The 115343-nt window shown below is 51.0% G+C and carries 104 protein-coding genes and 1 other RNA gene (2 of these 105 cut by a window edge); 51 read left to right on the top strand and 54 right to left on the bottom strand.

What is annotated here, in order from left to right; all coding sequences use genetic code 11:
* Positions 1-146, top strand: partial view of a DUF3570 domain-containing protein gene (locus ACJJID_RS16015; protein ID WP_444920340.1) — the final stretch only. 1015 nt of this gene lie to the left of the window's left edge; 146 of the gene's 1161 nt are visible here — the last part of the coding sequence; its start codon lies beyond the left edge, outside the window; the stop codon is at positions 144-146.
* A gap of 109 nt (positions 147-255) precedes the next feature.
* Here the strand turns inward: ACJJID_RS16015 and ACJJID_RS16010 are convergent, their stop codons facing one another.
* Entirely contained in the window at positions 256-573 is a 318-nt protein-coding gene (locus ACJJID_RS16010) for an antibiotic biosynthesis monooxygenase family protein (protein WP_444920339.1), read from the bottom strand.
* A 15-nt stretch (positions 574-588) separates the two neighbouring features.
* A complete protein-coding gene (locus tag ACJJID_RS16005) occupies positions 589-909 on the bottom strand; it encodes an NIPSNAP family protein (RefSeq protein WP_444920338.1) in 321 nt (106 codons plus the stop codon).
* A gap of 86 nt (positions 910-995) precedes the next feature.
* Here ACJJID_RS16005 and ACJJID_RS16000 point away from each other — a divergent pair, with 86 nt between their 5' ends.
* From ACJJID_RS16000 to ACJJID_RS15980, 5 genes are all read left to right on the top strand, one after another.
* Positions 996-1685, top strand: a complete 690-nt coding sequence (locus ACJJID_RS16000) for an ArsR/SmtB family transcription factor (RefSeq protein ID WP_444920337.1) — start codon at positions 996-998, stop codon at positions 1683-1685.
* 162 nt (positions 1686-1847) lie between these two features.
* Positions 1848-2471, top strand: a complete 624-nt coding sequence (locus ACJJID_RS15995) for a GDSL-type esterase/lipase family protein (protein ID WP_444920336.1) — start codon at positions 1848-1850, stop codon at positions 2469-2471.
* A 272-nt stretch (positions 2472-2743) separates the two neighbouring features.
* On the top strand, positions 2744-4003 hold the full coding sequence (locus ACJJID_RS15990; protein ID WP_444920335.1) for a pyridoxal phosphate-dependent decarboxylase family protein: 1260 nt from the start codon (positions 2744-2746) through the stop codon (positions 4001-4003).
* A gap of 197 nt (positions 4004-4200) precedes the next feature.
* Complete coding sequence (locus tag ACJJID_RS15985) at positions 4201-4542, top strand: hypothetical protein (RefSeq protein WP_444920334.1); 342 nt, start codon at positions 4201-4203, stop codon at positions 4540-4542.
* Positions 4543-4607: 65 nt separating this feature from the next.
* Positions 4608-5552 (top strand): alpha/beta fold hydrolase, encoded by a 945-nt coding sequence (locus ACJJID_RS15980; protein WP_444922645.1) that lies wholly within the window; start codon positions 4608-4610, stop codon positions 5550-5552.
* 63 nt (positions 5553-5615) lie between these two features.
* Here ACJJID_RS15980 and ACJJID_RS15975 read toward each other — a convergent pair whose 3' ends face one another.
* Positions 5616-6329, bottom strand: coding sequence for a DUF2884 family protein (locus ACJJID_RS15975; protein ID WP_444920333.1), 714 nt, complete (start codon positions 6327-6329; stop codon positions 5616-5618).
* Positions 6330-6584: 255 nt separating this feature from the next.
* Here ACJJID_RS15975 and ACJJID_RS15970 point away from each other — a divergent pair, with 255 nt between their 5' ends.
* Positions 6585-8978, top strand: coding sequence for a zinc-dependent metalloprotease (locus tag ACJJID_RS15970; RefSeq protein WP_444920332.1), 2394 nt, complete (start codon positions 6585-6587; stop codon positions 8976-8978).
* 85 nt (positions 8979-9063) lie between these two features.
* Here ACJJID_RS15970 and ACJJID_RS15965 read toward each other — a convergent pair whose 3' ends face one another.
* Both ACJJID_RS15965 and ACJJID_RS15960 read right to left on the bottom strand, forming a co-directional pair.
* Entirely contained in the window at positions 9064-9888 is an 825-nt protein-coding gene (locus tag ACJJID_RS15965; RefSeq protein WP_444920331.1) for a transglutaminase domain-containing protein, read from the bottom strand.
* Between the two features lie 4 nt (positions 9889-9892).
* Positions 9893-10123, bottom strand: coding sequence for a DUF350 domain-containing protein (locus ACJJID_RS15960; protein WP_152455492.1), 231 nt, complete (start codon positions 10121-10123; stop codon positions 9893-9895).
* 149 nt (positions 10124-10272) lie between these two features.
* Between ACJJID_RS15960 and ACJJID_RS15955 the strand changes: the two genes are divergently transcribed.
* Positions 10273-11160, top strand: coding sequence for an SPFH domain-containing protein (locus ACJJID_RS15955; RefSeq protein WP_444920330.1), 888 nt, complete (start codon positions 10273-10275; stop codon positions 11158-11160).
* A gap of 370 nt (positions 11161-11530) precedes the next feature.
* Here the strand turns inward: ACJJID_RS15955 and ACJJID_RS15950 are convergent, their stop codons facing one another.
* From ACJJID_RS15950 to ACJJID_RS15940, 3 genes are all read right to left on the bottom strand, one after another.
* Positions 11531-13033 carry a S8 family serine peptidase gene (locus ACJJID_RS15950; protein WP_444920329.1) on the bottom strand — a complete coding sequence of 501 codons (1503 nt, stop codon included), beginning with the start codon at positions 13031-13033 and terminating at the stop codon, positions 11531-11533.
* A gap of 319 nt (positions 13034-13352) precedes the next feature.
* A complete protein-coding gene (locus ACJJID_RS15945; RefSeq protein ID WP_444920328.1) occupies positions 13353-16172 on the bottom strand; it encodes a M16 family metallopeptidase in 2820 nt (939 codons plus the stop codon).
* Positions 16173-16505: 333 nt separating this feature from the next.
* Entirely contained in the window at positions 16506-16904 is a 399-nt protein-coding gene (locus tag ACJJID_RS15940; protein ID WP_152455484.1) for a globin, read from the bottom strand.
* Positions 16905-17374: 470 nt separating this feature from the next.
* Here ACJJID_RS15940 and ACJJID_RS15935 point away from each other — a divergent pair, with 470 nt between their 5' ends.
* The 3 genes from ACJJID_RS15935 to ACJJID_RS15925 all read left to right on the top strand — a co-directional run bounded on the left by ACJJID_RS15935 (position 17375) and on the right by ACJJID_RS15925 (position 20790).
* The gene (locus ACJJID_RS15935; protein ID WP_444920327.1) at positions 17375-18538 is read left to right on the top strand and encodes a phosphoglycerate kinase; all 1164 of its coding nucleotides are present in this window, start codon (positions 17375-17377) and stop codon (positions 18536-18538) included.
* A gap of 87 nt (positions 18539-18625) precedes the next feature.
* Positions 18626-19690: a class II fructose-bisphosphate aldolase gene (gene fba / locus ACJJID_RS15930; RefSeq protein WP_444920326.1), complete on the top strand. Its 1065-nt coding sequence runs from the start codon at positions 18626-18628 to the stop codon at positions 19688-19690.
* A 119-nt stretch (positions 19691-19809) separates the two neighbouring features.
* A complete protein-coding gene (locus ACJJID_RS15925; RefSeq protein WP_444920325.1) occupies positions 19810-20790 on the top strand; it encodes an alpha/beta hydrolase in 981 nt (326 codons plus the stop codon).
* A 514-nt stretch (positions 20791-21304) separates the two neighbouring features.
* Here the strand turns inward: ACJJID_RS15925 and ACJJID_RS15920 are convergent.
* Positions 21305-21754 carry a DUF6326 family protein gene (locus ACJJID_RS15920; RefSeq protein WP_444920324.1) on the bottom strand — a complete coding sequence of 150 codons (450 nt, stop codon included), beginning with the start codon at positions 21752-21754 and terminating at the stop codon, positions 21305-21307.
* A 14-nt stretch (positions 21755-21768) separates the two neighbouring features.
* Positions 21769-22482, bottom strand: coding sequence for a DUF4386 domain-containing protein (locus ACJJID_RS15915; protein ID WP_444920323.1), 714 nt, complete (start codon positions 22480-22482; stop codon positions 21769-21771).
* 408 nt (positions 22483-22890) lie between these two features.
* Here ACJJID_RS15915 and ACJJID_RS15910 point away from each other — a divergent pair, with 408 nt between their 5' ends.
* Positions 22891-23271, top strand: a complete 381-nt coding sequence (locus ACJJID_RS15910) for a VOC family protein (protein ID WP_444920322.1) — start codon at positions 22891-22893, stop codon at positions 23269-23271.
* A gap of 103 nt (positions 23272-23374) precedes the next feature.
* Here ACJJID_RS15910 and ACJJID_RS15905 read toward each other — a convergent pair whose 3' ends face one another.
* The 6 genes from ACJJID_RS15905 to serA all read right to left on the bottom strand — a co-directional run bounded on the left by ACJJID_RS15905 (position 23375) and on the right by serA (position 29554).
* Positions 23375-23824 carry a cupin domain-containing protein gene (locus tag ACJJID_RS15905; RefSeq protein ID WP_444920321.1) on the bottom strand — a complete coding sequence of 150 codons (450 nt, stop codon included), beginning with the start codon at positions 23822-23824 and terminating at the stop codon, positions 23375-23377.
* Between the two features lie 25 nt (positions 23825-23849).
* Positions 23850-25034, bottom strand: coding sequence for an MBL fold metallo-hydrolase (locus ACJJID_RS15900; protein ID WP_444920320.1), 1185 nt, complete (start codon positions 25032-25034; stop codon positions 23850-23852).
* Positions 25035-25258: 224 nt separating this feature from the next.
* Positions 25259-26041 (bottom strand): LytR/AlgR family response regulator transcription factor, encoded by a 783-nt coding sequence (locus ACJJID_RS15895; RefSeq protein WP_444920319.1) that lies wholly within the window; start codon positions 26039-26041, stop codon positions 25259-25261.
* Complete coding sequence (locus ACJJID_RS15890; RefSeq protein ID WP_444920318.1) at positions 26038-27114, bottom strand: sensor histidine kinase; 1077 nt, start codon at positions 27112-27114, stop codon at positions 26038-26040. Before ACJJID_RS15890 ends, ACJJID_RS15895 begins: the two co-directional genes overlap by 4 nt.
* 74 nt (positions 27115-27188) lie before the next feature.
* Positions 27189-28097, bottom strand: coding sequence for an EamA family transporter RarD (gene rarD / locus ACJJID_RS15885; protein ID WP_444920317.1), 909 nt, complete (start codon positions 28095-28097; stop codon positions 27189-27191).
* 209 nt (positions 28098-28306) lie between these two features.
* Positions 28307-29554: a phosphoglycerate dehydrogenase gene (gene serA, locus ACJJID_RS15880; protein ID WP_444920316.1), complete on the bottom strand. Its 1248-nt coding sequence runs from the start codon at positions 29552-29554 to the stop codon at positions 28307-28309.
* 152 nt (positions 29555-29706) lie between these two features.
* On the opposite strand from serA, the gene ACJJID_RS15875 reads away from it, so the two are divergent.
* The 6 genes from ACJJID_RS15875 to ACJJID_RS15850 all read left to right on the top strand — a co-directional run bounded on the left by ACJJID_RS15875 (position 29707) and on the right by ACJJID_RS15850 (position 34528).
* Complete coding sequence (locus tag ACJJID_RS15875) at positions 29707-30369, top strand: fumarylacetoacetate hydrolase family protein (RefSeq protein WP_444920315.1); 663 nt, start codon at positions 29707-29709, stop codon at positions 30367-30369.
* Between the two features lie 137 nt (positions 30370-30506).
* Positions 30507-32015 (top strand): aldehyde dehydrogenase, encoded by a 1509-nt coding sequence (locus ACJJID_RS15870; RefSeq protein ID WP_444920314.1) that lies wholly within the window; start codon positions 30507-30509, stop codon positions 32013-32015.
* A 233-nt stretch (positions 32016-32248) separates the two neighbouring features.
* Positions 32249-32647, top strand: a complete 399-nt coding sequence (locus ACJJID_RS15865; protein WP_444920313.1) for a hypothetical protein — start codon at positions 32249-32251, stop codon at positions 32645-32647.
* Between the two features lie 78 nt (positions 32648-32725).
* On the top strand, positions 32726-33040 hold the full coding sequence (locus ACJJID_RS15860) for a putative signal transducing protein (protein ID WP_444920312.1): 315 nt from the start codon (positions 32726-32728) through the stop codon (positions 33038-33040).
* A gap of 185 nt (positions 33041-33225) precedes the next feature.
* Positions 33226-33612 (top strand): STAS/SEC14 domain-containing protein, encoded by a 387-nt coding sequence (locus ACJJID_RS15855; RefSeq protein ID WP_444920311.1) that lies wholly within the window; start codon positions 33226-33228, stop codon positions 33610-33612.
* Positions 33613-33766: 154 nt separating this feature from the next.
* On the top strand, positions 33767-34528 hold the full coding sequence (locus ACJJID_RS15850) for a TerC family protein (RefSeq protein ID WP_444920310.1): 762 nt from the start codon (positions 33767-33769) through the stop codon (positions 34526-34528).
* Positions 34529-34605: 77 nt separating this feature from the next.
* On the opposite strand, the gene ACJJID_RS15845 is transcribed toward ACJJID_RS15850, so the two are convergent.
* The gene (locus tag ACJJID_RS15845; protein WP_152455445.1) at positions 34606-35061 is read right to left on the bottom strand and encodes a phosphate-starvation-inducible PsiE family protein; all 456 of its coding nucleotides are present in this window, start codon (positions 35059-35061) and stop codon (positions 34606-34608) included.
* A gap of 82 nt (positions 35062-35143) precedes the next feature.
* Positions 35144-35740 (bottom strand): lipase family alpha/beta hydrolase, encoded by a 597-nt coding sequence (locus ACJJID_RS15840; protein WP_152455443.1) that lies wholly within the window; start codon positions 35738-35740, stop codon positions 35144-35146.
* Positions 35741-36197: 457 nt separating this feature from the next.
* Between ACJJID_RS15840 and ACJJID_RS15835 the strand changes: the two genes are divergently transcribed.
* Entirely contained in the window at positions 36198-37139 is a 942-nt protein-coding gene (locus ACJJID_RS15835) for a DUF5996 family protein (protein ID WP_444920309.1), read from the top strand.
* Between the two features lie 162 nt (positions 37140-37301).
* Here the strand turns inward: ACJJID_RS15835 and ACJJID_RS15830 are convergent, their stop codons facing one another.
* The 6 genes from ACJJID_RS15830 to ACJJID_RS15805 all read right to left on the bottom strand — a co-directional run bounded on the left by ACJJID_RS15830 (position 37302) and on the right by ACJJID_RS15805 (position 41868).
* Positions 37302-38135: a DUF5694 domain-containing protein gene (locus ACJJID_RS15830; RefSeq protein ID WP_444920308.1), complete on the bottom strand. Its 834-nt coding sequence runs from the start codon at positions 38133-38135 to the stop codon at positions 37302-37304.
* Positions 38136-38444: 309 nt separating this feature from the next.
* Positions 38445-38906, bottom strand: a complete 462-nt coding sequence (locus ACJJID_RS15825; protein WP_152455429.1) for a YccF domain-containing protein — start codon at positions 38904-38906, stop codon at positions 38445-38447.
* 291 nt (positions 38907-39197) lie between these two features.
* Positions 39198-39716: a nuclear transport factor 2 family protein gene (locus ACJJID_RS15820; protein ID WP_152455427.1), complete on the bottom strand. Its 519-nt coding sequence runs from the start codon at positions 39714-39716 to the stop codon at positions 39198-39200.
* Positions 39717-40051: 335 nt separating this feature from the next.
* On the bottom strand, positions 40052-40282 hold the full coding sequence (locus ACJJID_RS15815) for a hexameric tyrosine-coordinated heme protein (protein ID WP_152455425.1): 231 nt from the start codon (positions 40280-40282) through the stop codon (positions 40052-40054).
* Positions 40283-40378: 96 nt separating this feature from the next.
* Positions 40379-40756 (bottom strand): PH domain-containing protein, encoded by a 378-nt coding sequence (locus ACJJID_RS15810; RefSeq protein WP_444920307.1) that lies wholly within the window; start codon positions 40754-40756, stop codon positions 40379-40381.
* Positions 40757-40947: 191 nt separating this feature from the next.
* Positions 40948-41868, bottom strand: a complete 921-nt coding sequence (locus ACJJID_RS15805) for a LysR family transcriptional regulator (protein ID WP_444920306.1) — start codon at positions 41866-41868, stop codon at positions 40948-40950.
* Between the two features lie 206 nt (positions 41869-42074).
* Between ACJJID_RS15805 and ACJJID_RS15800 the strand changes: the two genes are divergently transcribed.
* The 3 genes from ACJJID_RS15800 (at position 42075) to ACJJID_RS15790 (ending at position 45944) form a co-directional block, all read left to right on the top strand.
* Complete coding sequence (locus ACJJID_RS15800; protein ID WP_152455419.1) at positions 42075-43520, top strand: NAD-dependent succinate-semialdehyde dehydrogenase; 1446 nt, start codon at positions 42075-42077, stop codon at positions 43518-43520.
* Positions 43521-43648: 128 nt separating this feature from the next.
* Complete coding sequence (locus tag ACJJID_RS15795; protein WP_444920305.1) at positions 43649-44962, top strand: aspartate aminotransferase family protein; 1314 nt, start codon at positions 43649-43651, stop codon at positions 44960-44962.
* A 400-nt stretch (positions 44963-45362) separates the two neighbouring features.
* Positions 45363-45944: an HdeD family acid-resistance protein gene (locus ACJJID_RS15790; RefSeq protein WP_444920304.1), complete on the top strand. Its 582-nt coding sequence runs from the start codon at positions 45363-45365 to the stop codon at positions 45942-45944.
* Between the two features lie 129 nt (positions 45945-46073).
* Here ACJJID_RS15790 and ACJJID_RS15785 read toward each other — a convergent pair whose 3' ends face one another.
* On the bottom strand, positions 46074-48809 hold the full coding sequence (locus ACJJID_RS15785) for a M1 family aminopeptidase (protein ID WP_444920303.1): 2736 nt from the start codon (positions 48807-48809) through the stop codon (positions 46074-46076).
* 149 nt (positions 48810-48958) lie between these two features.
* Positions 48959-50509: a CocE/NonD family hydrolase gene (locus tag ACJJID_RS15780; RefSeq protein WP_444920302.1), complete on the bottom strand. Its 1551-nt coding sequence runs from the start codon at positions 50507-50509 to the stop codon at positions 48959-48961.
* A gap of 331 nt (positions 50510-50840) precedes the next feature.
* Here ACJJID_RS15780 and ACJJID_RS15775 point away from each other — a divergent pair, with 331 nt between their 5' ends.
* The gene (locus ACJJID_RS15775) at positions 50841-52343 is read left to right on the top strand and encodes a hypothetical protein (RefSeq protein ID WP_444920301.1); all 1503 of its coding nucleotides are present in this window, start codon (positions 50841-50843) and stop codon (positions 52341-52343) included.
* A 478-nt stretch (positions 52344-52821) separates the two neighbouring features.
* Positions 52822-54879: a transporter substrate-binding domain-containing protein gene (locus tag ACJJID_RS15770; RefSeq protein ID WP_444920300.1), complete on the top strand. Its 2058-nt coding sequence runs from the start codon at positions 52822-52824 to the stop codon at positions 54877-54879.
* A 213-nt stretch (positions 54880-55092) separates the two neighbouring features.
* Here the strand turns inward: ACJJID_RS15770 and ACJJID_RS15765 are convergent, their stop codons facing one another.
* From ACJJID_RS15765 to ACJJID_RS15735, 7 genes are all read right to left on the bottom strand, one after another.
* Positions 55093-56163 carry a Kelch repeat-containing protein gene (locus ACJJID_RS15765; RefSeq protein WP_444920299.1) on the bottom strand — a complete coding sequence of 357 codons (1071 nt, stop codon included), beginning with the start codon at positions 56161-56163 and terminating at the stop codon, positions 55093-55095.
* Between the two features lie 31 nt (positions 56164-56194).
* The gene (locus tag ACJJID_RS15760) at positions 56195-56656 is read right to left on the bottom strand and encodes a GNAT family N-acetyltransferase (RefSeq protein ID WP_444920298.1); all 462 of its coding nucleotides are present in this window, start codon (positions 56654-56656) and stop codon (positions 56195-56197) included.
* 204 nt (positions 56657-56860) lie between these two features.
* Entirely contained in the window at positions 56861-59551 is a 2691-nt protein-coding gene (pepN, locus tag ACJJID_RS15755; RefSeq protein ID WP_444920297.1) for an aminopeptidase N, read from the bottom strand.
* A 218-nt stretch (positions 59552-59769) separates the two neighbouring features.
* Positions 59770-61110 carry an aspartate aminotransferase family protein gene (locus tag ACJJID_RS15750; RefSeq protein ID WP_444920296.1) on the bottom strand — a complete coding sequence of 447 codons (1341 nt, stop codon included), beginning with the start codon at positions 61108-61110 and terminating at the stop codon, positions 59770-59772.
* Positions 61111-61499: 389 nt separating this feature from the next.
* The gene (locus ACJJID_RS15745; protein ID WP_444920295.1) at positions 61500-62063 is read right to left on the bottom strand and encodes a phosphoribosyltransferase; all 564 of its coding nucleotides are present in this window, start codon (positions 62061-62063) and stop codon (positions 61500-61502) included.
* An 11-nt stretch (positions 62064-62074) separates the two neighbouring features.
* Entirely contained in the window at positions 62075-63436 is a 1362-nt protein-coding gene (locus ACJJID_RS15740; protein WP_444920294.1) for an NCS2 family permease, read from the bottom strand.
* Position 63437: 1 nt separating this feature from the next.
* On the bottom strand, positions 63438-64223 hold the full coding sequence (locus tag ACJJID_RS15735; protein ID WP_444920293.1) for an outer membrane protein OmpK: 786 nt from the start codon (positions 64221-64223) through the stop codon (positions 63438-63440).
* A 1006-nt stretch (positions 64224-65229) separates the two neighbouring features.
* Between ACJJID_RS15735 and ACJJID_RS15730 the strand changes: the two genes are divergently transcribed.
* Complete coding sequence (locus ACJJID_RS15730; protein ID WP_226642070.1) at positions 65230-65646, top strand: VOC family protein; 417 nt, start codon at positions 65230-65232, stop codon at positions 65644-65646.
* A gap of 142 nt (positions 65647-65788) precedes the next feature.
* On the opposite strand, the gene ACJJID_RS15725 is transcribed toward ACJJID_RS15730, so the two are convergent.
* On the bottom strand, positions 65789-67324 hold the full coding sequence (locus ACJJID_RS15725) for a cryptochrome/photolyase family protein (protein WP_444920292.1): 1536 nt from the start codon (positions 67322-67324) through the stop codon (positions 65789-65791).
* A gap of 430 nt (positions 67325-67754) precedes the next feature.
* Between ACJJID_RS15725 and ACJJID_RS15720 the strand changes: the two genes are divergently transcribed.
* The gene (locus tag ACJJID_RS15720; protein WP_444920291.1) at positions 67755-68462 is read left to right on the top strand and encodes a glycine-rich domain-containing protein; all 708 of its coding nucleotides are present in this window, start codon (positions 67755-67757) and stop codon (positions 68460-68462) included.
* 40 nt (positions 68463-68502) lie between these two features.
* On the opposite strand, the gene ACJJID_RS15715 is transcribed toward ACJJID_RS15720, so the two are convergent.
* The 4 genes from ACJJID_RS15715 to ACJJID_RS15700 all read right to left on the bottom strand — a co-directional run bounded on the left by ACJJID_RS15715 (position 68503) and on the right by ACJJID_RS15700 (position 74536).
* Complete coding sequence (locus ACJJID_RS15715) at positions 68503-69696, bottom strand: CaiB/BaiF CoA transferase family protein (RefSeq protein ID WP_444920290.1); 1194 nt, start codon at positions 69694-69696, stop codon at positions 68503-68505.
* Positions 69697-69872: 176 nt separating this feature from the next.
* Positions 69873-71021 carry an acyl-CoA dehydrogenase family protein gene (locus tag ACJJID_RS15710; protein WP_444920289.1) on the bottom strand — a complete coding sequence of 383 codons (1149 nt, stop codon included), beginning with the start codon at positions 71019-71021 and terminating at the stop codon, positions 69873-69875.
* Between the two features lie 141 nt (positions 71022-71162).
* Complete coding sequence (locus ACJJID_RS15705; RefSeq protein WP_444920288.1) at positions 71163-73319, bottom strand: 3-hydroxyacyl-CoA dehydrogenase NAD-binding domain-containing protein; 2157 nt, start codon at positions 73317-73319, stop codon at positions 71163-71165.
* Positions 73320-73327: 8 nt separating this feature from the next.
* Positions 73328-74536, bottom strand: coding sequence for an acetyl-CoA C-acetyltransferase (locus ACJJID_RS15700; RefSeq protein ID WP_444920287.1), 1209 nt, complete (start codon positions 74534-74536; stop codon positions 73328-73330).
* 377 nt (positions 74537-74913) lie between these two features.
* On the opposite strand from ACJJID_RS15700, the gene ACJJID_RS15695 reads away from it, so the two are divergent.
* Positions 74914-76155 (top strand): OmpA family protein, encoded by a 1242-nt coding sequence (locus ACJJID_RS15695; RefSeq protein ID WP_444920286.1) that lies wholly within the window; start codon positions 74914-74916, stop codon positions 76153-76155.
* A 125-nt stretch (positions 76156-76280) separates the two neighbouring features.
* Here ACJJID_RS15695 and ACJJID_RS15690 read toward each other — a convergent pair whose 3' ends face one another.
* Positions 76281-77318 (bottom strand): AraC family transcriptional regulator, encoded by a 1038-nt coding sequence (locus tag ACJJID_RS15690; RefSeq protein WP_444920285.1) that lies wholly within the window; start codon positions 77316-77318, stop codon positions 76281-76283.
* 437 nt (positions 77319-77755) lie between these two features.
* On the opposite strand from ACJJID_RS15690, the gene ACJJID_RS15685 reads away from it, so the two are divergent.
* Entirely contained in the window at positions 77756-78070 is a 315-nt protein-coding gene (locus ACJJID_RS15685; RefSeq protein ID WP_152455374.1) for a helix-turn-helix domain-containing protein, read from the top strand.
* 216 nt (positions 78071-78286) lie between these two features.
* Here ACJJID_RS15685 and ACJJID_RS15680 read toward each other — a convergent pair whose 3' ends face one another.
* From ACJJID_RS15680 to rpiA, 3 genes are all read right to left on the bottom strand, one after another.
* Positions 78287-78667 (bottom strand): DUF4168 domain-containing protein, encoded by a 381-nt coding sequence (locus tag ACJJID_RS15680; RefSeq protein ID WP_444920284.1) that lies wholly within the window; start codon positions 78665-78667, stop codon positions 78287-78289.
* A gap of 214 nt (positions 78668-78881) precedes the next feature.
* Positions 78882-79505: a transglycosylase SLT domain-containing protein gene (locus ACJJID_RS15675; RefSeq protein ID WP_444920283.1), complete on the bottom strand. Its 624-nt coding sequence runs from the start codon at positions 79503-79505 to the stop codon at positions 78882-78884.
* Between the two features lie 12 nt (positions 79506-79517).
* Complete coding sequence (gene rpiA / locus ACJJID_RS15670; RefSeq protein ID WP_444920282.1) at positions 79518-80192, bottom strand: ribose-5-phosphate isomerase RpiA; 675 nt, start codon at positions 80190-80192, stop codon at positions 79518-79520.
* A 170-nt stretch (positions 80193-80362) separates the two neighbouring features.
* Between rpiA and ilvA the strand changes: the two genes are divergently transcribed.
* Positions 80363-81922, top strand: coding sequence for a threonine ammonia-lyase, biosynthetic (ilvA, locus tag ACJJID_RS15665; RefSeq protein ID WP_444922644.1), 1560 nt, complete (start codon positions 80363-80365; stop codon positions 81920-81922).
* A 245-nt stretch (positions 81923-82167) separates the two neighbouring features.
* Positions 82168-82305 (top strand): hypothetical protein, encoded by a 138-nt coding sequence (locus ACJJID_RS15660; RefSeq protein ID WP_444920281.1) that lies wholly within the window; start codon positions 82168-82170, stop codon positions 82303-82305.
* Positions 82306-82450: 145 nt separating this feature from the next.
* On the opposite strand, the gene ACJJID_RS15655 is transcribed toward ACJJID_RS15660, so the two are convergent.
* The 4 genes from ACJJID_RS15655 to ACJJID_RS15640 form a co-directional block, all read right to left on the bottom strand.
* Complete coding sequence (locus ACJJID_RS15655) at positions 82451-83029, bottom strand: 5-formyltetrahydrofolate cyclo-ligase (protein ID WP_444920280.1); 579 nt, start codon at positions 83027-83029, stop codon at positions 82451-82453.
* A 27-nt stretch (positions 83030-83056) separates the two neighbouring features.
* Positions 83057-83237, bottom strand: a non-coding RNA gene (ssrS, locus tag ACJJID_RS15650) — 6S RNA.
* 74 nt (positions 83238-83311) lie between these two features.
* Positions 83312-83641: a cell division protein ZapA gene (locus tag ACJJID_RS15645; protein WP_152455365.1), complete on the bottom strand. Its 330-nt coding sequence runs from the start codon at positions 83639-83641 to the stop codon at positions 83312-83314.
* Entirely contained in the window at positions 83641-83844 is a 204-nt protein-coding gene (locus ACJJID_RS15640) for a TIGR02449 family protein (RefSeq protein ID WP_152455364.1), read from the bottom strand. Before ACJJID_RS15640 ends, ACJJID_RS15645 begins: the two co-directional genes overlap by 1 nt.
* A 122-nt stretch (positions 83845-83966) precedes the next feature.
* On the opposite strand from ACJJID_RS15640, the gene ACJJID_RS15635 reads away from it, so the two are divergent.
* From ACJJID_RS15635 to gcvH, 9 genes are all read left to right on the top strand, one after another.
* The gene (locus ACJJID_RS15635; RefSeq protein ID WP_444920279.1) at positions 83967-84605 is read left to right on the top strand and encodes a UPF0149 family protein; all 639 of its coding nucleotides are present in this window, start codon (positions 83967-83969) and stop codon (positions 84603-84605) included.
* Entirely contained in the window at positions 84605-85960 is a 1356-nt protein-coding gene (locus tag ACJJID_RS15630; RefSeq protein WP_444920278.1) for an aminopeptidase P N-terminal domain-containing protein, read from the top strand. Before ACJJID_RS15635 ends, ACJJID_RS15630 begins: the two co-directional genes overlap by 1 nt.
* Before the next feature lie 67 nt (positions 85961-86027).
* The gene (gene ubiH / locus ACJJID_RS15625; RefSeq protein WP_444920277.1) at positions 86028-87269 is read left to right on the top strand and encodes a 2-octaprenyl-6-methoxyphenyl hydroxylase; all 1242 of its coding nucleotides are present in this window, start codon (positions 86028-86030) and stop codon (positions 87267-87269) included.
* A 92-nt stretch (positions 87270-87361) separates the two neighbouring features.
* The gene (locus ACJJID_RS15620; RefSeq protein ID WP_444920276.1) at positions 87362-88597 is read left to right on the top strand and encodes a UbiH/UbiF/VisC/COQ6 family ubiquinone biosynthesis hydroxylase; all 1236 of its coding nucleotides are present in this window, start codon (positions 87362-87364) and stop codon (positions 88595-88597) included.
* Positions 88598-88716: 119 nt separating this feature from the next.
* Positions 88717-89682 (top strand): rhomboid family intramembrane serine protease, encoded by a 966-nt coding sequence (locus tag ACJJID_RS15615; protein WP_444920275.1) that lies wholly within the window; start codon positions 88717-88719, stop codon positions 89680-89682.
* Between the two features lie 63 nt (positions 89683-89745).
* Entirely contained in the window at positions 89746-90474 is a 729-nt protein-coding gene (locus tag ACJJID_RS15610; protein WP_444920274.1) for an MBL fold metallo-hydrolase, read from the top strand.
* Between the two features lie 169 nt (positions 90475-90643).
* The gene (locus tag ACJJID_RS15605; RefSeq protein ID WP_444920273.1) at positions 90644-91777 is read left to right on the top strand and encodes a CNNM domain-containing protein; all 1134 of its coding nucleotides are present in this window, start codon (positions 90644-90646) and stop codon (positions 91775-91777) included.
* 204 nt (positions 91778-91981) lie between these two features.
* Complete coding sequence (gene gcvT / locus ACJJID_RS15600; RefSeq protein WP_444920272.1) at positions 91982-93070, top strand: glycine cleavage system aminomethyltransferase GcvT; 1089 nt, start codon at positions 91982-91984, stop codon at positions 93068-93070.
* 67 nt (positions 93071-93137) lie between these two features.
* Positions 93138-93524 (top strand): glycine cleavage system protein GcvH, encoded by a 387-nt coding sequence (gene gcvH, locus ACJJID_RS15595; RefSeq protein ID WP_152455352.1) that lies wholly within the window; start codon positions 93138-93140, stop codon positions 93522-93524.
* Between the two features lie 66 nt (positions 93525-93590).
* Here the strand turns inward: gcvH and ptsP are convergent, their stop codons facing one another.
* Positions 93591-95855, bottom strand: a complete 2265-nt coding sequence (gene ptsP / locus ACJJID_RS15590) for a phosphoenolpyruvate--protein phosphotransferase (RefSeq protein ID WP_444920271.1) — start codon at positions 95853-95855, stop codon at positions 93591-93593.
* Positions 95856-95944: 89 nt separating this feature from the next.
* The gene (locus ACJJID_RS15585; protein ID WP_172975506.1) at positions 95945-96451 is read right to left on the bottom strand and encodes an RNA pyrophosphohydrolase; all 507 of its coding nucleotides are present in this window, start codon (positions 96449-96451) and stop codon (positions 95945-95947) included.
* A gap of 339 nt (positions 96452-96790) precedes the next feature.
* On the opposite strand from ACJJID_RS15585, the gene ACJJID_RS15580 reads away from it, so the two are divergent.
* Both ACJJID_RS15580 and ACJJID_RS15575 read left to right on the top strand, forming a co-directional pair.
* Complete coding sequence (locus tag ACJJID_RS15580) at positions 96791-97456, top strand: HAD family hydrolase (RefSeq protein WP_444920270.1); 666 nt, start codon at positions 96791-96793, stop codon at positions 97454-97456.
* Positions 97457-97538: 82 nt separating this feature from the next.
* Positions 97539-98696: an imelysin family protein gene (locus ACJJID_RS15575; protein ID WP_444920269.1), complete on the top strand. Its 1158-nt coding sequence runs from the start codon at positions 97539-97541 to the stop codon at positions 98694-98696.
* Between the two features lie 54 nt (positions 98697-98750).
* Here ACJJID_RS15575 and ACJJID_RS15570 read toward each other — a convergent pair whose 3' ends face one another.
* The 5 genes from ACJJID_RS15570 to ACJJID_RS15550 form a co-directional block, all read right to left on the bottom strand.
* Positions 98751-99251, bottom strand: coding sequence for a DUF882 domain-containing protein (locus ACJJID_RS15570; RefSeq protein WP_444922643.1), 501 nt, complete (start codon positions 99249-99251; stop codon positions 98751-98753).
* 348 nt (positions 99252-99599) lie between these two features.
* The gene (locus tag ACJJID_RS15565; RefSeq protein ID WP_444920268.1) at positions 99600-100760 is read right to left on the bottom strand and encodes a L,D-transpeptidase family protein; all 1161 of its coding nucleotides are present in this window, start codon (positions 100758-100760) and stop codon (positions 99600-99602) included.
* A 27-nt stretch (positions 100761-100787) separates the two neighbouring features.
* Positions 100788-102026, bottom strand: a complete 1239-nt coding sequence (locus ACJJID_RS15560; RefSeq protein ID WP_444920267.1) for a L,D-transpeptidase family protein — start codon at positions 102024-102026, stop codon at positions 100788-100790.
* A gap of 182 nt (positions 102027-102208) precedes the next feature.
* Complete coding sequence (locus tag ACJJID_RS15555) at positions 102209-104203, bottom strand: L,D-transpeptidase family protein (protein WP_444920266.1); 1995 nt, start codon at positions 104201-104203, stop codon at positions 102209-102211.
* A 445-nt stretch (positions 104204-104648) separates the two neighbouring features.
* Entirely contained in the window at positions 104649-105494 is an 846-nt protein-coding gene (locus ACJJID_RS15550; RefSeq protein ID WP_444920265.1) for an NRDE family protein, read from the bottom strand.
* Between the two features lie 95 nt (positions 105495-105589).
* On the opposite strand from ACJJID_RS15550, the gene lgt reads away from it, so the two are divergent.
* From lgt to ACJJID_RS15500, 10 genes are all read left to right on the top strand, one after another.
* Positions 105590-106438 carry a prolipoprotein diacylglyceryl transferase gene (gene lgt, locus ACJJID_RS15545; protein WP_444922642.1) on the top strand — a complete coding sequence of 283 codons (849 nt, stop codon included), beginning with the start codon at positions 105590-105592 and terminating at the stop codon, positions 106436-106438.
* A gap of 6 nt (positions 106439-106444) precedes the next feature.
* Positions 106445-107278 (top strand): thymidylate synthase, encoded by an 834-nt coding sequence (locus ACJJID_RS15540; protein WP_444920264.1) that lies wholly within the window; start codon positions 106445-106447, stop codon positions 107276-107278.
* Between the two features lie 14 nt (positions 107279-107292).
* Positions 107293-107802, top strand: a complete 510-nt coding sequence (locus ACJJID_RS15535; RefSeq protein WP_444920263.1) for a dihydrofolate reductase — start codon at positions 107293-107295, stop codon at positions 107800-107802.
* A 287-nt stretch (positions 107803-108089) separates the two neighbouring features.
* Positions 108090-108872, top strand: coding sequence for a DUF3450 domain-containing protein (locus ACJJID_RS15530; RefSeq protein WP_444920262.1), 783 nt, complete (start codon positions 108090-108092; stop codon positions 108870-108872).
* Positions 108869-110239, top strand: coding sequence for a MotA/TolQ/ExbB proton channel family protein (locus ACJJID_RS15525; RefSeq protein WP_444920261.1), 1371 nt, complete (start codon positions 108869-108871; stop codon positions 110237-110239). Before ACJJID_RS15530 ends, ACJJID_RS15525 begins: the two co-directional genes overlap by 4 nt.
* 14 nt (positions 110240-110253) lie before the next feature.
* Positions 110254-110781 carry a MotA/TolQ/ExbB proton channel family protein gene (locus tag ACJJID_RS15520; protein ID WP_152455321.1) on the top strand — a complete coding sequence of 176 codons (528 nt, stop codon included), beginning with the start codon at positions 110254-110256 and terminating at the stop codon, positions 110779-110781.
* A 114-nt stretch (positions 110782-110895) separates the two neighbouring features.
* On the top strand, positions 110896-111297 hold the full coding sequence (locus ACJJID_RS15515) for an ExbD/TolR family protein (RefSeq protein ID WP_152455319.1): 402 nt from the start codon (positions 110896-110898) through the stop codon (positions 111295-111297).
* Positions 111298-111302: 5 nt separating this feature from the next.
* On the top strand, positions 111303-111920 hold the full coding sequence (locus ACJJID_RS15510) for an energy transducer TonB (protein ID WP_444920260.1): 618 nt from the start codon (positions 111303-111305) through the stop codon (positions 111918-111920).
* Between the two features lie 12 nt (positions 111921-111932).
* Positions 111933-113285: a tetratricopeptide repeat protein gene (locus ACJJID_RS15505; RefSeq protein WP_444920259.1), complete on the top strand. Its 1353-nt coding sequence runs from the start codon at positions 111933-111935 to the stop codon at positions 113283-113285.
* A gap of 224 nt (positions 113286-113509) precedes the next feature.
* The gene (locus tag ACJJID_RS15500; protein WP_444920258.1) at positions 113510-114160 is read left to right on the top strand and encodes a TonB family protein; all 651 of its coding nucleotides are present in this window, start codon (positions 113510-113512) and stop codon (positions 114158-114160) included.
* Between the two features lie 48 nt (positions 114161-114208).
* On the opposite strand, the gene ilvD is transcribed toward ACJJID_RS15500, so the two are convergent.
* Positions 114209-115343: the 3' portion of a dihydroxy-acid dehydratase gene (gene ilvD, locus ACJJID_RS15495; protein WP_444920257.1), read on the bottom strand. It continues 701 nt past the right edge of the window; the window shows 1135 of its 1836 coding nt (coding positions 702-1836); the start codon falls outside the window, past its right edge — the gene reads right to left on this strand; the stop codon is at positions 114209-114211.

The following is a 115343-nucleotide window of genomic DNA, read 5'->3' as shown; positions in this document are numbered from 1 at the left end:
TCTACTGGGATCATATTCTTTTTGACTATGAAGACTTCCTAGACGTAACGGTGCATGATGATGGCAGTGCCATAACACCTGGAAGCGAGCCAGCCTATAGTTTCTCTGCAAATGTTATCCGCCTTTTCTGGACGGTGCGAATTTGATAATCCCTTTCTTTCAATTGGATATCGATTGTTGAAACTCAGAACTCCTCTCAATAGGGAAGCATACTTCCCATTGAGAGTAGTGGTTGAAATTGAAAGCTAGAGAGGATTAATTCTCATCATTTCGATCAATATCATAATCCTTTATTACTTTGGCAACTCGTATCCGGTAGTGATCAAACAGCTTGTCTCTGCCCAGTTGTTGAGCATTCCGATGCTGGAACTGGCACTTCCAGGATCGTACGGCTTGCTCGTCCCGCCAAAAAGATAGCGAAAGAAGGTTATCTGGGTTGGTGAGGCTCTCGAACCTCTCCACAGAGATAAACCCATCAATCTGTTCGAGATACTCTCTCAGTTCCCGTGCTTTGGAAAAGTAGACCTCTTTGCTGTCCTTTTTAGGTTTAACTTCAAAGATTACTGCAATCAAGGCTCTAGCCTCCCTTCAAGTGTATATAAGTAGATGGGACAGCGGTGAGGAATGAGCGCTTTTCCCCAGAATAAATTGATGCCTTTGGGCAAATAAAAAATTGTTATGGCCATCTTCCGATGATTTTAGTCGTGCTCTATATTGCTCGTAACTTGCCAGACTATCGAAACTGATCAGTCCAACGGCACGATTATTTGTGCCTTCATGGGGTAGAAAATAGCCTAAGAGTTCGCCTCCGCACTCAGGGATAATTTTTCCCCAATTCACTGCATACTCTCTGAATTCATCCAGTTGATGGGGATTTATACGATACTCGATAAAACAGGTAATCGTCATAGGTTTTGCCTCTGTTTGGAATAAGTTGCATTCTATGGCTCGGCATTTTTTATGCTTCGATCTACAACGAACTATCTGGTGTGTGTATGGAGCCTGATATCTCCCTGGTGGCGGGTCTGATTGGTGATAAGACTCGCTCGAGAATGCTAATGGCACTGATGAGTGGCAAAGCCCTGACGGCAACCGAGTTGGCCTGTGAGGCTGATATTAGTGCTCAGACAGCGAGTACGCATTTATCCAAGCTCACCGAGGGTGGTTTACTGTTGGTGCGCAAACAGGGGCGCCATAAGTATTTTCAGTTGCGCGATCATCAGGTGGCGGAAATACTAGAGAAGCTACTCAACATAAGTAGTACGCTGGCGCAAAGAAGTGTTGATACTGGCCCTGCAAATCCGGACCTGAGAAAAGCTCGAATTTGTTACGATCACCTGGCCGGGAGCCTCGGTGTTGCCCTATATGATTCTTTAATGGCAGAAGGTGTCATCATCGAAGAGTCTCAGAGTGCGGAATTGACCGAAACAGGGAGGGGATTTTTCTCAAATCTAGGTGTTGATATTGAGGGGTTGAAAAATGCTCGGCTTCCATTGTGCAAGTCTTGTCTAGACTGGAGTGAGAGACGCAACCACCTGGCAGGCAGTCTGGGTCAATGGATATTAGAGGATGCGCTTAGCAAAAACTGGGCGCGGAGAAGATTGGATTCTCGCGTGATTGACTTCTCAAACGTCGGCCTTAAGAAATTCCTGCATAACTATCGAATATCATTTGAAATTTGTTGACGGGCGGTAAATGGGTGTATTACCCGCCTATTCATATAGGAATTTTATATTGCTTGAAAAATTGCTCTTTAAGTTCGCGTTTCATTTATTTTTTAAACTATTTTTCTGTTGGTGGTGACTTGTAGCGTGTAGGCAATCCAAATTAACGTGTAGGTTATTCCTATGACTAGAAGAGTTCCCAAAAAGTTAGCCTTTATTGGTTCCAGCTCCATCTATGGCCGAGGTGATACGGAGCTGGGAGGATTCGTTCAAAGGTTTCGTTTCCGTTTCGAATCTTTGAATCCCAAAAACTTAGTCTACGCATTGGGAATATTTGGTGAAAGTGTTGTATCGCTTACTCAGCGGGTTTCTGCGGAACTCTCTGTGAGAAGACCTCATTTAATAGGACTCTACCCCGGCTATAATGATATTTGCCGTATTGGTGGGGAAGAGTCAAAGAATACGGTAGCCTTGGATTTTTTTCGTCAAGCGATGTTGGAGCTACTGCAAGCATCCAGTAAAATCGCCCCCAGCTTTGTCATGACCGGCATCCCCTTTGATGAGCGGCGAACAACGCCCTATCGCGATAGTGATAGCTATTTCTTTCAAAAAGACGCACAGCTGTATAGCCAAGTGGTGAGAGAGGTGGCCTTGAGTGAGGGCACCCCCGTTCTGGATTTTGAAAGTTTATGGGGCTCACTGGAGATTATTCCGCTGCTTTCTGAAGATGGGCTCCATGCAAACCCCGTTGGGCATCAATTACTTTGTGAGCAGACCTGGGATTTTATTTCGAAAAATTATTTTTAGGCTATCTGCTTTGAATGGATGTGATTTATGACCTTATCAATCGTTCATATTTGATCGATATTTTATTTTTTGTTGCGAAATTTTCGCTACCGCCTAAGAATGTTGAGGAATTTTGATAAAGGGAAGTGTGAGGCGGAAAGATGGGAAATAATAACATCACCAGTAATTTGGAATCTTTGAAGGCTCTGTCTGAGGCAAGTCGATGTGCTGAGGAGTATATATCCAAAATACGCGAACGAAGAGTTAGTCCATCATCCTTGGAGTTGGCTGAGTTGGCAAGATTAAACTCTTCCCTGCCCCGCAAAGGGCAGGATGCGCAACAGGTGATTGCAGACCTCCATCATTACGCATCTCCCGCCACTGTGGCGAGTACCGGTGGTCGCTTTTTTGGTTTGGTGGTCGGAGGCTCTACTCCAGCGGCAATGGGGGCCTCTATTTTAAATGCGGCCTGGGATCAGGTAGCAGTACTCGAATCATCGGCACCATCGGCAATTTACTTGGAGCGCATTGCCGCTCAGTGGTTGTTGCAATTATTAGAGTTGCCGGAAGAAAGTAGTGTTGGATTTACCACTGGTTCCTCTATGGCGAACATGGTTTGTCTGGCTGCGGCGCGCAACCATCAATATGAGAAACTGGATATTGATCTGGCTAAAAAGGGAGTCGCCGGAGCACCGCCGCTGAGGATTATTGTATCTGAAGAATCCCATGTCACAGTGCATAAAGCCTTGTCGATTCTCGGAATTGGTACAGACCAATTGGTGAAAGCTCCCTGTGACCATCAGGGCCGGGTGCTTGTGGATTCTTTCCCCGCATTAGATGAAACCACCATCGTGTGTTTGCAGGCAGGCAATGTAAATTCCGGTCATTTTGATCCTTTTGAAGAAATCATTCCAAGGGCGAAGGCGGCTGGAGCCTGGGTACATGTGGATGGCGCTTTTGGCTTGTGGGCGGCGGCTTCACCTAGGCTGCGACACCTGACCGCGGCTGTGGCGTTGGCGGACTCCTGGGCGGTTGATGGGCACAAATGGCTGAATACCCCCTACGATTGTGGTGTTGCTATCTGTCGCGAGGCCGAGGCAGTGCACCGTGTTATGACTACACAGGCGCCTTATTTACAGGCTAATGTCCAGGTACCACCGAAAGATATGGTGCCTGAGTTTTCCCGCCGTGCCCGGGGCGTTGAGGTTTGGGCGGCGATTCAGGAGATGGGCTGTGAAGGTGTGGCTAATTTGGTGGAGCGTTGCTGCGACTTTGCCCGTCAGTTTGCTGATGGCCTGGCCAATTTGGGCTTTGAGATTCTTAATGAAGTGGTGCTGAATCAGGTGGTCGCCAGTATCAATGACGAATCCGCGTTGCAGCAGATTGTTGGTATTGTGCAGGAGGAGGGCGTGTGCTGGTTCGGTACGACTGTGTGGCAGGGGAGAATGGCGTTACGTCTCAGCATCTCTTCTTGGGCTACCACGGCGGAGGATATTACTTTGTCATTGGATTCTATCCGCCGGGCGATGGAACAGGTGCTTGAGGCTAAGTAATAAATTCGGCTTATAACCTGGCAGTTCCTGTGTACAAGGCCTGGCACTGTCGCAATACGCGATGGCAATAGCTACTAAGCCTCAGTAAAGCTGCTTATCTAATGGATTCAGAACTCCATTGCTGAATGCGGTCTATTCTTCTGGTTGGCCCACAGATTTTAATTGGGCAGAACGGGGTAAATGGACACAGGGAGCAAATGAGCGATTATCCTCGGGCCTTGGAAATTACCTTCGACTCAGTGCGTAATGTCGGCCTGGCTGCAGCCTTGCTGGGGGCTGCTGCGGTGATTATTCAGGCTCCCTCCCTTGCTTTTAATCTCACCTGGCTGGCCTATACCGAAGCGGCGCTACTGGCGGGATTATCTGCTGTATTACAGGTGTTAAATCTTGGTGCCTGGTTCCTAACCATGCGTCACCTGGGGTACAACCGGTTTTGGCTTATTCTGGCTGGTGGTCTCTTTATGATTTTATTGATGCACTTTTATGTGGCTGTCGCCTCGACCAGCCTCAAAGGGCTGACATTGACTTCGATAAAATAATGGTTTTTCTGATTACGCTGTCTTGTTAAACAATCAGTAAGGGCCAGGGAGGCCCTGTCGTGATTATGACATTCTGGATTGTCCTTATACTTCTGCTGATTTTTATCTGGTTGCTGGGAATCGCGTTTTTCAGTCCTAATCTGAGCCGCAACGAATTATCTCGTTTTTCCTACAACCAGTTGGCTTTTACCGATGGTTTCTCGGTGAACTACCGGGAAGTAGGCAGGGAGGGGCGCCCACTGCTTTTATGCTTTCACGGTGGTGGAGACTCCTTGGGCGGCTGGGGGGAGTGGGCAAAAGTTTTGGCTAGGGATTACCATCTAATACTGGTGGACCTTCCTGGCCACGGTCTCACAGATCCCTTGCCGGGGGGAACTTATACCCCGAAGCACCTGGCAGATTTCATCGCGCGATTTATTGAGACAATGGGATTGCAGAGGTTTGTTCTAGTTGGTCACTCCTTTGGAGGCAATGCGGTACTGCGCTACTTGATTGAACATCCCGATGCTGCTGAGGCCGCAATCCTGATTGCACCGGGCGGTTATCAATGTGACAAGGGGTTGAAAATGCCTCCCGTAATGGCGCGTTTCGTACTCAGTTACTGGGGGCGACGCTTTGTTTCTCACCTGGGTAGCCGTGGGCTGCTGAGAAAAATGTTAAGGGCCCGTTTTTTCTACAATCCAAATGCGCTGCCGGAAAAAATGGTAGAGCGTATTTACCTGCTCTCTCGCTATAAGAAAAATCGTGGCACGGCTATTAATCTTGTCGCTAATGCCACAGTTAATTTTCAGCCGCTTTTAGGACTTGAAAATATCCAGACTCCAGTTTTATTTCTCTGGGGAGCAGAAGATCGAATTATTCCTCTGGAGGTAGGCGAATATTTTTCTCATCAAATACCGAATAGTAAGTTGATCGCCTACGAAAAAGTCGGACATATGACGCATGTGGAACACGCGAAGGGCAGTGTTCGCGATGCAAAGAAATTTCTTAAAAATCTGCAACTGCAATAAATAAAAAAAGGCCGCAGAGCGGCCAGGTTTGGGGGATAAAATTAAGGCCGGTTGGCACTAATACTATTTGACCAGGTCATAGTCGCCCAGCTCGGGCACGGCTTGATGTACTTGTGTTTCCAGTTGGTCGATGGACTGCATAGAGGCGCAAAGTTGCTCGGCAGTTTGCTCAATCTGTTCTGAACGCTGTTCCAATAACTGCTCTGCCTGTTCGGTAGCGCGCTCCTCTATACTCTGTCCGCCGGTGAAGGCAGCCTTGAGAGCGTGCCAGGCGATAGTACCCGCGGCATCCTTGGCCAGGCGTTCGATACGGGGTTCAAACTCTTTGGAGATTGTCTCATCTATAAAGTTGCCAATCTCAGTATCGCCGAGATAGTAAATTTCCCCCTCACGATTGAGGCGATCCTCGGTACGCTGGATTAAATCCGCAGAGAATTGTTTAAGCTCCTGGTTCTCTGGGTGATCCGGGCCCGCGAGAGCACTGATAGCGATAGACAATCCGTCCATGGCGATATCAACGGCTTCCAGTGTAACTAAAAGGGTGTCGCGGCCGGCGATGTGTAGTTTTTGGCGATACTCCTGCAACAATTGTTGTTGTTGGGCATCCAGAGTTATCTGGCTTCCATTTACCAGTAGCTGTGCCGGTGAATGGAAGTACACCAATTGTTGCTTATCCCCATCCTCGTGCACTTCGAAGAAGTCGGGCCCCACTTTTACTGTGTAGTCGAGAGTTGACTCACAGTTGTCGGTATCGATATGAATGGACCCGTGTGCCATTGCCTGTCCTGCTCCACCAAAACCAATTAGTGTTGAAATCGCAAGTGGTTTCCACATAGTTGAATCTCTGTTTTTGTGCCTTTCCCCTTCAGACGAGATGGGAAGTGCAAATGGATGCAGAAGGTAAGAAAATTTTTTAGCCTGTTTTTTGTACAGATTGGGGTTGCTCTAAATGCTACCCTTGGCCGCAATCCAGATGTGGTCAGGGTACCGCTGGGTATTGGCTTTTAATAATTAAAAATTGGGGGACGGCAAATGTCATTCAGCAGGCATTTGATGGCTCTGTGCCTGGTGCTATTAAGCACAGTAGCTCAAGCCGAGGGTATCGCCGAGTATACGGCGGATATGCGTAAATACAGTGGGTATCACAATTTCTACTGGGATGAGGATAGCGGCCGAGTGCTGTTGCAGATCGATACGTTTGAGCGTGAGCTGCTGCTCCTCACCGGTTTGGCTCAGGGGCTGGGGTCTAATCCTGTGGGCTTGGACCGCAATCAGGTGGGTGAGAGCCGTTTGGTGAAGTTCCAGCGTGTAGGCAACAAGGTACTCTTACACCAGGTAAACGCTCACTACCGCGCTGAGTCTGAAAATCTGGCAGAGCGCCTTGCGGTAGAAGAGGCTTTTGCCTCTTCAGTGCTCTGGGGATTTGAAGTTTTAGCACAAAATGATGGTGCTACATTGGTGGACTTCACCCCCTTCTTGCTTAGTGATCAGCACGGCATTGGGGCTCGCCTGAAACAGGCGGAGCAGGGCAGTTATTCTGTGGATAAATCCAAGTCCGCGATCTTTTTACCACGCACTAAGAATTTCCCCAAGAACAGCGAGTTTGAGGCTCAGTTGACCTTTTCTGGTAGCAAACCCGGTAAATATTTGCGCGAGGTGGTGCCAACCCCGACTCTGGTTTCCCTGCGCCAGCATATCTCCTTGATCGAACTTCCCGATCGAGAGTACCAGCCGCGAGTGTTCCACAGTCGCAGTGGTTATTTTCCTTTCACTTTCCGCGATTACGCCTCGGCAATCGACCAACCTCTAGACCAGCGTTTTATCTACCGGCACCGTCTAGAGAAAAAACCGGGTAGTGATGAAGTGGTTGAGCCAATTGTCTACTATGTGGATTCAGGCGTACCAGAACCGGTACGCAGTGCGTTGGTAGAGGGGGCCAGCTGGTGGAACCAGGCTTTTACCGCAGCCGGTTATAAGGATGCCTTCCGTGTGGAAATCCTGCCGGAAAACGCGGACCCCCTAGATGTGCGCTACAACGTAATCAACTGGGTGCACCGTTCCACGCGCGGCTGGTCTTATGGTTACTCTGTGTTTGACCCCCGTACCGGCGAAATCCTAAAGGGTAATGTGACTCTTGGTTCCCTGCGTGTGCGTCAGGACTTCCTGATCGCCCAGGGTTTGCTCCAACCATATACCGACGAATCTGCTGATACTGCGGCCTTACAGGCTATGGCGCTGGCTCGTATTCGCCAGCTATCAGCCCATGAAGTGGGACACACACTGGGCCTTGCCCATAACTTTGCCGCGAGTGCAGCGGAGCGCGCTTCGGTAATGGATTATCCGGCGCCACTGGTTTCTTTACTGGGCACGGAGTTGGATTTCTCCAAGGCTTATGCCACAGGTATCGGCGCCTGGGATAAGCTGGCAATTCGCTATGGCTACGGTAATGGCGAGGAGGAGCAATCCTATCTGGATAGGATCATTGCCGAGGCAGGGGAACAAAAACTGCGTTTTATCTCCGATCCGGATTCCCGCGTGATCAACAATGCTCATGCTTCCTCTCACTTATGGGATAACGGCAAGGACCCCCTGGAGGAATTCAGCCGTCTGACAGAGTTGCGCCGCCACGCCTTGGAGAATTTTTCCCGTGCGGCAAATCCTAAATCTGCACCTCGTTCCGATCTGGAGGAGACGCTGGTACCGGTTTATTACGGGCATCGCTATCAGGCGGAAGCGGTGGGTAAGTTGATCGGTGGGTTGGATTACGATTACTTATATAACGGTGCTGAGCAGAATAGCTACACACTCGTGCCCGCCGAGCGTCAGCAGCAAGCCATAGATATGCTAGTGGGAACCTTATCACCAGAATTTCTGGTCTTGCCGGAACAGGTTCTACAGCTGATTCCCCCTAAGTCTTATGGTTATGAACGGACCAGGGAGAGTTTTCCCTCCCATACCGGCGTAGCGTTTGATGCAGTGGCCTTGGCCGAGGCCGCAGCGGGTCATACCCTGTCGATTCTATTGGACCCGCAGCGGGCAGCGCGTATGGATCAGCAAAACGCGCGCAGTAGTGAGATTCCTGCTTTCGACAGCTTATTGGGGCGACTCACTACGTTAGCTTTGCATGATGCACCGTATTCGGGTTTGCAGGCGGCGATTCACCAGCGCGCCAATCATGTATATATCCAGCATCTGATGCTGCTCGCCAGTGACCGCACCGCTGCAGAATCGGTAAGGGCTAAGGCGCAGTTGCAGCTGGCCAAATTCCAAGTGGCACTTGGGCAGAAGAAGTTATTTGGTGAAGATACCCAGGGATACAACGCACATTATTATTTCCAGGCTAAGCGTATTGAGTCATTCATGCGCGGCGAGCTGGAAGTCAAGGCCGAGGATATCAAGGCGATGCCACCGGGATCACCAATTTGAGTCCTGTCTAGGTAATGTTAAACATTGAGCTTGGGGCTTTAATTAATTCACCCGGAAAAATTACCGGGTGAATTCTTAGGCAGGATTAACTGCGAATAAACTGGGATTTTTTTATCCAGTGAATACCGCGATACTTTCTTGTGGATGCGGAATTACGCTTTGCCCAAAAGAAGTTGCGATTGAATTGGAATTCCACTTCATAACCCTCAGCCAGGGCCGCCAGTGGCATCGCCTGCCAGCTGGCCTGACGTCGCTTGCTGGTAGCTTCTAGCAGATATTCTTGGTTGTCCACTATAGCCACCACCCAGGCGTGCCCCTGGCCTTTATGTGTACCCAATGCCACTCGTGCATCCACACCAAGTTCAATCAACCAGTCGGCCAGTAAGATTGCATGGTCTTCACAGTCACCGCGTTTTTGAAAATAAGCTTGGCGGGATGTCTGCCATATATCGGAAAGGCCAGCGTACTGCAGGTGGTCGTACTGATACTCCTTCTGCATTGCCAGAGTATATAGTGGTACCCAAAGTTCCCGGGTTTGGAAGGGCTTAAAGCCTACCAGATAGCTATTGGCAAAATGATGCTGTTTATCCAAACCGCGCGCTGAAGCCGTGACGGCCTCTAACCCTTGCCAGTTCCAAATAGAAACATGGGCGCTCTCCTCCAGGGAGCGTTTGGCTACCACTTTCTGGATGGTTTTCTCGGATAGTGGATAACTGGTACCCGTGACTCTCACGACCCCGTTCTGCCGATCCATTATGGAAGTATTGGCAGAACTATAGGCTCTACTTGCGGATGTAAGGGGCTGGCCTGCTGGAGTACGCGCGCTTGGATTGTGTACGGTATTGCGGAAAATCTCCGGTAGCATTAACAACGTAGAGAAAATGAACAACGGGGCTATCCATCGGCTCACAGCTCTATCCTTTTAAGCCAAAAGAAATGATGATGGCAACAAAAATCAAAATTGTGGAGGCAAAGATGGAGACCGCAATATTGCCGTTTTTCAGCTCGCCCTCAATATCCACTGTGCGCAGTAATTTTTTATCAATGGTTATTAAGGCAACGATTCCAACAAAAAGGGCTAATATGGTGTAAAGCAGGTTGATGCCGAGATTAAATAGCGTTGCGGTGATGAATTCCAGTTGCATGTCTTTATTTCAGTAAGTTGAATTTAAGTTTAATTTTTCAGGAAGATAAAAAATTTTATACAGATTGTAGCATCTTTCACCTTATTACTCCGCCTTGTTGTACATGTATAATTGCAATATCTTATTTTTTTCATTGCATGGTGTTAACAATGCGTTTTGTTTCAGTCTTGGGTCTGATGGCCTCTCTTCTTTTAGTGTCTGCATGTGGTGAGCGAGTTGAAGTACCGCCTGCGCATGTGGGAAAAGTATTAACTGAGAGTGGCTATAAGCCCGAAGTGGTACCGCCTTCTAAATTTCGCCTGGATATGTGTATGTTTTACTGTGACAGGTTGGTCACAATGACAATTGCAGATTTTGGTCATCTGGAAAAATTCAAGGTCTTTATGCCCAAAGACCAGCTTAATATGAGCTTTGATATTCGCATGACTGGTGCCATCAGCAATGATGCCATTGATAGTGTCTTCGACCGTATTCCTCCAGAGAATAATAATATTTCGGTAAATCGTGTCTATGGAACTTATGCTCAGCCGGTAATTCGGGATGTAGTGCGCCGTGTGGTAGCTAAATATTCTATCAATGAGATTGCTTCCAGTAGAGAGTCCCTCAGTCACGAGTTGTTTAGTGAGGTTTCTAAAGCCCTCAAAGGCACACCCATTGAGGTTAAGCGCCTGGGTCTGGCCGATATACAGTTCCCCAAGGTCATCACGCAGGCTAAGGAGCGCGCAGCTGAGCGGCGTGAGCTGATAGAGCAGGAAAAAGCACAATTTCAAATTCAGAAAATCCAAATGGAGCGCGATCTGGAGCGGGAAAAGATGAATCGTGCTATTGCCCGTGAAAAGGCGATTGGACAAAAAGAAGTCAATGATCTGCTGGCCAAGTCAGTAACTGATAAATACTTAGCCTATAGGACTCTGGAAGTCCTCGATAAAATGGCTGAGTCGAATAACAAGGTTTTCCTCCCCGTAGAAGCTCTGGGGACTATAGGTATGCAGCATGCAGTGCTAAATGACCAGGTAAAACGGGTGGCAGGTAAATAAGGAATAATAACAAGAGGCTGAAAGTAATTTTCAGCTTCTTTAATTTTTCAGTCATTTAATAATATCTGCTACCTAATATTTCCTATATTTTTGTGCTCTTTTTTATTGTTGAGCACGGTTTAATCATAATTAAATTTTCAGTCTTTATTGGTGGGTCTTTTTACGCGAATTTATTTACTGAAGATACCGCCCAGGAAAAGCACACAAGCTTGAGGATCTAAGGCGTCGTCAAGCGTATAAGGGGCAGAAAGTAATTGATGGCGTTTGGAGGAAAATAGATACCCTAACTCGGAAAGAGTTATTCATTGAGAATAACTGATGCCTGAGGGGGAGCAAGCCGCTCCCCCAAACAGGAAAGGCCTGCTAAGAATTACATGGAGCCAGTACAACCATTGGCTGCCAAGTAATCAAAGGCGGCTTTGGCCTGGACCAAACCATAGCCATAAGCATTATCTCGGCCCGAATCACCCAAATCCTCTGCAGTAGCCTGCAGGGCAGTGCGGATTTCTGAATTACTGCAGTTCGGGTAATGGCTCCAAACTAAAGCAGCAACGCCAGCAACATGTGGGGTCGCCATGGATGTGCCGTTAAAGTAGGCATAATCGTTAGCTTCGGTTTCGATAGTCGCACTGGCACCCAGTTGAGTTAACAAGGCGCTGCCATCGGTATCGGAGATACCCACGGATGGAATATGGGTCTCCACGCCACCATGGGTGCCATAAAGCATTCCGGGCACATTGTTGTAAATGATCGCTCCAACACCGCCACCGGCTTCACAATTCAGGACTTTTTCCGCAAAGCTGATATTGCCGCGTTGAATCAGGCAGATTTTTCCTGCTGCGCTGACGCAAGCAGATTCAGCCGTTCCGCAATCTTCCAGGGCTCCAGTGATAACGCCAGTGGGGGTACCTGCCATTGCTGCGGCTTCGACTGCAGTGCCGGCTACTTCCAAAGTGGCTGCCTGGCCACTGCCAGTGGGAATAGAGGAAAGTACCTGAACTCCAGGGCCTGCGAGTTCAACCTGATTGGTTTGCTGGGAAAAACCAGCGATGTTTTTATCGCTATCGATCGCTGCTACGGAGACAACGGAGTTGTAAGAAGCCGGGTAGCTATGACGGGTGTTGCCATCATTACCTGCGGCGGCAACAGAGAGAATGCCACGCTTGTTGAGGTTATCGAAGCCGCGTCTCTCAAAGAAGTTTGCCCTGTCGCCACCGAGGCTCATATTAATCACGTTTGCACCATTGGCTGCACACTCTTCAGCAGCGGCAATCAACGATGAAGAGTAGGCCCATCCGTCTGCACCAAAGACTTTGACGATGTGCAAATTGATATTGCTGTTTGGCATTACCCCTACAACACCGGTGTCGTTGTTCATAGCGGCGATAGTGCCAGCTACATGGGTGCCGTGGCTATTTTGGTCTTCATACCAGTTGCCGGCACCATCTGGGTCGCTGCTACCGGTAACCGCGTTACCTGACAGGTCTTCGTGTCCCAGGTCGTAACCGGAGTCAATGATACATACGGTGCGGTTGCCGGCCTGCAGGTCGCTGAGTTGGTCTGCCTGTACCATAGGTATACCATAAGGCATCTCCTGGGACAGGGGATAACGCTTGAGGTCCTCTTCTATAAAGGCAACGTTTGGATTCCTGCGCAGTGCCATCAGCGCCTTTGCTGGAAGGTGTGCGGCCATGGCGTTGTGGTTGCGAATTTCAAGGGCTCTTTGCCCTCCATTTTGTTGTACCAGAGACCTGACGGCCTCCCCCTTGCCTTCCTTGAACGTGACGATATAGCGCTTGTCTTCGGCGCTGGCCGATATTGCGAAGCTAAAAGCCAGGGCACCGCTGGCAAATATCGAAAGGGCCTTTTTCATGAGTTACTCCTTAACAGATATTATTTTATTTTTGGAGAGGAAAAATCCTTGCGAGAAGTAAATCCCGCCCTCCCCGACATAAAAAATAACAACCTTTTGGTTTTTGAGAAATAAAAAACGACCTTTTTATATAAAAAAATACACTTTTTTTAAGTTGGCTAAACTTGGCGCTTTTTTTGTTGAAAGGTTTTCTTTTGGAAACGTTTATTTACGGCGGGTTTAAAAATAAAAAATACTACTTAAGTATTTAAATTTCAGATTGCTTGTACATAAATTAGTAGTTAGACGCATTGCTGCGTCTAACTACTTTAAGCGCGGGTTAATTGAGGGTTATCTTTTCGATTGGTTTGCCATTGATGTCGAGTTCTATAATTTTGCCAATATTAAGCTCTCGAAGACCGCTCTCAATTTTCCTTTTATCACCAACAATCACCCAGGTAAATTGATCCGGCTTAATGGTGTCTTGGGACAACTTATGTATGGTTGATAGATTGACTTCCCGGATTTTGTCTGTATAGCTATCCATATAATCCAGTGGGCGGTCGTAAGTGATCATATTCGAAACTGCGCTGGCGACAGCTTTAATAGTTTCGAAGCTGCCAGGCAATTCATTGACCTTTTTGTCTTTGACCTTTTGCAACTCTTCTTCCCGTGCGGGTTTGCTACTTATGTAACTGCGTAGCTCAGTCTGTAATTCCATCAGGGATTCTTTGGTTTTATCCGTTTGCACTGGGGCATAAACCATTAGTGGTTGTTGGCCTTTTGCTCCGGTCAAAAAAGAGTAGGCACCGTAGGCCCAGTGCTTATCTTCGCGCAGGTTCATATTCAAGCGTGCGGTGAATGTCCCTCCAAAAATATCATTCATCATATGCATCGCATCGCGCTCGGTAATCTTTTCAGATGGTGCCAGTAAGCCACCGATGATAATGCTTTGCTCTGCGTCAGGCTTATCGATCAGGTACAGACTGGCTTTTTGGGGATGCGCCACCTGAGCGAGGTTTTTCTGGGGCAGCGGGCTTTCTGGTGCGCTCCAGTCGCCAAAGTGTTGCTCCAGTTTTTGTGTAAGTGCTTCCAGATTGATATCCCCAACGGCAATAAGGGTGGCATTGTCTGGGCGAAGCCAGGTTTTGTGGTAGTTCACCAAGTCATCGCGATTGAGTGACTTAATAGATGCCTCTGTACCGGAGCCAGTAAACGGTACGCTGTAGGCATGGCCCTCTCCATAGAGTAATGGCGGCAAGCTGCGCAGTGCCATTTGTACAGGGCGGGTCTTTTCTTGTTGAATAGCTGCGATCCAGCGCGCTCGTTTACGCTCAATTTCCTCTTTTGAAAAAGCCGGGTGCATAACAATATCGGCGAATAATGCTACCGAATCATCTAGATTGGTCTTCAATGCGTTAAGGCGCACAGTAGAAGTGTCGATGTCAGCCCCTGAGCTGATATGCGCACCCAGCATTTCTTCTCTCGCGCTTATTTGCAAGGCATCCAGCTTTCCGGTGCCTTCTTTCAGCATGGACATGGCATAACTGGAAGTGCCCAATTTGTTGCCTTGATCTGCGGCATAGCCGGCATCAAACTGCAGGCGCATATCCACAACAGGCACTGAATTTCGTTCAGCCAGGATTACTTTAAGACCGTTGGAAAGTTCGGCAGTTTGTAACTTGGGGAAGGGCACACTGGGGAAATTACCTGTTTCGGGGAGCTTGCTTCGATCTGCCCCACTTTTAGCTACGTCATACTCGGGAAAGGGCAGAACCTCAAGATTGTAATCGCCGCTGGATAGCCATTTCTGTGCGGCTTTGCGAACCTGTTGAGTGGTGATTTTTTGTTTTTTAGTCAGTGCATCCAGGTAGGCATTGGGGTTGCTCTGATAGAGCTCTCCGCGCGCAAGGAGCACTCCTTTACCGCCCCAGCCACCGACTTGCTCGAGGTTACGCACCATTGAGGCATAATCGCTCATATTAACCCTGGCCAGTTCCTCCTGGGTTGGTCCCTCGCTGAGGAACTTTTCTAACTCCTCCTCAATGGCGGCCTCGACCTCAGCAAGTGCCACTCCGGGCTTAGCGTCTGCGGTAATAGGGAAGATGGAAGAAAGTTCGAATTCATACAGGCCAACACTGATGTTGGTGGCGATTTGATCTTTATAAACCAGGCGTTTATACAGGCGTGAATTCTTGCCATCTCCGAGCACCGCTGCGGCCAGGGCAATAGCATTGGCGTCTTCATGGGTGAGATTGGGTGTATTCCAGACTTTATAAAGACGGGGTTGGGCTACGCGATCAAACATTTGCTCGCGGCTGGATTGCTCCCGCTTGGCAATCCAAGCTTTTTTCTTGATTAACGGCGGTCCAGCGGGGATATCGCCAAAGTAATGGTTCGCCTTAGCCTTAGCCGTTTCCACATCGATATCGCCAGCCAAAACTAACACGGTATTGGCCGCACCATAGTATTGTTTGAACCATTCATGCACGTCCTCAAGAGTTGCCGCATTGAGGTCTTCCATCGAGCCAATGGTGGTCCAGGAGTAGGGGTGGTTTGCTGGGTAGATCGCCTTTTGCATGCGTTCCCAGACCTTTCCATAGGGCTGGTTTTGCCCTTGGCGTTTTTCGTTCTGAACCACCCCGCGTTGCTCATCGAGTTTTTCCTGGGTGATAACCCCCAGCAGGTGGCCCATACGGTCCGATTCCATCCAAAGGGCCATATCCAAGGCGTTAGTCGGTACAGTTTCGAAATAATTGGTACGGTCCAGCCAAGTGGTGCCATTCATTCCCGTGGCACCGGCCTGCTCAAAAGGTTTGAAGTACTCGTCGTTGTAATTTTCCGAGCCATTGAACATCAAGTGCTCAAATAAGTGGGCAAAACCTGTGCGTCCAGGCTTTTCATCCTTGGAGCCAACGTGATACCAGACGCCCACAGAAACAATGGGGGCTTTGCGGTCTTCATGCACGATAACGCGCAGACCATTCGGCAGAGTAAATTTTTCGTAATTGATGGAAAGTGGGGCTGTGGTACTTATTGTGGAGGCTAGGGTGGGGTCAGGAGAGTTCGCTTCGCGATTCTCACCTAATGGCGCTTTCCCACAAGCGGATATGGCCAATGCTAGTGTCAGGGGGATGCTGTACCTTCGTACAATTTTCATAAGATTTCCTTGTCGAATTATTTAATACTCGTGTTTAAGGAGCTTTCGAGTAACTGGTAATAAAGGCTCTATCGCTAGCTAGGGCTGCTGATGATTAAATTATTTTGAAAAAATAAATCAACGGTCGCTTTCTTAGGGTGGCTAGTTTATGGCAAGGCTACCTGTGCGACACAATTAAAGGCTCAGGCGATAGGTCTATTGTAAGCCGTTAAAGATTCTCAAATACTCTAGCGGAAATGCTGGGTTTTATAGCGGGCGAGGGAGCGTCTGGCAAACACGTTGGTTTACGCGCAGATGGCTCCCTCTTCAGATAGCTCTCTATAGCCTGGCGGCTTAGTAGGCTTGGCGAATAATATCGATTCCCGGCGTGATGGCACGGTTCCAGGCGGCTTCAATTTCTGGAGAAAACTCACTGTCATGCTGGCGCAGGGTGGCTATAAGCGCATCCAGCCACAGGCGGTACCATTCGGGACGAATATTGTATCCAGTTCGGTCGTGGCTTTTACCCAGGGCGCGCAGCTTGGTATCGGACATGCCGCGGGCGTATAGCACCAGCTGCATGATGCCGTTGCGCAGTAGGTGGCGCTGAGCCTTCATATCCGTATTGGCAAACAGGTTACGAATATCTGCAGAGCTGCCCATAAAGCGATCATAAAAATCCTTAAAGAATTCCTCATTGTTACAGCAGCGCCCGTAACTTTGAAAAACCATATCGCTGTCGGATTGTTCCATCGGTAATTAATCTCCTTATGTGCACCCGCCGCTACTGAGGCATACGCCGGGTCCTGTTTCATTGTGCTTTTGAAGGGGGCGGGAATTCTAGCGGCGTGGCTTTTGAGCGAAAAGAACTTTCGTATCAACAGGTTACAGTGCGAAATTGGAGCATTTGAGGACCGCATACTGGCAGCAGGGACAGAGCCTGTACCTGAAGCTATATCTGTTTATTGAGTACTTGGTACAAGTTTCCCACCAAAAACGTCGAGGCGCATGTGTAGCTGGCTTATATGGATGGGGTTTCAGGTTTGGCGTTTGGTGTCTGGCAGTGCTTTGGACAAACAGTCTCTAGGGGAATCCCTGCCTTTTCCGGTCTTATGAGTGAATCTGCCATGTTTTTCCTTGTTTTCCTGTCGGCAGCGGTGCGGCGCAGTTGATATACTCCGCGCCCACATTTTCAGTTAATCGAAGTAGAAGAGGATTGGTGAATGGCGGTCAAATTGATGGCAGATCTGGAGCTTGCGGGTAAGCGCCTACTAATTCGCGAGGACCTGAATGTACCGGTAAAAGATGGCCGGGTCACTTCTGATGCCCGTATTCGCGCGGCGCTCCCCACTATCCAGGCCGCCATTGATGCTGGAGCCAAAGTGCTGCTGATGTCTCACCTGGGTCGCCCTACAGAGGGTGAGTATGCAGAGGAATTCTCCCTGGCTCCGGTAGCGGCGCATCTGGGCGAACTGCTTGGTCGCGAAGTGGCCCTAATCAAGGAGTGGCGCAATGGCGTCGAGCTAGCCGATGGCGAGGTGGCGTTACTGGAGAACGTGCGCTTCAATGCTGGCGAGAAAAAAGACAGCGAAGACCTGGCTAAGGCCTATGCGGCACTGTGCGACATATTCGTAATGGATGCTTTTGGCACCGCACACCGAGCCCAGGCTTCCACGCACGGTGTGGCCAAGTTTGCCCCTCTTGCCTGTGCCGGTCCTCTGCTGGCAGCAGAACTGGATGCCCTGGAGAAAGCCCTGGCAGAACCTGCCCGCCCACTGGTAGCGATTGTGGGTGGCTCTAAAGTCTCTACCAAACTCACCGTGCTGGAGAGCTTGGCGGATAAAGTGGATCAGCTGATTGTGGGTGGTGGTATCGCCAATACTTTCCTCGCCGCGAGCGGTAAACCGGTGGGCAAGTCTCTGTGTGAGCATGACCTGGTGGATACCGCCAAGAGTCTGATGCAGCAATGCGATATTCCTGTACCCGTCGACGTCGTCACCGGTAAGGAATTCAGCGAGACAGCCGCAGCGGAAACTAAAGCCGCCGATGCTGTGTCTGAGGACGATATGATTTTTGATATTGGTCCAGAGTCTTCTGCAAAACTGGCAGAGATTCTCAAAGGCGCCAAGACCATTATTTGGAATGGCCCTGTAGGGGTATTCGAATTCGATCAGTTTGGTGCTGGCACCGAGCATCTTTCCAAGGCTATTGCCAATAGCGATGCTTTCTCTATCGCCGGTGGTGGTGACACCCTCGCGGCTGTGGATAAATACGGTATTGCCGACAAAGTGTCCTATATTTCCACTGGCGGCGGCGCCTTCCTGGAATATGTGGAAGGCAAGAAACTGCCTGCAGTGGCGATCCTTGAATCCCGCGCCGAAGACTGAGCACACAATAATGCACTCCGCTTAGCGCGGAGTGCGATAAAAGCAAAAAATTACAAATACGACGAGTAGACGAGAAAGGAATTTATTATGGCTCTTATCAGCCTGCGCCAATTGCTGGACCATGCCGCGGAGCATGGTTACGGCGTACCGGCCTTTAACGTAAACAATCTGGAGCAGATGCGCGCGATTATGGAGGCGGCTAAGGAAACCGACTCCCCAGTAATCGTGCAGGCTTCCGCCGGAGCGCGCAAATACGCAGGTGCGCCCTTCCTGCGCCATCTGATCCTGGCCGCTATCGAGGAATTCCCGGAAATTCCAGTGGTTATGCACCAGGATCACGGCACTAGCCCGGCAGTGTGCCAGCGCTCCATTCAGCTGGGTTTCAGCTCCGTGATGATGGACGGCTCCCTGCGTGAGGACGGTAAAACTCCGGCTTCCTACGAATACAATGTGGATGTTACCCAGCGTTCGGTGGATATGGCCCACGCCTGTGGTGTTTCTGTTGAGGGTGAGCTGGGCTGCCTGGGCTCCCTGGAGACCGGCATGGCCGGCGAAGAGGACGGTGTTGGTGCAGAGGGCAAGCTGTCTCACGATCAGCTGTTGACCGATCCGGAAGAAGCCGCTGACTTCGTACAGAAAACCAAGGTAGATGCCCTGGCAATTGCCTGTGGAACCAGCCACGGTGCCTATAAGTTTACCCGTCCGCCCACTGGCGACATCCTCGCTATTGACCGTATCAAGGAAATCCATGCGCGTATCCCAGGTACCCACCTGGTAATGCATGGCTCTTCTTCTGTGCCTCAGGAGTGGCTGGCGGTAATCAATGAATTCGGTGGTGAAATCCCTGAAACCTACGGTGTGCCGGTTGAGCAGATTTGCGAAGGTATCAAACACGGCGTGCGCAAGGTCAATATCGATACTGACCTGCGTCTCGCCTCCACCGGCGCCACTCGTCGCTTCCTGGCAGAGAACCCTTCTGAGTTCGATCCGCGCAAATTCTACAAAGCTGCTTTGCAGGCGATGAAGGAAATCTGTGTTGCGCGTTACGAGGCCTTTGGCACCGCCGGTCAAGCCAGCAAGATTCGCCCACTTAGCCTCGATGCTATGAGCCAGCGTTATGCAGCTGGAGAGCTGGAACCGCAAATTAAGTAAGCGCTTACTTCTTTTGTAGGTAGGAAAGGCGGGCATTGTGCCCGCCTTTTTAATAGATAAGTCACTGTTCACTCATCCAGCCTCTTCCTCCCTGGCAAAAATGCAGTACCATTGGTTCAATGGAAACCTTGCAAGACATCAGCGTTTACGAAAGCAGCCCGGTAACCCAACGCCCGGACTATTCGGCTTTACGGCAAAAGTTGCCGCAGCTCGACTTTGCCAATGATACGGCACCGCTGTTGACTGAAATGCAGGATTATCGGAATTTTTACGATTTACATTTTCCTCTCTCTTATAAAACGGGCGTTGGCACTTTTACAGCGGCGGGTTTTGAGTTGGTTTCCCAGTATTGGTTGGTAGAAAAACCTCGCGGTACGCTGTTTATCTGTCATGGTTATTTCGATCATACTGGTATTTATGGCCCCGCAATTCGCTTCGGTCTCGAGCGTAATCTCAATGTGGTAATTTTCGATTTTCCCGGCCATGGCCTCTCCAGTGGCGAGCGAGTTGCTATCCAGACTTTCCTGCAATATCGCCAAGTGTTTGACCGTCTTTTATCCATCGCTGAAGACAAGCTGCCCAAACCCTGGCATGCCCTGGGGCAAAGCACTGGTGGGGCGGCATTACTGGCGCATTTGCAGTACAGTCGCCGGCAACCGTTGGATAAGGTTTTTTTATTGGCTCCTCTGGTGCGACCGGCCAACTGGCACATAGTGAAATGGAAGTACTATCTGGGGCGGTTGTTTATTAACGAACCCAGCCGCAAGTTCACTATTAATACCCACGATGCCGAGTTTTCCCGGCGCCAGGCCTTGCGTGATCCCCTGCAATCCAGAGTAATTTCCATGTGCTGGCTCGGCGCCATGGTAGATTGGATCAAGACCTTCCCTAAAACTGCGCGTAATCCCCGAAAAATTTTGGTTGTTCAGGGTACCGGTGATGCCACTGTCGATTGGCGCTATGATATGCGCGCAATCCGCGATCGTTTTCCACACTGTCATCGAGTATTGATTCGCGGTGCCCGTCACCAGATGATCAATGAAACCCAGCCCTATAGGCATCAGATACTGGCCGCTATGGATGACTGGTTGAATAGATAAGCTATGTGAGCCTCTTATTCTCCATTTTATTTATGCAGATTTTCCACTGGTCTTCTCACACTATGAATAAAGAGGCTTTATAGTGGTTTGGATAGTTCTTTTGATTTAGCTAGTAGTCACAATGACCAGCATTAATTTATAAAAATCGAGTTTCTCTGGGCCATATTACCAAATTTGATAAGTTCCAAAATATTCGCAGTGGAATATGATGTTGGTGAGCTTTACAACTTCCGAGTAAAAGTAACTATGTTTGCGATAGGTAAAGTACTTAATCATGGTGGAAATATGGAGAATATTTCAAATTAGTTTTGGCTAAAATTTCTTAGCAGGCTTTAGGGAAGTATGAAGAAAATATAAATGTTCGGGTTGGAGTTTTGCATCTTTATCATAGGAATGTTTATGTGTTAGGTTTGGGTGGGTTTATATTTATTGTGTTGCACTCACACTAGAATTATATGGTAAATGATCGTATGTGAGTGCGGGGTTTTATTGTTGCTGCGCTCTTTAATGTTTTCTATGTGTCTTTATGGTCTTCTAGAGGCCACTGCCATGCCAGCCAAATAATCATTAGCTTTAGGAGTATTTCAATAAAGCCCAGATAAAAATAGAAATACCATGATGATATGAGCATTGTGGCACCTAAGAATATAATGAATATTGTGGCAGCAATTATATTAAGCCATCGGGAAATATTCGGTTTTAACATTAAAGATAGTGCAACCATGACACATGGAATTGATGTTATTATCGCCACTGACAGTAGTGAGCCTTGCGTAACCGTACCGAATGGACCGTAGCCATCTATAATTCTCTCAATTTTTCCTGTCCTGAATAACCCAAAGAAGTCACCGTATATGTAACAAAACACTACTGAAGCCCACAATGCAGATATTTTAATTTTCACATTGACATAAGGTTCAGCTAACCTGTCTGTTATTTTTCTTGTTTCTTTTTTGTTGCTCATGATATCTCCTAGACTTAATGTTCGACTATTTCTTTGTTTGAGTTGGTTTCTATTTCTTGCGCTCTAACTCCCATGAGTAAAAGCCATAGGCAGGTTCCAATTTCACCTAGAGATGCAGGAATTCTTACAAATCCTGGAATTTCAGTTTCTGGGAAGAGTAGGATTCCAAAGAATTTTATTAAATAACCAAAACAACCAGCCATTAATAGCAGGCCAAATACTTTCGGTAGTAAATTTGATTTATAAACCAGGTATCCAAAAGGAAATAGCCAGAGGCCCCAAAGTATTTGGATGACTTGAATTCCATTGCTGTATGATTTTAAGAGTAGCAATACTTGTGCATATATTTGTTCTTGTACGAAGGCGTTGAGATATTGTGCTCCGCTCAATAGGGTGAGCGCGTCAATTTTGTTGATAACATTGAAGAGGGAAAATGGAACACTGCTTATGGCCAGTACAGCCATTATTAAGGCAATGTTTCTATTTACTGTTTTCAGTAGACGATATAAAATTATTGGCAATATTAAAAAGAATATATAGCAAAGTATCTCGCTCAAAATCCCTAGTCTATAAAAGAATTCCTGCTTCAGGATATTGCTGACAGTTGCTGGTGCGCTCTCCCATACTATCGGAATTTGAGAAGGAGCATACATTAGAGCAAACATGCCAGTTAGAACAGCTAATAAGTATACAAGTCCAGAAAGTCTGGCATACTCTCTTTGGGTCATTTTATGCTCCTAAGAAATTATTTGAGTTCCATGCATAGACTATTACGGTGTGATCTTTGCATAATTTCAGTTGGCTTATAGCAGCTGATATTAGTTTTGGTCATTTAATTTACAATGTGAAAATCATATTCTGATGGTTGACTATTATTTATCCTCTGTGGCTTCTTATGTATAAGAGTTTATGTTCGCCTTATAACTGTTTCTATCTAGAAATTGATGAGACGCTTAATGGGAGGGATGAATGGCGGTATGCTGGGATAAAGTGTTGGCCAAAATGTAGTCAAATTAGGTGCTGGCCATACCGTAGAAGATAGGGGACAAGAGATTCTGTTATTGCTACTTAGGCGATCCGGTGTGAAGATGTATTGACTGGTTGCTTTGTCATTTACTATTGAGCAGGAGGAAGTAATGTTTAGCCATATTATGGTTGGTGCTAATGATATTCATCGGTCTAAAGCATTTTATGATGCTACTTTAGGTGCCTTAGGCTATGAGCCTGGTGTTATTGATGAGAAGGGTCGTTGCTTTTACTTCACCAAAACAGGTGTCTTTGCAATTTCTAAGCCTATAGATGGGGAAGAGGCTACTCATGCCAATGGCGGCACCATTGGTTTTAGTGCGAAGAGTATTGAGGAAACTGATGCTTGGCATCAGGCAGGCCTTGCCAGCGGCGGAGTTGCTTGTGAAGACCCTCCGGGAATACGTGAGGGTGTTGCTGGTAAATTGTATATTGCCTATTTGCGTGATCCTGATGGCAATAAGATTTGTGCCTTACATCGAGTAGGGTAAAGTTGCTGTTTTGATAGAATAGCCAGCCTTAAGTGTGCTGGCTGTTCTTGGTATGTTTACAAAGCAGGCTTATGTAAAAATCAATTAAATTTTTTTGTATGCCTTAATTTATTTTCTCCTCTGGGTTTTTGAAAATAGTTGTTGGCTCCCCTTCTGGTCCAGAGTAGAAAAGAATGATAGTTACCGGTTCTTTACCATCATTACGTCCATAATGCCATTTATTGGTGACTTCAATAAATGCTTTTCCCTCTCCGAGAGTTAGTGTTTCTTTTTGTCCTGGAAGAACAATGGTCAATGTGCCATTTTCAATATACACACCGTTTAAAACAGGATGTTTGTGTACTGGCATTTGTTTACCGGGGGGGATTGTTACGCGAACAATAGTTAGCTCTTGTTGACCAGGTTTCATTTCTGGAAGTTTATGCCCCTCCCAGTCTTTAGTCGAAGCTACTAATTTTTCGAACGTTACATCACCAATGTCTACCTCGCCCATGGTGCTTACGGGAAGTGTTAGACAGGCGGATACAAGTATCATAGTTTGAAGACACTTCATAGGGAACTCCCATATAATTTGCTGACTAGAGTTTAGAGTTTCTATCTTCTGGTGATTGCTTTTTTTGTATCTCTTTCTTATTTGTGGAATTCTGGCTAATTTTTCTATTCTTACTGTCTGATGGATATTCCACACTACATTGCCCGCGCCCACTATCGGAGAGTATTATTTCATCAAGGTCGTCCATCACTCGAATGGGACCTGAATAGTATTGACTCATGCCGGCAACAAATCCCTTTTTATCGGCTTCCGTTACCGGGGGCGGAATAAGGTGAGTCAGGGCAACAGATTTTACTCCCGCTTTAGTTGCCATTTTGGCAATATCCAACGTGTTGGAGTGATAGTGAATGATTTGGTTTGCTTTCTCATAGCGAAGTCGTGCTCTACGATTATTTCCGGTTTGTTTGAGCTTACTAATGTATTGGACATAGCTGAGAGCTTCAGAAATTAATAGATCGGCGTCGCGTTCAATATTTTCCAAACCATCGAATACATGAGTATCTCCGGTGATAATAACTTTACAGGGGCCAAAGCGTATTTCATAACCAAATGCTGGAAATACGGGTTCATGATTCACAGCGAAGACAGATACTGTTGTGTCTCCATGATTCCAGACTTTCTGGATGACTTCCGACTGTTCACCAGCAATATTGATAAGATGTGGAGTGGCAACAGCTAAAACGGGATCGAGAATTCCCTGTCTATTGGCAGATCTATAGAGAATATCAGGCCCAAAACTCTTTTTTATTCCTTCCATAATATTAAAAATGCCATAGGGCCCATAGACGTTAATCGGCTTATTAGCGCCTACAAACCAGGACTCATTGATCACCATTGCCAAGCCACCAAAGTGATCGGAGTGCCAGTGAGTAATAAATATGGGATCTACTTGTGCCAAGTTAAGATCCAGCTGTCCGATGCGCGCTGTCGCACCTTCGCCCGCATCTACAAGGAAAAGCTTTCCACTACTGCGTATTGCTACACAGGCGGGGTGTTGCAACCATTGATAGGCCGGATCGGGAGTTCCGGTGCCACAAAAATAGATATGCATCTTGCCATCATCTTCCACATAGGGGGGGTAATGTCGAAGAGATTCAGGTTGCTCTGCCCCCAGATGATTCGAGAGGATTAACAGGGCGAGAGTAGTAAAGAAAGCTGCTATGCGTAATTTTGGCATTTTTAGCCAGCCTGTGTGTTTTGATTCATCCAAGAGTAAGCCCGGATTTGTAAAACTTCCATCAGGTTTTTTCGTATCAATATTTAAGACGCTTTATAACTCTTAAACGGATAAAGATGCATAGGAAATTACTAGGGGCGATGATGTGGCCTGGACTTATTTAATAGGCGCTGCTTTCTGGAGTTAACTCTAAGAATGCTGTATTTACAGTTGAGAAGTGTTTATTAGAGAGTAGTGGGGCTCTTATGCTTTCTCAATTACATCTGTTTAAACAGGTGTATATATCGCCGGCTGACAGGAAGGACTTCTTTGCAGGACTTCAGGTGAATTTGCGCAGTGTCTCCGTCGCGAATTACATGCTGTATAGCATTTAAATTTACTACCACTGAGCGATGTACTTGTGTGAAGAGTTGTGGATCCAGCTGGTCAATCAGATCTTTCAAGGGAGTTCTAATTAGTACTTCAGAAATCTTCTCTCCCCTTTCACTCCATGCTATCAGCGTATATTTTTCATCGGATCGTAAATAGTGGATATCATCCACTGAGATCAAACGCAGTGTGTTACCAACCGAGGCTTTAATCCAGCGTAAGTGAGATTTTACATGCGGTTTGCTAAGTTGCTCAGCTAGTTGTTCCAGAGAGATCTGTGTATTGCTTATGGGTTTTTCCATTTGCAAACGTTCTTGCAGGCGAGACACGGTATCGGCTAGCCGTTCATTTTCTACTGGTTTAACCAGATAATCCAGGGCCCCTTGCTGGAAGGCTTTCACGGCATATTGATCGTAGGCGGTAATAAAGATCAAATGAGCGCGGCGACCTATCTCTTGTGCGGCTTCAATACCGGTAATACCGGGCATCTGGATATCGAGAAAGCAAATATCCGGCTGGTGGAGTTCAAACAGCTCTATGGCTTCTCGGCCATTGCGTGCCTCTGCTACAACTTTTAATTCAGGCCAATGAGCGGCAAGTTTACGAATAAGGGCCTGACGGAGTAGAGGCTCATCATCAGCGACTAGGGCAGTAACAGTGCACAGTGTCATCGGTGCTCCTCGGGGATAGGGTAGAGAATTTCTGCGAGTAGCCCGTGAGGTTGTTGGGCGGACACCTCCAGCGAAGCTGCTTCTCCAAAAGTAAGGCGTAAACGTTCTCGCAATGTTGAAAGACCTGTTCCCATCCCGCTGGTTAACCCCTGTAAACCAACACCGGTATCTTGAACTTGTACCCGGCATATACCTTTGTGTAGGAGTGCACAGACTTTTATTTCTCCACCTATTTCACTGGGGTCTATGCCGTGGCGCACGGCATTTTCAACAAGTGTCAATAAAGCCAAGGGGGGGCAGGGTAGTGAGTGAACCTTTTCATCGGCATCTATGGAAAACTGCAGGCGATCAGGCATGCGCATTTGCATCAGAGCTAGGTAAGCTTCTACTAGGGACAACTCTTGGCCAAGAGTACTTTGGGCTGAATCCAGCTGTGGAATGCTCGCTCGTAAGTAGGTGATCAGACTGTCGAGCAATGCTGGTGCCTGCGGAGAGGCGGAATCCACCAGCTCGCGCACATTGGCAAGTGTATTAAAAAGAAAGTGCGGCGTTACCTGGGACTGTAACAATCGCAAACGACTATCGAGTGCCTGCCGCTCCAGGGCACCCCGTTCACGTTCAAATTGCCTGGCCTGCTTACGTACTATTTCATCCCGCTGGCGTAACAGGGCGGACATGGCGATCCAGGGGGCAAACAGTATGCCGCTTACCATAATGACAAGAAACCCCAGGTGCTGGTCGTGGTTTTGCCAAAAGGAGGGCTCACCTTCTTTTGTTGTGCCCACATAGACCATCAGTAAGGCCATGGGGATGGATAGAGCTACGCCACCAACCTGAAGGACCCAGCGAGGTAATGATTGCGGTAATTTCTTTGGCCAATGTTCCAACAGGCAGTAAAACAACAGCGCAGCCGATGCCGAGCTGTAGGTGCGAACGAGCAGCTCTGGATAAGAGCCTTTCCAGTAGAGCCCTAGCAGCAGGGTCCACACCAGTGTAGCGAGCAGTACAGTGAGTACCTGCTGCCGGCTGGGTAGCGGCAGCAGGTCAATTGAACGTTGAGAGCTCTGGTGCATGACGGTATTTAATCCTTCTCGGTAGCCGCCATTTTTACACACTTGGGCATTTGAAGCTTAGAGGAGCCTATTCCTTAGAGTGTGGCCTTGCCCTGTAAATGGAGTTTGCGCCTTTGCGCCAGGGCATCAATGGAGTAGAGCGCTAGGCCCACCCATACAAACATAAAGGTGGTGAGTTTGCCTTCGCTAAATGGCTCTCCGAATGCCTGTGTAGCAACCACCAGCATCAGCGAGGGCCCGATATATTGCAGGAAGCCGAGGGTAGATAAATTGAGCCTCCGTGCGGCGATGGTAAATAGCAGCAGTGGCACTAAGGTAATAGGGCCAGCTAAAAGCAGCAGGCCGTTCAACTCCCAGTTGTTATGTAGCAGATTGCTTGTGGGACTTGTGCTCAAGAACAGGTAGATCAGGGCTACCGGCATCATAAACAGGGTTTCCACGGCGAGGCCGGTGAGGCTCTCTACCGGGGCGCGTTTGCGCGCAAGCCCATAGAGCGCGAAAGATCCCGCCAGGAATAGAGCAATTACCGGCACCCGCCCAAACTGCCAAAGTTCATGAATAATTCCCATGGCCGCAAGTGCGACCGCTAGCCATTGCAGCCGTCGCAGTTTTTCACCAAGGAACAAAACGCCGAGGACAATATTGAGTAGCGGGTTGATGTAGTAACCGAGGCTGCTCTCCAGCAGGTGGCCGTTGTTGATAGCCCAGATAAAGACCAGCCAATTGCCACCGATCAGTGCGGTGGTGAGGGCGAGGGTGCGGACTTTTTTACCATCGCGCAGCGTGGCCTTGAGAGTGGGCAGCTTGCCTAAAAGCAGCATAATCAGCAGTGCCAGAGCCAGCGACCAGAGACTGCGGTGGGCGAGGATTTCCGCCGCGGGGATGCCCTGCAGCTGGTTGAAGTAGAGCGGAGCCAGCCCCCAAATCAGGAAGGCGGCAACGCCAGCGAGCAGACCGGTGGTGGCGGTATCGTTAGTACGCAAGGGGACACCTGCTATGAAAAATATGATGTCGGCTTGGGCCAGGGCACGCGAGGGGTTGCGTGTGGCACTGAGCCAACAGAGATAGAATAGGCGTTGCTATTGTAGAAGTGAGCGCCAGGGTGGATCAATCCTTTTATCGACCAGCCGAAGGCGCTAAAAGACGGGCGGCAGAGGGACTGCACACCCGTCCAAAGGGGCTTTAAAACGTATTAGAACAATACACGGCAGCGTAGGGTGCCGGGAATATTCTTCAGCTTCTCCAGGGCCAGGTCTGAGTAGGCTGCATCCACATCAATCACCACATAGCCCACTGTCTCGTTAGTCTGCAGGTACTGGGCGGAGATGTTGATGGCATTTTCTGAGAACACCTGGTTGATCGCGCTTAGAACGCCTGGAACGTTTTTGTGGATATGCAGCAGGCGGTGGGTACCTGCATGCCCTGGCAGTGCCACCTCGGGGAAGTTCACAGAGCTGGTGGTGGTGCCGTTATCGGAGTAGTGCGCCAGCTTTTCCGCCACCTCTGTGCCGATATTCTCCTGCGCCTCCATGGTGGAGCCACCCACATGGGGAGTGAGCAGGGCGTTGTCGATACCGCGCAGTGGTGAGACAAACTCGTCGTCATTGCCGCGGGGCTCTACTGGGAACACATCGATAGCGGCGCCGGCCAGGTGCTTGCTATTGAGGGCCTCCGCCAAAGCCTCAATATCCACCACGGTACCGCGGGAGGCATTCAACAGAATCGCCCCGGGTTTCATCTGCGTTATCTGCTCTTTTCCTATCATCATCTTGGTAGAGGGCAGCTCGGGTACATGCAGGGAAACCACATCGGACTCGCGTAGTAACTCTTCCAGGGAACTCACCTGGCTGGCATTACCCAGCGGCAGCTTGGTGATGACATCGTAAAATTTGACCCGCATGCCGATGGCTTCCGCCATGACCGAAACCTGCGAACCAATGGCGCCGTAGCCGATAATACCCAGGGTCTTGCCGCGGGCTTCGAAGGAGCCGGCAGCGGACTTGAGCCAGCCACCACGGTGGCACACCGCATTTTTTTCGGGAATGCCACGCAGCATAAAAATGGTTTCGGCGATGATCAGCTCTGCCACACTGCGGGTGTTGGAATAGGGCGCGTTAAATACAGCGATACCGAGCTCGGTTGCCGCCTGCAGATCTACCTGGTTGGTGCCAATACAGAAACAACCGACGGCAATCAGTTTGGTGGCATTTTCCAATACCTTGCGGGTCAACTGAGTGCGTGAACGAATACCGATAAAGTGGGCATCCGCGATCTTTTCGATCAATTGGTCTTCGGGCAGTGAAGTTTTCAAGTACTCCACATTGGTGTAGCCACGCGAGGCCAGCAGGTCGATCGCCGACTGGTGTACACCTTCCAGCAGCAGGATGCGAATCTTGTCTTTTTGCAGGGACTTTTTTTGATCGGAATTGTGCGGAGCCATAAACTATCTCTTCACTGAGTGCGGATAACGCGGTGTAAAAAGTGCTTTGCCACTTCTAATAGATGTGCCGAAGTCTGGCGAAGGCGCGATCATAGCACATGCTGCTTATATCGCTTTATTCGAAATTTCTATCCTAACTATCTTATTTATTTATGTACCAACACCAATTTACTTGTGGCAGTGAAGTTCCTTACAAGCTGGGCAAGATTATCTGTGTGGGGCGTAACTACGCCGACCACGCCGCGGAACTGAATAACCCGGTGCCGGAAGAGCCTTTGCTGTTTATCAAGCCTGCCACTGCGGCGGTAGAGATGGCCAAGCCTATTCATCTGCCCACAGGGCGGGGCAGCTGTCACTTTGAGGGCGAACTGGCACTGCTAATGGGTGAAAAACTGTGCAATGCCAATGCCACGGAAGTATCCCCCGCCATCGCTGGATTGGGACTCTCACTAGACCTGACCCTGCGCGATCTGCAAGCGACGCTAAAGCAGGCCGGGCACCCCTGGGAAAAGGCCAAGGGCTTCGATAACTCCTGCCCACTCTCTCCTTTTGTCAAACTGGACTGGCTGCCGGATTGGGACAAGCTCAGTTACTCTCTGTGGCTAAACGGCGAGCTGCGTCAGCGCGGCAAAACTGAGCATATGCTCACTCCAATTTTAGATTTGGTGGCTTATATCAGCAGCTTCTTCACTCTGGAACCCGGCGATGTGGTACTGACTGGTACGCCGGCGGGTGTCGGTGAGTTGCATCACGGCGATAAGCTGATGATGCAGCTTCAGGATGATTGGTTGCAGGTGGAGACGACGGTCGTGTAATTCCGTGGGCGGCTCTGACCCGTATCCGGCCGCCTTGGTTCGTACCCTTTAAAGCCCACCGTGCCATCATTCTTTTGATTTGTGATCACATTTTCGATATAACCTGAAAAAACTAACAGTCTCAGACGAGGTGTGCCATGAAAGAAAAAAATAACATCCCGCAAAACCTGCAGGAGTGGCAGGCCCTGGCGGCCTCTCTCAAGATCGAAGGCCGTGCCTTTATCAATGGCGAGTATGTGGATGCCCTATCGGGGGAAACCCGCGCCACCTATAACCCCGCCAATGGCGATGAGCTAGCGCAAATCAGCAGCTGTGGCCCACAGGATGCCGACTTGGCTGTGCGTGTGGCGCGGGAGACCTTTGAGTCCGGTGTCTGGTCAAAAATGCCACCGATGCAGCGCAAGAAAATCCTGGTGCGCTTCGCCGAGTTGATCGAAGAGCACCAGGTTGAAGTTGCCCTGCTGGAAAGCCTGGATGCGGGCAAGCCTATCGGCGACACCATGGCCGTAGATGTCCCTGGTGCGGCCACCACTATTCGCTGGAGCGGCGAGGCCATCGATAAAATCTACGATGAGGTGGCGCCTACTGGCCCTGGTGAGTTAGGACTGGTCACTCGTATGCCTCTGGGGGTGGTGGCGGCGATTGTCCCCTGGAACTTCCCACTGTCCACCACCGCCTGGAAGCTGGGCCCGGCTCTGGCCACCGGCAACAGCGTAATTCTTAAGCCAGCCTCTAATACCCCGCTGACAGCGATTAAATTGGCCGGCTTGGCCAAGGAGGCGGGCCTGCCCGATGGCGTCCTGAATGTGCTGCCGGGTCCCGGCAGCAGCTTGGGCAAGGCATTGGGCCTGCATATGGACATCGACTGCCTCACCTTCACCGGTTCCACCGAAGTGGGCAAGACCCTCACCGAGTACTCTGGCCAGTCGAACCTGAAGCGCACATTCTTAGAGCTGGGTGGAAAGAGCCCGAATATCGTTTTTGCCGATGCAGACCTGGATAAAGCTGCCGATGCCGCGGCATTGGCGATTTTCTACAACCAGGGAGAGACTTGCACCGCCGGTTCGCGCCTGTTGGTGGAAAAGAGTATTGCTAACGAGTTTATTCAAAAGGTAAGCAAGGCCGCTGAGCGCTTTAAGCCTGGTCACCCACAAGACCCGAATACTGCAATGGGCGCACTGATTGATCGCAGCCAGTTCGACACCGTCGAGTTCTATGTAGCGAAGGGTTTGGAACAGGGCGCACAACTGGTGTGTGGTGGCAAGCCGGTGGATGAAGTAGCCGGTGGTTACTATTACGAGCCCACCGTTTTCCGCAATGTGACCGGTGATATGACGATCGCCAGGGAGGAGATCTTCGGCCCGGTATTGTCGGTTATTGAGTTCGAGACCGAAGAGGAAGCGCTCGCTATCGCCAATGACTCCATCTATGGCCTGGCGGCGGGTATCTGGACCAATAACCTGGGCCGTGCCCATCGGATGGCCCGTGATATCTATGCGGGTTCAGTGTGGGTGAACAATTACTTTGGCGGGGATATCACCGTGCCCTTCGGCGGCTTTAAGCAGTCAGGGAATGGCCGCGACAAGTCCCTGCACGCCCTGGATAAGTATTGCGAGCTGAAATCTACCTGGATTGATCTAAACTAGACCCCCCATAGCATAGATTGGAAAAAGGGCCACAAGTTGTGGCCCTTTTTTTGACCCTCCTTATCTATATTTTACTTTCTCGTTCCCTCTTTTGACTGTCACTTGGGTGCTCTATCTGGCGTGATTTTTCTAGTCAGCTATACCTAAGTTATCGCCCTCTATAAAAGCCTTCGACGACATAGCGCCCTATTTGGGCTTGAGTTGCGAAATAAACCAGTTTGAGGAGATTTAGCTTGAGAAAAATCTGCCTGTTTATCGTTATCCTGGCGGCAAGCGGAATAACAACTTTACGGGCAGCGGAGGCCCCCAGGTTTGGAGAGATTGCTGGGCTGGTCAGTGCGGAACGAATCTACGCACAAGCCGTACGCAATACACAGGTTCACAGCCTGATTGGCAATTGGATGGAAGTATTCGTCAGCCATGGCGATGCGGTGGAAAAGGGACAGCTTTTAGCCATGTACAAAAGCAACAGAGGTAGGGCTGTGCTCGAGTATATTGCCAGTCGCTCCGGGCGGGTTCTTATCAATAGCCGGAATGCACTCAATTCCGTGGAAAATGTCCTGGAAATTATCACTGTTCCCCATGATGAATACTGCAGGCATGTCGATTGCTCGGCTTCGGCAGAGCAGTGAGAACCGTAGAAGATATTTGTTTGGCTAGTTCCACTGGTTGTGGGTAATCTGGGGGTCTGGAAAAGGACCTCTTACGCTATGAAATTGATTTATACCCATGAAAACCGCCTCTTGGTAGAGCTGGCAAAAAGTCGCCTGGAAGTTGCCGGTATAGCGGTCAAATTAAAGAATGAATTTGCGCAGGGAGCATCTGGGGAGTTGGCGCCCAGCCAAGCCTGGCTGGAGCTTTGGCTTGAGCGTGATCGAGATTACGAACACGCGTGCCAGTTGTTACAAGATGCCGAGGCTGAACAGATTGGATGGTCCTGCCTCGATTGTGGCGAAGACAATGGGGCGGCATTCGATTATTGTTGGCAATGTGGTAAGACAAGGCCAGCTGTCAGCGAAGACTAGTTCGCTAAATCATTTTCAGAAAAAATAGAAATCAGTTAATAGTTATTGCTTGAAATAAAGGCATATTAGAATAAGCAATCTAACGTTAATCGAAAGAAGCTTGCCAACTTTTAGCTCTTAATTGTATAAATTTATTCACAGTTCATACAGTAAAACCAGCATTATTTTTATTTTCAGGATGACCTATGAGCGATCTTCCTCACGGTGTTTCTATTGGGTTGGAGCAGCATGGAAATCATTTCTTTTTGACACTGCGGGCCCGCGGAAAGCTGACTCATGAAGATTATAAAACCATGGTCCCCATGCTCAATTCTGCCCTTGCTGGAGTGGAAAACCCCAAAATAGATTGTTTGATGGATGCCAGCGAGTTAGAAGGTTGGGAGCCTCGCGCTGCTTGGGATGACTTGAAATTGGGCCTATCTCACGGACGCGATTTCAACCGAATTGCCGTTATCTCCGATAAACGCTGGATGAAAATCGCCAGTAAAGTAGGTAGCTGGTTTATCGGTGGTGAATACAAAGTATTTGATTCAGAGGAAAATGCCATGGTTTGGTTGCTTGAGGAGAAGTAGAGTGGTTTTTGATTGCCACATTTCCTTGCAGATTTATTGACTTTATAGGTGAAGAGAGCGTCAATTATTTAAAAAATAAATAAAACTTTTATTTGTTAACCTCATTTATATTGGGTGGGGTTGATAAGAATAGCTAATAGGAAAGGAATTGTTTATGTTCGAGTGGGTAGCCAGCCCGGAAGCCTGGATTGCTTTGGCCACGTTGGCGGCGTTGGAAATAGTGCTGGGCATCGATAATATTATTTTCATTTCAATTCTCGTGGGACGCTTGCCACCCAAGCAGAGAGAGCCTGCACGTTTTATCGGCCTGACGCTTGCCATGGTGACACGCCTGGCATTGTTGTTTTCTATTGTCTGGATTATGGGGCTGGTGGAGCCACTATTTAGTGTTTTTTCTATGGAGATATCCGGGCGCGATATAATTTTGGTCGGAGGCGGTTTATTTCTGATCGGTAAAGCCACCCATGAGATTCATAACAGTCTGGAAGGTGATGAGACTGATGCCGCAACTCTGGGGACAGCCGGCTTTGGCATGGTTCTCCTACAGATTGCCATTCTCGATATCGTATTCTCACTCGATTCAGTGATTACCGCTGTAGGGCTGGTCGATGAAATCTCCATTATGGCGATCGCAATTGTTTTGGCGGTGATGGTTATGTTGGTTGCTGCCAAACCGATAGGTGACTTCGTCGATCGTCATCCCACCGTTAAAATTCTGGCGTTGGCGTTTCTGATTATGGTGGGCTTGACCTTGGTCGTGGAAGGCTTCGATGTGCATGTGCCCAAAGGTTACATCTATTTTGCCATGGCATTCTCAATGGCAGTGGAAATGCTTAATTTGCGCCTGCGTAGTAAGAAAAAGAGTAAGACAGCACCGGTACAGTTACATCATTCTTTGCGGGATAATAGCGAATAATTGATGATAAATATTAATTGGGCGAGCGGTGAAGCTCCGTTTCGCTCAATTATATGGCGATTTTTACTTAATAAAATCTAATAGTTATTTCTCTTGATTTTTAGGATCAGGTAGGTCAGACCTAAGGCTAGTGTTGCAGCCGCAAGTCCCAGTAGTTCCCCTGCGCTAACCTTATCCAGATCCAGGATTATAAATTTACGTGCAAGTGCTAGTATGGCGATTAAAACCACGACAGTAGTTTGAATAATACTCTGCTGTCTGGTTACTACATATTGCAGAGTGTGACTGAATTCCAGTGCGATCAATAAAGTAATAATTTCACCAAAAATAGTCTGGAAAACTTTGTGATCGAGAGGATCCTTCATGCCTACTAGCAGCATGGAATACACGGAATAAGCTAATCGGCTGATAGCAACTATAACAATTACAATAATAATAAAGGTGAGCAGAAGGGCGATAAAACTTTCAAATTTACGATAATAATTGTGTACAGCACTTTCCGGTTGGCTGGGCTCTTGCTCCGGATTAGCCATAATTGACTCCCTAGGCCAATGCCCTGTATTTTGTAATTGAATTTAAATGCTTATTCTTCAATGTCATAAGTATCCTGTATATCTATTTCATGCCGGTTATCACTTCATTTTTCATTAGTGAAATAACCTTGCTGCTCATTGGCATCAGCCGATGCAAGATGACTGGAACTTCATAAGAAATGCCTACTCCCAGTTGAGCACTACTGTGTGGCATTATTGTGATATCGTATTTGGTCCAAATCGAGACGGGATCGGTTTCTTCTAACAAGTGCATCGAGCTGTTCAGCGAATTCAGGAAGTCACTACCGATACGCAGTTGCTGCCCACCCTTGTATGGCAGAAAGTTTGCCCAATAGCTGCCGTGGTGTGGGGAGGCAATAGATATAAACTTATGTACTCTGCTAATACCACTCATGGCTTGTAAATAATAACGAGCGACAATTCCTCCCATGCTGAATCCCACCAGCGTACAGGTCTCCTCTTCGTTCAGTATCTTTTCCATTTTTGCCATTAACTGGGCCGAAAGATGTTCCATGCCATGCCAGCCTGAGTTGTAGCGCAAATGAATATAATGGGCGTCAAAGCCAGTTTCAGCGAGTGCGCGCTGCATTCTTAAGAGAGCATTACCACGATCAAAAATTCCAGGAATTAGTAGAACAGTGTGGCTTTTCTGGCGCATTGTTTGACGCGTGTTAGTTTATTTTGAGTTGGAGTGGCGTAAGAACAATTTGGTTACTTAATAGCTTGGATAAAGAGTGTAGTTCGCAACTCACCAACGTGAAGAAGTGGTGTTCTTGGGCGCTGTGACGTTATTTTGGGTGTAATCTTTGAGAAATGAATTTGCTGAATTGGTGAAGTACCTTTATGTGTCTAATCTGCATTCTTAAGTCGCTATTTTCTTTGTCATATGGGGTCCACTTTTGCTGGACTCATAAATTTGTGACGCTTTTATACTTTTAACCATGGGGTATAAGCGCTATTTCTAAGGGTCTTTCCAGGAATTCTGCTAGATAAAATCTCTCAAACCCTAAGAAGTTGTTGATTCAGCTTATAAAGACCAGCTAGGTGTTATAGCTGTTTATATAGAAGACAGTGTGTCCTTGAGAGTTTTATTACATGAATAATTGGAGTAGAGCATGAAAGCGCCTTTAAATCGTTCAAAAAACACAGATTGGCCAGAGCTTCACTTTCAAGATTGGTCAGATACAGCAGCGACATTACATCTGTGGACACAGATTATTGGAAAGATTCGTTTGGTTCAGTCACCTTGGACTAATCATTCCTGGCATGTGCCGTTTTATGTTACCGCAAGAGGGTTGAATAGCTCTCTTATTCCTTATGGAGGAAGGGCTTTTTCAGTTGAATTTGATCTTCTTGACCATCAATTAATAATATTGATTAGCGACGGTGGAAAACAGAAGATACCTTTAAGGCCAATGTGCGTTGCAGACTTTTATATGAAAGTCATGAGTGTAATGAAAGATTTTGGCCTTTCTGTTGATATTTATACCACGCCAAGTGAAATTGCCAATGGGACTCCTTTCGAAGAGGATATGGGGCACTGCCAATATAATTCTGAATTTGTCACACGTTTCTGGCAAGCATTAGTCCAAATAGATAGGGTTTTCAAAGAGTTCCGCTCTCGCTTTATAGGAAAGTGTAGTCCTGTACATTTTTTTTGGGGGAGTTTTGACTTAGCGGTTACGCGATTTTCTGGCCGAGAGGCGCCTCTGCATCCCGGTGGAGTACCAAACTTCCCTGATTGGGTTGCACAAGAGGCATACTCTCATGAAGTCAGTAGTGCCGGATTTTGGCCGGGTGGAGGTGGTTTTGAGGATGCGGCATTTTATTCTTACGCCTATCCTGCACCTGAGAAATTTGCAGATAAACAGGTTAAACCGAATGCGGCTTTTTATTCCAAGGCGTTGGCTGAGTTTGTCCTTCCCTATGCTGAGGTTAGGAGATCTATCTCTCCAGATGAAACACTAATGACTTTTTTGCAGAGTACCTATGAAGCTGCTGCGAACACTGGTGAGTGGGATCGGGCCGCTCTAGAGAAACAGCTGCCTAGAAGCTAAAAAGAAGCCGTTATAGTAGGAGATTCTTAAGTTAGAGGTGATTAACGTTCATTTTGAGAGCATGAATACCACACTGGTAATAGTGTGGTATTCAAGGGTGTGAATTTGTGAATTGAAGTGGCTTTTTTCAATCCCTAGTTGTATATAAGCTGCAGGAAAACCCTAGAGATAGTCGTTAATATCCCAGGCTTGGCGTTGAAGGTCAGTGGCAAGTAGAGTTTTCATAATGGCGGTATGGCCAGAGCCTGCAATGACGATTATCTTAGCTCCCGGTTTTGCTTTGGCCTGAATATTGGCATACATGCGGAAGTTTCTATGCCACCAGCTAGCGGAGGCGTCGGCTCCGGCAAAAGCTTCTCCAGCAGCAATATCGTTGTTCATAAGATATAGGTTCATGTTCTGCTGGTCTTCAGTAGGATCGTTATGCAGTTGAAGCATATTTTTTAAAGATAAAGTTTTATGGAGCTCGCCGGTTTCTTTGCTCAACTCTTTAAAAAAGGCGGTGTTACTAGCATTTCTTTCAGGCTCATACTTTTCCATGTATGCCATAAGCGCCTCGCCATTCCAATGTACTTCTCTTTCGTCATGGCATAAAACTGCGTTTAGGCCGGCTTTCTTGGCAATACGAAAGCCCAGTTGTTCATTTTCATTATTTTTTAATTGGTACTTGCCAGCTAGATAAGAGATAAATTCCTCATTAATCTCTCCTTGCTGAGATGGATCGCACTCCAGCATTACATGAGTAGGTGATTGATCGGCTAGTCTACTGGTAAGCTCTTCTAAGTAGTCCTGATTCTCAGGGGTTAACACATCGAGAACTTCTGACTTGACGTAATCCCGCTTAGGATTAGAAAAATGAAAGGTACCAAAAAGCATTATCTGGGCTTTTTCTGATTCATTTTTTACATCTTGATCAGGGTGGCTGTTTACGGCCAAGCTCATGGCACTAAGTATAAAGATGAGGGTGCAAGTAATAAGCTTTTTAATACCTTGCATTATTAAGTTCCTTTTAATATCAGGTCGATTTATTTTCGTTGTATTTAAGTATTTTATTATTTTCTTGGTACAGCTTCTCCACTGATGCTGCCAGTCTCAATATTTAGAGAAATCTCTCGATAATAAGTGTCAGAGTTACCTCTTGGCACTTTCCACACTAAATGGTTAACTGAAAAGCATTGAAATTAGAAATCGCTAAATCCCAAAGGGCTAGTAAAGCGAATACCATTTCAAGCTCTCCCTGTAATGCCCGATTTTTAGTGGGGTCGCAGTTTAGGGGCTTTTTAAGCCCCTCTATTTCTGGCGGGACTAAATACTACCGCGCATTTGGGAAACGGTAGCATTGGCATTACGCATTCTTGCCGCTTGTGCCACTTCCTTATCTACAACGGTCTTACCTATCGGAGATAAAGAAATACCGGCTAGCTTCAGGTGTTGAATGCCAAAGGGAATACCAATGATGGTGATAAAACAGGCAATTGCATGAACCAAATGACCAATTGCGAGCCAGATTCCAGCGAATAGGAACCAGATGATATTGCCTATCAAACCGAATCCACTGGTACCTATGTCCTCATTTAAGGTGAGCTCCTTGCGGGAAATGGCTTCACGCCCAAAGGGAAAGAATGAGAGTTTGCCCATTACAAAACAGGCCCTTCCCCATGGAATCCCGACAATGCTGATAAAGGCAATTAGAGCAAAAAACCACCAACAAAGACCCATAAAGATCCCGCCGAGAATAAACCACAAAAAATTACCCAGGGTGCGCACACCAATCTCCTCTTAAGTTATTGTTGGGAACTGATACAGCTGGTATTCAGGTACCAAGATGAGTGTCTTGCCCAGTTACCCCTAGCCAGCAGTTACTGGAAAGACGATATCAGCTCCCTTTGATAGACCCATACAGCTTTGACGTGGCACGGGGCTTCTTTAGATGCATTAGGGCAAAAATTTTAATAAACCACAATAGCTGATACTAATGAGTCAGCTCCATTGGTTGACTTATTGAGTTGATATTACTGAGAGGAGTGTCCCATACCACTAGGGTTTATCTTTTTGAACTTACGGTATAAGTTCGTTTACCGGCGCATTGATATTAAGTAAACGTTTACACTGATCTTTGCCAAGGACAGGGAGTGAATTATCTAAAAGTCCCATTTGTTTGAGTACGGTGGCTTGATCCCAGTAGATATGTTCCGAGCTGATTTTATCGCCTTCAAAGTCGATTACTGCAACATGGGGAACAGACAGTTTCTTTCCCGTGGCTTCGATGCCTGGAGCGAACCAATCCATACGCAGGGAGTGCGTTAAATGCAGGATAAATTCATCGATAACTCTGCACTTCCCTACTGTACGAGTCAGCAACTCCAGGTTAGCGTCTGCGGGCATCTGCGGAATAAAAATATCCCGATAGAAGCGCCTCAGAGGTTCTTTTCCGGTTGCTCCTGTGTTTACCGGAACATGAATTAATACTGGGTTTTCGGTCATAGTGGCAATGGCGGCATCAGCATCCTTTAGTTCAAACTCGGCAGCTGTGTGGGTTTCCCAGACCGAAACAAGTCGCTCCTCGTGTTCACTCATATCTATCAACGCTCCATAGTTCAAAAGGAGATAGGTACCTATGGCATTAAGATCACCTCAATGGGGCTTAACCCTATATCGACATTAATAAAATGGTCGAGAATAGGATTTTTCTGCCATCGGTATCCACAAGAATATATGCAATATAGATTGAAAAAGTGAGGATATCGAAGCGTCTTAATGTATCTAATGAACGCCATTGAAAATTAGCCAGAGAGGGGGTAGATTCAAGTAAAGCAGGATTTGGTATTTATATTCGGAGGGGAGAAGGGGCGCTTTACAGAGCTTAAAGCTTTTGGCTAGCTTTTAAATTTACTATAAAGCGCGCAATGCCCTTAACCGCGCCAGTAGTTATTGGCGGCAGCTACTGTCTGGAAGTTGATGGCAACTACCTGGGAAGAGGCGATCAAGCTATCTGCATTTTCTTCGTAGGAAGCTCTCAACTTGCCTCTTACTTCGTCCGAAGGTTGGGTGTATTTCACTCCCATTCTGGACAGCTTCATGGCCAGCTCAAAACCCTGTTGAGCATTTTCGGTAATTAAACTTTCTAACCACATGTGTGACATGAACTTCCCTCTCTTGTGTATGAAATCTGTGGTGGGTTAAATATACGCTTTTGACGCTAAAATTGAAGCTCCAGAATGTGAAGCCTTTCAATTTTATTAAGCCAGCACATACTTACTGATATGTTGATTAAATTGGATAAGGTCAAAAGAACCTTTGATTTCAAACTTGACTTCGCCCACTTCACTGAGATAAACCACTATTTCACAATCCAGGTCAAAGGTTCCTGAACTCTCGACAGAAAATGCCTGGATTTTACTGTAGGGCAGTGAGGTATAATCGACCTTGGAACCCGTTATTCCCTGGACATTGGCTGCGATAATCCTCTTGTTAGTAAAAACCACCTGATCCCGAATGGTTTTGAAGCCCGCGAAAATAGCCTCTCCATCAATCAAAAACCTACTGAAGTCATCTCTAGCATCGGAGATCTCAATAGGCTTGAGTTTGAATATGGGTGAACTCTTAAAATCGATCATAACGCTTCCATGTGAATTATTCTTACGCTCACCCATTGTATAGATGATCCGCTTTTTTAATAGTGAAAAATTTCTTGCTTGTTGAGTGGTCAGCTGGATTTTTGACCTTACTAACAAATCAGGAAAGCCGCAGTCCTCACCTTGGGCTGCTAGTCTCTACACACTTTAAGTTTCTGTATTTTTTTCTGGAGCTAGTTTTTAATCACTAAAGCCTGTAAAAACAGCTGCACAGCCGGGTGCTCCGCTGCGCTCCTTTTAAAAGTTGCCGCATTCTGGATTCGGTAGTGAAAGCGTTCGGCCATTAGTGGCATTAGCTTGCCAGTTTCCACATATTTTTGTGCGAGGTAATCAGGCAGAAATCCAACAAAGCAGCCGGACAGAATCATCGAGAGCCGCGCGGCCATATGATTGGCGGTGGATCGTTTTGGGAAGAGACGGTATAGATGCGCTGCGCCGGACAGCACGGCGTGACTGGGTGCGGCCAGCTCCTGCTGAGTAAGTAATTCCTCGCTGACCTGGTCGGCCTGGGCACAGGGGTGTTGGGCGCCACAATAGAGCGTGGACTGGTGCTGAAACAGCGGCTGGTATTCCAGGCCTGGCCGGCGTGAGTGCAGGGGGTTGATACCGACATCAGCGCGGCCGGCGAGTATTTCCAGTTCCAGTTCCTGCGGAGCGGCAAGTTGTACTTCCAGGTGTAGCTGGGGAGCCTGCTGGCGCAGATGGGCAATAGTTGCCGGCAGGTCGAGCTGTGGTATCTCCAGCACATCGTCGGGCATCACCAGACGCAGGGTCCCGGTAAGGTGAGACTGAATGGCATTCACCTGGCTTTTAAAGGCTTCCAGGTGGCCATCCAATTCGAGAATGGCCTGGTAAAGGGATTCTCCCTCAGGCGTCAGTTTAAAGTCGGCACGGCCGCGGGAGCGCAGGCACAGCTGCATACCCAGCCGGGTTTCCAGGTCCGAGATATGTACGCTAATGGTGGAGCGGCCAATATTGAGTGCCACCTCGGCAGGGGCTAGGCCGCCAGCGCGCACTACCTCACGAAAAACCCGCAGCAAACGCAAGTCTATGTCACTGAGGCGCCCTCCTAAGGCGCTTTTTGTTTTGCCCATTTACCAACTTACCCCGTGTTTTCTGAGTTTGTTTGCCGTAGCGTATCCACTGCCTACGGAGGGAGGGCTGGGTGGTCAAAGCCACTTCACGCTTAAGTTTGATAAATATAAACTTTAGTTCGAGAAATACTACTATTCTCCCCGGGCTGCTGCGGCCAGAATCGCCGCAATACCATTAATAACACTAAATTATCAGGAGTTTTCTGGTGAAACTGGCGAATCCAAACCTGTTGAAGTCTCAGAACTATATCAATGGAGAGTGGCGGGATGCCGCGGGCACTGCAGAGGTGCGCGATCCGGCCAATGGCGAAGTACTGGGCTTAGTGGCCGATGGTTCAGCGGCGGATGCAGAGGCGGCGGTAGCCGCAGCCAGCGCGGCTTTCCCGGAGTGGAGCCGCCGCACTGCCGGTGAACGTGCCGCCATTCTCAAGCGCTGGTACCAGCTGATTGTGGACAATAGTGATGATTTGGCGCGTATTCTCACTTTGGAGCAGGGCAAGCCGCTGGCGGAAGCCAAGGGCGAAATCATCTACGGCGCTTCTTTTATCGAGTGGTTCGCCGAGGAGTGCCGCCGTGCCTACGGCCAGACGATTCCCACTCACAATCCGGCAATGCGTTTGAGCACCATCCGTCAGCCGGTGGGTGTGGTGACCTGCATTACCCCGTGGAATTTCCCCAACGCCATGATCACCCGCAAGGCGGCACCGGCGCTGGCAGCCGGCTGCACCGTGGTGATCAAGCCAGCGCTGGAGACCCCGCTGTCCGCATTGGCGCTGTGCCAGCTGGCAGAAGAGGCCGGACTGCCCAAGGGCACCATCAATGTGGTGACCGGCAGCGATTCACCGGGCATCGGCAAGGTACTGACCCAGGACCCGCGCGTGGCCAAGTTTACCTTTACCGGCTCCACCGCCGTGGGCAAGCTGCTGATGGCTCAGTGCGCCAGCACCGTGAAGAAGATGTCCATGGAACTGGGCGGCAACGCGCCTTTTATCGTATTCGACGATGCGGATATGGAGACGGCGGTACAGGCCTGCGTCGCGACCAAGTTCCGCAACGCCGGCCAGGTGTGTGTGGCCACCAATCGCATTTATGTGCACGAGTCGGTGCACGATGAGTTTGTGGAAAAGCTGCGTGCCGAAGTGGCCGCATTGAAAATTGGCCATGGCACCGAAGAGGGTGTCAGCATGGGGCCGATGATTTATCGCCGCGCGGTGGATCGGGTACAGGACCTGGTACAGGATGCGGTAGAAGCCGGGGCGAAAATCGAGATTGGCGGTGAGCAGCTGCCCAATGGAGAAAACTATTTTGCGCCCACCCTGCTGACTGGTGTTACGGATGCTATGCGGGTGGCTCAGGAGGAGAACTTTGGTCCCATCGCCGCGGTACAGAAGTTTACCGATGAAGCCGATGTGATCCGCCGTGCCAACGACACCCCCTACGGTTTGGCCGCCTATGTGATGAGTGAGAATATTCGCCGCGCGAACCGAGTGGTGGAAGCGCTGGAATACGGCATGATCGCCTGTAACACCGGGGTTTTCTCTACCACCGTAGCGCCCTTTGGCGGCAACAAAGAATCCGGCATTGGCCGCGAGGGCGGTGTCGAAGGTATGGCCGAATTCTACGAGACCAAATACTGCTGCTTCGGAGCCTGATTTTTCGTTTCGAACGGCAGTGCTGCGCGCTTGTCTGAGAGCACAAGCGCCTGAACAAATTCGCGGGAGTCGCAGACTCCCCTTTGCAAATATTTTGAAGTTTCAGGGAACTTGCGGAGATACAGTTTATGTCTGAAATGCCAACTAACGCTTTCTGGATGCCCTTTACCCCCAACCGCACCTTTAAATCCGCCCCGCGGATTGTGGAGAGCGCCGAGGGTATTTACCTCACCGAAAAAGGTGGTCGCCAGATTATCGATGCCACCGCCGGCCTCTGGTGCAGCAATGCCGGTCACGGCCGCACAGAAATTGCCGAAGCGATTTATCACCAGGCGAAAACCCTGGACTACAGCTCCATCTTCAATTTTGGTCACGAGTTGGGCTTTGAATACTCCGAGCGCTTGGTGAAGCACACTCCCGATGGCCTGGATCATGTATTTTTCGGTAACTCCGGTTCCGAGGCCGTAGAGACCGCGCTGAAAATTGCTCTGCAATACCAGCGTGCGCGTGGCAAGGGCACTCGCACTATGTTTATCGGCCGTGAGAAGGGCTATCACGGCGTGAACTTCGGCGGTATTTCTGTGGGCGGTATCGCCCCCAATTACCAGGGCTTTGGCCAGCCGGTGAAAGCTAATCATATGCGTCACACTCTGGATATCGAGCGCAACGCCTTTAGTCGCGGCTTGCCGGAGCACGGTGTGGAATTGGCGGAAGATCTGGAGCGCCTGGTGGCCTTCCACGGTGCCGATCAAATTGCTGCGGTAATCGTTGAGCCGTTTGCTGGTGCCGGTGGTGTGGTACTGCCACCGAAGGGCTACCTGAAGCGCCTGCGTGAGATCTGTGATAAGCACGATCTGCTGCTGATTTTTGATGAAGTGATTTCCGGCTGGGGCCGTACCGGTTCCGCCTTTGCCTCCATCGAGTTCGATGTCACTCCAGATATGATTACCTCTGCCAAGGGTATTACCAATGCGGCAGTGCCCTTGAGTGCGGTGTTTGTAAAAGACGAAATCCATAACACTGTTATGAATGCAGCCGCCGAAGGTATGGTGGAATTTTTCCACGGCTATACCTATTCCGCACACCCGGTGGCCTGTGCCGCGGGTATGGCGACTCTGGATATTTACGAGCGCGAGGGCCTGCTCACCCGTGCTTCCGGTGAGATCGGCCAACACTGGGAGAACGCCCTGCACAGCCTGGCGGACCTGGACAATGTGATCGATGTGCGCAACTACGGCTTGGTTGGTGCTATCGAGCTGCGCGCCCCTGAAAACCTCAAAGGCAAGTTCGGTGGCAAGGCTTCCGGGATGGCTTGGGAGGCCGGTGTCATGGCGCGTGGAATCGGCGATGCCCTGTGTATGTCTCCACCGCTGATTATCGAAAAGCACGAAATCGATGCGATTGTGGATAAGCTGCGCGGCGTGATCAGCGAGCTGGCTTAATCCGTACCCTCTGCCGGCAGCTTTATAGCTGCCGGTACCCTCTCTATTTTTTCACTTTGATTTTTTCTGTTTCTCTCGCCGTTATTTTTACTTGTCGTTAGCCGTTAATAGTCCCGCGAACTTTTCCAAGCCCTACACCTTGAGCCCATACACAACCTCGCTCTTTAACTTTCTTACTCTCCAGGTTTTTGCGCTTTCTGCGTCTTTTTGTCGGTTACGGCTACACTGGAATTAGCGGCCTGCGGCGCGATCACAGTCTTTGCAGAGTCGACTATTTGGTCGCGCTCGTGGGCCGCCTCTCCCGTAATTTGTTGTTTATCCTGGGAAAATACTTACTGAGCTGGAAGTCTGCCCAATCTGGCGCTTAACTTAATGGAGATCTGTAACTCGGGGACTGCTTATGTCCACTGATATCTCCTCCCTCCCCACCGGCCCTATATTGAAGGTGCTCTCCGCCAACTGGTGGCTGCTGTTATTGCGCGGCGTAATTGCGGTGATCTTTGGTGTGCTGACATTTATTTGGCCGGGGCTGTCACTGCTCACCCTGGTTTTTCTCTTTGGTATCTATGCCCTGCTCGATGGTATTTTTTCTCTGGTCGCAGCGGTTATGGGGCGTCATGCGAGCACGCCTCTATGGTGGCTGATCGTGTCTGGCCTGATCAGCCTGGCCGCGGGTATCGTGACTTTTATGTTTCCCCAGGTAACCGCGCTGGTACTGGTGATTTTTATCGGCGCCTGGGCTTTTGTGCGGGGAATTTTTGAGATTGTCGGGGCGATCCGACTGCGCAAGGAAATTGACAACGAGTGGTTGTTGATCGCGATTGGTGTGCTCTCGGTAATTTTTGGCCTGGCAATATTGGTGAGCCCCGGAGCGGGCGCCCTGGCACTGGTGTGGGTGATCGGGGCTTATGCCATTATCTTTGGACTTCCTATGATCTGGTTGGCGTTTCGCCTGCGCAAACACAATAACGGTGAGACCTAAAGGCGGAGCTTGCAGAAAGAGGCCAGTGCAATACCAAAGTATCTGCACTGGTTATTGGCAGAGAGGTTTTGAGCGTGCAGGGTAAGAAAATATTCTTACCCTGCACGACAGAGAGAAAAAATAACGGTTTTATTGTTTTGCCAGGTCCACCGACTTTGGCAGAGCTTCCATCAGCGACTGACCTTTTTCCTGCAGTGCCATACACAAATGAATGCGCTCTTCGGTCTGCGCCAGGCTGCGCTGGTAGCCGGGTGTCAGCTTGCCGTGCTGGGCGAACAGCTGCTGCAATTCATCTAAGCGCTTTTCATCGCAGAAGGCGCTGGCGAATGCGGGCGTATGGCGGCGGATCTGTGCCGGAATTTTATCCACGACTTGCACAAAGTTATCCCGCAGCCAGGCCCAGTGTTGCTCCTGCAACAGGGGTTGCGCCAGGGCATAGCGGATTAGGGCAAAAGACTCACGCGGACCCATCTGTTCGCTGAGTGCTAACTTCTGGATAGTCTCTATTTGCTTGGGGCTATTACTGCTGCCGATGGCGTTGGCACTGGCGTTTTCAAAACGGGGATCATCCAGCTCGGTGCGCACTTTAATCAGGTGTGTGAGGAAACCCTGACCGGCATCCTGGATAGCCACGGTCAGTGCAGCTTCGTAAAGATCGGAATTCAATGCCTGGGGATCGCGCCCGGTTTTATAGCCGGTAAAAGCAATCGCCTTCTCCATTAATTGCTTGCGTGTATCCGGGTCTTCCGCCACCAGTGCCATAAAACCGAGCAGGGCGCTGTGCAGCATTTGCTGGTCGGCATCTTCGCTGCTCGCACTATTGCTCAAGAGCGGCAGGTACAGGTTCTGGGCAAAGTTTAGGAAGGCCAAGCGCTGGGCATCGTTTAGATAATTATTGCGGTACTTGCGCAGGTAACTCAGGGGCATGGCAATTACCTGGCGCTTGTCTGCCTTGGCAGATTGGCGCACGACATCGAGTAACCGAGGAGCGGATAGTTTACCGGCTTCGAAGGCGGCGAAGGCGCTGTCGATAATCGAGAGTTGCTCGGTAGGGGTGAACTGGGTAAAGCGCTCGGTAAGGGCCTGCCACTGGGGCTCCGGCAGGTTCCAGCGATAGTAGCCACTGCCCTGGGCGTTGGGCATTACCCAGCTGGGGCAACTGCTTGAAGCAATCTCCAGGGTTTCCTCTTTAGCCATCAGAATCTGGCACTGCTGTGCGCCGCTATCGCTGCTAAAGCAAAAGGGGATGCTCCACTGCTGGCCAGTTGCGGCAATAGGAGAGCCGAGGGGCTTATAGCGGCTCTGGGTGATATGCAGTTTGGTCTGGGCCGGATCGCTGCAGTCCAGGGCCAGCTCCAGTTGCGGCACACCTTTTTGTTCGACAAAGCTGCGGAAAGTTTCCGTTAATTCCGGGGTATTGGTTTCCTCGCCGATCACTTTGTAGAAAGAGGGGGAGTCCGCTTCACCGCCGCTAAAGGCTTCCAGGTAGCGCCCCAGGGCCGGGCGGAAGCGCTCGGCACCGAAATAGTTATCCACCATATTGATGACGCCCAGACTCTTGGAATAGGTGATGGAGTCGTAGGCGTTGCGGATATTGTTGTTGTCGCTCACCGGCTCGCGAATGGCGCGGGTGCTGGCGAGGGAGTCCAGTTGCATGGCGCCGATGGCGTAAGTGGCGGCGTTCAGGTCGTGGCCGCCTTCGGGCTCCATGATACGCAGCGCCAACGGCTCACCCCAGGTGGCGAAGCCCTCTTTTAGCCAAAGGTCGTCCCACCAGGGCGGGGTTACCTGGTTGCCAAACCACATATGAGCGATTTCATGGGCGTGTACTTCCACCAAAGCCAGGCGCGCGCCGGGTGCGGGGTTATCGCCCACCAGGATGCGTTGCTCGCGATAGGTAATGGCCGCAGACAGCTCGGTGGCACCACTGGGCCACTGGGGGGCGGCGATAATATCCAGTTTTTTGAAGGGGTAGGGGCGCTGTAATTGATTCTCGAAGGTCTCCACCATTTTGGGGGTGATATCGAGAATGTAATTCATATCACCACCGCGGCCCTGACGCGCAAAACCGCGTAAAGGGATCGGCTCACTGCGATACTTGCTCGGCGGAATAGCTGCGCGCTCAACCACATCGAAGGGACCCACCGATAAAGACAACAGATAAGTGGACATGGGCGGAGTGGTGGCAAAAGTCACTTCTTCCATGCCGCCCGGCACGGCCTCGCGTTTTAGTTCCGGCCCATTGCTGATGGCGGCGTAGCCTTCGGGCACGGTGAGGCTGATGGAGAATGGCGCCTTGAGGCCGGGTTCGTCGAAGCCCGGCAGGTATTTACGCGCTTGGATGGACTCAGATTTGGCCAGGGCATAGGCATTGCCCTGCTCTTCCACTTTGAACAGACCGGCTAGGTTGCGATCAAAATCGGCTGCGTAATCCAGCTGCAGGGTGAAACTGCCGGCCGGCAGCGTTTCGTCAAACTCGACCATGGCGACGCCGCTGTCGAGGACCTCGCGGTAGCTGGCTTGCACCTCACGCCCGTCTGCCAGTTGCACAGTGGCTTTGCTAACCGACAGGTTCTTGCCGTGCAACCAGATATGGTTGCTGGCCTGGGTCATCTGAATGTCGATAGCGACACGGCCATTGAAAGTATCTTTGCGAGGATCGAGGGTCAGATCCAGGCGATAGGCGCTGGGCTCTACACCCTGGGGGAGTTTGCCCTCAGGGGCTTCTCTGATATCCAGGGCCGCCATTTGCGTGCTGGATTCCTGGTCGATCTTCTGCGGGGCCTTTTCCGCCGGGTTACACCCGGCGACTGCTACTGATAACAGCGCCGCGCTCAGCAGGGCGAGCGGTATCTTCTTGTTCATAGAGCGATGGGGTACTTGGCCAAAAAAAGGCCATTGTACCGCTTTGACGGAAAATTACGTGGGTCTGTGAGGCCAAGGGAAGGGGGAGATGAGCTCGATGGGAAGGCCACGCCCGGCACCAGGGCCGGGCGTGGAGTTGCTGGGAAAATTTACAGGTGCGGCACGGTCAAGCTGGAAACCTTGCTGCTGCTGTAGGGCACTTCGATGGTGTAGTTGGTGTCTTGTGGCTTTTTGTAGATAGGGCCCTGGGTGTCTATGGCCATAACCACACGGTGGCCTGCGGGAACGTCGTAGCTTGTGGTGAACAGCTCAAGGGCGATTTTCTGCTTCTTGCCGGGCTCATCAGTACGCACAGTAATAGGTGCGTGGGTGATCAGGCGGCCGAGTCCAAACATGTTGACGTCGTACAGATGAACATTCAGCTGTACTTCCCTCTTGCTGGGCTCAATCCACATTTCAAGCTTGGGCGCACCGCGAATCTGCAGAGTGTCAGACTGCCTTGGCGATTTGTACTCGATGGCATAATAGCCATTGATGGCCATCATCGGTGCGTACACCGGAATGCCGAAACCCTCTAAGGCATCGGAAACCAATGGAATGCCGGTACCAGCAAAGGTATCCCAGCCTCCGTGGAACTCATTGCTCCAGCTCCAGCCATCGTATTTGCCAGTCTCCATGCCCCCGCTGTTAAACATGGTAAAGCGCGGTTGCAGATACCAGGTAGTGCTCTCCTCAGTCACGGGGTAGTCATCGTAGTGCTCCAGTTTGTTGCTGATGCGCACGGTCATATCCACCTTGGGTTCGCGGTCAATGCCGTTGTCCTCTCCCTTCAGGTGGTGGTCAAACCAGCGGAAACTGGTAGACCAGATATGCCCATCGTTTCCAGAGAGGGTTTCGGTGATGGCATGGGTGCCGGGGTTTAGCAGGAGCTTTTTCGGTCCCTCGAGTAGGGAGTAAAAGTCGGTCATGCTATTGGGTTTAAACAAATAATCTGCGAAATTATTCGAGACCAATACCGCGGTGCCATTTTCATTCAGCTGATCTATATAACTGATCGCCGAGCGTTTGGCTCCAAATTCGATCACCTGTGCCAGGTTCTGCCCGCTGCGCAGATCGCTCCACACTTGCTCCAATTCGGCTTCTTTGTCGAAGGCGGTGGTGACAAGTAAGCTGCCCCAGACCAGGTTAACCGTCTCGTTGGGGTAGAGCGCTTCTACTACATCCGCCCAACCAGATAGAGCGGCCACCGCATCGATACGGGGGTCTTGTGCGGCACTGAGCAAAGAGATTCCACCGCCGTAGGAAATACCGGCCATACCCAGCTTACCCACAGAGTAATTGGTTTCGAGCCAGTCGATCAGCACACCCACATCGGCAATGCTGTTTTCCCCGGCTACGTCTACCAGGCCATCCGAATGGCCGAAGCCGCGGGTGGAATAGCTCAATACCAAGTAGCCATTTTCCGCCAGTTCTTTAGCTTGGAAGTGATACTGGCGCTTCTCCAGGCCCCAGCTGTTCGTGAAGATGACAGTGGGGTAACCCCCTGCCGGTGCCGGTGTTTCCGGGATAAACAGGTTGGCATCAAGTACTGTTCCATCGAAGGAGGTGATATCCAGATCGGAGATATATTCCGGTGCCGACCAGGCATGGGCTGACATCATGGCGCTGCCAAGCAGTGCCAGTAGTGGTGCAGTTTTCATTTTTTTCTCTCATCAAAGTAAATTATTTTTATATTTTTTGACCCTGTGTAACACATTGGTCAACTGCGCAATATATAGAAGCCGGCCGCTTATTTGTATGCTGTTTCGGTAAAAAATGAGACGTTTGTCTCGTTACGCGTCTCGTCATTTATCCCTGTTAATCCAGCCCAATTTTTTACGCTTATTTGTCTAATGAGTCAGATAAAAACAACCTGAAAAGTTCATTTCTTATTCATATTGCTCTTTTTTTGATCAGCAAAAACCGTTAGTGTGTGGCCTCTACGATTTGGCCATGGAGGGCTTCGGCAACAATGACTCGGTGGCCTGAACTATGGTTTCTCGCTCAGCTGTTTTCTTAGTACTTTTTTTCGGTTTTTTACTTTCTGCCAATGCCGCCCCCCGCTATCTCGGCGAGGAGATCTGGTATCAGGTAGACAGCAAGAACTTCCAGGTTATTACCGATGGTGATCCCAATGCGGTAAAAACCCTAGTGGCCGACCTGGAGCGCTATCGCGCCGTAGCCATAGAGCTGTTGGAAGTTGATCCCAATGTTCCCAAGCTCACGATTTATGCAGCCGGAGACCGCGATACCTATGCGGGCCTGGTTGGGGCCGAACTGGCCGATATGACTAACGGCCTGTTCGATACCTCAGCCGAGGGTAGCTATGCCCTGGTGAATCTGGATGGTCGCAGTGTTAAAAAGCAGCTCAAGGCCCGTGAATTTCTCTTTCACGAATACACCCACTTCCTCAGCTATAACGGCAACACCACCCATTTTCCCTATTGGTACAGCGAGGGCTTTGCCGAATTTATGGCGACCATGTCCTTTCCTGAAAAGGGTCGCTATGAGTTAGGTGAAATACCCCAGGAACGCGCCAAGACATTGATGTACGCAGGGCTGATGCCTCTCGACCGCTTGCTTCGTGCAACGGTGTACGACACCGACCCCGAAGAGAAAGCGGATGTGTATGCCAGCGGTTGGCTGCTGTCCCACTGGCTGATGATGGAGGGCGACAAGGCAGAGGAATTTAAGCAGTTTGTTAAAGACTACAACGATGGTGCCGATCCGGTGAAATCACTGGAAAAAGCTCTGGGCATGTCGGTGAAGGAACTGGAAAAAGCGTATGTCGCCGCATTCGACTCGGGAGAGTATGAGGTGGTCAGTGGCGTCATTCCCCCTGAGTTTAAGGAAGTAACTCCCCAGGTGAAGCGCCTGCACAAACGTGAGGCCGTTAATGTATTGGCGAACTTTATTGCCCAGTCCGGTTATAACCTGCAGGCGCTCGACGACCTGATTACCTATTCCTACCACACAGGGATATACAGCACTGAACTGGCTGCCATTAAGGCGAGTGCGGATTTGCGTGTAGGGAATTTCCCCCAGGCCAGTCACTTGCTCGCCAGTGTGCCGAAAAAAGATCGCCAACAACCCTGGTACTTGAATGCCCACGCCTGGCTAACGGTTAATCAACAGGCCACGGTACCTAACGACGCCCGCGATTTACGCAGCCTGAAAAGGGCCCGTGAGGAATTCGATTACCTGGTGAAGAGGGAACCGCAGAATGCCTCTCACTGGTTTGGATTGGCCATGGCCATGGAAATGCTGGGTTACCCCCGAGAAGAATATCTAGCCAAACTGGAGGAGGCCTATAGCCGCGCACCTCGAGAGCTGCATATTGCCCAATGGCTGGCAGAAGAGTTGTACCAGCAGAAAAATGCGGAATACTTTGCACGGGTGGCAAAGCCGCTGATGTTCGAACTCCCGGATGAGGAGCAGAACCGAGAAATAAAAATGAGATTGGCGGAGCTACAGGGCAAACCTAAATCCAGCTAATAACCATAAGACGCTCGCAAAATAACAGAGGGGCTGTCACTTGCTGTAAGAGACAACCCATAGTCGCCAACGTATATTTGCCCGGCAATTTCCTTGCCGGGCTTTTTTATTGGTGGCGCGGAAAACTGGTACGATTTATTTATACTGCGATCTAGGGCCTGTTAATCACTGACAATGAAAAAGATGACTCGCTATCGCTAGTATTGAAACCTGGTAAATGTTCGTCATTCGAGGAAAAGAGTATTAAAAGTCTCATAGACTAGTGCTGCACGACTTGTGCATACCGATTAAGACCGGCGGCGGTAATTCTTTATGCCGCATTAACCTGATCCATAATTATTATGCAGGTTGATAACAATAAAAATTCGCTGAAAAAGGTTGAATTGTGCAAAAAATATTAATTACGGTAGCTTTTCTATTCGTTTCTCTTATTTTTTCGGTCAGTTGTGAAAAGCGCGTCTCGCAGCAGGGGGAACCCGTGGAGGCACTCTCAGAAAATACTGAAGAGACTAAAAGCGCTTTCGTAAACTACCTAGAGCGCGGAGACTTTCCCGCATTACAAGAGCGCGGCATATTGCGCTTACTCGCGCCGAGAGGCCCTGAAGAGGATGCCCTGCCGCGTGGCGGCTTGCCGCAGGGGGAGTGGCGGCAGCTCGCCGAGAAGTTTGCCTTCAGCCGCAACCTGAGGCCTCAGTGGGTGTATGTGGAGAACTTTGCGGCTCTGATTCCCGCCTTGAGAGAAGGTCGTGGCGATGTCATTGCGACTAACTTTTCCCGCACGCCCAATCGCCGCAGCCAAGTCGCGTTCACACGGCCACTGCAAGCCGTCAACGAATTACTGATCACTCTGCGGGATATGGATAAGCCACTACAAGAAGTGGCGGTGCGCCGCGGTAGTGCCTATGCCGAAACTCTCAGAGAGGATACCGAGCAGGCTTATAACGTGACTCTGCTGGATGGGGCTGTAGCCAACAGTACGCTTTTAGCTGCTGTTGCCGCAGGGGAGTATCAGGCTACCGTCATGGATAGTAATTTGGCCGATGCGCTCCTACCCAATTACCCACAGCTCACAGCCAGCGATCAGTTGGAGTCCAGTAGAGATATCGCCTGGGCAGTGCGCCTTAATGCCACCGAGTTGAGGCGGGAGCTCAACGAATTCCTGACGGCTGAATTGGTATTAGCCGGGCAAAACTCCAGTAAACCCGTCAGGGGTTGGGAAGAAATTTTAGAGGGCGGCACACTGCGTGTGCTCACCCGCAACCATCCAGCCTCCTATTTTATCTGGCGTGGGGAGTTGATGGGCTTCGACTATGACCTGCTAAAAAAATTCGCCCGGGATCATAAGCTTCGCCTCAGTATGGTAGTGCCCGATGCGGATATGGATTTGATTGATGCTCTGCAGGCAGGTATGGGCGATATGATCGCTGCTTCTCTGACCGTTACCGAAACACGTCGGCAACAGGGATTGGTTTTTACACGGCCCTATCTCCAGGTGACTGAACAGGTGATTGCCCCGAGTACAGATGTTTCCCTGCAAGGGGATGTCCCCTTAGAGCAAATGCTGTCGGGCAAAATGGTGGCTGTTAATCCACAGACCAGCTACCACGAAAGCCTTGCAGAAATGATTACGCTACAGCGGGAGCGGGAGCGGGGAGTTGCTCCCATTCAGATATCCGAGCAGCCAGGCGCTACCACCGAGTATTTGATTGATGCCGTTGCCCAGGGAATATTTCCCTATACCGTTGCAGATTCCCACCTGGTGGCGATCGAAAGCACTTATCGTGATGACTTTAGGGTAGTGGCGGAGTTGCCCAATACTAGAGATATAGCTTGGGCTGTGCGTACGGACCAAAGCCGCCTGCTGGAACAATTAAATAATTTTTTGAATAAACACGATCGCGATCTTTTTTTTAATGTCACTTACAACAAATACTTCAAGGAAAAAAAACATATTCTTCGTCATCAGGAAAACCGCCTGCGCAACAGTGATGCCCTTTCTCCCTATGATCCTATAGTGCATCAATACACGGATAAAACCGATCGAGACTGGCGTATGGTAGTTGCGCAGATGTATCAGGAGAGCCAGTTCAACCCTCGCGCTCGCTCCTTTTCTGGAGCCCAGGGCCTGATGCAGGTGCTGCCACGCACAGCCGGCCAACTGGGGATAGAAAATCTCTATGAACCTGAAAACAGCATTCGTGCGGGGGTAGCCTATCTCGGTTGGCTGGACCAACGATTCCCCCATAATATTTCCCTGGAACAAAAAATATACTTTACCCTGGCTGCCTATAATGCAGGACACGGCCATGTTCAAGACGCCAGGGTCCTTGCTCGACAGCTGGGGCTGGACCCTAATCAGTGGTTTGGCCATGTGGAGCAGGCCATGCTGCTGTTATCCAAGCCGGAATATTACCGAAAAAGCCGTTTTGGCTACGTACGAGGACGCGAACCGGTTAAGTATGTGCGAGAGATTCGGGATCGATATATTGGTTATCTTGGTGTTGAGCGTAATGGATATCTTCAGAATGTGGAATGATATTGACCGTTTTCGATCGTTTAGACCCCAGCTACTATCGTCTTAATTGCCAATTTCGAAACCTCAATGAATAAGGCTATAAATTATTCCGGTGAACAGGCAGAGATAAGCCATGAAATTTGGTTACATTAGCGTCTATAGGGCTTTAACTGTCGGTCAAAAGAGAGGGCTCTCTTTTGACCATGCCCTAAAATCATTTTGGCAGCTTAGGAGTTATGGCTTCCAGTTCAATTTTATAAAAGATGCGAGGGTCTCTTGTGGGCCGACTTTGGCTGCGCCTCCCATAATATAAATTGTATCTTCAATAGTCACAGCACCATGCCCATGGCGGGCCGTTGGAAGATCGCTCTCTTTGTTCCATTGATCACTAATGGGGTTGTATACCCAGACTGCGTTAAATGCAGTTCCTGTTTTCCAATAACCATTGGGACCAAAGGCTTCACCACCGGTTACTATAATCTTTCCATTTAGCGGTGCAGCTGAAAGCCCAGCGAGCGCTTGTGGTAATGGTCGTATTTTTTCCCATTTATCAAGGCTGGGATCATAAACTTCCCCATAGGTTAAGTTTCTTGCCCTTTTAGTTGTATTGCCAGCCTGGCGTCCACCAATAACATAAATCCTGTTGCACATTGTTGTTCCGGCTGCAGAATTTCTGTTGATCGTTGCTGGGGCGGCAACTTCCCAATCAGTATTGTCAGTTAAAATAAAATGATTATTTGAGTCAATATTTCTTTGTTGGCTATTGGGTGTTTTCCCGCCGATAACATGGATACCTTTTGATGAATTGCTATAGATACCCTCGGCAATCGGGATAGGGAGAGAGGGGGCAGAAGTCCAGTCGTTATCATTTTTACTGAGCTTATAAACGGTAGACTTAGCTTGCCAGGCATTACTTTTTTGTCCATGAAAGCCACCAATACCATACAGGTATTTAGAGTTCGCTGCCATCCCCAGATGGTGTGTAGCTTTCGGAAGGGTTGGGCCGCTTCTCCAGGTATGAGTTTTTGGTGAAAATATATGGGTGCTGTCTGTAGGTGCGAGACCATAAAAAGTAGGCGTAGAGGATGGAATAAAGCCTCCGGAGATGTAAATCTCTCCGGCAAAAACTGAGGGGTATATTTCCTGTATTGGTGTTTCAAGACTCGGCAGGTCTGTGAAAATTATATTCTGTTTATTTCTTTGTGTCTCAGCTCTGCTGCCAGTTCCACCCAGTAGTAGAGGTGACAAACCAGTAAGCTTTAAGAAACTTCTTCTTGAGTAGCATATTTTATTGTAGGTTTTCATTGCTTAGATAATATTTTGTATTGACAGTAATTTAGAGTTTCTTTGTAAAGAATAGGCTGTGTGGGTCTTCACTATAGTTGGCAAATGGCCTGCATGGTTCAAAGCCATATTGCTGGTAAAGTGCAATTGCTGGAGCAAAATGTTTACTGCTGCCGGTTTCTAATTTTACTTCTCGGTAGTTCCTCTTTTGGGCTTCATCCAGTATCGCTTTTAGCACGGCTTTAGCGATTCCCTTGCGCAGGAAGCCCTGGCTGGTTTTCATGGATTTTATCTCTCCTAGAACAGGGGATATTTCCTTGAGAGCCCCACAGCCTGCTAGAACGCCATTGACCCGCGCGCTCCAGAAAGTGATTATGGGATCAATTAATTTTTCTGGTTTTAAGGCGTGTACGCTTTCTGGAGGGGAATGCAGATACATTTGTTCTAAGTGGGACTTCAGTAGCTCAATAATAGCGCCATCTGAAAGATTATCTTTTTGAACCACTATGCTCATGGAGGAAAGTCTTTTATTGCAAGCATTATTAATAGATATATTAACTAATTATTGCTGGCAATTTATAGTTTTTTTTCTTGGGGGGTGTATTGATACAAGAAAAGGGGCCGTTGGGCCCCTTTGGCCAGTCTTAGCTGTTGATGCTCTTCATAGCTACATAAACACTTAGGTGATTAGGCTATGTTTGATTTGTCGAGTGTGAGCTCACCCCTTTTTCTGATCGAGCATAGCTTGCCCCATTTTTGTACAGCGCTCGCTGGTATAGCGATGGTTCTTTAATGCTTTCACCAGCATGGGTTTGAGCTGTTGTTTTTTTTCAAGTGCATCGCTAATTTGTTGGGCGCCCTCTTTTGAGCACATTAGGGGGAATATACGGGTGTAGGTGCTAATCAGTTCGGGAGAATCCTCATTATTAATTTTATCTAATTCGGAAAAAATGCGCTCGCTATTACTATAAAATAGCGGAAGTTGTTCATCGGTAAATAGGTTTGAAGTGGCCTTGCGAAGTTCACTTAATTTGAATTCGTCCCGATTGTGGATAAGGTTCTGAAGCCACTTTTCCTTAACTTCGGGCAGGGGCCTGATCGCCTCTGCCGCTATGGCATTGAGTTTGGCTCTATCTGAGTGATCTTTTCTCAACTCTTGAGTAATCGCTTGTTCATAATCGGCAAAGAGGTAGCGATTCTGCAGGCGTATTAATTCCCAGCGCATATCGGGATCGAGTTTCAAGCCATCAATCTCGTGTTCGCCCACCAATAATTGTTTTGCGTTATTCAGAGCTACCTTTGAGTGGGCCACTTCGGTAAAGAGTTCAAAGCAGGTCTTTTGCTGATCACTAGTAGGTGAAGCTTGTTGTAACTGCTGCCAAGCAAATTCTTCTATGGCTTTTAGCAGATTTTCACGGCGCTGGTCATCAATAGGTATCTGATTGAGATAACTATAAACATAGCTTAAATAGCGGCTATTGAGACGGATAGCATTGATATCCTGCTCGGCGGCCCCGTTACTAATTACAAAACTAATATATTCATCCAGTGGTAACTTTGCATCGTAGGCGCTGTCAAACAGGCTTTGCCACAACATTAAGCGGGCAAAAGGTTGCTCAATCGCATTAATATGCTGAGCCATATTCTTTAGTGTCACCGAATCCAGATTCACTTTTACAAAGGCCCAGTCACTCTCGTTAGGATAGAGAATTTGTGGGCAGGGTAGGCCTTGGGCATCTTCTACTCTAGTTGTTGCGCCTCTATAAAGTACCGGTAGGGTGGCGTAGCGCTTCATACCTTCCCCATCCATACGGTAGAAACCAAGCTGAGTGCGTTGTTCCCGTAGAGTAGGGTATTCTTCCGACGCAGTCTGTGTGAGGGTGAGGTTGGTAATTCGATCGTCGTCACACTGGAAGCTTGCCTCAATAGTGTTAAGGCCAGCTTGATAAAGCCATTGTTGTTGCCAGGTCTCAAGATTAACACCGGCTGCTTTACCCAAGTGGCTTATAAAATCATCGAGTGTTGAGTTTTGGAAAGAGAGTTCTTTCAGGTAACGGCTAACGCCCTTACGAAATTCCTCTTTACCCAGATAGTAGGGTAACTGTTTCAGTACCGAGCCACCTTTACCGTAGGTGATACCATCAAAATTGGTAAAAGCTTCGTCAGTATTTTCCACCGGTAGCTGAATAGCGTGTGTGGTGGGCCTTTGATCGGAGTAGTAGGCCCACTGTTTAGTGCCAAGATAAAAATTTTCCCAGGTGTTGGTAAACTCACTATTTTCAGCCAAAGATAAGTTAGCCATATAGGTAGCGAAACTTTCATTCAGCCAAAGACCATCCCACCAGTCCATGGTAACCAAGTTGCCAAACCATTGGTGTGCCAGCTCGTGGGCAATGACATTGGCCAAGCGCATTCGCTGAGCCTGGGTTTTTTCCCCGCGGGATACGTAGGAGTCATTAAAAGTGACTGACCCCACATTTTCCATGGCACCTGCATTGTAGTCAGGTACCAAAATTTGGTCGTATTTTTTGAAGGGGTAGTCTATTTCAAAATATGGCTGGAAAAATTCAAAAGACTGTTTTGTAAATGTAAACCAATCTTCGGTTTTTACATAGTCGGCCAGACTCTGGCGGGCCATCAGCCGTAGAGGAACACCATCTGCATTATCTTCCCATATATGGAAGGGGCCTGCATGGAGGGAGAATATATAGGAGGAAAATCTTTGCGATTGCGGAAAGAACCAGTGTTTCTTTTCTTCCTGTTTCTCCACTCTGCTTTCCCGTTCTGCACTGATGACTACCCAATCTTTGGGGGCCATAACATCTAGGGTATAGCGAGCTTTTAAGTTTGGTTGATCAAAATGTGGGAAAAGGCGGTTGGCATCATAGGGCTGAAAGTCGGTATACATATAGACTTTACCATCCTTCGGATCTTCGAAGCGATGTAATCCAGAGCCATTATTGGAATAGGGATGCTGGTAGTTAATGCTAATCACGTGCTGCCGGTTTGGCAGGTGTTGTGAGGCAACAGCGATAAAGTAGCCATTATATTTGAAAGGTGTTTCTTTACCGTCCACTGTTAATGATTTGACGGTGCCGCCGGCAAAATCCATGGTAAGCGGTTGCTGCAGAATTTTTTCGAACTGGATATCGGCGTGTACGGTGCCAGTAAAACTCTCACTGGTGCTATCCAGGTTGACACTCAGGCGATAATCAACTTGTGCGATTTGTTGTTTTCGCAGCCTGGCATATTCTTCGGAGAGTCCCGATGTCTCGGCTCTTTGGGGAATTGCAATAGTATCGCCTTGAGACTGAAAAGAGCTGGGTTCCTGGTAACAGGCGGCTAGCATGACCGTGCATAGTAGTGCGCAGGCAAGCTTTGGAGTGGTTCGTTCACTGATTTTAATCATTGCATTCTCACATTTATTTATTACTTTTTTCGGTGTAACTATTCTGATTTTTTTAACAATAATTCTGTTGTTCGAACTAAAATTTTTGTCGGTAGGGGTACAAATATAATTGTACTAGGGGCTTAATTGATACAGGTATAGTAGTCAGAATTGTGCGCTGAGGTGTCGTTCGTCTGCGGTAAAAGGCTGGATCTTTCTAAGATTATCTGTGATGGCAGCTATTTCCCATTGGCTACTTCTAGAATAGATTCTGCTAGGGCATTGACCAGGCCGTCAATTTCCTCATTAGTGGAAATAAATGGCACTCCCAGTTGGATAGTATCGCCACCATAGCGAATATAAAAACCTTTACTCCACATTTTCATGGCGATTCGAAAGGGGTGTTGCTGTGGTTCCCCTGGAGCGGATTCAATCGTTAGGCCCGCGGCTAGGCCACAATTGCGAATATCATTGATCAGAGGTAGATTTCTGAGTTGGTGAATGTACTCCTCCAGTACATAGGCCAGTTCTGCAGCGCACTTGAAAAGGTTATCCCGCTCAAGGATTTTCAAGGTAGCCAGCGCAGCAGCGCAGGCCCCTGGGTGGGCCGAGTAGGTATAGCCATGGGCCAGCTCGAGTTGGTAGTCTGGTCCAGCGCACTCCATAAAGGTATCGTAGATACTCTGGTGCACTGCGACGGCGCCCATAGGAAAAGCGCCGTTGGTAATTTGTTTGGCGGTATTGAGAATATCCGGTACCACTCCAAAAAATTCCGCTGCGGTAGCCGTGCCCATTCTGCCAAAAGCAGTAATGACCTCATCAAAAATCAATAATATCTGATGTTCATTGCAGATTTCACGAAGCCGTTGCAGATAGCCTTCCGGTGGTGGAAGTACACCCGCTGAGCCGGCCATGGGTTCAATAATTACTGCAGCAATATTGCTGGCATCATGCAGTGCAATTAATTCGAGTAGTTCATCGGCTAGATAGGCACCCAGTTGGGGCTGTCCCATACAAAAACGGTTTTCGGGCAACAGTGTATGTGACAAGTGCTCGGTATCGAGTGCCGGACCAAACATTGCCCGGTTCGCACCGATACCGCCAACGCTGATTCCTCCGAAATTTACCCCGTGATAACCCTTAATGCGGCCGATAAGTTTGGTTTTTGCTGAAAGGCCTCTTTTACGCCAATAAGCACGGGCAATTTTCAGAGAGGTTTCAGTGGCTTCAGATCCGGAGTTGGTAAAAAAGACACGATTGAGACCCGCGGGCATAAATTGTGTGATGCGCTCAGCCAGTTCAAAGGATGTAGGGTGGCCAAACTGAAAGGAGGGGGCGTAGTCGAGAGTTTCCAGTTGCTGGCTGATGGCTTTGGTGATTTCTTTTCGATTATGCCCTGCGCCACAAGTCCACAGACCGGAGAGGCCATCGAAGATTGGGCGACCATCGGCACTGGTATAGTAGCAGCCTTCGGCAGCAGTAATGATACGAGGGTCTCGTTTAAACTGACGGTTGCCGGTGTAAGGCATCCAGTGGGCATCGAGTTGTTTCTGGGTGAGCCCTGCGAGTTTGTCGTTCATTTTTATTTTCCGACAATTGGGACATTTATCTTTAGTAATCCCTGAATAATTTCTTGCTACTTCTTTAAGCCTTAACGAGGCCAGTGAAATTATTTAGGGTCTTCTCAATTCTGGACCAACTTTTCCATTTAATAAATCGCTCAAAACTAACTTTAGTTGCATAAGTGGGGGCTTTTGAGAAAGGTTTGGAGTATGAGAGCGGTATTGAATATGTGTAACTTTAAATGAGGTAGCTAAGGTGGGAGTGATTCAGGCAGGGAGGTCTTGTGCTGGTAATCGCCGAGGACTATTAAGCAATGTGGTACGGCAATGGGGAATTAATCGATATGCCCCGATCAAGGGTATGAAGAGGCAGTATCGGGGGCACTGACCCCCGATACGGGAGAGGGTCAGACTGCAGTAGCAATCCGGTCAACGTAAGGGGCCAGTTCAGGCTTGTTCTCCAGGATCTCTTCCCGTGAGAGGCCATCGATTTCGTGAGGGAATACCAGCCATTCTTCGGTCTTGTGGATAAAGTAATCCGGCTCGCGCTTGGCCTTGTTGTTTTTCGGCTTGTAGTAAGGCGTCGCGATTCGAATCTCCGGCGTGTTCTTTTTGCAGGCCGCACGCAGGTCTTCGATAGTTTGCTCAATACTCAGGCCGGAGTCGTGTACATCGTCAACGATCAGCAGAGAGTCGTGGGACTCAAGGCGCTTGATCAGGTAGTTCAGGCCATGCACACGAACTTTCTTGCCACGTTCGCCGATGCCGAGGTAGGAGGAAGTTCGGATCGCGATATGGTCCGCATCCACACCCATCACGTGCAGCAATTCCTGTACTGCAATACCTACCGGAGCGCCGCCACGCCATACACCAACGATGTAATTGGGGCGGAAGCCGCTCTGATAGATTTGCTCCGCAAGCGCGTAGGAATCAATCAGAAGTTGCTGTGCGCTGATAAAGTGCTTTTTCATCTGTGTACCCCTCAGAAAAAGGCGAACTTGGCAATAAAGAGAGCTGACAACACGTAGACACTGATACTGACGTCTTTGCTGCGCCCGCTCAGTGTTTTGATGACTGCGTAGGCAATAAAGCCCAGTGCAATACCGTGAGCGATGGAGAATGACAGTGGCATCATCACTGCCGCAATTACCGCTGGAGCGGCTTCGGTGATGTCATCCCAGTCGATGGAAGACAGACCGGAAGTCATCAGAACGCCGACATACAGCAGGGCACCGGCAGTCGCATAAGCGGGGATCATGCCGATCAGCGGAGAGAAGAAGGTCGCCAGCAAGAACAGACCGGCACAGACAACTGCGGTGAGACCGGTGCGTCCGCCCGCGGTAATCCCCGCGGTGCTCTCAACATAACAAGTGGTGGTGGAGGAGCCCAGTACGGAACCCACAACAGAAGCCGAGCTGTCTGCCATCAGAGCCTTGCCCATACCCGGCAGCTTACCGTCCTTGTCCAAAAGCTTGGCGCGGTCGGAGACACTCAATAGGGTGCCGGCAGTATCAAACAGGTCTACGAACAGGAAAGCGAAGATCACGCTGATCATACCGACTTCGAAGGCGCCGGCAATATCCAATTCGAGGTAAGTGGCAGCCAGGCTCGGCGGTGCGGAAATCAGGCCGGTGAACTCTACCTTACCGATCGCCAGGGCAATAACGGTGACCGCGAGAATGCCGATCATTACAGAGCCGAGCATGCGGCGATAGGACAGAGCCACAATAATAAAGAAGCCCAGGGCCGCCAGCAGAGCTTCAACGGATTTGAGGTCACCCAGTGTCACTAGGGTGGCCGGGCTGGCGACAACAATTCCCGAGCTCTTCAGGGCAATAATTGCCAGGAACAGACCGATACCGGCTGCCAGGGATTGCCGCAGGGATGTGGGGATACTATCGATTATCCACTCCCGCAACTTAAAGATACTGAGCAGCAGGAATACTACCCCCGATATAAACACCGCTCCCAGAGCCACCTGCCAGCTGTAGCCCATCTCGCCCACCACCACGTAGGCGAAGAAGGCGTTCAGGCCCATTCCCGGCGCCAGGGCGATGGGGTAGTTGGCGTAGAGTCCCATGATCAAACAGCCGATCGCCGCAGCAAGACAGGTCGCCATAAATACGGCGCCCTTATCCATGCCGGCAGCGGCCAGGATGTTCGGGTTTACAAAAATGATGTAAGCCATGGTCAGGAAGGTGGTCACACCGGCAATCACTTCCCGGCGAACATTCGTCTGACGCTCAGACAGCTTGAACAGCTTTTCCAGTAAAGAGGCGTCGCCGCCTGCCTGGGGAATACCAGACCCTGGGGTCGCTGATGTTTGGATATCAGAGGGTTTCATATCAGAAGTGGTACTTTACTAGCAGGTTAACATTGCGCTCATTGGAGTCGGTATTAAAGGTTCCATCTTTGAACCCAAATTTGTCATTCCAATGTACGTATTCGATACCGGCATACAGGGCTTTTGGCTCGCCCCAATTTGCGCCTACGTCCCACTTGAGCTGGGAGGTAAAGTTCATGCTTGGGTGTGCATCTTCGGAGGCGCTGGTCCAATCGATAAAACCGTCGTATACGAAGCTGGAGTCACCCAGGGTAAACGGCATAGCCCAAACCAGGGTCAGCTGCTCGTTGCTGGCCTTGTCATCGTTATCGCGGCGGTAGGCGTTCACTTGAACAAAGGAGAAACCTGGTACCGCAAGGTCGAAACCGAGGCCTGCCAGAACATTGGTGAAGTGCGGGCCTGTTGCAGTGAGGTGATCGGGGTCATCCATATTGCCCAGCTCTAGGGTAGTTGCTACCAACACATCGGTTACTGGCCCCCAAGCCAGTTCACGATCGCTGAGCTTCCCCAGGCTCAGACGCGGAGAAATTTCTGAATAGAGTTCTTTGGAACCATCTTCTGAATCTAGATAATCGGCAAAGATAAACAGGTCGCCCCAGCTGTGACCACTGGCGTGCTCAAAGGTCACTACGGAGCGCTCTTCGTCATCGGTGGTTTTGCTGTAAGCCATTTCATAGTCGCGGCCATACAGCAGGCTGAGGCTGTTGTCGCTCCAAGTCATTTCAGCTTGAGCAGCTACGGACAACAGGCCGGAGGCCAGTAGTAGCAGGGGCTTGGTTGGTTTCATTCTATTACCTCTGTTACAACGACAGGCGGAAATCGCACTGGCGGCCGACAATCAGGTCGGCAGTTGGTTAAAAAATAGTCGCGGAATATACCCGAGTTTACCGACTGTTTTCCAGTATTTTTTTTCAGCAATCGCCTCTCGGCGAGCAGCCTTAAAGCAATGAAGTACTAACAAATATTTAAAATGAAAAAATAAATACCGATTGGCTGTTGGTGAAGCCGGTAATAGGAAAAAAGGCCTATTGAAGAGGTAGCCTTATTTTTGACCCCGTTGAGCAGGGGTTTATAAAGAAGGTTTTGTACGCCGAACACTTCGGGCTTCCTAATTGGGCGGGAGTCACTATAAGGAGCACTATAAGGGGGCAAGACTATAAGGCTGCAAGAAAGGTACAAGAAGGATGCAAGAGGCTAAAAGAGAGATAGTTGCTATCGGTATGCAGTAGGCATTAGGCGAGATAGGACATGTGAATAGATCTGCCTTCTTAAGGATCGGCCGCTTTTGGTCCGCTGCTATTTGTATTTTGAGTGCACTATTAAGGTGCACAGTAAAGGTGCGATAGAGACACCTATAGAATGGAGAGTCCTAGTGAGACTGTGACTTGTGAGTTACTCCACTATTAAAGCTGGTCAGTTATTCTTAGAAACACATGTGTTAAAGTGCGGCTCTCAATTAGGAGGATATTTCAAGGCTAGCCGGTTAGTCGTGACCTGAATCTGCCATCTGCTGATTATTTGAGCACTCGGTGGGGAAGGTTTATACACTGCCCTATAAATAGAAGCAGTATTTCTATATGGGGCTTAGAAAGAGGCTTAGCTGACGTGCCTTGTTGTCCTCTTGCCATCTGGAGAGCTTGATGCTCTGCGACCAGGTGACAGAAATAATAAATCGGGGTCGGTTGATCCCGCATATACAAATTGGTTGTTTGATGAACCGAATCCAAGGGGTTGGCTTGCGAATACAGGCTAACTAGAGGGACGGTGAAGAGCAATCGGGAGTGGGAGGCTTTATGAAATCTAATTGTTTACACCTTGCAATCCCCGCGGGGGACCTTGAGGTAGCTAAGAAATTTTATTGTGGCGTATTTGGTTGTAAAACCGGAAACAGTGAAGAGGGGCGTTGGGTAGATATCGATTTCTGGGGTAACGAACTGACTCTGCACCAGAGCGAAGAAAAGCTACCCAACGTACGCCACAAGGTAGATATGGGAGCAGTTGCTGTTCCCCATTTCGGTATTCACCTACCAGATGACGAATTCCAGGCGCTGAAAGCCCGTATCGAAGCTGCTGGTCTGGAGTACCTGGATAAGCCTTACCGTCGCTTCGTTGGCAGTGAATACGAACAAGAAACTTTCTTTATTGAGGATCCCAACGGTAACGTGTTGGAGATGAAGACTATGGTTAATCCGGAACTGATGTTTAAGTGAAGTTCGGGCCATAGTTAAATCTATGAATTGAGCTCGCTAGATACTATTTATTGTCTGGCGGGCTCATTAGAAAGATCAATCCTATCAACACTTTCTCTGTGCACTTTTATTCTTCTATTTAATTTTCGATAAAAGCTGGCTTCTAGTTTCTATGTATAGATTTGATGAAGCTTTCAGCTTGAACTTGGATATCTTTTTTTTCTTTATTGGTTAATTTTTCCACAAGACTTAGCATCATAGACATCCGTGGATTTTTCTTAAAATGGTCCCTCTTCTGCAAGAGAAAATTCCAGTAAAGGCTATTAAAGGGACATGCATCACTGCCAGTTCTTTTCTTTACGTCGTATCTGCAGTTTTGACAGTAGTTGCTCATTTTATTTATATATGAGCCGCTACTAATATAAGGTTTTGTTGCAACCAGTCCACCATCAGCATACTGGCTCATACCTCGTGTATTAGGTAATTCTACCCACTGTATGGCATCGATATATATACCCAAATACCATGTGTCTACCTGATCCGGGTCCGTTTGTGTTAGTAGCGCAAAGTTACCGGTAATCATTAAGCGCTGAATATGGTGGGCATAGGCGTGTTCCAGGCTGTTGTTGATAGCACTTTTTAGGCAGTACATATCGGTTTCGCCTGTCCAGTAGAAGTTGGGAAGAGGATTGTAATTGCGTAGTTTGTTTAGCTTGCTATAGCTTGGCATTTCCTGCCAATAAATGCCGCGCATATATTCTCGCCAGCCGAGAATTTGCCGGATGAAGCCCTCTATTTGATTAATGTGGATACTCTTTTTATTGGATTCCCAGTGATCAATCGCATGGTTAATAACTTCGCTGGGGGATAGCAATTTGCAATTGAGAGAAAAGCTTAATCGGCTATGAAACAGATACGCCTCATTAGGGTCCATGGCATCCTGATAATCACCAAAGTGCGGCAACAATTGCTTACAAAAGTGATTGAGCAGTTTGAGACTATCTGCACGACTCGTTGGCCAGGTAAAATGTTTTGGATTGATAGTACCAATGGTTTTTATTTTTTCTTTCTGGATGCGCTTAAGTGTTTTTTCAACATTCTTTCGGAATAGATATTGTTGAGGGGGTTCTTTATCTTCATTCCATTTTTTTCGATTACCTTTATCAAAGTTCCATTGATTGCCAATAGGCTCGCCTTTTTTGTCAATAAGAATATTGTGCTCCTTGCGCATATGACGATAGAAGCTTTCCATTAAATAAGATTTCTTTTCCAAGAAGAAACTTTCCAGATAGTTCCTTTTGGTTAGATAGTGTTCGGTGTCATAGACTTCAGACTCAATTGATAGCTTTTTAACGATTGTCTTTAGTTGAGTATCAAGGCGATATTCATCGGGGAGCTGGTATTCAAATTTCTGAATATTCAACTGATTGACTAATGTTTGAATGTTCGCTTCAAGGTTTTGCTGGTTTTTTTTGTTGTCTATTTGGTAGTAAATTACTTGATGGCCTTTTGATTCAATCCATTCGGCAAAGTTTTGCATTGATTCAAAAAAGGCAACCACTTTTTGAATATGGTGGGCAACGTAGTCTGTCTCCTGTTGCATCTCAGCAATAAAGTAATAAATATTTTGATGGTTTTCTCTAAACCAAGAATGCTTATGGTTAAGTTGGTCGCCCAGTATAAGTCTCAGTGTCTTCAAAGGGGGTCCCTTTTTGAATTGATGCCTATATAAACTTTATCCATAAACATACAGGATGTTGTTGATGTGCTTAGGAGGTTGGTTTTGGGGATATTAGCATTTGAAAAGTTGTATAAGTTGGGTTTAAGTGCCAATTTTTATCCTGGCACGATGGTGTGCGCTGAGTTGTTTTTAGGATGTAATTGACCTGAACGATGCTCAAATTGATACGTCTGCACCACTTAAGGTAAGAGTAGGCAATTACTAGAAATAAAATTTTACTTAATTGTTAGAAGTTATATCATTTTGATCTTTCGAAAAAGGGTGTTCTTAAATATTTGACCATGATTTGCTGAGATAGATTTTTTGGTGTAGAGCTTGGGGTTGAAAAATTTTTTCTTAATCATGATTTTCTTTGTTTGGGTTAAGTAAGTAGTAGAAATATTGTTTTATGGAAAGAGTTTTGCTGTTTAAATGGATTGGCTTGTTTGTATTTTTAATATTTCTCGTGTTCTTAGTCTATAAGATAAGGAAAAGGTCTAGGGTTAAGTTCCTGGAGACTTATATCTTTCATTCGAAGATTAAAGACAAAATAAAAACAGTTTATCCACATCTATCCAGTCAAGAGTTGGATATAGTGTTGAAGGCTCTTCGGGAGTATTTCTGCGTTTGTCAAGTTGCTGGAAAGAAAATGGTATCTATGCCTTCTCAAGTTGTCGATGTCGCTTGGCATGAATTTATTTTGTATACACGCTCTTATCAGAAATTTTGTAAAAAAGCTTTTGGGCGTTTCTTACATCACACACCCGCAGAGGCAATGCCAACCCCAAACTCTGCTCAGGAGGGTATCAAGAGGGTATGGCGCATCTCCTGCTTCAGGGAGGGGGCTAACCCAAAGAGTCCTGGACATCTGCCGCTATTATTTGCCATTGATCAGAAATTAAATATAAAGGATGGTTTTCAATACTCTCTAAATTGTAGGCGTAGTAGTTCTTCCGGGGGTACTTCCGATTACTGTGCTTCTCATATTTCCTGTGCTTCAGGATGCTCAGGGGATTCGGGAGACTCTGAATCAAGTTCTTCCTTTGGCGGATTTTTTGATAGCTTTAGCAGTGACTCCAGTGGCTGTAGTGGAGGTTGCGGCGGCGGTGGAGATTGATTTTCCTCAATATACTTCTCGATATTTTTAAAAAAATACTCTAAGCAATAACCTTATTGGCAAGTAGTCGATCAATATCCTGGGAGCTATATCCAAGTGACTCTAGGATCGATCGGCTATCTGCGCCTAGTGTAGATCCTGCCTGGTGGTTTTTATTTTTCCTTCCTTTGAATTTAAACGGCGTGTTGATTTGTAGGAGAGTGTCGCCACTTTTTGTGGCTGCACTTGCAATCATTTGACGATCTTGAATTAATTTACTTTCTGTGGCTTCACTGAAATTAAGAACCGGTTCTACACAGGCGTCGATATCAGAGAAAATACTATTCCATTCGCTGAGTTTCTTTTTCTTTATTATAGCGGCAATGTCTTGTTTCAAGCTCTCTTGTTGGTCGCTTTCGAGTACACGTTCCATCCATTCGGGGTGGCCGATACCCAGAAAAAAAGCTTCGGCAAACAGGGGTTCAAGACTGCCAACGGATAAGTAGCGGTCGTCGGCAGTACAGTAGTAATCATAATAACTACCACCATTGAGCAGCTCCATTTCCATCTCTGGATCTTGGCCATTGGCGAGGGCGTTGGCACCGCAAATGGCATTTAAGGCATAGGCACAGTCAGTCATACTGATGTCAATATGCCCGCCGCGGCCTGTTTGTTGGCGGTGATACACTGCGGCAAGAATAGCCATTGCTGCATGGTGGGAGCCTCCAGCAATATCGGCAATTTGCATACCGTTCAGGCTGGGTCCACTATCCTGTCGGCCGGAATAACTGGCCAGCCCGGAGAGTGCCAGGTAATTGATATCATGCCCGGCGCGCATTTTCAGGGGCCCATCTTGTCCGTATCCGGTGATTGAACAATAAATAATATCTGTGCGTATCTCACTAAGGTTTTGATAACCAAATCCAACTTTTTCCATTACTCCTGGGCGAAATTGTTCGATAACAATATCGTATTCGCTGAGCAATCTCTCGATAATCTTTTTTGCCTCTTGGCTTTTCAAATCCAGGGCCAGGGATTTTTTATTACGGTTTATCGTTGCATGAGCTGCGGAAACGGGCTCTGCGCTGCCGACCATGGGAGGAAGGCCCCTTAGCATATCTGGGCGATTGGGGGATTCTATGCGTAGAACCTCTGCGCCCATGTCTGCTAAAAGCATAGTGGCGTAGGGGCCGGGTAATAGGGTGGTGAAATCGAGTATTTTAAGGCCTTGCAGGGGGGCAGTAAAATTATCCATTTTTTTTAATATCAATTAACATTATTATTAGAGTATTTCGTGTACCGTTTTCTTCGGTGCTCACCGAGAAAATTTAGTGCTATTAACCTATGAGCTGAGTTTATTTATTTACAGCTCTTTGGTTAATCAAATAACGGGGTAAGCCCGGTAATCTACACGATCACCGGGTTAGGGGATTAACCATCGCGGAGGATGTCGCGGGAAATAATCAGCTTCATAATTTCATTCGTACCAGCATAAATACGCTGAACCCTGGCATCTGCCCAGGCGCGGGCAATTGGGTATTCCCACATATAGCCAAAACCACCGTGAAGCTGAACACACTCATCTAGCAGTTTACATTGGAAATCTGTCGCCAGTAATTTGGCTTTAGCCGCAGTGGTAACATCAAGCTTCTTCTCATAATGCAGCTCTAGGCAGCGATCTACAAAAACCCTGAGAGCAGAGAGTTCACTGTCCAACTCTGCCAGCTTGAATTGAGTGTTTTGAAATGCGGCAATGGGTTTACCAAAGGCCTTACGATCACGGACGTAATCAATTGTCCAACTTAATGCAGCCTCCGCGTTGGATATGGCAAAAATAGCGACGCTGAGCCTTTCCTGTGGCAATTCCTGCATTAGGTAGACAAAGCCCTGACCTTCGGCTCCCAATAAATTTTCCACCGGAACCTTAACGTCATCAAAGAAAAGTTCGGAGGTGTCCTGGGCTTTCATGCCGATCTTTTCCAGGTTATTCCCTTTTTTGAATCCTGCCAGCTCAGCCTCGACCAAGAGAAGGCTCACCCCCGATGCGCCTTCGCTGGGGTCTGTTTTTGCAACGACAATCACTAAGTCGGCATGTTGTCCATTGGTAATAAATGTCTTAGAACCGTTGAGAAGATAGTGATCTCCCTTCTTGATGGCCGTTGTCTTCACTCCCTGTAGATCTGAACCGGCACCGGGTTCCGTCATGGCGATGGCTGTAACAATTTCACCACTGATACATTTGGGAAGGTATTTCTTTTTTTGCTCTTCGCTGCCGTAATTAATAATGTAGGGTACGGCAATATTGGAGTGTAGGCCCCAGCCGACGCCAGAAAGACCCGCTCGGGCGATTTCCTCATCGATAATCGAGTTGTAACCGTAGTCCAGCCCCAAGCCACCGTAGGATTCGGAAATCTGAGGGCAGAGAAAACCCATTTCCCCGGCTTTATTCCAAAGGGCGCGATCAACCTGTCCATCTTTTTCCCACTGGCTGTGGAATGGAACGGCCTCGTTTTCCAGGAATTTCCGCACGGTATCGCGAAAATGCTCGTGGTCCTCGTTGTAAACGGTTCTCGGTATCATTCTGAACTCCAACATTCGTTTTTATTATCTGGAATTGTAGACCTTTCAAACTTGGGCTAGGCCAGGGCTGTTCGGGTGAAGCAGCCCCGCGATTCAAGACAAGTTTCTACGCTACTGAGTGACTTTTCGGTCCTTGAGTGACTATTCAGTATCTTTCAATTCACCCTTGGATTCGGCAAGGGTCAGCAATATTTCTGGAGGTGAAAATCTGTCGCCGTAGGTTTCTGCGAGTTTGTGCGCGCGCTGTACGAAAGCAGCGATGCCATATTGGTTAATATATTGCAGGGCCCCGCCGGTCCATGGGGGGAAACCAATACCAAAAATAGAGCCTATATTGGCCTCGCGAACACTGCGCAGGACTTTTTCTTCGTAACAACGCAGTGTCTCGATCGCCATAATAAACAACAGGCGCTCCTTGATATCCTCAACAGGTGGTTGCTTTGATGGAGGGAATTCCTGCTGTAGGCCCTGCCAAAGATGTTTTTTACCTCCTTCCGGGTAAGAGTAAAATCCGCCACCAGCCAGCTTGCCGGCACGCCCCAGTTCCAGCATATGATCGATTACAGACTCTGCCGGGTGTGTGGGAACACTCTTACCCTCTTTCTGCAGGTCGTTGATAGTCTGTTGACGAATCCTGCTCATTAACGTGAGTGAGACTTCATCACTCACTGCCAGTGGCCCCACCGGGAATCCGGCCAGAGATGCGGCATTTTCAATAGTGGCGGGATTTATTCCCTCGCCGAGCATGCCGATCCCTTCGTTGGTAAAGCAGCCAAATACTCGGGAGGTGAAGAAGCCGCGACTGTCGTTAACGACAATAGGTGTTTTACCGATTTGTGAAACAAAGGCAAATGCCTGAGCCAGGGTCTCTTCATCGGTCTCCTTACCACAGATGATTTCCACCAGCGGCATTTTGTCTGCAGGAGAGAAAAAATGTAGGCCGATAAAATTACTGGGGCGTTTGGAGGCTTGAGCCAGTCCGGTGATGGGGAGTGTGGAGGTGTTGGAGGCGAAGATGGCGCTGTTGCCTAGTTGGGCCTCTGCCTCGCGGGTGACCTCGGCTTTTAGCTCGCGGTCTTCGAATACTGCTTCAATAACCAGTTCACATCCGCTTAAGTCGGCAGCATTATCCGTAGGCTGAATGTGAGATAGGATGGTTTCTACACGCGCTTCATCGGTGCGGCCGCGTTCCAAGCGTTTTTGCAGAGCCTTCTCTGCATAGGCCTTACCTTTTTGCGCTGCCTCCATGGAAATATCCTTGAGTACAACATCAACGCCTTTACTGGCACAGGCATAGGCGATACCCGAGCCCATCATGCCAGCCCCGAGTATGCCGACCTTTTTAATCGGCGTGGTTTTGGATTCACGCGCGGCTTGGGGAAGGGAGGCACCGCCCTTCAAAGCATTGAGGGCAAACCAGAAGGTGCCGATCATATTTTTTGCCACTTGACCGCAAGCGAGGTTGACGAAATAGCGCGATTCGATACGCGTGGCTGTCTCGAAGTCTACCTGGGAGCCTTCGATCACTGTCGCCAGTATTGCTTCCGGGGCAGGTAGGCAGCCGTGGGTTTTTTTCTCCAGCATGGCGGGGGCGACCATTAGCAGCTGGGCATTTTTCGGATTTTTGGCATCTCCACCGGGCATACGGTAGCCGGGTTGATCCCAGGGTTGTAGGCTAGGCTGGTCACCGTTGGCGCGAATAAAGTCGCGGGCTTTGTTGAGCAAGTCTTCCGTATCTTTGGCTGTCTGCTGGATCAAACCGCTTTCCAAGGCTTGCTTGGCTTTCACTTGTTTGCCTTCCAGTAGGAAGGGCAGGGCATTTTGAATACCCAATAAGCGTGGCATACGCACACAGCCCCCACCTCCGGGCAGCAGGCCGAAGGTGACTTCTGGTAATCCAATTTTTACCGAGTTGTCCTCCAAAGCAATTCTGTGGTGACAGCTGAGGGCAATCTCCCAGCCACCGCCGAGCGCGGCACCGTTGATTGCTGCAACCACGGGTTTACCCTGGGTTTCCAGCCAGCGCAAATTAGCCTTGAGGGCCTCACAGGAAGCAAAGAATTCTTGGGCCTCACTTTTTTTAGCGGCATAGAGAGATTTAAGATCTCCGCCGGCAAAAAATGTTTTCTTTGCCGAGCGAACGATAATTCCTGCGTACTCCTGTTGTTTTAACTCCTGCACAACAGCCTTAAGGGAGTCTGTAAAATCCCGGTCCATAACATTGGCCGAGGCATTGGGGTTGTCCATAATCAGGTGGACAATGTTGTCACCGTCTTTTTCCAAGCGTATAGATTTCATAGTTCCCCCTAGACCCTTTCGATAATGGTTGCTACGCCCATACCGCCACCCACACAAAGGGTGACCAGGCCGTAGCGCAACTGCCGCTGTTCTAATTCATCGAGAACGGTGCCGATCAACATGGCGCCTGTGGCACCGAGTGGGTGGCCCATAGCGATAGAGCCGCCGTTTACATTGATTTTCTGCGGGTCGATATCCAGTTCATGCTGGAAGCGCAGCACCACTGCGGCGAAGGCTTCGTTGACTTCGTAGAGGTCGATGTCATGGGCATTCAGGCCTGCCGCTTTGAGGGCTTTGCGTGCGGAGGGAGCCGGTCCGGTCAACATGATGGTGGGTTCGGTGCCAACTACGGCGGCGGAGACGATGCGCGCGCGGGGTGTTAGACCCAGATCCCGCCCGGCTTGGTCACTGCCGACAAGTATGGCGGCGGCACCATCCACTATGCCCGAGGAGTTGCCCGCGGTATGTACATGGTCGATGGCTTCCACCTGGGGATAGCGGGAGATCGCTATGCTGTCGAAGCAGAGGTCGCCCATGGCGGCAAATGATGGGGAGAGGTTGGCGAGCCCCTCAAGGGAGGTCTCCGGTCGCACCAGTTGATCGTGATCGAGCAGTAGCAGGCCGTTCTGATCCAGCACTGGGATAACAGATTTGGCGAAGGCGCCCCGCTGCCAGGCTTCAGCGGCTTTACGCTGGGAGTGCAAGGCAAAGTTATCCACATCCTCCCTGGAGAAGCCCCCGAGGGTGGCGATCAGGTCGGCACCTATGCCCTGGGGGGCAAAGCCCGTTTCTATGGCCGTTTGTGGGTCCATGGCCCAGGCGCCGCCGTCACTGCCCATGGGCACCCGCGACATAGACTCCACACCACCGGCCACCACGAGCTGTTCCCAGCCCGAGCGCACCTTGGCGGCGGCTAAATTCACCGCCTCGGCACCGGAAGCGCAAAATCGGTTGAGGGTGACGCCGCCGATATCCCAGTCCCACCCGGCACTGAGGGTGGCGACCTTGGCGATGTCTGCACCCTGGTCACCGATAGGGGTGACACACCCCATTACTACGTCATCGACTTTGGCGGTATCCAGTTGGCTGCGCTGCTGTAACTCGCGCAAAAGGTTTGAGAGCAGGGTGATGGGTTTGACTTCATGTAGAGCACCGCTGGGTTTCCCTTTACCTCGCGGCGTGCGGATCGCATCGTAAATATAGGCTTCTGTGGACACGGTAATAGCCTCTTTATTTTTGTTTGTGGGTTCAACCATAGTCGTGTGGGGTTTTGGCGCAATGATGAAAGACGCCAGGGGCGGTGACGTGGATGTCAGCCCAATTAAATAATGCAGAGAAGTTTCTAGCCTTGTTTATTCCAAATCAAACTAACTCGATGAGTGGTCTGCCGTACACTCAAATAAGGCGCTTTATTTTTTATTTTCGGCCAATAAATGATGGTCGATAACGTCGCATATAGGCCGCAATAGCCCTGCCGAAATATTTTATTGTGGGTTCGTGCTAGCAGGAAAAGCCTTTATCTAGGTTGAGTATTCAGCAGCGCTATTCAAGGGGCGACCCAAACTTTGCGGTAATCTGGCAGTGAGGATTGACTATGGCAGAGAATCTACTGGAACTGGCGGCGAGCCAACTGGGCCCTTCAGGTATTGGTACCCTGGCAGCCGCACTCAATCTTCCGGCAGAGAAAGGCCAGTCAGCACTGGATACCGGTATTGCATTCGTTCTGGCGGGCATGCTGAATAAAGCCAGCAGTAAAACCGGTATGGCTTATCTGTTCAATATGGTCACTGGTAGTGAAGCTCCTGAGCTATCCAATGTATTGGCGCAGTTCTCAGACAAGGAAAAATTAGAGGCATCCCTCCCGGCCGGTGATGCGACCCTGCAAAAAGTATTTGGTACCCGGGTCGATGAAGTGACCAAGGTTGCCACCACGGAAGTGCCCGGCAATGAAGGCGGACGCCTGCTTAAAATGGTACTGCCATTGGTGACGGCTCTCTTAGGGGCTCAGGTGAAAGCACATAAAATGGATGTTTCCGATCTGGCTTCTTTTTTAATAGGCCAGCGGGAGCTCTTGCGTGACAAGGTCCCCGATGCGCTCCTGGACGCTCTGGATGTAAAAGGGTTTGACAATCTTGGGGCGGCTTTGGTCACCCATGGGCATGCGAAGCCCCAGGAACCGCGGGAGCAGGCACTGCATGGGCATGGGGAAAAGAAAAAGCCCGTGAGCTTCAGCAGCTGGTTTTTTCCATTGTTATTGGTGCTGGTTGCCCTCTATGCGCTAAATATGTGTATGAATAAGGGCAGGCAGGAGCAGGCTGCCGATCAGCCTTTCGAGACCCCGCAGGAGCAGGCCTTTATGGAGTCTCCTTCGGAGCCGGCGGGAGACACCCCTCCCAATGAAAGTAATGCCCAGGCACAGCTGGGGCCGGATAAATTCTCCAGCAATCTTCGCGACTATTTAAAGAGCTTTGACCGGGATCCCAACCAGGAATTTATCCTGCAGGTGAAATTTGAACCGGGCACCGCAAAACTCCTAAATCCTAAAGCGCCGGATATTGATGCGCTCGCACAAATTATGCAGGAAAACCCAAATCTCACTGTCGCCATTGAAGGGCATGTGAAAGGTGAGGGCAATGAAATTAAAGAGCAGGAGATTTCTCAGGAGAGGGCGGATGTTGTGCGGGAATTGCTATTGCAAAAGGGCATTGCGGCCAATCGTATAACTGCGACTGGTATGGGCTCCGCCAAGCCTCTGCCACAAAGTGCGGCTGGACAAACGTCAGATCAGCAGAAGAAAAATGAGCGCATTAGTGTTCGGGTGGTAACCACTGAGTAGGATTTTTTAAGACCGTGGTTCCCGAAATAACCTGGTTCCCGAATTAAATAGCCCCGCATTTTTGCGGGGCTATTTGATGAGACTGAATTCAGTTTTTCTTTCACTTATGTATGGATTAATAACCGTTAACAGCTGCGAAATTTCTCCCGATAGGCGCCGGGAGCTAGGCCTGTCCATTTCTTAAATGCACGGTTGAAAGCACTTGGTTCAGAAAAGCCGAGTCGCTCGGCAATTTCCGCTACAGCGGTTTCCTGCTGTTTTAGTTGGTATACGGCCATATCTCGGCGCACCGAATCTTTGATGTCTTGCCAGCTATTGCCTTCGTCTTTAAGGCGCCGGCGCAGTGTTTGTGGGGAGGTAAACAGGCGAGCAGCCACATCGTCTAGGGAGAGATTCTCAATGCTGTTCTGTTGTTGCAGCATACGGCGTATGCGGCCGGTAAAGCTGTGGTCGGATTTATATTGGGTGAGCAGACACTCCGGTGCTCTAGAGAGGAAATCTGCCAGTTGTTGCTCGTCTCGCACCAGTGGCATTTGCAAATAACGGGTGTTAAATACCAGGCAGGTTTCGGCCTGGTTGAAGTAGTGCCGGCATGGGAACATATCGCTGTAGTCCTCATTGTAATCCGGCGGCGGGAAAGCCAATAACACCCGCTCGAGTAAAATGGTGCGATCGATCAGCCAGCTAAAAAAGCGCAGCCAGATGACCGCGATGGACTCTACAAAAATCTGATTGGGTAACTTTTTATCGTTGCTGTGGTGAATGATTAGTCTGGCTTCTTCGCCATCTTCTACCAGTTTGATGTGAAGGTCGTCGCTGACCATGCTGATAAAACGCGCTGAGCGCAGTAGGGCTCGGCGCAGGTTGGGGCAGCTGATGCAGGCGTGTCCCATCATGGCAAAAGTGCCGGGCAGCCAGGGGCGGGCCAGAAAGCCACCGGACTCATCATTCAGCAAGTCCCACTCCAGGCGCAGTAGGCTGGCCATCTGCTCGCGGCCGATACGGCTGTCGGAATCGTCGAGTTGGCCAGGATCTATCCCGCTATCTCGCAGCAGCTGTTTGCAGTCCAGCCCCGCTGCCTCGGCGCCCACCAGTTGGGCGCGAACTACCGCGGCGAGGATACCTGGGTCCGCTTCGCGGAGTTTGGGAGTCTCGCTTTCCACTGTCTCAGCCCTCAACATGATCTTGTTTGCTGCGTGTAATTTTTAGATGCAAGCAGGGATTATGCGCAAAGCGAGCGTGAAAGTCAGGTTTATCCCCGGAGAGTGTAAGAAAAGGGCAATCCTGTCGAACTGCAGGGTTAAGCTCTGCCGGCTGAAGCTGTGCAATTTTGGGGGTTTTCATCGAATTTAGCTGCAGATGTACCGATTAATCGCCATTTTTATCGACAAGAGCACAAGTGACCTGAACTGCTTTAATTTCATTATTTGGGAAATAAGGAGCTCATGTGGCTATGTTTTCTCCTGACACAGGGGGTATAAATAGGCAGGCAATCCTTACCGTTATCGCTTGGATAGGGTCTCAAGTCGGGTAGCCATCAAGTAGACCGATAGGTCATGTAAGATAAGAATAAGTTAAATGCGAATGAAGGAGTGGCCCAATGCCCTCAGCGTCTGTCGAAAGCCAGCTGAATCCGACCATATGTAGGCGGATGTTGATTGCCTATTTAATTGAACAGATTCCCCGCCCCAACAACCCGGTCCTAGAAGAGGCCACCGGGTGGCCGCGACGCACGGTACAGGACATTATTGCTAAGGGGTTGCCAGGCCACGGCACTCAAGTGGAATTTATTCAGGAGGGTGTTCGCCACAATGATGGCTATTACCTGCTCCGCGATTGGGGCTCCTTCGATCGCAACTGGGTAAAAAGCAACTTATCGGCGATTTGCCAGGTGCTAGGGGTCAACATCGACTAGGACCTGCTTGATGCTCAGTGTTTAGTGCCTAGTGTTTATAAAGTGCGGTAGGGCACTACTACTAAGGCACATAGGGCATACTGATTCCCATCTCACCGAAATCAGGGCAGACAAACGCATATTTGTAGAAGTCGCGCCGGCCAGAGGCCGGCGACGAAATCTAATTATTGGTTAATTGAGCAGATTAGCGATTGCAGTGAAATATTTTTACAGCGATTACTGCGGTTTTTGATTGTGACTCTGCTGCAGTATTTTATTGACCTTTTCCAGCAGAGCCGGGTTGGATTTAATGCTGCTGGCAATTTCCTGGTATTTACTCTTTGACAGCCCTGCCTTTTCAATAGCCGCGACCATTTTGCCCTGGGCCTCTTTATTGAGCGCTTCAGCCTCTTTGATATCGGCAGCGGCCTTAAGCTTGGGCGCATATTCCCGGCTCAGCATCACAATCGAGCGATAAGCATCGGCAAACTGCTTGAGCTGGGGCTCACTGAAGGATGCTTTTGGAGCTTCGGCCTGGGAGGATGGTGTCTGTGCGGAGGCAAGGGGCACTGTGAATAACAGAGCGAAAAGAGCGAGATACTTAAAAGGGAATTTCATCGGGCACTCCTGAAAGTTGGGGGGCGCTTTTGCTTCTCTAAAGAAAACACCCAGCCACACTGCTCAAGTGCCCAGGTGTTGCTACGGAATCCATTGGCAGTTGATGGCACTAGTGCAATCAACTCTGAGACATTAGTTTCAGGGTAGTCAGTTTCAGAGAGGCTGTGGCGCCAATCCCCGCCACCGCGGCAAATTTTATGGTGGTGGCTTGGGGCTAAAACAGGCCGAGGAATTTTCGGCGCTTTGGAAGTGACTGCTCACAGCGATTGAGTTGTTGTTGGTAACGCTGTGCTTTCGCAGAAACCTTGTGGGAAACCCTTTTAAGCCAGGCTTTGTTTTTAAAACTGCGCCGGTTAAAGCCCCCGTGCCCTTCGTGGTAGGCCAGGTAAAGGTGGTAGGCGTCGTTTGCGCGGATTTGGCATCGGCGCGCGCTGGTGTTGTTGTACCAGCCAACAAAATCGATGGCGTCGCCAAAATCATCTCTGTCCGCCCCATAGTTGAAGCTGGAGCGCTGGTATCCACGCCAGGTGCTACCCAGGGCCTGGGCGTAGCCATAGGCGTCTGAGGGCCTTGGGCCGGGGATAAAGCCGAGAATTTTGGTGCGCGGAGGGCGCGCATCGTGCACATAGCGCGATTCCTGGTGCAGTATGGCCATCATAACGGCCACAGGTGACCCCCATTTCTCCTCTGCGGCCTTGGCCTCCCGGTACCAGCTCTTCTTCTCACGGAAAATAGAGCAGACGTTATCCGGGTTACTGGGCGGGCTGGTGGTGCAGCCCGCGATCAGGGTTAAGGCGCCAAGCAGTGTGGCTAGCAGTTTCTTATTATTCTTTCCCATAGTTTCTTAGCATTACTGAGCGGTGACAGTTTTCACTCCGGTACTGGTGCCGAGCAGTAGCACATCGGCTGGGCGCATGGCAAAGATCCCGTTAGTGACCACGCCGGTGATATTGTTGATGGTATCTTCGAGATCTTTCGGCTGTTTGATCTTCAGGTTATACACATCCAAGATGGCGTTGCCATTATCGGTAATCACGCCCTGGCGGTAGACCGGATCTCCTCCCAGTTTGACCAACTCGCGGGCCACCAGCGATCGGGCCATGGGAATCACTTCCACTGGCAAGGGGAAGTTGCCCAGAGTTTCCACCCACTTGCTTTCATCGGCAATGCAGATGAATTCATCTGCGCAGGCAGCGACAATTTTTTCGCGGGTGAGAGCTGCACCACCGCCTTTGATAAGCTCCAGAGCGGGGTTTGTCTCATCGGCACCATCCACATAAAACTGCATGCCATCCACGCTGTTCAGTCCATACACTGGAATACCGTGGGCCTTGAGCCTTTGCGCGGAAGCTTCGGAGCTGGCTACGGCGCCGTCAAATTGGCCTTTGATCTCAGCCAGGTAGTCAATAAAGAAATTGGCCGTGGAGCCAGTGCCGATGCCGACGATGGAGTCGGGCTCCAGGCGCGGGGAAATATAGTCGATGGCGGCGCGGGCGGTGGCCTGTTTCAGTTCATCCTGGGTCATAGGCTGGATAGTTTCCTTTGCAATTATTTCTGCTTTATTTGTTTCTTTCGATAAAAAAAAGCGCAATATATCTAAAAAAATGGCAATAATGCTGATCAAGAATTAGACTGGCCTGCCGGTGTTGCGCATGCGGCGGTTGCCTTACCGCCCGCTCCTGCTACTACGCTTGCCTGAGTCGCGCACAGAAATTAACCGCAACGGCAGTTGATACAGCCATGCCCAAGTCCTATATCAAGCGCATTTTAGACGCGCGCATTTACGATGTCGCCACCGAGACGCCCCTGGAGCCGATGCGTCAGTTGTCGCACCGCCTGGGAAACCGGATTCTGCTCAAACGGGAAGACCTGCAGCCGGTATTTTCCTTCAAGATTCGCGGCGCCTATAACAAGCTGCTGCAATTGCCCCAGGAGCAGCGCGCGCGCGGCGTGATAGCCGCTTCTGCGGGCAATCACGCCCAGGGCCTGGCAATGGGAGCCGCGCAACTGGGGGTGCGTGCGACGATTGTGATGCCAAAGACCACTCCCCAAATTAAGGTCAACGCCGTTCGCATGCGCGGTGCCGAAGTGGTGTTGCACGGGGATACCTTTGATGAGGCTGCCAGCCGCGCCCAGCAGCTGGTGCAGGAACGCGATCTGGTGTTTGTACATCCCTATGATGATCCAGATGTGATCGCGGGCCAGGGCACTGTGGCTATGGAGCTATTGCGCCAGCATTCCGGTAATCTCGAGGCGGTTTTCATCCCCGTCGGTGGCGGCGGGCTCGCCGCAGGTATGGCTGCTTATATTAAATATGTGAGGCCGGAAACCCGGGTCTATGCCGTGGAACCCGAGGAGGCCGCCTGCCTCAAAGCAGCCCTGGACAGCGGTGAGCGCGTACGCTTGCCGCAAGTGGGGTTATTTGCCGATGGGGTTGCCGTGGCGCAAATTGGTGAGGAGACCTTCCGTGTTTTGCGCGAAACGGTGGATGGCGTGATCACCGTAAGCACCGATGAAATCTGTGCGGCGATCAAGGATATTTTTGAGGACACCCGCTCAATTGCCGAACCAGCCGGGGCCGTTGGCCTGGCCGGTTTAAAAAAATACGCAGAAGAAAGTGGCGGCCGCAATGCGGCACTTGCGACGGTGTGTAGTGGCGCTAATATCAATTTCGACCGGCTGCGCTATATCAGTGAACGCACAGAAATTGGCGAGAAGCGCGAGGCGGTATTGGCTGTGCGTATCGAAGAGCGACCGGGTAGCTACCTGCGCTTCTGTCGCGACCTCGGGGACCGCGCGATAACCGAGTTTAATTACCGTTATGCCGGGGATGGCGAGGCGCATATTTTTGTTGGTCTGCAGGTGTCTGCCGGCAGTGATCGCAGCCAACTGGTTAAACGGCTGGAGAGCAAAGGTTATAGCGTGACAGATCTCACCGATAATGAAATGGCGAAATTACATATTCGTCATTTGGTCGGTGGGCGGGTTCCAGGCCTGCGTCACGAGGTTGTCTACCGCTTTGAGTTTCCGGAGCGCCCCGGTGCGCTGCGCAAGTTTCTCGAGCAATTAGCGGGCCGCTGGAATATCACCCTGTTCCATTATCGGAATCACGGTGCCGCTTATGGCAGGGTTCTTGCGGGTCTGCAGGTAGAGCCCTCCGAACGTGAGCAGTTGTTGGATCTGCTGGAGCAATTACAGTTTCCTTTTTGGGATGAAACTGAAAACCCCGCTTACCGCTTTTTCCTGGGTAACTGAACTCGACCGAGGAGCTTGCTGAGTAAGATGTCTCAGCAAGTTTTCCTCCCGTAGACCAGCGCATTAGTTTTGTCGAACTTCCTTGTGCAAAAATGCGACAAAAAACGCAGAAAATATTCAACAAACGGTTACTATTCCGACGATTGTTGAGTATCTTCTTTTGTCGTGGAACTTTTGCTATAGCTTTGGTCTTAAGCGAAGTGAAACGCATATAACAAAAAAATTGATCGTACAGGATGGTCCCAATGAAAGCCGATGCGCTGACAATCGCTGTGGTTGTCTTTGTCGCGGGCGTTCTGCTGAGCACTAGTGGTTTTACCGAGGTGTTTGCCTCGGAAAAGGAACCGCCAGCGGCTCTGCAACAGGGAGTGGTTACCCGTTAGGCTGATGCCGGGGGGCGCTCTGCCCGAGCACAAACAAAAAAGGCCGGATACCTTGGGTGTCCGGCCTTTTTTGTTCTCTGTGTCGTAATTGAGTTATCCGGGTGAAGGTTGGGCGAGGGGCGCCTGGTTATTTCCTTTGCATCGATTAGCGACAGCGATAAATACGCTGTTCTGTCACCACCATATCGAGGGGGATATCCCAGTTATCTGTCGGCAGTTGTTCCACACACTGCAATTGGTGGGCGGCGCCAATTAGCTGTGGACCGCTTCCGGGCAACAGCTGTTTATGTTCGAAAGTGCGATCGTAAAACCCTGCCCCCATACCCAGGCGAGCGCCATTGGGGTCGAAGGCCACCAAGGGCACAAGCACTAGGTCCAATAGCCCCGCGGCACGACTGGGGCTTCGCACTGGCTCGGGAATATCGAACCGGTTGCGAAAAGGTAGTGGGCCGCCATTCCACTGCTTAAAACCTAGATGCGGATGCGGTTCCACTGGTAATACTGGTAAGTAAAAGTATTTCTCGGGAAAGCGTTGTAACAACGGGCGGATATCCAGCTCACCATCCATTGGCCAGTAGATCCCAATATGGCGGGCGCGCTTCATCTGTGGAATCCGGCTCAAGAGTGTGATTGCCGCGCGTCCGTGCAAGCGTTGCTGATAGGCGCTGAGCTGCCTTCGCCCTGCACGCATACGCCGGCGCAGTTGCGTTTTATTTTCGCTCATCAATTGGGGGAGTACTGGAAAAGAAATGGGAACCCCGAGTATGCGGCTGTAGACGGAGCCTTGAACCGTAAGGTTCAAGGTGGCGGTCTCCGGAGTACATAAGGCTTTCCGCTGCATGGCGGACCTGCGCACCAGCACCCGCTGGAAACCACCAGGGTAAGATTATCGGCTCAAGGACATAGTCTGCTGGCCAACACCCCAGGGTATGTACCAATTATAACTTGTTGAAAGGGGGGCTGTTAACCGCAAATTCTGATGTTTTGCCTCGCTACCCTAAAAGAGTTATGACTGTCCCTTACTCTCTGGGTCGGTATCACTCAAGGCGCCTTGTACCTTGTTCTGCAACCGCTCTAAAATTTCTTTCTGTAGCGGGATGCTGCTCAATTCCGCTTTCGCCTGAATCAGCTCGTGGGCAATATTGAGTGCGGCCATTACTGCGATACGCTCTGCGCCGATGACGCTGCCAGTACTGCGGATTCGAGACATGCGCTCATTGAGTAATTGTGCGGAAGCCAACAGTCCAGCGCGCTCACTGTCGGCACAGGCAACACGGTACTCTTTGCCGAGAATAGAAACAGTGACGGTTTCAGAAGTTAATGCAGTGTCAGCCATTAGGATTCTTGCGTTAGCCCTTTGAGACGATTAATCATGGCTTCGACCCGCGAGCGGGCGGCCTCATTATTTTTAATTAAGCGCTGGCGTTCGCGCAGCCAATCGGCTTCCTGCCGGCGCAGTTCACGATTGTCATTGGCCAGCTGTTGGCAGCGGGCGATCAGTGAATCTACGGTGCTTTCTAACGCTTGCAGCTTATCCATATTTCCTGCGTTTGAGGTCTACGTCTGGGTTCGCAACACGACAGACTGCGAGGGATTCCGCTACTATATTGCCGGCGAAATGGTGGGTCAATCGCTCCACTTGCGCGAACAATCACAAAATTGTGCCGAGGACCCAGTTCTCAGGCCTGTTGCTGCCACCGCAGCGCATCGAATCCATTCCGATTAAGAAAAACTGTGCGGTAAACATGACTTCAGAAAACAACCGATTTGAGCAGCTCGCAAACGCCATCCTCTCCGCTGGTGGCCAGGTGGACCCCAGCGAGTTACACGGCTTTACCTGTGGTGTGTTGGCTGCCGGGGCCGAACCGGATAAAAAGCGCTGGCAGAAAGAATTGGCGGAGTTACTCGATTTGGAGGCGATGCCAGCGGATCTGGATCGGGATTTGCTGCAATTGGCAGAGGAAAGCCACAAGCAACTGGGCGGCTCGGATTTTTCTTTCCAGCTGGTCCTCTGTGATGACGAAGATATTGTCAGCCGAGCCCTGGCCTTGGGGCACTGGTGTGAGGGTTTTCTGCACGGATTTGGCGTTGGCAGTGTCAAGGTGAAGCTGCAGCCCACCAGTGAGGAAGCGCTCAAAGATATCGGTGCCATCTCACAGGTGGATGCCGATCATGTTGAAGAGAGTGAGGAAACCGAACAGCAATTAATTGAACTGCAGGAATATGTGCGGGTTGCGGTGCTCAATATTTTTACCGAAGTGCGTGGTAGCCACTCCGGCAATGGCCCCACCGTTCACTGATGAACCACAGCGAACGCGCAAAAGATCCAGTGATTAGCATGGCGGAGTATGCCCGCCGCCGCGACCACTTAATGGCTGAGCTGGCCCCAAATAGCCTGGCGATTATCTCCTCGGCCGGGGAGCAGCTGCGCTCCCGTGATACCTTCTTCCCGTTTCGGCAGGATAGCGACTTTCTCTATCTAACCGGCTTTGAGGAGCCGGAATCCTTACTGGTGCTTTTACCCGGCCGCAGTCAGGGAGACACTCTGCTGATTTGTCGCGAGCGCGATGCGGAAAAAGAGCTTTGGGAGGGGCCGCGCTTGGGGCCCGAGCGCGCCGTGGCGCAATTTGGTCTTTCGGATGCTTTTCCCATCGGCGATCTCGACGATATCCTGCCCGGATTGCTGGAAGGGCGAGAGCGTATTTACTTCCCCATGGGGCGCTATGCCCATCTGGATCGACGCTTGCGGGCTTACCTACAGGCGATTGAGGAGGCGCCTTCCAGCAATGGCGCGCCGGAAATGGTGGATCTGGATTATCAGCTGCGCGAGCTGCGCCTGATAAAGAGCGAGCGGGAGTTGGATTTGCTGGCCCGCGCCGGTGAGATTAGTGCTGCGGCACATCGCTGCGCCATGGCGCGCTGCCAGCCGGGACTCTATGAATACCAGTTGGAGGCGACACTCTTACACAGCTTTATGGACGCTGGTGCGCGGGAAACTGCCTACCCGACAATCGTCGGCAGTGGTCACAATGCGCTTATCATGCACTACTGCAGCAACAAGGCGCGGATGCGTGATGGCGACCTGGTGTTGGTGGATGCGGGCTGTGAATACCAGGGCTATGTCGCCGATATCACCCGAACCTACCCCGTCAATGGCCGCTTTAGCGGCGCGCAAAAGGCAGTGTATGAAATCGTCCTGGCGGCGCAGGCCGCGGCGATGGAGCAGGTATGTGTGGGCAATCACTGGGATCAGCCACATGTGGCCAGCGTTGAAGTGATCGCACGCGGCTTGCTGGACTTGGGATTGCTCCAAGGGGACTTGCGCGAACTGATAGATTCAGGCGCTTACCAACGCTTTTATATGCACCGCGTCGGGCACTGGCTGGGAATGGATGTCCACGATGTGGGCGATTACCGGGTGCAAGGGGCCTGGCGGCAACTGGAAGCGGGCATGGTGATGACCATAGAGCCTGGTATTTATATTCCGGCAAACGATGAGCGGATACCTTCCGAATTTCGCGGTATGGGGATTCGCATCGAGGATGATGTCGCGCTTACTGCCGATGGGGTGAGAGTGCTTTCTGAGGCCGTACCAAAAACCGTGGCCGACATTGAATACACCATGCGCCACGGGCGGGATTTACTGACCCGTTAATGTATTTCGAGATTTTATTTTTCTGTGTGCAAAGTTATTGCGGGCACTGGGTAGGGGGGAGACTTTTATGAGTGAGCGGCTAGAGCGGGTGGATGTGGCTATTGTCGGTGGCGGCATGGCTGGGGCCAGCCTGGCACTGATGCTGGCACATTATTGCCCTCACCTCAGTGTCCGGTTGCTGGAACAGAGATCTCTGCCCGATGCCTCTGCCAGCGTGCAATTACCCAGCTTTGATACCCGAGCCACCGCGATTGCTGCTGGTAGCTTGCAGCTTTTCCAGCAGCTGGGTCTATGGCCTGCCCTGCAGGAATACAGCGCGCCAATAAGACGTATCCAGGTGAGTGACCGGGGCCATGCCTTTGGTACCGCTCTCTCGGCTGGCGCTCAGAAGCAGGCCAGCTTTGCCGGGATGCTAGGGGCTGTCATCGAAAATGCGGCTCTGGGGCCCATCCTGCACAATGCTTTGAATGACACCCCGGTCAGGCTTCTCTCTCCAGCCCGGGTAACTTCGGTGCGCATGGATAGTGAAGGCGCTCACTTGTGCTGGACCGGCGCGGATGGCGGCTCCGAACAGTTACTGAACTGTGGCCTTCTGGTCGTCGCCGATGGAGTGGATTCATCTCTTTGCAAACAGCTGGGGATGGAAATTGACACAGTAAATTACCAGCAGCGGGCATTGGTCACTACTGTTGCTCTACAGCGGGACCACGATGGCGTTGCCTATGAGCGTTTCACCCCCGCAGGTCCGATGGCGCTGTTGCCTCTGCCCCGGCGTGAGGGGGTACACCGCGCTGCGTTGGTTTGGGCCTGTGCCGAAGAGGAGGCGGATGCGGTCTGTGCACTGCCTGAACAGGAGCGCTTAAAACGACTGCAGCAGCAATTTGGATGGCGCGCCGGTCGATTTGTCAGGACGGGTGCCTTACAGGGCTACCCGCTCAGTCTGTCTCTGGCCCGTGAGCAGTGGCGGCGCAATCTAGTGCTGTTGGGTAATTGCGCACACTTCCTGCACCCGGTGGCGGGTCAGGGATTCAATCTGACCCTGCGCGATTGCTATGCCCTGGCCCAGGCACTGGCGCGACCGCAGGTAGAGTCCGGCACCGTGGGGCAGTTGGAGTGCCTGGCAGCCTATGGGGAAAACCGCAGGCTCGACCAGCAGTTAACAGTGGGTTTCAGTGACCGGATTCCGGCATTGTTTTCCTCGGCCAACTCTTTTCAACAAGTGGTGCGTCAAATGGGGATGCTTGGTCTTACACTGGTACCGCCACTGCGACAGCAGTTTGCCGGACAGGCCGCAGGGTTTGGGCTTTAGTTCTGGACCTGAAATGGTTGGGTACTTTTACTTCATGGCCTTCATTATCGGGATTGGCACTAAGTTGGGCATAACAGTGGAAATGGCTAGATATGAATAGACACCGTTTGGATTTTGCCATCGTCGGTGCGGGAATGGTGGGTATGGCTCAGGCTGCACTACTCGCTGTGCGCCATCCGAAGATGCGCCTGGCGCTGTTGGAGGCCTCTCCCGAGAGCACAGTGCAGCTGTCCGATAATTATGAGCCGCGGGTTGTGGCACTTACTCAGGCGTCTCGTGAACTACTCGAAGAGGTTGGAGCCTGGGAAGAAATCTCCGCGCAACGAGCCTGCCCCTATGTGGAAATGCGGGTTTGGGATGCCGATGGTACGGGCTCGGTGCGCTTCAATAGCCGCGATGTGCAGTTACCCAATTTAGGACACATCGTCGAGAACAATATTATCGTCGCCGCCCTGCGCGCGCGGCTTGGGGCGTTACCCAATGTAGAGCTGGTTAATGGCTTTCGCCTGGAAAGCTGGTGGCGCGATTGTGGTCTCTGGCACTTACAGCCGCGCGGTGAGCAGTCCGACGGGGTCGAAGGTCTGCGGGAGCAGGCAGAAATCGTGCAAACTCGCCTGCTGATCGGTGCAGATGGCGCCCGCTCCAAGGTCCGCGATTTATTGCGTATCCGTTGCCAGGAAACCGATTATCACCAGACCGCCCTGGTCTGTGTGGCCCGCTGTGAGAAGTCCCATCGACACACTGCCTGGCAGCGGTTCATGCAAAGCGGCCCCCTGGCCTTCTTACCCCTGGCTGGCCTTGGCGATGATAACCACTGCGCTGTGGTCTGGTCGGCGGATAATGCTCTCGCAAGCGAACTGCTCATGTTGGACGACCAGGCATTTGCCCTCAATCTTGAAAAGGCTATTGAGGGTCGCCTCGGCAAAGTGGAGTCCGTCAGTGAACGTTTCTCCTTCCCCTTACGTGCGCGACATGCAGAGCGCTATCGCGGGCCCGGCGCGGTGCTGGTTGGAGATGCCGCTCACAGCATTCACCCACTGGCGGGGCAGGGGGTAAACCTGGGCTTCCAGGATGTGCGTGTCCTCACCGATGAAATAGACCGCGCACTGTCCCGCGGTTTGGAACCGGCACACGCCTCGGTCTTGGCGCGTTACGAGCGCCGCCGCCGTGGCGACAATGCCGCTACATTGAAGGCCATGAGCACCTTCAAATCCTTGTTCGGTGCCGGCGAGCTGCATTGGCGCTGGTTGCGCAATACCGGCTTGAGCATGGTGGACGCCAGCCCCATGTTAAAGAAACGTATCATCATGCGCGCTATGGCGGTTTAGTGTGGACTTACCTTAAATTGCCCATCGCTCAGCTTGAAATTGACCGATGGCCATAAAAATAAAGCCCGCAACACATATCTGAAATAGCCGGAAATAGTTGCCAATAAAGGTTTCCCGAATTGAGTCAGTGGATTTCTATTTATAGCTTCCCTCTATCCAAGGATCTCGGTGCGCTTGCGCGGTTTATTCAGCGCTACCAATTACCTCTACGTATCACCGAGGAAAAAAATCAGCAGCTACTACTCTGCCCGGATGCAGGTTTGGCGGAAATGCTTAAGCCTCTATTGCAACGCTGGGATTCTGGAGAGCTGGATCTCGATCAAGTGCAAATGCAGCGGATTGAAGACGGGGTGCCCGTTAGCGAAGCAACACAGGTCTCTGCGGCAGCAACTGACTCCCAGGCTGGTGATACTGAAGGTAATCCCAATAAAAAAAATGGCGATGCAGTATCTGTATTACCGAGCTTTCCCCTGGATACGACTCCCATCAGTCTTTTGTTGATAGCCCTGTGTTTTTTTGGCTGGTTTCTGCAGGTAAATAATTTAAGCAGTGGTCTGATGATTTATCCCGATCAGGGCGGTGGGGACACTTTTTCAGAATCCTCACTGGCTTGGCATTTAGGGCAGGGGCAGTGGTGGCGATTATTCACTCCGGCAATTGTGCATTTTTCCCTGCCCCACGCGCTGTTTAATGCCCTGGGCATCTGGATTCTCGGCAGGCCAATAGAGGCTCGCGGAGGAAGTTTTTTATTTATCGTGCTGGTATTACTCGGTGCCCTCGCCTCCAACCTGGCCCAGTATTTTTGGCAGCCTGGAGTAAAGTTCGGAGGTATATCCGGCGTCATATATGCCCTGGTGGGTTTCGCTCTGGTTTTACAGCGCTTCCAGCCTCTTTGGCGGGATATACCAATAGAGATCTCCATCGTATTTTTGGCTTGGATACTAGTGGGAATCCTGGGTATTGTGACTTTGCTATTTGGGGTGGCGATTTCTAATGCGGGCCATATTGGCGGGCTACTCAGTGGTCTGATAATTGCCCTTGTGTACTGTGCCCTGGGAGGCGCCCGGAGATTTGCCCCAACCTAGGCATTTCGAAATGATTCAGATATTCCTGGGATAGCTTGGATCTTGCGAGGATGGTGAGCCTCAATGGAACAGTTGGATATTGTACGAATACCAATATTTCCCCTGGGCATGATTAATGCCCACCTGATTTTAGGCTCAGACAGCAAAATATTGGTGGACTCCGGGGTGCCTGGCTCCGAGGAAAAAATAGGACGATCTCTGTCGCGGCTGGGGCTCTCCTTTAAAGATATTGATCTGATTGTTGTTACCCATGCACATGCAGATCACGCTGGCAGTGCCGGAAAACTGCAGCAATTATGTGCCGCTCCAATCCTTGCCCATCGGGGAGACCTGGCCTATTTTCAGCAGGAAAAGGCGATGACCTATTGTGCTACCGGCTGGTTTGGCCGGTTGCTGCTGAAATCGGGAATGCCGCTGCGCCCCTACGATCAATTTACTCCGGATATTCTGCTTAAAGACCAGGAGGTTTTTGACCTTTCTGAATTCGGAATAAGCGGTGTTGTTTTCTCAACACCGGGTCATACCCAAGGCTCTATATCTATCACCCTCAGCGTCAAGCGCGCACTGGTTGGTGACCTGGTGGCTTCGGGAATCTTCCTCGGTGGCATTATGCTGACCGGCAGGGCGCGCCAGCCTCCTTTTGAGGAAAACCCTGTGGAAGTCGCCAGGCAGTTACTTCATTTGCTCGATAAGGGGCACGAGACCTTTTACCTGGGGCATGGAGGGCCTCTGCCAGCACGGGAGGTGAGACGCTACGCAGAGCGGATATTGGGTGAAGGGAAAGTGGGATAACCCTTTTCTTATAAAGCTTACTCTTCCCGCAACTTAATAAAACTGGAGTCCGCTCAGATTTCACGCATCCAGATAGATTTTTGTTTGGGACTATTACCTGATTTTAGACTTGTTGTCTCACCGACAGTGCGCAAGAATTCAGCTCTAATTCTGCTGTAACCAGGGACATATGTTTCTCTTAATTACCTATATTTTTATCGCTCTCGGCTTTTCCTTTTTGTGTTCGATTGCCGAGTCGGTCATTCTCAGTGTCACCACGCCCTATGTGAGGCTGCTTGAGCGGGAAGGGCATAAGGCGGGACCTCTGCTGCGCAAGCTAAAGGGGGACATTAATGCGCCCCTGGCTGCGATTCTTACCCTGAATACCATTGCCCATACCGCGGGTGCCGCTGGCGCCGGTGCCCAGGCCGCAGCGGTTTTCGGCAATCAGTATCTGGGCATTGCCTCCGCAATCCTCACGTTATTGATTTTGGTTTTCTCCGAAATTATTCCTAAGACCCTGGGGGCGGTTTACTGGCGCCAACTGGCTCCATTTACCGCTTATGCGCTGCGCGGACTGGTGTGGTTCCTCTATCCCTTCGTGAAGATGTCCGAGTGGCTGACACGGGGCTTATCGCACGGCCCCACCCTCACGGGCTTCAGCCGCGATGAGTTTGCGATTATGGCGGAGATCGGGGAGGCCGAGGGTCAGCTGGAGCAGCGCGAGTCCAGCATTCTGCGCAACCTGTTTTTTACCTTGCGCGATCACTCGGTGCGCGAGGTGATGACGCCGCGCACCGTAGTTTTCTCCCTGCCTGAAGATGCCACCCTGGCCGAGGTTTACGAAGAGGCAGAGAGGGGGCGCTTTTCCCGTATCCCGGTATATGAAAACCGCGATCAGGACTGCGTGGTGGGTTTTGTGCTCAAGCAGGAACTTCTGCTCGCCTACGCCAAAGGGGAGGGCGATCGCAAACTTTCTGAGTTTCGCCGCGAAATGCTGATGTTGCCGGAGACGGCGACCATCTATCAGGCGTTCCAGAAAATGCTGTCGCGTCGGGTACAGATCAGTGCGGTGTTGGATGAATATGGCGGCTTGGAGGGGGTACTCACCCTGGAAGATCTTCTCGAGACATTGCTCGGCGAGGAGATTGTCGATGAAGCGGATAAAACCCCCGATCGCCAGGAGTTGGCCAAACGCCTGTGGCGCTGGCGCTCAAAGAGGCATGGGCTCAAGGTGGATGAGTCGGCCCAGCAGGAGCAGGATACAGAGGAAGCTGGAGAAGGGGAGGAAGGCCGCGAAGGTCGACAGGGGCGCGAGGAGTGAATTCAGCGCTTCCTGGGTCGCACTTTTATACCGCCGCTAGCCCCGGCGGAATCTTTGACGGTCACCGGCATGCTGCACAGGTTTTGATTCCGGTGGCTGCTAGGCTTCTGTGCAGATATGTCGCAGTGCATAGCCCGCTGGCAAGGCCTGTACCCAAGCCGCTAGAATACGCCGCTTCGGAACCTGACGGACTGAGAATTTAAAATGGGAAACAGAACGCCTCTGTATGACACACATGTCGCTATGGGCGGCAAAATGGTGGATTTCGGTGGATGGGATATGCCGCTGCACTATGGTTCGCAGCTGGATGAGCACAATAAGGTGCGCACCGATGCGGGGATGTTTGATGTCTCCCACATGACCGTGGTCGATGTCGATGGCGCGGGTGCCCGCGACTACCTGCGTTACCTGCTGGCCAACGATGTGGCCAAGCTCGACGGCAATCCCGGCAAGGCACTTTACACCGGCATGCTGAATGAAAAGGGCGGTGTCATCGACGACCTGATCGTATATCTGCGCGATCCCGGTTACCGAGTAGTAGTGAACTGCGCAACCCGTGAGAAAGATCTGGCCTGGATGAATAAGCAGGCGGAATCTTTTGAGGTGACGCTCACCGAGCGCCCCCAGTTGGCGATGATTGCCATTCAAGGTCCCAATGCCCTCAGCAAGACCAAAGAAGTTCTTGGCATCGACTGGACTGCAGCGATCGATGCGTTGAAAGTGTTCCAGAGCGTGGCCCGCGGCGAATGGTTTGTGGCGCGTACTGGTTACACCGGCGAGGACGGCCTGGAAATTATGCTGCCCGGCGAAGACGCCAGCGGTTTCTGGCGCGCTTTGGACGAGGCCGGTGTTGCACCTTGCGGCCTGGGCGCACGCGATACTCTGCGCCTTGAGGCGGGTATGAATCTTTACGGCCATGAAATGGACGAGGAGACCTCTCCTCTCATCGCCAATATGGCCTGGACTGTCGCTTGGGCGCCGGAGAGCCGCAACTTTATCGGCCGTGCGGCACTGGAAGAAGAGAAGGCCAAGGGCATCGAACATAAGCTGGTCGGCCTGGTTCTGGAGGAGCGCGGCGTCCTGCGCGGCGGGCAGTATGTGATGGTAGACGGTAGCGACGAGCGCGGTATCATCACCAGCGGAACCTTCTCGCCAACCCTGGGTTACTCCATCGCCCTGGCGCGGGTACCGGCCAGTGTCGGCGATACCGCCGAAGTGGAAATCCGCAAGAAACTGCAGCCGGTCAAGGTGGTTAAGCCCTGCTTTGTGCGCAACGGCAAATCGGTTATTTAAGCGTCGCACCAAAGGTGTAGGCGCCATTAAGACAATATATTCAGATGCTTAATCAAGGGATCACAGCATGAGCGAAATCCGCAACGAATTGAAATACCTCTCCAGCCACGAGTGGGCGCGATTGGAAGAGGACGGCACTGTTACTATCGGCATCAGTGACCATGCCCAGGACGCACTGGGTGACGTGGTCTATGTTGAAACGCCTGAAGTAGGCAGCACTTTGGCTGCCGGCGACGAAGCCGGTGTGGTTGAGTCTGTTAAGGCTGCCAGCGATATCTACTCCCCGGTATCCGGTGAGGTCGTAGAGGTGAATGAAACTCTGGAAGAGTCTCCAGAAACCGTAAACTCCTCTCCTTACGACGATGGCTGGTTCTTCCGCATTAAGCCCAGCGATGTGAGCGAGCTGGATAATATGCTGGATGCCGATACCTATCGCTCGGAGTCTGAGGACTAATTCCTCAAGCTCGATGAGTAAAAAAACCGCTGCCATTCGCAGCGGTTTTTTGTTTTTGGTGGGAAGTTATTCGGCGCTCACCGGGTGAAGAATGCCTTTCAGGCCGATCTTATGCAGAAACGCGCCCACAGTGTGTTCGATTTCTTCTGCACACTGCATCTGGATCACCTGTTGCAGAAGTAACTTGGTGTCCGCCTGGCGTACCGCACGCAAGGTTGCCTTTACCCGCGGTAGATTGGTGGCGTTCATTGAAAGCATGTCGTAGCCCATGGCCACCAACAGTAAGGCGCCGCCTGGCTCTCCGGCCAGTTCTCCACAGATGCCGACTCTGGTGCCCTCGGCGTGTGCGGTACTGACAATCTCCTGCAGGGCGCGCAATACTGCGGGATGCAGGGCGTGGTAAATATTGGCAACGCGACTGTTATTGCGATCCACAGCCAGTAGGTACTGGGTCAGGTCGTTGCTGCCCACCGAGATAAAGTCGGCCCGCTCGGCCAGTTCGCGAATTTGGTAGATGGCCGAGGGTACCTCCACCATGACCCCGAGCGGTGGCATCTCAATTTCATAATCTTCCTCCAGGAGTTCCCGGTAGGCCCGCTCAATCAGTTTGCGTGCGGCTTCGAGTTCATTGAGTCCGCTGATCATTGGAAGCATGATGCGCAAGTTGTCGAGCCCCTGGCTGGCCTTCATCATGGCGCGGACCTGTGCCAGGAAGATTTCCGGGTGGTCTAGGGTTACGCGAATACCGCGCCAGCCAAGGAAAGGGTTGGTCTCCTCAATGGGAAAGTACGCCAGTGCTTTGTCGCCGCCCACATCGAGGGTGCGCATGGTGACTGGCATGGGGGCGAAGGCTTCCAATTGTTCCCGGTAGATTTCCCGCTGTTCCTCTTCGGAGGGAAAACGGTCGCGCAAGAGAAAGGGGACTTCGGTGCGGAATAGGCCGACGCCTTCGGCACCGCGCTCGAGAGAGCGAGTGACATCGGCCATCAGCCCGGTATTGACCAGCAGCCGCACACGGTGCCCATCAGCGGTCTCAGCAGGCAGTTCGGCCAGATGATCCAGACTGTGGGCGAGTTGCTCCTCCTCTGCGACTATCTCATCGTAACGGCGCTTAAGTTCAGTGCCGGGATGGATATGCAGGTCACCGCGGTAGCCGTCCACCACCATATCGACGCCGTCGATAGTCTCATAGGGCAGATCCTGCACACCCATGATTGCCGGCAGCCCCATGGCTCGGGCGATGATGGCCATATGGCTGTTGGAGGAACCCTTTACAGAAACAGCCCCGATCAGTTTCTCTCGCGGCACCTCGGCCAACACCGCGGCGGTGAGTTCCTCTCCCACCAAAATGGTGTTATCCGGGTAGTCGCGCTCGCTGTTTTGTTGCTGGTGCAAGTGCATAAGGACTCGCGCACCTAAGTCGCGGACATCGGCGGCGCGGTCGCGGAAATAGGAGTCGGACATGGCCTCAAAGCGGCGCACATGTTCGAGCATGACCTCGGCCCAGGCCCTGGGTGCGCTCAGCTGCTGCTGGATGCGATCACAAACTTCGACGGCGAGAGAGTTATCGTCGAGCATGCTGATATAGGCATCGAAGAGCGCGCGCTCTTCGCGGTTGAGCTCGTCCTTGAGACGTTCGCCCACCTCGCGGATCTCTTCCCTGGCGGAAGTGAGTGCCTGTCGGAAAAGGATTAATTCCTCTTCGATATCGAGGCACAGGGAGTAGGGCACCGTGGCCAGATTGGCCTGGGGGGTCACGATATGGGCGCGTCCGATTGCAACGCCGGGGGACGCAGCGATACCAGAAAAATGGGTTTCCTGGCGCTGACGGCGGATGGTGGCCAGCATGCCGGTGGCCTCGGCATGGGCAATGACTCCGGCAAGCTGGGCCGAAAGGGTAACCAAAAACGCCTCTTCCCCTTCGTCAAAGCGGCGCTGCTCCTCCTGCTGGACGACCAAGACACCGAGCACCGCGCGGTGGTGGATAATCGGTGTGCCGAGAAATGCGCTAAAGCGCTCTTCGCCAGTGGAGGGAAAATATTGGAAGGCGGGGTGCGCTTCGGCCTTTTCCAGGTTGATAGGCTCTTCGCGTGTTACTACGTTGCCTACCAGGCCCTCTCCCGGTGCCAGGGATACTTGCCCCACGGCGCTGGGAAGCAGGCCGTCGGTGGCCATCAGGACGTAATTGCCGGTTTCCTTGTCGCGCAGATATACGGAGCAGACGCGTGTGTGCATCACTTCGCGCACGCGCCGCACAATGATCTCAAGCACCGCAGGCAGGTCCCTGGCGGAGTTAACTTCCTGAACGATACTGCGCAAAGATCCGAGCAATGGCCTTTCCTCGCCAGTCAACGGAGAATATTACTGGCTCAGGAAAGCCTGAAGCCGGGTGGTACCGGAGCGCAGCGGGCACTTAGGGGTTATTCGCCCCGATCGCGCAACCAGCGTCTCTCCAGCTGAATTTGTTGTTGGGCCAGCTCGGCCAACGCGCGCCGGTAAACCTCGCGTTTAAAAGTCACCACCTTACTGAGCGGGTGCCAATAGCTCACCCAACGCCAGTGGTCAAACTCGGGCTTATAGCCATTATCAAAGCTGATGCAGGACTCTTCGGCCTCTAGTTTTAGTAAAAACCACTTTTGTTTCTGGCCGATGCAAAGGGGTTCAGAGCGCCGGCGTATTAGGCGCTGTGGCAGGCGATAGCGCAGCCAGCCACGAGTACAGGCAATAAGGCTGACCTGATCGCGTGTAAGTCCGATTTCTTCGTATAGCTCCCTATATAGTGCCTGTTCAGGAGTTTCGCCTGGATTAATACCACCCTGGGGAAATTGCCAGGCGTCCTTGCCACCTACCCGCCTAGCCCACAGTGCCTGACCGCGGGCATTCAGCACAATGATACCGACATTGGGGCGGAAACCCTCTGCGTCTATATTGCTGCTGTTGTCGCCACCCTGTCCCCGGTTGCGATTGCTGCCGCTGGGGGTGTCGGTGCGATTTGACTGCTTGGCAGGCCTACGGCGGTTTCTTCGCCCGGCAGGTGCCGGTTTGCCGTCGCCCAAAATACCGTCCTCAATACTGTTGTGTGCTGCCGTGCGCTGCACTTACTTGTCCCGCATTGTTCCACAGAGGTGGGTTTACAGCAATTCAGTGACGCAGTCCGTGTGATGTGGGAAAGTGCGCGGTAAAATCGACCGCCACTGTAGCGGTGGTTGCTTTACCCTGGCGGTGAAATAGCCTTTGCGAATCTATAGTTTACGGGGGAGTTGGCGATGCACTTGGCAATTTTTGATCTCGACAACACGCTTATTGGCGGCGACAGCGATCACGCCTGGGGTGAATTCCTGGTGGAGCGAGAGCATGTGGATAGCGAACACTACCGCTTGAGCAACGATCGCTTTTATCAGGATTACCAGAAGGGTGAGTTGGATATCTTTGCCTACCTGGAGTTCGCTCTGGAGCCCCTGTCGCAAATCTCCCGCGGTCAGCTGGAAAACTTGCAAAGTGAGTTTATGCAGGAGGTGATCAGCGAGTTGTGGCTGCCGGCGGCACACGAACTTATTGGGGAACACCGCCGCAAGGGCCACCACATCATGATTATTACCGCCACCAATCGCTTTGTGGTGGAGCCGATTGCCGCACGCCTGGGAGTGGATACCCTGCTGGCGACTGAGCCTGAGGAATATGAGGGCCATTTTACTGGTCGCGTTGTGGGAGAGCCCTGTTACCAGGCCGGCAAGGTGTTGCGTCTGCGCCAATGGCTGGGGCAAAACCCCGAGTTCGCGGGCAGAGAGAAATGGTTTTACAGCGACTCCATCAACGATTTGCCACTGCTGACCGAGGTCGAACACCCGGTAGCGGTCGACCCCGATGCCCGCTTACGCGCCGAGGCCCAAGCGCGAGGTTGGCCGATTATCAGCCTGCGCGATCAGGGCTGAATGAAGGTTTTGGCCAAATGAAAACTGCGGCCTTGGAACAGATGAAAAGAGGAATTGAGTGAAAGGATATTGCCTTCGGACTATGACCACAGCCCTGCTGCTGTGCGTACTGGCTTTCATAAATGGCTGTGAACAGAGAACCCCTCAGCCACTGAAGGAAGAACAGCGGGCCCCGGTGACTCAGCAGGTTGATGAAAAGGCGGCCTCGGATCTCTCCCTGGCAATTTGGCAGGCGGGGCAGGCCCAGGTGTTACATGCTCATGCTTCAGTGGAAACCCTGCAGAGGGCGGTGGAAGCTCTGCTGGTACAGCCCAATGAAGATCAATTGGAGGAGGCCAGGCTCGCCTGGCTGGATGCGCACCGAGAGTTCGCGGCAACTCTGCCCTATATTCAGCTGGCTTTTTCTCCCTCAGACCTGCGCGGTCAGGGGCGCAAGCTGCTGTTGGCACTGGATAGCTGGCCCGCCCAGCCCGGTTATCTGGACACCGTGCCCGGTTATTCCGATAGCGGCATCGTCAATGACACCGCGATTGAACTGACTCTGGCAAATCTGCGCAAACAACACCGCCTCACCGCACATGAAGAGGCGAGCACTGGTTTTCATGCGCTCGAAGTAATGCTCTGGGGCCCCACCAGCGAGAGAATGGCGGAAGACTTTGTCGCGGTCAGTGAGGGTGAGAAGCCCGAGGCCCTGGCTGCCAACCGCCGCCGCGAGCTGACTAGCCTGATCGCCAAGGGTATTGAAGAGGATATGGCTGGACTGGCGCGCCGCTGGCCCACTTCGGCCAACAACCTGTCCCGCGAGTACCTGGCGCTGGGCCCGGTAGCTCGATTGCAACAGATTCGCTCGGCGCATACCCAGGTTATCGATGAGCAGCTTTTGCGCCGTCTTCCCGAGGGTTCCGAGAGCGACGTGGAAAGTGGTCGCGCGGCGGATTCCAAGCAGGCCCTGCTGGCAATTATGGCAACCCTGCAGTCCAACTGGATTCCCACCGGGGGTGGCGGTTTGGCGGAAGTGTTACTCGACCGACACCAGGTCAATGCTCTGGAGGAGACCTTTTCGGACTTTGAAGCCCTGCTCTTGAAGATGGAAGATCCGTTCGAGCTGGCGGAGCTGGGGCAATTGGCGAAGGCGCGCAAATTACTGGAGCGGATGGCGGGTTTAATGACCGGTACCACAGAGGTGCCGGTATCGAAAAAGGACGTGATGCCGGTTTCGCTACCGGCAACGGAAGACTGATTTATACGAAAAACCCCGGCAAAAGCCGGGGTTTTTCGTAAGATATCTGCAGTCTTACCAGCGACGTACAGGACCCGTGTCCACGTGGACGAAGTTGCTCTTCGGATAGTAGCCGACTCCGCCCGCCTTTAGGTTCAATGCCGCCTGTCTTAGTTTTGACAGAGGGACACCGGGCATCCGGATATCCAAGGCCATACCGCGCGTATGATAACTACGCTTGGCAACACCCCGACCAGCAGCGCGTAATTTCGCATTGGTCTTGGGCGATCGGTACCCGGAGATAATCTCGATGGTACCGCTGTAATTGAACTTTTCCTTCAGCTTATACACGATATCAAACAGCTTCGGGTCCATACGAGTCACTTCGTTGGCGCGGTGGTCCCGCAGTAGCTTGTTGAACTTTTTCAAGCCACCACTGCTGTAATTCCCGTTGCTCCAGTAGGCGGCCTCCAGCTTCTCCCCTGTGTGCAGGTTACGCATCTTCAGGGTGCGGGAGCTACCTACTTTCGCGAAAGTCGGCCCGGCGCTGACCGCCGCCGCAGTTGCGCAGGTCACTGCCAGGAATCGACGTCTGGATGGATTCTTCATAATTCCGCCTCGTCGTTAAATCTCTTCGGTGTGCCCTTGAGTGGGCGCATCCGGGTACGGCGGAAAATGTACAAAAAATAACCATTTGTTACAAATTGTGACCTGCTAATTAGGAAATATTTGAAAATTCGGCTGGTAAATTTTTCCCTGGCGGCTAGCTCTTTCGAAACGCTTGTCGCTAGTCACGAGAAGTGGGCACTAAAAACAAGAGACAGCGTTGTCATTAATAGATAAAGCGTAAAAAAACATTTTTTTTGCGACTGAATAGTTTTAAACGGTGTCTGAAGCGCTTTTAGGGGGCATCTTGGGGGGAAGCTATTGATCCTTGTGGTAGATATCCCGGCGGAATTGGGGGCGCCCTTCGGCGTCGATCCAGGCTGTCATGTATACGATAAAGAGTTTTGGGGCGGGCTTAATCGACACTCTCAGGGGTTCTGCGCCTGTTGCGGCCTCGGCGATGCGGGTCCTGTCCCAGCCCTGGGCTTGAAGGAGGCTATAGGCTAATTCCTCGGGCTGCTGTAGGCGCACACATCCGTGGCTAAAGGCTCTGTGGTGTTCGGTAAAAAGGCTCTGTGCCTGGGTGTCGTGCAGGAATATGGCTTGCTTGTTGGGGATGACAAATTTCACTTTGCCGAGCGTATTGTCCGGCCCACTGACCTGGCGCAGGGTTGCATGGCCACCGGCAGCCCGCTCCAGGCTCTCATCGGTGATAGGAGAGGTTTTGCCACCGCGATACTGGATAACTCGATAACCGCGGCGGTGCATGGCGGCCGGGTTGTGTCGCGCTTTGGGGAGCAGCTCTGTGATCAGAATGCTGCGTGGTACTGTCCAGGTGGGGTTGAAGACCACACTGGTGATGCGGGTGTGTAAATTGGGTGTGCGGCTGCTGTTTTTGCCCACTACGGTTTTCATGTCTAGTTTGATACGTCCATCTTCCACCAGCTGCAGGCGGTAATCGGGCACATTTACCAGTACATAGCGCTCTTCCTCTAGAGGAGGGAGCTTGTCCCAACGCAGTGCATTCCTCTCCATTTGCTCAGCTCTCTCGATGGGGGAAACCGACAGAGCTGCGAGGGTCGCCCCCTCTGCAATACCACTCGGAACGAGGCCGTGGCGACGTTGGAAGCGCTCGAGCGCTGACTGTAGTGCGCTATCGAAGCGCATCGGGTCCTTTTGCGGCGCGGAAACCGGACCGGGTTGGCCGCGGTAATCCCCGTAGAGCTCAAGCAGTTTACGAAGCTGCAGTACTCGCTCGCCTCGATCTCCGGCTTGCAGGGGCCCCCCTTGCGGAACCGGGCGCCAATATTTCGCTAGGGTTCGATAGTGTAGGGCCTCGCTGCGCAGCTGTTCTCCCATAAGGGCAATATTCAGGGCCGCGGTTTCCCTGGAAGTCTGGCCACTATTTATCGAGGCTGCAGAGGTTATGGCCACTATCAGCAGGGCGATTAGCCCTAGGTGACGAGGATACCAAGCCATTGTGAACTCCCAGCGGAGTGGTCATATTTAGCCACGGTTTGCTCCATTGCTGGCGTTGTCGCGGTTATAGATATCCGGGCGAAACTGCAGTTGGCCATTTTCATCCACCCAGGCGGTCCAATAGGCAATGTATACCGGCAGGGGATTTTTTAGCGCGACACCGTGAGTGCGGCCGCTCATCAGGGCGCGTTCAATGCGAGCATTGTTCCAGCGGTTCTGTTGAGCGAGCATCATGCGAGCGAATTTCAGGGGTTTTTCCAGGCGAATACAGCCGTGGCTGAAGGCGCGCTGGGACTTCTTGAACAGGTGCTTGCTGTTGGTGTCGTGTAGGAATATGGCGTGGCGGTTGGGGATCACAAACTTGACCCGCCCCAGAGCGTTTCCAGGTCCACCTTTTTGCTGCAGAGACACTTGGCCCCGGCGCACTGCGGCGACATTGCCACGGGTAAAGGGGACGGCTCGACCGCGGTGGTTGATTAAACGGTAACCCTTGGCGCTCAGTGCTGAACTGCCTTTGGGTAGTAACTCGCGCAATGCGATATTGGGGGGGACCCGCCACACGGGATTGAATTCCAAGCGTGTCATGCGCGTGGTCAACTGCGGAGTCTTGTGCTTGGGTTTCCCCACCACCACCTTCATTCGGAATTGCTCGCGCTCGTCCTCAATCAGACGCAGATTGAATTCGGGCACATTGACCACGATATAGCGCGGCCCCAGATCCTTGGGGAGCCTCTCCCAGCGTTCGATATTGGCGGAGAGTATGCGCACGAGTTTATTCGGGTTGGTATTGAGCCGGTTGCGGGTGCGCTCATCCACCAATGCGTCACCTTTCAGGCCGTGGCGGCGCTGAAAGCGGCGTACCGCCTCCTGGAGAGGTTTGTCGTAGACATCACCGGTATGCGCCTCCTTCGTGTTTTTATTGGAAAAGTCGCTGGGGCGGAAATCGCCGTAGAGCATCAGTAGGCTGCGCAACTGGGCTACTCGCGGCCCCCGGCTCCCCGGAGTAATCGGTTGTCCGGCGTCTAGCGGTCGCCATTGATCGTTCTGGGCCAGTGTCCGATAGCGAGCCAGCTCCTCGCTGAGAAGTGTGTACTGCCGGCCATAGGGGGAGAAAGGATCCCTTCCCGGTACCGGTAGATCCAGGTCGGTCTTTGTGTTCGCCGAGACTGGAGGGCTGTCGATGCTCAGCGCTATGGCCAGCATCAAAGCCATTGTGCCACCCTGGATTGATTTATTCAGCGAGAAGGAATGATTGCCTGCACCCATAAGTCACCCCAGTAAGCGAAGTCGGACCAAAGAGATTGATCGCACTGCTCACATTGGTAACTTGTGACTGGCGGGCCCTTAATAATATCGAGGAATGGTTTGCGGCTATACGCAGAGAGAAAAAGACTACAGGGAGTGGTTACTGGAGACTAAGGGCGGCCTTGAAGGCCGCCCCAGCGAACTCAAAATTGATTGTCGCTTAACCCATCCTTGCCGTAGATATCCGGCCGGAAATTCAGCCGGCCCTGCCCGTCCACCCAGGCGGTCCAGTAGGTGATATAGACCTTGACCAGGCGGAGCAAGTCGACCGCTGTGGTCTTTTCCCCAACCGTGAGCTGGTCTATGCGCCACTGGTCCCAGTCCCCCTGCGGGCGCAGGAGGGCTTCCGCCAGGTGGCGGGGTTTTTCCAGGCGGATGCAGCCGTGGCTGTAATCCCGGTCGGTCAGAGAAAAGAGGGTACGGGCGCGAGTGTCATGCAGGTAGACATCGTGCTTGTTGGGGATCTCGAATTTCACGCGCCCCAGGATGTTCTCCTCACCGCCCATCTGGCGTAATAAGTAGGAGCCTGCCCCGGCGGCTGACAGATTGCTGGGAGTCAGCGGTAGGTATTCCCCTCTGCCGCCGACAACCCGGTAACCCATTTTTTCCATGCCCGAGGGATCCTTGCGCGCCTTAGGCAAGAGTTCATTCACCAGGATACTGCGAGGCACTGTCCAGGTAGGGTTGAAAATCACCCTGCTGACACGGGTGGTGATTTCTGGAGTGGCGTGCTTCTTCTTGCCTACGACCACATTCATAGCCAGCTTCACCCGGTTGTTCTCCACATACTGGAGACGGTACGCGGGGATGTTGACCTGGATAAAGCGATCGCCGAGATTGGCAGGTAATTCTTCCCTGCGCTGGATGTTCATCTCGATAATTTTTGCCCGTGCTGTAGGGGAGAGGTTGAGCCGCTTACGGGTTCCGCGGCCCACGATGCCATCGGGTTTGAGGCCGTGACGTTTTTGAAAGCGCAGCACCGCTTCGTGAAGGCCCCGATCGAAGCGATTGGGATCGCTTCCGCCGTAGCTATAGCGACTCTGGTAGTCCCCATAGAGCGTTAGTAGTTCTCTCAGACGGGACACATGGGGATGGCGGGCACCCATCGTCATCACTGGTCCTGGAGGTATCGGGCGCCAACGGCCACTATCGGAGATCTTGCGCAGGCGTTCGAGCTCGTTCCTCAGAGCGTAGACATCACTGCCGTAAGGGGTATTTTCCTCGAAATAAGGTCCCTCGCTATTTTCTGAGCGGGTATCTGAGCGGGCAACAGTGTCCCTTTCTTGCGGATTGCTGTTGCGGCTCTGGTTGTAGTAAACCCTGCTGCCACTCCTGCGAGTACCTGAATTGCCACTATTGTCGCTGGCGGAGATGTAGCGAGTGCGTTGGCTGCGGGTGTCCGTGGATCTGGAGAGATTGCGCTCGTTATCGGTGTTGTAATCGCGGGAATAGTAACGGTTACGTGCTTTGCCGCCGATCATGCGCGCCCGATCATAGCCGCGGAAGTACTTGCGACCACTGGGCTCGCTGGATGCCTGCTGTGGGGCATTGCCGTAGGCCACATTGCTGACATTGCTATAGGCGACCATGCGAAACCCCTGATGCTCGCGCAGCACCGGCGTAATTCCCCGGCGCGGTCGACTTTTAGGGTTGATCCGGTCGAGCTGGGTATCCTGTGCATAGGAGACAAAGGCATCGGTCAGCAGGATGTCCAGCACTGCGGCCATCTTTAAGCGCTGGGGGGTGTCCCGCAAGGTGCGGTCAAAGTAGCCTAGGTGGTAGCGGTAATCCACCATGCTGCTGGGATTGCCGGAGCTGGCAGCAGTGAGCTGCTTGAGCAGATCATTGGCGCTGTCACTCAGGTTGTAGTTATCAAACCAGAGCAGGCGGTAGTTGGTACGCTGGTAAATCCTGCGCACTGCCGCGGGGTTAAAGATGGGGTCTTGGGCTGGCCAGGCGTCTGGATTCTCCTCCAGCCAGTGCACCAAATGTGGGCGTACCGCACTCTCCGGTAATACCGGCACCGTTTTCTGGTTGGCAGAAAAGGCGTAATAGAGGATAGAGACGCAGAGACTGCCGAGCATCAGCAGGGGCAGTAAGGGTTTGTGTTTACGCTGCTCTGGGTTGAAATAAGACATGGTACCTCAGCGATACTGCAGGGGCCCGGTGTTGTCTTGTGGATAATGCCGGGCGCCAGATCGTTCATACCTTCCGAACCTGTGGCGAGCCCATCCAGAGACTGTTAGGTGTCTAGCGATGACTCGCACTTGTCATGCGTCCCGCGCGACTTCCTCTTATTTAAGACCGCAATTGGCGTCACACTTGCGCGAAACTCAACCAATTTCAGCCTGTGAAACTAAGTATGGCAATAAATGCGGAATTTGCTTGGCGTTTCTTTCTTCTGAGGATAAGTGATCCGGTAGCCCTTGTAGAAAGGCCGCAAAATTCCGTCCATACCGCAATAAGGTTTTGCTATTGCTCGTAATTTTTCTATCAATGAGATATCCCTTGAGCGACTAGATACGGCCAATAATTTTAATAGCCCCAAAAAACCCTATTTATTTCAGGGACTTGGCCAGAGTGTCAGGGGAGGGAAAAGTAGCGAAGGGGGCCCCACAGATTGCCCTGGGAAAAGCTTTGCTCCCATAAATGGGTCTGGCCGCTCCGGTGTACGGCGATCAGGGTGCTGGCGCGAGTGCCATAGCCTTGCTTTAAGGCGCTTGAATCCACGTTGCCTGGCAGCTGATTCTCTCTCTGGGTTACCTGCACAAATATTGGCGACAGGGCCCGTTCCATCGGTAAACCTACGCCGGTGCTGGGCAGCATCGCATCGGTAGCCGGACTTCTGTCCTGCAGAAGGCTGAGGGCGGGTTCAATAAAGTTCTCCCGGCTAATAGAGCCCTTAAGTTGCTGGGTAATTTGCGCCAGCCCCGCCTTGCCCTTTTCCACCTTGGGCCATGGGGCGTCGGGGGCCCCGTTAGAGATGCCATGCACTCCGGCGGAAAAGGCAAAAGGGCTGTGCCTATTCCCTGCGCAATAGAGAGGCTGCTCTTCATCTAGGGCGAATAGCAGCGCGTTAAAGCCCCGGTAGCGCTGCCCTTGGAGCTCTCTTGCGAACTGTTCAGGTGAGTCGCCGCCGGTTAGAAACTGGTATGGAATTTCCCCCCGTGACAGGACATTTTCTGGCTCGGCACTGCCCGGTTCGCGAATGTTGGTAACTGCCGCTACCCGTCCCGCAGCGATCCCAGCCCAGGTACCCCCAGCTTGCAGATCCCGCCCTGCGACTATTTGTCTGCCCTGTCCGATCTCTTGTTCTTTTCTCCAGGGTTCGGCGGGAGCACTCGGTCTGGTATAAAACTCGTCCCGGTTGGCGATCAGCAGGAGCGGGTAGTCTGGATGGCAGCGGTAGGCGAATAGCAGTAGACACATAGTATTTTCCCGGCAGAAGGCTTTTGGCGCGCCTCTTTCGCTGGGGGGCGCTTTGCGACCATAATAGGCGTTTCGCCAACAATCTCGATTCCCCCATGCTGACTTATCCAGAAATCAATCCGGTGGCCATTGCTATTGGCCCCCTAAAAGTACATTGGTACGGGCTGATGTACCTGTTCGGCTTTATTGCTGCCTGGTGGTTGGCATTGCGGCGCAGCACCAGGCCCTGGTCCCCGGTTATCAAATCGGAAGTGGAGGATCTGATCCTCTACTGCGCTATCGGCGTGGTGGTCGGCGGACGCCTCGGCTACATGTTCTTCTACAACATGCCCGAGCTGATGGAGAATCCTCTCTCCCTGTTCAAAGTCTGGGAGGGGGGCATGAGCTTCCACGGCGGCCTGGTCGGCGTGATGTTGGCTACGGTCCTCTATGCCCGAAAAATTGGCACAACCTTCCCTGCACTGATTGATTTTGTCGCCCCATTGGTACCTATTGGTCTGGGACTGGGGCGCCTGGGTAACTTTATTGGCCAGGAACTCTGGGGGCGCCCCACCGAAGGCCCCTGGGGCATGGTATTCCCCAAAGACCCGGAATTGCTGGCCAGGCATCCATCGCAGCTGTATCAGGCTTTCCTGGAAGGGTTGGTGCTCTTCGCGGTGCTCTGGTGGTTCTCCAGCAAGCCGCGCCCGCGCCTCGCCGTTGGCGGCATGTTTGTCTTGCTCTACGGTATTTTCCGCTTCCTGGTGGAGTTTGTCAGGGAGCCGGATGGCCATATCGGCTTTGATTTGTTCGGTTGGATGACCCGTGGACAGTTGTTGAGCCTGCCGATGATTATTGCCGGTATCGCCCTGTTGGTGTGGAGTTATCGCACCCAGCCGCTGCCAGAGGGGCGCGGTAAAGGTGGAAATAAAGAAAACCGTTCTCAGGTAAATGGCGGAGCCTAGTTAGAAATGAAGCAGTACCTCGATCTAATGCGCCATGTGCGCGAAAACGGCACAGTAAAAGGGGACCGCACCGGCACCGGGACCCTCAGCGTATTTGGTTACCAGATGCGCTTTAACCTGGCAGAGGGTTTCCCTTTAATCACCACAAAGAAGTGTCACCTGCGCTCCATAGTCCACGAACTACTGTGGTTCTTGCAGGGCGATACCAATATTCGCTATCTGCAGGAAAACAAGGTGCGCATCTGGGATGAGTGGGCGACCGAAGATGGGGACTTGGGGCCGGTTTACGGTCACCAGTGGCGTTCCTGGCCCACGCCAGATGGGCGTAAGATTGACCAAGTGGAGCAGTTGGTACACCAGCTGAAAACCCGTCCCGATTCTCGTCGCCTGATGATCAGTGCCTGGAACCCGGCAGATCTCCCCGATGAAGGTGTCTCCCCGGCGGATAATGCCCGCGAAGGACGTATGGCGCTCGCTCCCTGTCACGCCCTGTTCCAGTTCTATGTGGCGGATGGCAAGTTATCCTGCCAGTTGTACCAGCGCAGCGCTGATATCTTCCTTGGTGTACCGTTCAACATTGCCTCCTACAGTTTGCTAACCCTGATGTTGGCGCAGGTGTGCAACCTCCAGCCGGGTGAGTTTATTCACACCTTTGGCGATGCCCATCTCTACTCCAACCATTTGGAGCAGGTAGACCTGCAGCTGCAGCGTGAGCCTCACGCCCTGCCAAAGATGCGCCTCAACCCGGACGTCAAAGACCTGTTCGCCTTCCGTTTCGAGGATTTTGAACTGCAGGATTACCAGGCACATCCGCATATTCCCGCTCCAGTCGCGATTTAATCAGGAGAGAAGCTGTGGAAACTCCAATTGCCCTGATCGCAGCTGTGGCCCGCAATGGCGCTATCGGTAGAGACAACGAGCTGCCCTGGCGTCTCTCCGGCGACCTGCAATTCTTCAAGCGCACCACCATGGGCAAACCCGTGGTGATGGGGCGCAAGACCTTTGAGTCTATAGGCCGCCCGCTACCCGGGCGTGCCAATATCGTGGTTACCCGCAACCCCGATTGGCATTCCGAGGGTGTCGAGGTGGTAAGCACCCTGGAGGCTGCACTGGAACTTGCCGATAAGCATGCACAGGAAGCAGGTGCCAGCGAGTTGATGGTGATCGGCGGAGCACAGATTTATCGCCTCAGCATGCCTCATGCCGCGCGGCTCTATGTCACCGAAGTGGATGCTGAAGTGGCGGGAGATGCGTTTTTTCCCGAAGTTGATGACTCTTGGGTCGAAGTTGCACGAGAGTGTTACCCTGCCTCTGAAAAGAATGAGTACAACTACGCATTAGTTCGGTACGACAGATTCAAATAAAAACAATTTGATTAAAAGTTGATCAATCTGTTAAATTCTGCGACAGCCTACAGAGGAAACAGCGCCGTCAATGTGTGCAAGTGACCCGGTTTTGTTACCTGGTTGTTACCTTGCTACCCACGCGGGCCGATGCTGACAATCGGCATTTGAATAATCAAATCGGCTGTTTACAATGTGCGGCTCTTAGCTGTCTTCTAACCAATGTTTTTAAAACAAAAGGACACCGCGTTGTGGCAGCTATCTCATCGCGACCATGTTGTGAAATATTGAACCCACTGGGGGGTCTAATGAAAACCAAGCGATTCATGGCTGTGGCGCTGACCACTGCGCTGTCTGCCGGCGCGCTCTACGGCAGCGTAGCCACTGCGGATACTCTCGATAACGTACTCGCCGTCGGCCAGCAGAAAACCACTGCGGCCCAGGCATCGCAAAAACGCATCGACAAGATTGCCGAAGAAACCAGCAGCCTTCTGCAGGACTTCAAGGTGGTCAACAAGGAAATCGATGGTCTGCGTGTGTACAACCGTCAGCTGGAAAAGCAGCTGGCCAATCAGCTCGAAGTGATCAATGAGCTGGATGAGTCCATTGCCAACGTTACCGTAATTGAACGTCAGATCCAGCCGCTGATTTTGCGCATGCTGGACGGCCTGGAACAGTTCATCGAACTGGACGCTCCGTTCAAGCTGGACGAGCGCATGGGCAACCTCGAAGGCGTTAAGAACAATATGGATCGTTCCGATATCACTGTTGCGGAGAAATTCCGCCAGGTACTGGAACTGTACAATTTCGAAGCGGAATACGCGCGTAAGATCGACACTTACGGCGATACCCTGAACGTAGCTGGCCAGGAGCGCCAGGTAAACGTGCTGCAGATTGGCCGTATCGCCCTGCTGGCTCAAACCACCGACTCCACGATTTCCCTCGCCTATGACAAAGGCCAGAAAGCTTGGGTTGAGATCGATGCTGGCGAATACCGCCGCGCCCTCATGAATGGCCTCAAGATCGCCAAGAAACAGGCCACTATCGATATCATGACTATGCCGATCGCGGCACCGGAGGCAGCGCAATGAAATCCTCTATCGCCAAACGCGTACTAGTTGCAGCAGCGGCTGGCCTGATCAGCTTCTCTGCTGTTGCCCAGGAAAAAGCAGCTTCTCTCGACGACCTGCTGAAAATGGTTCAACAATCCAAAGTTGCTGAATCCAAAGAGCACAAGCAGCGCGAAGCTGAGTTCCGCCGTCAGAAGGCCAATCAGCAAGCCCTGCTGAAAAAAGCCAAAGACACCCGTACCGCTGAAGAAAATCGTTCTGCTGAACTGGAAAAGAAATACCAGGAGCAGGAAGTGGCTGTAGACCAGAAGCGTCAGCAGCTGGATGAGCGTATGGGCTCCCTGAAAGAGCTGTTCGGCCACATGTCCTCTGCTGCTGCGGATCTGCGCTCGAATATCGGTTCCTCTCTGGTTTCCGCACAGTACCCTGGTCGTACCGAGTTTATCGACGGTCTGCTGGCCAAGATGAGTACAGCGACCAAGCTGCCGACTATCGAGGAAATCGAGCGTCTGTGGTTTGAAATTCAGCGTGAAACTATTGAATCCGGCAAAGTTGTTAAGTTCAACGCTACTGTGATCAAGCCCAGTGGTGAGCAGGCTCAACAGGAAGTTGTCCGTGTTGGTAACTTCAACCTGGTTTCCAACGGTAAATACCTGGAAATGAACGACGCCTACAAAATGGCAGAGCTGATCCGCCAGCCGGATGCCAGCTTCCAGAAGATGGCGGAAGATCTGCAGGCTTCCACGGCAGGTTTCAGCGCTTTCGGTATTGACCCGACTGGTCCTACCGGTGGTTCCTACCTGAAAGCCATGATCAACAGCCCCGACATCGTTGAGCGCTGGCATCAGGGCGACATCGTTGGTTACATCATCACTGCTGTTGGTGTCTTCGCCATGTTGCTGGCCATTTTCCGCCTGATCGTGCTGACCGGTGTTAGCGCCAAGGTGAGTGCACAGCTGCGCTCTTCAACTCCGAACACCAACAACCCGCTGGGTCGTGTATTGGCTGTTGCGGAAGAGAACAAAGGTGTCGACGGTGAGACTCTCGAGCTGAAGATGGAAGAGGCGGTGCTGAAAGAGCGCCCGGCCATCGAGTCCGGCCTCAACCTGCTGAAGATTATCGCCATGGTAGCTCCGCTGCTGGGTCTGCTGGGTACCGTTACCGGTATGATCGTAACCTTCCAGGCGATCACTATCTTCGGTGCTGGTGATCCCAGGGCTATGGCTGGTGGTATTTCCTCCGCCCTGATCACCACCGTTCTCGGTCTGTGTGTGGCTATCCCCACCGTACTGATGCACACCATTGTTAATGCTCGTGCCAAGCGCGTCCTGCACATTCTGGAAGAGCAGAGTGCTGGTATCGTGGCGGAAAACGCCGAGCGTAAATAAGAGGAGGCGGCAACATGCACGCATTAATCGACGCATGGGCCGCCGTCAACGCCTTTATGGCGTCGGGCGGGCCAGTACTGTTCCTGATCGCCGGCCTGACCTTCTTTATGTGGACGCTGATTTTTGAACGTGTTTTTTACTTTAACAAAGCGTTAAAGAGTGACGTTCAAGGTGCGGTAGACCAATGGGAAGAGCGCAGCGAGCGCAAATCCTGGGCCTCCCACCAGATCCGCTACGCGATGATCTCCCGGGTTTCCGAGAAGATTCAGGACAATATGGACATGATCCAGGCTTGTGTTGCCCTAGCGCCCCTGTTCGGGCTGTTGGGCACGGTTTGGGGCATGATCAACGTGTTCGATGTTCTCGCGATCACCGGTGGTGGTGACGCCAAGCAGATGGCCAGTGGTGTATCCATGGCAACTATCCCGACAATGGCGGGTATGGTTGCGGCCCTCTCCGGTGTATTTGCCAACACCTACCTCGCCCGTAAGGCCGAGCGTGAAACCCAGCTGTTGGAAGATCATCTGACCATGGATCACTAAGCACACATAAGCGAATAGGCCAGCTTATTTGCTGTGAAGGTTTAGCCAAGCCAGAAATTTTCGACGGGGGGCTCCCAGAGCCCCTCGCCGAGAAAGTTCGCTAAGAGAGTTGCTATGAGCAAAAGACAAAATACGGCAGAAGAAGAAGCCGGCGCTATCGACCTCACGCCCATGCTGGACGTGGTGTTCATCATGCTGATCTTCTTTATCGTCACTGCGACCTTTATCAAGGAACCCGGTGCTGATGTTGTTAAGCCGGAAGCGACAACCGCAGAACTCAAAGCCACCTCTATTCTGGTAGCGATCAACGACAGTAATGAGATCTGGATTGCCAAAGAGAAGGTTGATGAGCGCCAGGTGAAGATTGTCCTGGAGCGCCTCTACTCGGAAAACCCGAAAGGGTGGTTGGTGATTCAGCCCGATAAGGAAGCGAGTATTGAGAAGATCGCCCTGATTGCGGAAGCAGCCAGGAAGATTGGTATCAAGAAAGTTTCGGTCGCGACAGAAAAGAGTTAACAGCTATGAATCCGGTAAGACTTCTTGGGGCAGGTACGCTGGCGGTAGCCACAACCTTTGGCCTCATCTTCACCATGCATCAGCTGATTCAGGCAAATATGAAAGCTCCAGAGGATAAGGAGCAGTTCAAAGTTGCCGATGTGGTGATGCCTGAGCAGAAGATTGAAACACAGTACGATACGACCAAGCCGGTGAAGCCGGAGGACCCTGAAACTCCGCCACCCGAAATGCCTGAACCAGAGTTCGAAGAGCCGGACATCGATGGCGGTATTAGCATTTCTGCGCCTAAGGCGTCCGGTGGTGTCAAGCTGTCAGGCTTTAGCTTTGGCGAGGGCGATTATCTGCCCATCGTTAAGGTTCAGCCTCAGTATCCACGCCGCGCTCTTCAGCGGGGGATGGAAGGCTATGTGATCGTTGAGTACACGGTGACCACTAACGGTTCCGTGCGCGATCCGATCGTGATCGAAGCCTTTACCCTGGACGGAAAGCCGACCTCTGTTTTCAACAGGGCCGCGCTCAAGTCCGCGCTGAAGTATAAGTACAAGCCGCGGGTAGTTGATGGCAAGCCGACCGAAGTCCCCAATGTGCGGACTAAGATCAGCTTTAACATGGCTAAGGACTAAGGGGGAAGCACTATGAAGTTGACAAGCATCGGCAAAAGTTTGTCCAAGCTCGCTCTGCGCACCTCAGTAGCGTTGCCTCTGGTCCTGGCACCAGCGGTCAGCGTTACCGTGCTCGAAGCAGCGGGTGTTTCCGCACCTTTCGCCTCTGCCCTGGCGCAGGAGCAAAAAAAGCCCAGCAAACAGAAGAGCCGCAAAGTACCAGCTATGCGCGAAGCCGCGTATAAAAAGCTGGAAAAAGCCCAGGAAGCTGCTGACGCAGAAGACTGGGCGGCTGCTCTCGAAGCGCTGAAAGATATGGATGCCAGCAAGAAACGGTTCAACGGCTATGAAATAGCGCAGATGTACAATTTCTTCGGTGTCGTTTACTACAGCACCGAGCGCTACAAAGAGGCTATCCCATACTTTAAGAAGGTTCTAAACCAGGGTGAAGCAAACCTGCCAGTTGCCCTTGAAGTGGGAACTCTATTTACTCTTGCGCAGCTCTACTTTGTTACCGAGGACTACAAGCAGGCGATCAACTACCTGAACCAATGGTTCAAGGTTTCCGATCGTATTACTGCGGACTCCTATGCACTGCGCGCCCAGGCCTATAACCAGGTTGGCGATCAGAGCAAAGCACTTGCGGATATCAATGTCGCGGTCTCCATGTACGAGAAAGAGGGCAAGGTACCCAAGGAAGGTTGGTACGGTCTTCAGCAGTACATTTACTTCGAGCGCAACGACTACAAAAAAGTAGCCGGTGTTCTTGAGAAGCTGGTACAGCACTATCCCAAGCCTGTGTACTACAAAACACTGGCGGCCATGTATGGTGAGCTGAAGCGTGATAAAGATCAGCTGCACATGATGGAAGCGGCTTATCTTGCTGGTGCTTTGGAGAAAGATAGGGATCTGCTGAATATGGGTTATCTCTTTATGGGGCATGAAATGCCTTATAAAGGTGCCAAGGTGATTGCCAAGGGTATCCAAGAGAAGAAGATTCCTCGTACAGCCAAGAACCTGGAAACCCTCGCCCAGGCTTATCAAATGGCGCAAGAGCTGCAAAAGGCAATTCCCCAGCTGGAAGCCGCAGCTCAGCTGTCTGACAAGGGTGAAATCTACTCGCGTTTGGCCGGTATCTATCTTGATCTGGACCAGAATGAGAAAGCCATTTCTATGGGTAAAAAAGCGCTCGCTAAAGGCGGTGTTAAGCGCGTAGATACCCTGCATATCGTAATGGGTATGGCAAATGCCAACCTGAAGCGCTATGACGCAGCAATGAAGAGCCTCAAACTTGCACAAAAGGATGAGCGCTCGGAGAAGTTTGCCAAGCAGTGGATAGACTTTGTGAAGGGTGAACAGCAACGTGAAAAGCAGCTGGCAATTTAATACCTAGCTACATTTCACGCTTCAAAAAAGCCGCACAGAAATGTGCGGCTTTTTTTGTGCTGTTTTGTCTTTTTGCGGCAATACAAAATATGGATTTAACCTGTATTAACAGACTATTTGCATTTTTGTGTGAATTGGCTAATGATTAAGGTCAGCTGATCAGCTTTTTCCATTTCGGCACTTGGATGCCTTTTACGCACCCTAATAACAATAGGAGAGGTGTTATGGATAGAGCTTGCACGCCATTTTCCAGCCCAGTTTTTTTCCCTACCCATCTGCTTACTGGTTATGCCAAAGGCTTGGCCTACGCAGCCCTAACTACTCTCGGTTTGATTTTTGCAATGAGTCAGTTGATCTCCACTAATTTTGTGGAGCCGGTGACTAAGCCGTTACCGACGATTCAACCTATAGATATGACCGATAAGAAAGTGGTTACCCAGCAAAAGTATGAGGCTCCACCCACTCCTCAGGATGTTCCGCCACCGCTTGAGCCCTCCAGAGAGGTAAAGGAAGTTGAGGTTATAAATACTTCGACAACAGTGGCGCCCCCGGCGGTGACCAACGATGGTGTTTTTGACTTGGTGTCTAGAGATCCTTTGCCAGTCTATAAGCCAGCGCCCCGCTACCCGACCACGGCTATGCGCAGGGGTATTGAAGGTTATGTGGTTGTGGAATTTACGATAACGAAAACCGGAGCTGTGCGTGATGCTCGGGTAGTTGGTGGATTCGATAGCACCGGTAACCCAACCAATGTATTCAATCGTTCGGCATTGGCAGCGGCAGAGCGGTTTAAATATCAGCCGCAAGTGGAGGATGGTCAGCCCATCGAGCGCTATGGAGTGCGCAATCGCATTACCTATAAATTGGCACAGTAAAAGAAAAAACGGCCCATCTGGGCCGTTTTTTAATATTCTAATTTTGGCCTAATCAATTTCCCTTACCGCGCCGCGATCGGCACTGGTGGCGAGTAGTGCATAAGCTTTCAACGCTTTGCTGACTTTGCGGGGGCGCTCTTCACTGGGTTTCCAGCCCTGCTGGCCGAGATCACGCATTTCCTGACGGCGTTTCTCGAGTTCATCCTCACTAATAACAATCTCAATTTTGCGCGCTGGTATATCGATTCGGATTGGATCGCCATTGCGAACCAGAGCGATATTGCCACCAGAGGCGGCTTCCGGGGATACGTGCCCAATGGAAAGGCCGGAAGTACCTCCGGAAAAACGACCATCGGTAATCAGGGCGCAATGCTCCCCCAGTCCCTTGGATTTCAGGTAGCTAGTGGGGTAGAGCATTTCCTGCATACCTGGGCCGCCCTTGGGGCCCTCATAGCGCACTATTACCGCTTCGCCTTTTTGTACCTTGCCTTCGAGAATATGGGCAACGGCCTCCTCCTGGCTCTCGACAACATGGGCCGGGCCCTCAAACTTCCATAACGCCTCGTCAACACCGGAAGTTTTCACAACGCAGCCATTTACAGCAAGGTTACCGAACAGTACCGCAAGGCCTCCCTCCGCTGAATAGGCATGCTCGGCGGAGCGAATACAGCCATTTTGTCGATCGGCATCCAGGGTAGGCCAGCGACAAGCCTGGCTAAATGCGGTTTGGGTAGGAATACCTGCGGGTCCGGCTCTATAGAAGTCTTGTACCGATTGCTCGTCGGTACGGGAGATGTCCCACTGCTCGAGAGCATCGGCTAGTGATCCCCCATAAGCGGTGGGCAGGGAGGCATCGATCAGCCCCGCAGTTTCCAGTTCTCCGAGAATCGCCATGATGCCACCGGCCCGGTGGACATCTTCCACATGGTATTTCTCCGTGTTGGGTGCCACTTTGCACAGCTGCGGCACCTCGCGGGAGAGTCGGTCGATATCCTGTAAGTTGAAGTCGATATCGCCCTCCTGGGCGGCGGCGAGTAGGTGCAAAATCGTGTTGGTTGAGCCACCCATGGCGATGTCGAGAGCCATAGCATTCAAAAATGCCGTGCGGTTGGCAATATTGCGGGGCAGGGCGCTCTCGTCATTTTTTTCATAATAACGCTTAGTCAGCGCAACGATTTCGCGG

The organism is Microbulbifer sp. CnH-101-G (assembly GCF_052466775.1).
The sequence above is the reverse complement of the archived record's forward strand: the minus strand, read 5'-3'. Positions and strand labels throughout refer to the sequence as shown.

What these genes read in the sequence shown, in the direction of transcription:
- ACJJID_RS15750 (WP_444920296.1), bottom strand. Translation starts at nt 61,110, where the DNA reads ATGAACGACAAACTCGCAGGGCTCACCCAGAAACAACTCGATGCCCAC.
- ACJJID_RS15740 (WP_444920294.1), bottom strand. Translation starts at nt 63,436, where the DNA reads ATGAAACCCTCTGATATCCAAACATCAGCGACCCCAGGGTCTGGTATT.
- ubiH (WP_444920277.1), top strand. Translation starts at nt 86,028, where the DNA reads ATGAGTGAGCGGCTAGAGCGGGTGGATGTGGCTATTGTCGGTGGCGGC.
- ACJJID_RS15715 (WP_444920290.1), bottom strand. Translation starts at nt 69,696, where the DNA reads ATGGATAATTTTACTGCCCCCCTGCAAGGCCTTAAAATACTCGATTTC.
- ACJJID_RS15920 (WP_444920324.1), bottom strand. Translation starts at nt 21,754, where the DNA reads ATGAGCAACAAAAAAGAAACAAGAAAAATAACAGACAGGTTAGCTGAA.
- ACJJID_RS15610 (WP_444920274.1), top strand. Translation starts at nt 89,746, where the DNA reads ATGGAACAGTTGGATATTGTACGAATACCAATATTTCCCCTGGGCATG.
- ACJJID_RS15645 (WP_152455365.1), bottom strand. Translation starts at nt 83,641, where the DNA reads ATGGCTGACACTGCATTAACTTCTGAAACCGTCACTGTTTCTATTCTC.
- ACJJID_RS15530 (WP_444920262.1), top strand. Translation starts at nt 108,090, where the DNA reads ATGAAAACCAAGCGATTCATGGCTGTGGCGCTGACCACTGCGCTGTCT.
- ACJJID_RS15785 (WP_444920303.1), bottom strand. Translation starts at nt 48,809, where the DNA reads ATGAACAAGAAGATACCGCTCGCCCTGCTGAGCGCGGCGCTGTTATCA.
- ACJJID_RS15905 (WP_444920321.1), bottom strand. Translation starts at nt 23,824, where the DNA reads ATGAAGTGTCTTCAAACTATGATACTTGTATCCGCCTGTCTAACACTT.
- ACJJID_RS15810 (WP_444920307.1), bottom strand. Translation starts at nt 40,756, where the DNA reads ATGATCGATTTTAAGAGTTCACCCATATTCAAACTCAAGCCTATTGAG.
- ACJJID_RS15845 (WP_152455445.1), bottom strand. Translation starts at nt 35,061, where the DNA reads ATGGCTAATCCGGAGCAAGAGCCCAGCCAACCGGAAAGTGCTGTACAC.
- ACJJID_RS15605 (WP_444920273.1), top strand. Translation starts at nt 90,644, where the DNA reads ATGTTTCTCTTAATTACCTATATTTTTATCGCTCTCGGCTTTTCCTTT.
- ACJJID_RS15805 (WP_444920306.1), bottom strand. Translation starts at nt 41,868, where the DNA reads ATGGGCAAAACAAAAAGCGCCTTAGGAGGGCGCCTCAGTGACATAGAC.
- ACJJID_RS15870 (WP_444920314.1), top strand. Translation starts at nt 30,507, where the DNA reads ATGAAAGAAAAAAATAACATCCCGCAAAACCTGCAGGAGTGGCAGGCC.
- ACJJID_RS15745 (WP_444920295.1), bottom strand. Translation starts at nt 62,063, where the DNA reads ATGAAAAAGCACTTTATCAGCGCACAGCAACTTCTGATTGATTCCTAC.
- ACJJID_RS15840 (WP_152455443.1), bottom strand. Translation starts at nt 35,740, where the DNA reads ATGCGCCAGAAAAGCCACACTGTTCTACTAATTCCTGGAATTTTTGAT.
- ACJJID_RS15705 (WP_444920288.1), bottom strand. Translation starts at nt 73,319, where the DNA reads ATGAAATCTATACGCTTGGAAAAAGACGGTGACAACATTGTCCACCTG.
- ACJJID_RS15945 (WP_444920328.1), bottom strand. Translation starts at nt 16,172, where the DNA reads ATGAAAATTGTACGAAGGTACAGCATCCCCCTGACACTAGCATTGGCC.
- gcvT (WP_444920272.1), top strand. Translation starts at nt 91,982, where the DNA reads ATGGGAAACAGAACGCCTCTGTATGACACACATGTCGCTATGGGCGGC.
- ACJJID_RS15720 (WP_444920291.1), top strand. Translation starts at nt 67,755, where the DNA reads ATGGAAAGAGTTTTGCTGTTTAAATGGATTGGCTTGTTTGTATTTTTA.
- ACJJID_RS15780 (WP_444920302.1), bottom strand. Translation starts at nt 50,509, where the DNA reads ATGAAAACTGCACCACTACTGGCACTGCTTGGCAGCGCCATGATGTCA.
- ACJJID_RS15540 (WP_444920264.1), top strand. Translation starts at nt 106,445, where the DNA reads ATGAAGCAGTACCTCGATCTAATGCGCCATGTGCGCGAAAACGGCACA.
- ACJJID_RS15985 (WP_444920334.1), top strand. Translation starts at nt 4,201, where the DNA reads ATGAGCGATTATCCTCGGGCCTTGGAAATTACCTTCGACTCAGTGCGT.
- ACJJID_RS15620 (WP_444920276.1), top strand. Translation starts at nt 87,362, where the DNA reads ATGAATAGACACCGTTTGGATTTTGCCATCGTCGGTGCGGGAATGGTG.
- ACJJID_RS15760 (WP_444920298.1), bottom strand. Translation starts at nt 56,656, where the DNA reads ATGAGCATAGTGGTTCAAAAAGATAATCTTTCAGATGGCGCTATTATT.
- ACJJID_RS15820 (WP_152455427.1), bottom strand. Translation starts at nt 39,716, where the DNA reads ATGAGTGAACACGAGGAGCGACTTGTTTCGGTCTGGGAAACCCACACA.
- ACJJID_RS15555 (WP_444920266.1), bottom strand. Translation starts at nt 104,203, where the DNA reads ATGTCTTATTTCAACCCAGAGCAGCGTAAACACAAACCCTTACTGCCC.
- ACJJID_RS15655 (WP_444920280.1), bottom strand. Translation starts at nt 83,029, where the DNA reads ATGAGCGAAAATAAAACGCAACTGCGCCGGCGTATGCGTGCAGGGCGA.
- ACJJID_RS15995 (WP_444920336.1), top strand. Translation starts at nt 1,848, where the DNA reads ATGACTAGAAGAGTTCCCAAAAAGTTAGCCTTTATTGGTTCCAGCTCC.
- ACJJID_RS15575 (WP_444920269.1), top strand. Translation starts at nt 97,539, where the DNA reads ATGACCACAGCCCTGCTGCTGTGCGTACTGGCTTTCATAAATGGCTGT.
- ACJJID_RS15730 (WP_226642070.1), top strand. Translation starts at nt 65,230, where the DNA reads ATGAAATCTAATTGTTTACACCTTGCAATCCCCGCGGGGGACCTTGAG.
- ACJJID_RS15515 (WP_152455319.1), top strand. Translation starts at nt 110,896, where the DNA reads ATGAGCAAAAGACAAAATACGGCAGAAGAAGAAGCCGGCGCTATCGAC.
- ACJJID_RS15735 (WP_444920293.1), bottom strand. Translation starts at nt 64,223, where the DNA reads ATGAAACCAACCAAGCCCCTGCTACTACTGGCCTCCGGCCTGTTGTCC.
- ACJJID_RS15685 (WP_152455374.1), top strand. Translation starts at nt 77,756, where the DNA reads ATGCCCTCAGCGTCTGTCGAAAGCCAGCTGAATCCGACCATATGTAGG.
- ACJJID_RS15890 (WP_444920318.1), bottom strand. Translation starts at nt 27,114, where the DNA reads ATGCACCAGAGCTCTCAACGTTCAATTGACCTGCTGCCGCTACCCAGC.
- ACJJID_RS15680 (WP_444920284.1), bottom strand. Translation starts at nt 78,667, where the DNA reads ATGAAATTCCCTTTTAAGTATCTCGCTCTTTTCGCTCTGTTATTCACA.
- ACJJID_RS15815 (WP_152455425.1), bottom strand. Translation starts at nt 40,282, where the DNA reads ATGTCACACATGTGGTTAGAAAGTTTAATTACCGAAAATGCTCAACAG.
- ACJJID_RS15910 (WP_444920322.1), top strand. Translation starts at nt 22,891, where the DNA reads ATGTTTAGCCATATTATGGTTGGTGCTAATGATATTCATCGGTCTAAA.
- ACJJID_RS16000 (WP_444920337.1), top strand. Translation starts at nt 996, where the DNA reads ATGGAGCCTGATATCTCCCTGGTGGCGGGTCTGATTGGTGATAAGACT.
- ACJJID_RS15565 (WP_444920268.1), bottom strand. Translation starts at nt 100,760, where the DNA reads ATGGCTTGGTATCCTCGTCACCTAGGGCTAATCGCCCTGCTGATAGTG.
- ACJJID_RS15980 (WP_444922645.1), top strand. Translation starts at nt 4,608, where the DNA reads ATGACATTCTGGATTGTCCTTATACTTCTGCTGATTTTTATCTGGTTG.
- ACJJID_RS15855 (WP_444920311.1), top strand. Translation starts at nt 33,226, where the DNA reads ATGAGCGATCTTCCTCACGGTGTTTCTATTGGGTTGGAGCAGCATGGA.
- ACJJID_RS15925 (WP_444920325.1), top strand. Translation starts at nt 19,810, where the DNA reads ATGGAAACCTTGCAAGACATCAGCGTTTACGAAAGCAGCCCGGTAACC.
- ACJJID_RS15860 (WP_444920312.1), top strand. Translation starts at nt 32,726, where the DNA reads ATGAAATTGATTTATACCCATGAAAACCGCCTCTTGGTAGAGCTGGCA.
- ACJJID_RS15960 (WP_152455492.1), bottom strand. Translation starts at nt 10,123, where the DNA reads ATGCAACTGGAATTCATCACCGCAACGCTATTTAATCTCGGCATCAAC.
- ACJJID_RS15520 (WP_152455321.1), top strand. Translation starts at nt 110,254, where the DNA reads ATGCACGCATTAATCGACGCATGGGCCGCCGTCAACGCCTTTATGGCG.
- fba (WP_444920326.1), top strand. Translation starts at nt 18,626, where the DNA reads ATGGCTCTTATCAGCCTGCGCCAATTGCTGGACCATGCCGCGGAGCAT.
- ACJJID_RS15630 (WP_444920278.1), top strand. Translation starts at nt 84,605, where the DNA reads ATGAACCACAGCGAACGCGCAAAAGATCCAGTGATTAGCATGGCGGAG.
- ACJJID_RS15850 (WP_444920310.1), top strand. Translation starts at nt 33,767, where the DNA reads ATGTTCGAGTGGGTAGCCAGCCCGGAAGCCTGGATTGCTTTGGCCACG.
- ACJJID_RS16005 (WP_444920338.1), bottom strand. Translation starts at nt 909, where the DNA reads ATGACGATTACCTGTTTTATCGAGTATCGTATAAATCCCCATCAACTG.
- ACJJID_RS15950 (WP_444920329.1), bottom strand. Translation starts at nt 13,033, where the DNA reads ATGAAAAAGGCCCTTTCGATATTTGCCAGCGGTGCCCTGGCTTTTAGC.
- ACJJID_RS15955 (WP_444920330.1), top strand. Translation starts at nt 10,273, where the DNA reads ATGCGTTTTGTTTCAGTCTTGGGTCTGATGGCCTCTCTTCTTTTAGTG.
- ACJJID_RS15895 (WP_444920319.1), bottom strand. Translation starts at nt 26,041, where the DNA reads ATGACACTGTGCACTGTTACTGCCCTAGTCGCTGATGATGAGCCTCTA.
- ACJJID_RS15525 (WP_444920261.1), top strand. Translation starts at nt 108,869, where the DNA reads ATGAAATCCTCTATCGCCAAACGCGTACTAGTTGCAGCAGCGGCTGGC.
- ACJJID_RS15915 (WP_444920323.1), bottom strand. Translation starts at nt 22,482, where the DNA reads ATGACCCAAAGAGAGTATGCCAGACTTTCTGGACTTGTATACTTATTA.
- rpiA (WP_444920282.1), bottom strand. Translation starts at nt 80,192, where the DNA reads ATGACCCAGGATGAACTGAAACAGGCCACCGCCCGCGCCGCCATCGAC.
- ACJJID_RS15550 (WP_444920265.1), bottom strand. Translation starts at nt 105,494, where the DNA reads ATGTGTCTACTGCTATTCGCCTACCGCTGCCATCCAGACTACCCGCTC.
- ACJJID_RS15710 (WP_444920289.1), bottom strand. Translation starts at nt 71,021, where the DNA reads ATGATACCGAGAACCGTTTACAACGAGGACCACGAGCATTTTCGCGAT.
- ACJJID_RS15835 (WP_444920309.1), top strand. Translation starts at nt 36,198, where the DNA reads ATGAAAGCGCCTTTAAATCGTTCAAAAAACACAGATTGGCCAGAGCTT.
- ACJJID_RS15660 (WP_444920281.1), top strand. Translation starts at nt 82,168, where the DNA reads ATGAAAGCCGATGCGCTGACAATCGCTGTGGTTGTCTTTGTCGCGGGC.
- ACJJID_RS15940 (WP_152455484.1), bottom strand. Translation starts at nt 16,904, where the DNA reads ATGGAACAATCCGACAGCGATATGGTTTTTCAAAGTTACGGGCGCTGC.
- ACJJID_RS15500 (WP_444920258.1), top strand. Translation starts at nt 113,510, where the DNA reads ATGGATAGAGCTTGCACGCCATTTTCCAGCCCAGTTTTTTTCCCTACC.
- ACJJID_RS15765 (WP_444920299.1), bottom strand. Translation starts at nt 56,163, where the DNA reads ATGAAAACCTACAATAAAATATGCTACTCAAGAAGAAGTTTCTTAAAG.
- ACJJID_RS15970 (WP_444920332.1), top strand. Translation starts at nt 6,585, where the DNA reads ATGTCATTCAGCAGGCATTTGATGGCTCTGTGCCTGGTGCTATTAAGC.
- ACJJID_RS15830 (WP_444920308.1), bottom strand. Translation starts at nt 38,135, where the DNA reads ATGCAAGGTATTAAAAAGCTTATTACTTGCACCCTCATCTTTATACTT.
- ACJJID_RS15875 (WP_444920315.1), top strand. Translation starts at nt 29,707, where the DNA reads ATGTACCAACACCAATTTACTTGTGGCAGTGAAGTTCCTTACAAGCTG.
- serA (WP_444920316.1), bottom strand. Translation starts at nt 29,554, where the DNA reads ATGGCTCCGCACAATTCCGATCAAAAAAAGTCCCTGCAAAAAGACAAG.
- ACJJID_RS15795 (WP_444920305.1), top strand. Translation starts at nt 43,649, where the DNA reads ATGTCTGAAATGCCAACTAACGCTTTCTGGATGCCCTTTACCCCCAAC.
- ACJJID_RS15775 (WP_444920301.1), top strand. Translation starts at nt 50,841, where the DNA reads ATGGTTTCTCGCTCAGCTGTTTTCTTAGTACTTTTTTTCGGTTTTTTA.
- ACJJID_RS15580 (WP_444920270.1), top strand. Translation starts at nt 96,791, where the DNA reads ATGCACTTGGCAATTTTTGATCTCGACAACACGCTTATTGGCGGCGAC.
- pepN (WP_444920297.1), bottom strand. Translation starts at nt 59,551, where the DNA reads ATGATTAAAATCAGTGAACGAACCACTCCAAAGCTTGCCTGCGCACTA.
- ACJJID_RS15505 (WP_444920259.1), top strand. Translation starts at nt 111,933, where the DNA reads ATGAAGTTGACAAGCATCGGCAAAAGTTTGTCCAAGCTCGCTCTGCGC.
- ACJJID_RS15695 (WP_444920286.1), top strand. Translation starts at nt 74,914, where the DNA reads ATGGCAGAGAATCTACTGGAACTGGCGGCGAGCCAACTGGGCCCTTCA.
- ACJJID_RS15640 (WP_152455364.1), bottom strand. Translation starts at nt 83,844, where the DNA reads ATGGATAAGCTGCAAGCGTTAGAAAGCACCGTAGATTCACTGATCGCC.
- ACJJID_RS15975 (WP_444920333.1), bottom strand. Translation starts at nt 6,329, where the DNA reads ATGGCACACGGGTCCATTCATATCGATACCGACAACTGTGAGTCAACT.
- gcvH (WP_152455352.1), top strand. Translation starts at nt 93,138, where the DNA reads ATGAGCGAAATCCGCAACGAATTGAAATACCTCTCCAGCCACGAGTGG.
- ACJJID_RS15675 (WP_444920283.1), bottom strand. Translation starts at nt 79,505, where the DNA reads ATGGGAAAGAATAATAAGAAACTGCTAGCCACACTGCTTGGCGCCTTA.
- ACJJID_RS15560 (WP_444920267.1), bottom strand. Translation starts at nt 102,026, where the DNA reads ATGGGTGCAGGCAATCATTCCTTCTCGCTGAATAAATCAATCCAGGGT.
- ACJJID_RS15935 (WP_444920327.1), top strand. Translation starts at nt 17,375, where the DNA reads ATGGCGGTCAAATTGATGGCAGATCTGGAGCTTGCGGGTAAGCGCCTA.
- ACJJID_RS15510 (WP_444920260.1), top strand. Translation starts at nt 111,303, where the DNA reads ATGAATCCGGTAAGACTTCTTGGGGCAGGTACGCTGGCGGTAGCCACA.
- lgt (WP_444922642.1), top strand. Translation starts at nt 105,590, where the DNA reads ATGCTGACTTATCCAGAAATCAATCCGGTGGCCATTGCTATTGGCCCC.
- ACJJID_RS15790 (WP_444920304.1), top strand. Translation starts at nt 45,363, where the DNA reads ATGTCCACTGATATCTCCTCCCTCCCCACCGGCCCTATATTGAAGGTG.